The organism is Streptomyces sp. NPDC008163 (assembly GCF_042956885.1).
GTDB classification, from domain to species: Bacteria; Actinomycetota; Actinomycetes; order Streptomycetales; family Streptomycetaceae; genus Streptomyces; species Streptomyces drozdowiczii_A.
In genome coordinates this window covers 1-110,488 of the sequence record NZ_JBIBHG010000009.1, presented here as the reverse complement: position 1 = coordinate 110,488, position 110,488 = coordinate 1, and the positions used below count along the sequence as shown (strand labels likewise).

General features: G+C 69.5%; 105 protein-coding genes and 13 pseudogenes (1 of these 118 cut by a window edge). 49 read left to right on the top strand and 69 right to left on the bottom strand.

What is annotated here, in order from left to right; all coding sequences use genetic code 11:
- The 4 genes in view from ACFZAT_RS20930 to ACFZAT_RS20915 are tightly spaced (at most 46 nt apart) and all read right to left on the bottom strand, a layout consistent with a single transcriptional unit that may run on beyond the window.
- Window positions 1-1,125: the 5' portion of a glycosyl hydrolase gene (locus tag ACFZAT_RS20930; protein WP_391265720.1), read on the bottom strand. It extends 129 nt beyond the left edge of the window; the window shows 1,125 of its 1,254 coding nt (coding positions 1-1,125); it begins with the start codon at window positions 1,123-1,125; its stop codon lies off the left edge, out of view.
- 46 nt (window positions 1,126-1,171) lie between these two features.
- Window positions 1,172-2,032 carry an ABC transporter permease subunit gene (locus ACFZAT_RS20925; RefSeq protein WP_391265719.1) on the bottom strand — a complete coding sequence of 287 codons (861 nt, stop codon included), beginning with the start codon at window positions 2,030-2,032 and terminating at the stop codon, window positions 1,172-1,174.
- Window positions 2,029-2,946 (bottom strand): ABC transporter permease subunit, encoded by a 918-nt coding sequence (locus ACFZAT_RS20920; protein WP_391265718.1) that lies wholly within the window; start codon window positions 2,944-2,946, stop codon window positions 2,029-2,031. Before ACFZAT_RS20920 ends, ACFZAT_RS20925 begins: the two co-directional genes overlap by 4 nt.
- An 8-nt stretch (window positions 2,947-2,954) precedes the next feature.
- Window positions 2,955-4,241 (bottom strand): extracellular solute-binding protein, encoded by a 1,287-nt coding sequence (locus tag ACFZAT_RS20915; RefSeq protein WP_391265717.1) that lies wholly within the window; start codon window positions 4,239-4,241, stop codon window positions 2,955-2,957.
- Between the two features lie 363 nt (window positions 4,242-4,604).
- On the opposite strand from ACFZAT_RS20915, the gene ACFZAT_RS20910 reads away from it, so the two are divergent.
- A complete protein-coding gene (locus tag ACFZAT_RS20910; RefSeq protein ID WP_391266040.1) occupies window positions 4,605-5,642 on the top strand; it encodes a substrate-binding domain-containing protein in 1,038 nt (345 codons plus the stop codon).
- 25 nt (window positions 5,643-5,667) lie between these two features.
- Here ACFZAT_RS20910 and ACFZAT_RS20905 read toward each other — a convergent pair whose 3' ends face one another.
- A complete protein-coding gene (locus ACFZAT_RS20905; protein ID WP_391265716.1) occupies window positions 5,668-6,342 on the bottom strand; it encodes an NUDIX domain-containing protein in 675 nt (224 codons plus the stop codon).
- Entirely contained in the window at window positions 6,339-6,722 is a 384-nt protein-coding gene (locus tag ACFZAT_RS20900; RefSeq protein ID WP_391265715.1) for a DUF4406 domain-containing protein, read from the bottom strand. The genes ACFZAT_RS20905 and ACFZAT_RS20900 overlap by 4 nt, the downstream gene beginning before the upstream one ends.
- Window positions 6,723-6,770: 48 nt before the next feature.
- On the opposite strand from ACFZAT_RS20900, the gene ACFZAT_RS20895 reads away from it, so the two are divergent.
- Complete coding sequence (locus ACFZAT_RS20895; RefSeq protein WP_391265714.1) at window positions 6,771-7,535, top strand: DeoR family transcriptional regulator; 765 nt, start codon at window positions 6,771-6,773, stop codon at window positions 7,533-7,535.
- An 82-nt stretch (window positions 7,536-7,617) separates the two neighbouring features.
- Here ACFZAT_RS20895 and ACFZAT_RS20890 read toward each other — a convergent pair whose 3' ends face one another.
- Window positions 7,618-8,427 (bottom strand): helix-turn-helix domain-containing protein, encoded by an 810-nt coding sequence (locus ACFZAT_RS20890; protein WP_391265713.1) that lies wholly within the window; start codon window positions 8,425-8,427, stop codon window positions 7,618-7,620.
- A gap of 70 nt (window positions 8,428-8,497) precedes the next feature.
- On the opposite strand from ACFZAT_RS20890, the gene ACFZAT_RS20885 reads away from it, so the two are divergent.
- Together ACFZAT_RS20885 and ACFZAT_RS20880 are read left to right on the top strand one after the other, a co-directional pair.
- Window positions 8,498-9,316: a phytanoyl-CoA dioxygenase family protein gene (locus tag ACFZAT_RS20885; protein WP_391265712.1), complete on the top strand. Its 819-nt coding sequence runs from the start codon at window positions 8,498-8,500 to the stop codon at window positions 9,314-9,316.
- Window positions 9,313-9,621 (top strand): hypothetical protein, encoded by a 309-nt coding sequence (locus ACFZAT_RS20880; RefSeq protein WP_391265711.1) that lies wholly within the window; start codon window positions 9,313-9,315, stop codon window positions 9,619-9,621. The genes ACFZAT_RS20885 and ACFZAT_RS20880 overlap by 4 nt, the downstream gene beginning before the upstream one ends.
- Before the next feature lie 15 nt (window positions 9,622-9,636).
- Here ACFZAT_RS20880 and ACFZAT_RS20875 read toward each other — a convergent pair whose 3' ends face one another.
- Window positions 9,637-10,002 (bottom strand): nuclear transport factor 2 family protein, encoded by a 366-nt coding sequence (locus tag ACFZAT_RS20875; RefSeq protein ID WP_391265710.1) that lies wholly within the window; start codon window positions 10,000-10,002, stop codon window positions 9,637-9,639.
- A 111-nt stretch (window positions 10,003-10,113) separates the two neighbouring features.
- Between ACFZAT_RS20875 and ACFZAT_RS20870 the strand changes: the two genes are divergently transcribed.
- Window positions 10,114-10,992, top strand: a complete 879-nt coding sequence (locus tag ACFZAT_RS20870) for a LysR substrate-binding domain-containing protein (RefSeq protein ID WP_391265709.1) — start codon at window positions 10,114-10,116, stop codon at window positions 10,990-10,992.
- Between the two features lie 19 nt (window positions 10,993-11,011).
- Here ACFZAT_RS20870 and ACFZAT_RS20865 read toward each other — a convergent pair whose 3' ends face one another.
- The 3 genes from ACFZAT_RS20865 to ACFZAT_RS20855 form a co-directional block, all read right to left on the bottom strand.
- Window positions 11,012-11,857, bottom strand: coding sequence for a helix-turn-helix domain-containing protein (locus ACFZAT_RS20865; RefSeq protein WP_391265708.1), 846 nt, complete (start codon window positions 11,855-11,857; stop codon window positions 11,012-11,014).
- An 84-nt stretch (window positions 11,858-11,941) separates the two neighbouring features.
- Complete coding sequence (locus tag ACFZAT_RS20860) at window positions 11,942-12,697, bottom strand: SDR family oxidoreductase (RefSeq protein ID WP_391265707.1); 756 nt, start codon at window positions 12,695-12,697, stop codon at window positions 11,942-11,944.
- Between the two features lie 144 nt (window positions 12,698-12,841).
- On the bottom strand, window positions 12,842-13,447 hold the full coding sequence (locus ACFZAT_RS20855; protein WP_391265706.1) for a TetR family transcriptional regulator: 606 nt from the start codon (window positions 13,445-13,447) through the stop codon (window positions 12,842-12,844).
- A gap of 257 nt (window positions 13,448-13,704) precedes the next feature.
- On the opposite strand from ACFZAT_RS20855, the gene ACFZAT_RS20850 reads away from it, so the two are divergent.
- Window positions 13,705-14,847 carry an FAD-dependent monooxygenase gene (locus tag ACFZAT_RS20850; protein WP_391266036.1) on the top strand — a complete coding sequence of 381 codons (1,143 nt, stop codon included), beginning with the start codon at window positions 13,705-13,707 and terminating at the stop codon, window positions 14,845-14,847.
- Window positions 14,848-14,883: 36 nt separating this feature from the next.
- On the opposite strand, the gene ACFZAT_RS20845 is transcribed toward ACFZAT_RS20850, so the two are convergent.
- Window positions 14,884-15,729 carry a LysR family transcriptional regulator gene (locus ACFZAT_RS20845; protein WP_391265705.1) on the bottom strand — a complete coding sequence of 282 codons (846 nt, stop codon included), beginning with the start codon at window positions 15,727-15,729 and terminating at the stop codon, window positions 14,884-14,886.
- Window positions 15,730-15,832: 103 nt separating this feature from the next.
- On the opposite strand from ACFZAT_RS20845, the gene ACFZAT_RS20840 reads away from it, so the two are divergent.
- Window positions 15,833-16,576 carry an SDR family NAD(P)-dependent oxidoreductase gene (locus ACFZAT_RS20840; protein ID WP_391265704.1) on the top strand — a complete coding sequence of 248 codons (744 nt, stop codon included), beginning with the start codon at window positions 15,833-15,835 and terminating at the stop codon, window positions 16,574-16,576.
- Window positions 16,577-16,600: 24 nt separating this feature from the next.
- Here the strand turns inward: ACFZAT_RS20840 and ACFZAT_RS20835 are convergent, their stop codons facing one another.
- From ACFZAT_RS20835 to ACFZAT_RS20810, 6 genes and pseudogenes are all read right to left on the bottom strand, one after another.
- Window positions 16,601-16,870 carry a hypothetical protein gene (locus ACFZAT_RS20835; protein ID WP_391266032.1) on the bottom strand — a complete coding sequence of 90 codons (270 nt, stop codon included), beginning with the start codon at window positions 16,868-16,870 and terminating at the stop codon, window positions 16,601-16,603.
- Window positions 16,871-17,052: 182 nt separating this feature from the next.
- On the bottom strand, window positions 17,053-17,409 hold the full coding sequence (locus ACFZAT_RS20830; RefSeq protein WP_391265703.1) for a hypothetical protein: 357 nt from the start codon (window positions 17,407-17,409) through the stop codon (window positions 17,053-17,055).
- 404 nt (window positions 17,410-17,813) lie between these two features.
- A complete protein-coding gene (locus tag ACFZAT_RS20825; protein WP_391265702.1) occupies window positions 17,814-18,533 on the bottom strand; it encodes a GDSL-type esterase/lipase family protein in 720 nt (239 codons plus the stop codon).
- Between the two features lie 26 nt (window positions 18,534-18,559).
- A pseudogene (locus ACFZAT_RS20820) lies at window positions 18,560-18,682 on the bottom strand (cupin domain-containing protein); the annotation flags it as partial.
- 64 nt (window positions 18,683-18,746) lie between these two features.
- Entirely contained in the window at window positions 18,747-19,565 is an 819-nt protein-coding gene (locus ACFZAT_RS20815) for a helix-turn-helix domain-containing protein (protein ID WP_391265701.1), read from the bottom strand.
- 49 nt (window positions 19,566-19,614) lie between these two features.
- Entirely contained in the window at window positions 19,615-20,094 is a 480-nt protein-coding gene (locus ACFZAT_RS20810; protein WP_391265700.1) for a CGNR zinc finger domain-containing protein, read from the bottom strand.
- Between the two features lie 108 nt (window positions 20,095-20,202).
- Here ACFZAT_RS20810 and ACFZAT_RS20805 point away from each other — a divergent pair, with 108 nt between their 5' ends.
- Window positions 20,203-21,120, top strand: a complete 918-nt coding sequence (locus ACFZAT_RS20805) for an alpha/beta fold hydrolase (protein WP_391265699.1) — start codon at window positions 20,203-20,205, stop codon at window positions 21,118-21,120.
- On the opposite strand, the gene ACFZAT_RS20800 is transcribed toward ACFZAT_RS20805, so the two are convergent.
- From ACFZAT_RS20800 to ACFZAT_RS20765, 8 genes and pseudogenes are all read right to left on the bottom strand, one after another.
- A complete protein-coding gene (locus tag ACFZAT_RS20800; protein WP_391265698.1) occupies window positions 21,086-22,906 on the bottom strand; it encodes a hypothetical protein in 1,821 nt (606 codons plus the stop codon). The two genes, ACFZAT_RS20805 and ACFZAT_RS20800, sit on opposite strands and share 35 nt — an antisense overlap.
- Window positions 22,903-23,964 carry an AAA family ATPase gene (locus tag ACFZAT_RS20795; protein WP_391265697.1) on the bottom strand — a complete coding sequence of 354 codons (1,062 nt, stop codon included), beginning with the start codon at window positions 23,962-23,964 and terminating at the stop codon, window positions 22,903-22,905. The genes ACFZAT_RS20800 and ACFZAT_RS20795 overlap by 4 nt, the downstream gene beginning before the upstream one ends.
- Window positions 23,965-24,129: 165 nt before the next feature.
- Window positions 24,130-24,454, bottom strand: a pseudogene (locus tag ACFZAT_RS20790) (hypothetical protein); the annotation flags it as partial.
- A gap of 89 nt (window positions 24,455-24,543) precedes the next feature.
- Window positions 24,544-25,452, bottom strand: coding sequence for a Gfo/Idh/MocA family oxidoreductase (locus tag ACFZAT_RS20785; RefSeq protein WP_391265696.1), 909 nt, complete (start codon window positions 25,450-25,452; stop codon window positions 24,544-24,546).
- A gap of 87 nt (window positions 25,453-25,539) precedes the next feature.
- The gene (locus ACFZAT_RS20780; RefSeq protein WP_391265695.1) at window positions 25,540-26,754 is read right to left on the bottom strand and encodes an ROK family protein; all 1,215 of its coding nucleotides are present in this window, start codon (window positions 26,752-26,754) and stop codon (window positions 25,540-25,542) included.
- A gap of 73 nt (window positions 26,755-26,827) precedes the next feature.
- A complete protein-coding gene (locus tag ACFZAT_RS20775; protein ID WP_391266030.1) occupies window positions 26,828-27,655 on the bottom strand; it encodes an ABC transporter permease subunit in 828 nt (275 codons plus the stop codon).
- Between the two features lie 113 nt (window positions 27,656-27,768).
- Window positions 27,769-28,749, bottom strand: a complete 981-nt coding sequence (locus ACFZAT_RS20770; RefSeq protein WP_391265694.1) for an ABC transporter permease subunit — start codon at window positions 28,747-28,749, stop codon at window positions 27,769-27,771.
- Between the two features lie 33 nt (window positions 28,750-28,782).
- Window positions 28,783-30,180, bottom strand: a complete 1,398-nt coding sequence (locus ACFZAT_RS20765; RefSeq protein WP_391266025.1) for an extracellular solute-binding protein — start codon at window positions 30,178-30,180, stop codon at window positions 28,783-28,785.
- Between the two features lie 142 nt (window positions 30,181-30,322).
- Here ACFZAT_RS20765 and ACFZAT_RS20760 point away from each other — a divergent pair, with 142 nt between their 5' ends.
- The 6 genes from ACFZAT_RS20760 to ACFZAT_RS20735 all read left to right on the top strand — a co-directional run bounded on the left by ACFZAT_RS20760 (window position 30,323) and on the right by ACFZAT_RS20735 (window position 36,367).
- Window positions 30,323-31,369, top strand: a complete 1,047-nt coding sequence (locus ACFZAT_RS20760) for a zinc-binding dehydrogenase (RefSeq protein ID WP_391265693.1) — start codon at window positions 30,323-30,325, stop codon at window positions 31,367-31,369.
- 73 nt (window positions 31,370-31,442) lie between these two features.
- Window positions 31,443-32,243: a TIM barrel protein gene (locus tag ACFZAT_RS20755; protein ID WP_391265692.1), complete on the top strand. Its 801-nt coding sequence runs from the start codon at window positions 31,443-31,445 to the stop codon at window positions 32,241-32,243.
- Window positions 32,240-33,616: a trehalase family glycosidase gene (locus tag ACFZAT_RS20750; RefSeq protein ID WP_391265691.1), complete on the top strand. Its 1,377-nt coding sequence runs from the start codon at window positions 32,240-32,242 to the stop codon at window positions 33,614-33,616. Before ACFZAT_RS20755 ends, ACFZAT_RS20750 begins: the two co-directional genes overlap by 4 nt.
- Window positions 33,613-35,568, top strand: coding sequence for a glycogen debranching N-terminal domain-containing protein (locus ACFZAT_RS20745; RefSeq protein ID WP_391265690.1), 1,956 nt, complete (start codon window positions 33,613-33,615; stop codon window positions 35,566-35,568). Before ACFZAT_RS20750 ends, ACFZAT_RS20745 begins: the two co-directional genes overlap by 4 nt.
- Window positions 35,569-35,771: 203 nt before the next feature.
- Window positions 35,772-36,191, top strand: a complete 420-nt coding sequence (locus ACFZAT_RS20740; RefSeq protein WP_391265689.1) for a hypothetical protein — start codon at window positions 35,772-35,774, stop codon at window positions 36,189-36,191.
- A gap of 44 nt (window positions 36,192-36,235) precedes the next feature.
- A complete protein-coding gene (locus ACFZAT_RS20735; RefSeq protein WP_391265688.1) occupies window positions 36,236-36,367 on the top strand; it encodes a hypothetical protein in 132 nt (43 codons plus the stop codon).
- A gap of 59 nt (window positions 36,368-36,426) precedes the next feature.
- Here the strand turns inward: ACFZAT_RS20735 and ACFZAT_RS20730 are convergent, their stop codons facing one another.
- The gene (locus ACFZAT_RS20730; RefSeq protein WP_391265687.1) at window positions 36,427-37,629 is read right to left on the bottom strand and encodes an alpha/beta fold hydrolase; all 1,203 of its coding nucleotides are present in this window, start codon (window positions 37,627-37,629) and stop codon (window positions 36,427-36,429) included.
- Between the two features lie 105 nt (window positions 37,630-37,734).
- Between ACFZAT_RS20730 and ACFZAT_RS20725 the strand changes: the two genes are divergently transcribed.
- Together ACFZAT_RS20725 and ACFZAT_RS20720 are read left to right on the top strand one after the other, a co-directional pair.
- Window positions 37,735-38,310, top strand: coding sequence for an ABATE domain-containing protein (locus ACFZAT_RS20725; RefSeq protein ID WP_391265686.1), 576 nt, complete (start codon window positions 37,735-37,737; stop codon window positions 38,308-38,310).
- A gap of 117 nt (window positions 38,311-38,427) precedes the next feature.
- Window positions 38,428-39,181: pseudogene (locus ACFZAT_RS20720) on the top strand (IS5 family transposase); the annotation flags it as partial.
- 29 nt (window positions 39,182-39,210) lie between these two features.
- Here the strand turns inward: ACFZAT_RS20720 and ACFZAT_RS20715 are convergent.
- Window positions 39,211-39,756 carry a GNAT family N-acetyltransferase gene (locus ACFZAT_RS20715; RefSeq protein WP_391265685.1) on the bottom strand — a complete coding sequence of 182 codons (546 nt, stop codon included), beginning with the start codon at window positions 39,754-39,756 and terminating at the stop codon, window positions 39,211-39,213.
- A gap of 207 nt (window positions 39,757-39,963) precedes the next feature.
- Window positions 39,964-40,581: a TOPRIM nucleotidyl transferase/hydrolase domain-containing protein gene (locus ACFZAT_RS20710; RefSeq protein WP_391265684.1), complete on the bottom strand. Its 618-nt coding sequence runs from the start codon at window positions 40,579-40,581 to the stop codon at window positions 39,964-39,966.
- A 199-nt stretch (window positions 40,582-40,780) separates the two neighbouring features.
- Here ACFZAT_RS20710 and ACFZAT_RS20705 point away from each other — a divergent pair.
- Together ACFZAT_RS20705 and ACFZAT_RS20700 are read left to right on the top strand one after the other, a co-directional pair.
- A pseudogene (locus tag ACFZAT_RS20705) lies at window positions 40,781-40,943 on the top strand (IS5/IS1182 family transposase); the annotation flags it as partial.
- 346 nt (window positions 40,944-41,289) lie between these two features.
- On the top strand, window positions 41,290-41,874 hold the full coding sequence (locus tag ACFZAT_RS20700; protein ID WP_391265683.1) for a hypothetical protein: 585 nt from the start codon (window positions 41,290-41,292) through the stop codon (window positions 41,872-41,874).
- Between the two features lie 321 nt (window positions 41,875-42,195).
- On the opposite strand, the gene ACFZAT_RS20695 is transcribed toward ACFZAT_RS20700, so the two are convergent.
- From ACFZAT_RS20695 to ACFZAT_RS20685, 3 genes are read right to left on the bottom strand one after another with little or no spacing between them, the layout of a single operon-like run.
- Window positions 42,196-42,693 carry a hypothetical protein gene (locus tag ACFZAT_RS20695; RefSeq protein ID WP_391265682.1) on the bottom strand — a complete coding sequence of 166 codons (498 nt, stop codon included), beginning with the start codon at window positions 42,691-42,693 and terminating at the stop codon, window positions 42,196-42,198.
- A gap of 1 nt (window position 42,694) precedes the next feature.
- Window positions 42,695-46,069 (bottom strand): CHAT domain-containing protein, encoded by a 3,375-nt coding sequence (locus ACFZAT_RS20690; protein WP_391265681.1) that lies wholly within the window; start codon window positions 46,067-46,069, stop codon window positions 42,695-42,697.
- Window positions 46,059-47,042, bottom strand: a complete 984-nt coding sequence (locus ACFZAT_RS20685) for a hypothetical protein (protein WP_391265680.1) — start codon at window positions 47,040-47,042, stop codon at window positions 46,059-46,061. The genes ACFZAT_RS20690 and ACFZAT_RS20685 overlap by 11 nt, the downstream gene beginning before the upstream one ends.
- 119 nt (window positions 47,043-47,161) lie before the next feature.
- Between ACFZAT_RS20685 and ACFZAT_RS20680 the strand changes: the two genes are divergently transcribed.
- The 4 genes and pseudogenes from ACFZAT_RS20680 to ACFZAT_RS20665 all read left to right on the top strand — a co-directional run bounded on the left by ACFZAT_RS20680 (window position 47,162) and on the right by ACFZAT_RS20665 (window position 50,971).
- Window positions 47,162-47,431 carry a hypothetical protein gene (locus ACFZAT_RS20680; RefSeq protein WP_391265679.1) on the top strand — a complete coding sequence of 90 codons (270 nt, stop codon included), beginning with the start codon at window positions 47,162-47,164 and terminating at the stop codon, window positions 47,429-47,431.
- A 798-nt stretch (window positions 47,432-48,229) separates the two neighbouring features.
- Window positions 48,230-48,610, top strand: a complete 381-nt coding sequence (locus ACFZAT_RS20675; RefSeq protein ID WP_391265678.1) for a peptidoglycan-binding protein — start codon at window positions 48,230-48,232, stop codon at window positions 48,608-48,610.
- Between the two features lie 86 nt (window positions 48,611-48,696).
- Window positions 48,697-49,116, top strand: a complete 420-nt coding sequence (locus ACFZAT_RS20670; RefSeq protein WP_391265677.1) for a peptidoglycan-binding protein — start codon at window positions 48,697-48,699, stop codon at window positions 49,114-49,116.
- Window positions 49,117-49,514: 398 nt separating this feature from the next.
- Window positions 49,515-50,971: pseudogene (locus ACFZAT_RS20665) on the top strand (NF041680 family putative transposase).
- Window positions 50,972-51,861: 890 nt separating this feature from the next.
- Here the strand turns inward: ACFZAT_RS20665 and ACFZAT_RS20660 are convergent.
- Complete coding sequence (locus ACFZAT_RS20660; protein ID WP_391265676.1) at window positions 51,862-52,206, bottom strand: hypothetical protein; 345 nt, start codon at window positions 52,204-52,206, stop codon at window positions 51,862-51,864.
- A gap of 888 nt (window positions 52,207-53,094) precedes the next feature.
- Here ACFZAT_RS20660 and ACFZAT_RS20655 point away from each other — a divergent pair.
- Window positions 53,095-53,679, top strand: a complete 585-nt coding sequence (locus tag ACFZAT_RS20655) for a peptidoglycan-binding protein (RefSeq protein ID WP_391265675.1) — start codon at window positions 53,095-53,097, stop codon at window positions 53,677-53,679.
- A 90-nt stretch (window positions 53,680-53,769) separates the two neighbouring features.
- Here ACFZAT_RS20655 and ACFZAT_RS20650 read toward each other — a convergent pair.
- Window positions 53,770-54,137: pseudogene (locus ACFZAT_RS20650) on the bottom strand (transposase); the annotation flags it as partial.
- A 602-nt stretch (window positions 54,138-54,739) separates the two neighbouring features.
- Between ACFZAT_RS20650 and ACFZAT_RS20645 the strand changes: the two are divergent.
- Window positions 54,740-54,901, top strand: coding sequence for a DUF4253 domain-containing protein (locus tag ACFZAT_RS20645; RefSeq protein ID WP_391266019.1), 162 nt, complete (start codon window positions 54,740-54,742; stop codon window positions 54,899-54,901).
- 37 nt (window positions 54,902-54,938) lie between these two features.
- Window positions 54,939-55,783 (top strand): IS5 family transposase gene (locus ACFZAT_RS20640; protein WP_391265674.1). Its coding sequence is split into 2 segments (ribosomal slippage): window positions 54,939-55,278 and window positions 55,278-55,783, totalling 846 coding nucleotides; the frame shifts between segments, so codons are not numbered across the junction.
- A gap of 86 nt (window positions 55,784-55,869) precedes the next feature.
- On the opposite strand, the gene ACFZAT_RS20635 is transcribed toward ACFZAT_RS20640, so the two are convergent.
- Window positions 55,870-58,362, bottom strand: a complete 2,493-nt coding sequence (locus ACFZAT_RS20635; protein ID WP_391265673.1) for a hypothetical protein — start codon at window positions 58,360-58,362, stop codon at window positions 55,870-55,872.
- Window positions 58,363-58,471: 109 nt separating this feature from the next.
- Window positions 58,472-59,152, bottom strand: coding sequence for a barstar family protein (locus ACFZAT_RS20630; RefSeq protein ID WP_391265672.1), 681 nt, complete (start codon window positions 59,150-59,152; stop codon window positions 58,472-58,474).
- A 224-nt stretch (window positions 59,153-59,376) separates the two neighbouring features.
- Here ACFZAT_RS20630 and ACFZAT_RS20625 point away from each other — a divergent pair, with 224 nt between their 5' ends.
- Window positions 59,377-59,781 (top strand): hypothetical protein, encoded by a 405-nt coding sequence (locus tag ACFZAT_RS20625; RefSeq protein WP_391265671.1) that lies wholly within the window; start codon window positions 59,377-59,379, stop codon window positions 59,779-59,781.
- Here the strand turns inward: ACFZAT_RS20625 and ACFZAT_RS20620 are convergent.
- A complete protein-coding gene (locus ACFZAT_RS20620; protein WP_391265670.1) occupies window positions 59,746-59,958 on the bottom strand; it encodes a transposase in 213 nt (70 codons plus the stop codon). The two genes, ACFZAT_RS20625 and ACFZAT_RS20620, sit on opposite strands and share 36 nt — an antisense overlap.
- A gap of 306 nt (window positions 59,959-60,264) precedes the next feature.
- Window positions 60,265-60,486 (bottom strand): hypothetical protein, encoded by a 222-nt coding sequence (locus ACFZAT_RS20615; RefSeq protein ID WP_391265669.1) that lies wholly within the window; start codon window positions 60,484-60,486, stop codon window positions 60,265-60,267.
- Between the two features lie 118 nt (window positions 60,487-60,604).
- Between ACFZAT_RS20615 and ACFZAT_RS20610 the strand changes: the two genes are divergently transcribed.
- Window positions 60,605-61,477 (top strand): oxygenase MpaB family protein, encoded by an 873-nt coding sequence (locus ACFZAT_RS20610; RefSeq protein WP_391265668.1) that lies wholly within the window; start codon window positions 60,605-60,607, stop codon window positions 61,475-61,477.
- Between the two features lie 202 nt (window positions 61,478-61,679).
- On the opposite strand, the gene ACFZAT_RS20605 is transcribed toward ACFZAT_RS20610, so the two are convergent.
- The 4 genes from ACFZAT_RS20605 to ACFZAT_RS20590 all read right to left on the bottom strand — a co-directional run bounded on the left by ACFZAT_RS20605 (window position 61,680) and on the right by ACFZAT_RS20590 (window position 65,147).
- On the bottom strand, window positions 61,680-62,021 hold the full coding sequence (locus ACFZAT_RS20605; RefSeq protein ID WP_391265667.1) for a DUF5713 family protein: 342 nt from the start codon (window positions 62,019-62,021) through the stop codon (window positions 61,680-61,682).
- A gap of 91 nt (window positions 62,022-62,112) precedes the next feature.
- Window positions 62,113-62,964 carry an IS5 family transposase gene (locus ACFZAT_RS20600; protein ID WP_391266016.1) on the bottom strand — a complete coding sequence of 284 codons (852 nt, stop codon included), beginning with the start codon at window positions 62,962-62,964 and terminating at the stop codon, window positions 62,113-62,115.
- A gap of 172 nt (window positions 62,965-63,136) precedes the next feature.
- Window positions 63,137-63,898, bottom strand: a complete 762-nt coding sequence (locus tag ACFZAT_RS20595) for a GNAT family N-acetyltransferase (RefSeq protein ID WP_391265666.1) — start codon at window positions 63,896-63,898, stop codon at window positions 63,137-63,139.
- Window positions 63,899-64,715: 817 nt separating this feature from the next.
- A complete protein-coding gene (locus tag ACFZAT_RS20590; protein ID WP_391265665.1) occupies window positions 64,716-65,147 on the bottom strand; it encodes a DDE-type integrase/transposase/recombinase in 432 nt (143 codons plus the stop codon).
- Between the two features lie 19 nt (window positions 65,148-65,166).
- On the opposite strand from ACFZAT_RS20590, the gene ACFZAT_RS20585 reads away from it, so the two are divergent.
- Window positions 65,167-65,337 (top strand): hypothetical protein, encoded by a 171-nt coding sequence (locus ACFZAT_RS20585; protein ID WP_391265664.1) that lies wholly within the window; start codon window positions 65,167-65,169, stop codon window positions 65,335-65,337.
- Between the two features lie 138 nt (window positions 65,338-65,475).
- Here the strand turns inward: ACFZAT_RS20585 and ACFZAT_RS20580 are convergent, their stop codons facing one another.
- On the bottom strand, window positions 65,476-65,925 hold the full coding sequence (locus tag ACFZAT_RS20580) for a hypothetical protein (RefSeq protein ID WP_391265663.1): 450 nt from the start codon (window positions 65,923-65,925) through the stop codon (window positions 65,476-65,478).
- 445 nt (window positions 65,926-66,370) lie between these two features.
- The gene (locus tag ACFZAT_RS20575; protein WP_391265662.1) at window positions 66,371-67,009 is read right to left on the bottom strand and encodes an alpha/beta fold hydrolase; all 639 of its coding nucleotides are present in this window, start codon (window positions 67,007-67,009) and stop codon (window positions 66,371-66,373) included.
- A gap of 208 nt (window positions 67,010-67,217) precedes the next feature.
- Between ACFZAT_RS20575 and ACFZAT_RS20570 the strand changes: the two genes are divergently transcribed.
- Window positions 67,218-68,228, top strand: a complete 1,011-nt coding sequence (locus ACFZAT_RS20570; RefSeq protein ID WP_391265661.1) for an AsnC family transcriptional regulator — start codon at window positions 67,218-67,220, stop codon at window positions 68,226-68,228.
- 273 nt (window positions 68,229-68,501) lie between these two features.
- Here the strand turns inward: ACFZAT_RS20570 and ACFZAT_RS20565 are convergent, their stop codons facing one another.
- Complete coding sequence (locus ACFZAT_RS20565) at window positions 68,502-69,056, bottom strand: MarR family transcriptional regulator (protein ID WP_391265659.1); 555 nt, start codon at window positions 69,054-69,056, stop codon at window positions 68,502-68,504.
- Between the two features lie 69 nt (window positions 69,057-69,125).
- On the opposite strand from ACFZAT_RS20565, the gene ACFZAT_RS20560 reads away from it, so the two are divergent.
- The 5 genes and pseudogenes from ACFZAT_RS20560 to ACFZAT_RS20540 all read left to right on the top strand — a co-directional run.
- Window positions 69,126-70,391, top strand: a complete 1,266-nt coding sequence (locus ACFZAT_RS20560) for an MFS transporter (RefSeq protein ID WP_391265658.1) — start codon at window positions 69,126-69,128, stop codon at window positions 70,389-70,391.
- 26 nt (window positions 70,392-70,417) lie between these two features.
- The gene (locus ACFZAT_RS20555; RefSeq protein ID WP_391265657.1) at window positions 70,418-71,272 is read left to right on the top strand and encodes an oxidoreductase; all 855 of its coding nucleotides are present in this window, start codon (window positions 70,418-70,420) and stop codon (window positions 71,270-71,272) included.
- Between the two features lie 39 nt (window positions 71,273-71,311).
- Window positions 71,312-71,989 (top strand): annotated as a pseudogene (locus ACFZAT_RS20550) (transposase).
- A 78-nt stretch (window positions 71,990-72,067) separates the two neighbouring features.
- Window positions 72,068-72,211, top strand: a complete 144-nt coding sequence (locus tag ACFZAT_RS20545; RefSeq protein WP_391265656.1) for a hypothetical protein — start codon at window positions 72,068-72,070, stop codon at window positions 72,209-72,211.
- Between the two features lie 25 nt (window positions 72,212-72,236).
- Window positions 72,237-72,580: pseudogene (locus ACFZAT_RS20540) on the top strand (transposase); the annotation flags it as partial.
- A gap of 44 nt (window positions 72,581-72,624) precedes the next feature.
- On the opposite strand, the gene ACFZAT_RS20535 reads toward ACFZAT_RS20540, so the two are convergent.
- The 5 genes from ACFZAT_RS20535 to ACFZAT_RS20515 form a co-directional block, all read right to left on the bottom strand.
- Window positions 72,625-74,034, bottom strand: coding sequence for an MFS transporter (locus tag ACFZAT_RS20535; protein ID WP_391265655.1), 1,410 nt, complete (start codon window positions 74,032-74,034; stop codon window positions 72,625-72,627).
- On the bottom strand, window positions 74,034-74,495 hold the full coding sequence (locus ACFZAT_RS20530; RefSeq protein WP_391265654.1) for a nuclear transport factor 2 family protein: 462 nt from the start codon (window positions 74,493-74,495) through the stop codon (window positions 74,034-74,036). Before ACFZAT_RS20530 ends, ACFZAT_RS20535 begins: the two co-directional genes overlap by 1 nt.
- Before the next feature lie 41 nt (window positions 74,496-74,536).
- A complete protein-coding gene (locus tag ACFZAT_RS20525) occupies window positions 74,537-75,427 on the bottom strand; it encodes an alpha/beta fold hydrolase (RefSeq protein ID WP_391265653.1) in 891 nt (296 codons plus the stop codon).
- A gap of 546 nt (window positions 75,428-75,973) precedes the next feature.
- The gene (locus tag ACFZAT_RS20520) at window positions 75,974-76,303 is read right to left on the bottom strand and encodes a DUF2568 domain-containing protein (protein ID WP_391265652.1); all 330 of its coding nucleotides are present in this window, start codon (window positions 76,301-76,303) and stop codon (window positions 75,974-75,976) included.
- The gene (locus ACFZAT_RS20515) at window positions 76,300-76,683 is read right to left on the bottom strand and encodes a hypothetical protein (RefSeq protein WP_391265651.1); all 384 of its coding nucleotides are present in this window, start codon (window positions 76,681-76,683) and stop codon (window positions 76,300-76,302) included. Before ACFZAT_RS20515 ends, ACFZAT_RS20520 begins: the two co-directional genes overlap by 4 nt.
- Window positions 76,684-76,742: 59 nt before the next feature.
- Between ACFZAT_RS20515 and ACFZAT_RS20510 the strand changes: the two genes are divergently transcribed.
- Both ACFZAT_RS20510 and ACFZAT_RS20505 read left to right on the top strand, forming a co-directional pair.
- Complete coding sequence (locus tag ACFZAT_RS20510) at window positions 76,743-77,189, top strand: MarR family transcriptional regulator (protein WP_391265650.1); 447 nt, start codon at window positions 76,743-76,745, stop codon at window positions 77,187-77,189.
- 578 nt (window positions 77,190-77,767) lie between these two features.
- Window positions 77,768-78,667 carry a GNAT family N-acetyltransferase gene (locus ACFZAT_RS20505; RefSeq protein WP_391265649.1) on the top strand — a complete coding sequence of 300 codons (900 nt, stop codon included), beginning with the start codon at window positions 77,768-77,770 and terminating at the stop codon, window positions 78,665-78,667.
- 231 nt (window positions 78,668-78,898) lie between these two features.
- Here ACFZAT_RS20505 and ACFZAT_RS20500 read toward each other — a convergent pair.
- Both ACFZAT_RS20500 and ACFZAT_RS20495 read right to left on the bottom strand, forming a co-directional pair.
- Window positions 78,899-79,663, bottom strand: a pseudogene (locus tag ACFZAT_RS20500) (transposase); the annotation flags it as partial.
- A gap of 504 nt (window positions 79,664-80,167) precedes the next feature.
- On the bottom strand, window positions 80,168-81,484 hold the full coding sequence (locus ACFZAT_RS20495) for a beta-propeller fold lactonase family protein (RefSeq protein WP_391265648.1): 1,317 nt from the start codon (window positions 81,482-81,484) through the stop codon (window positions 80,168-80,170).
- Window positions 81,485-81,823: 339 nt separating this feature from the next.
- Between ACFZAT_RS20495 and ACFZAT_RS20490 the strand changes: the two are divergent.
- The 3 genes and pseudogenes from ACFZAT_RS20490 to ACFZAT_RS20480 all read left to right on the top strand — a co-directional run.
- Window positions 81,824-82,096, top strand: a pseudogene (locus tag ACFZAT_RS20490) (IS5/IS1182 family transposase); the annotation flags it as partial.
- Between the two features lie 31 nt (window positions 82,097-82,127).
- Window positions 82,128-82,401: pseudogene (locus ACFZAT_RS20485) on the top strand (IS5/IS1182 family transposase); the annotation flags it as partial.
- Window positions 82,402-82,469: 68 nt separating this feature from the next.
- Window positions 82,470-82,772, top strand: coding sequence for a hypothetical protein (locus ACFZAT_RS20480; RefSeq protein ID WP_391266069.1), 303 nt, complete (start codon window positions 82,470-82,472; stop codon window positions 82,770-82,772).
- Here the strand turns inward: ACFZAT_RS20480 and ACFZAT_RS20475 are convergent.
- A pseudogene (locus ACFZAT_RS20475) lies at window positions 82,773-82,934 on the bottom strand (hypothetical protein); the annotation flags it as partial. It abuts the gene before it with no gap.
- Window positions 82,935-83,079: 145 nt separating this feature from the next.
- Here ACFZAT_RS20475 and lepB point away from each other — a divergent pair.
- The gene (lepB, locus tag ACFZAT_RS20470) at window positions 83,080-83,754 is read left to right on the top strand and encodes a signal peptidase I (RefSeq protein WP_391265647.1); all 675 of its coding nucleotides are present in this window, start codon (window positions 83,080-83,082) and stop codon (window positions 83,752-83,754) included.
- 134 nt (window positions 83,755-83,888) lie between these two features.
- On the opposite strand, the gene ACFZAT_RS20465 is transcribed toward lepB, so the two are convergent.
- The 3 genes and pseudogenes from ACFZAT_RS20465 to ACFZAT_RS20455 form a co-directional block, all read right to left on the bottom strand.
- Window positions 83,889-84,095: a hypothetical protein gene (locus ACFZAT_RS20465; protein ID WP_391265646.1), complete on the bottom strand. Its 207-nt coding sequence runs from the start codon at window positions 84,093-84,095 to the stop codon at window positions 83,889-83,891.
- A gap of 61 nt (window positions 84,096-84,156) precedes the next feature.
- The gene (locus ACFZAT_RS20460; protein ID WP_391265645.1) at window positions 84,157-85,140 is read right to left on the bottom strand and encodes a GNAT family N-acetyltransferase; all 984 of its coding nucleotides are present in this window, start codon (window positions 85,138-85,140) and stop codon (window positions 84,157-84,159) included.
- Window positions 85,141-85,182: 42 nt separating this feature from the next.
- Window positions 85,183-86,120 (bottom strand): annotated as a pseudogene (locus ACFZAT_RS20455) (IS256 family transposase); the annotation flags it as partial.
- A 34-nt stretch (window positions 86,121-86,154) separates the two neighbouring features.
- Here ACFZAT_RS20455 and ACFZAT_RS20450 point away from each other — a divergent pair.
- Window positions 86,155-86,963, top strand: a protein-coding gene (locus ACFZAT_RS20450; RefSeq protein ID WP_391265644.1) for an IS5 family transposase whose coding sequence is annotated in 2 segments (ribosomal slippage) — window positions 86,155-86,503 and window positions 86,503-86,963 — 810 coding nt in all. Because the reading frame shifts where the segments join, the coding sequence is not laid out codon by codon here.
- Window positions 86,964-87,082: 119 nt separating this feature from the next.
- Here the strand turns inward: ACFZAT_RS20450 and ACFZAT_RS20445 are convergent.
- Entirely contained in the window at window positions 87,083-87,532 is a 450-nt protein-coding gene (locus tag ACFZAT_RS20445) for a hypothetical protein (RefSeq protein ID WP_391265643.1), read from the bottom strand.
- A 235-nt stretch (window positions 87,533-87,767) separates the two neighbouring features.
- Between ACFZAT_RS20445 and ACFZAT_RS20440 the strand changes: the two genes are divergently transcribed.
- Complete coding sequence (locus ACFZAT_RS20440) at window positions 87,768-88,574, top strand: recombinase family protein (RefSeq protein ID WP_391266013.1); 807 nt, start codon at window positions 87,768-87,770, stop codon at window positions 88,572-88,574.
- On the opposite strand, the gene ACFZAT_RS20435 is transcribed toward ACFZAT_RS20440, so the two are convergent.
- Entirely contained in the window at window positions 88,540-88,959 is a 420-nt protein-coding gene (locus tag ACFZAT_RS20435; RefSeq protein ID WP_391265642.1) for a DUF3052 family protein, read from the bottom strand. The genes ACFZAT_RS20440 and ACFZAT_RS20435 overlap by 35 nt on opposite strands.
- Window positions 88,960-89,170: 211 nt before the next feature.
- Between ACFZAT_RS20435 and ACFZAT_RS20430 the strand changes: the two genes are divergently transcribed.
- Window positions 89,171-89,476 (top strand): hypothetical protein, encoded by a 306-nt coding sequence (locus ACFZAT_RS20430; protein ID WP_391265641.1) that lies wholly within the window; start codon window positions 89,171-89,173, stop codon window positions 89,474-89,476.
- Between the two features lie 64 nt (window positions 89,477-89,540).
- Here ACFZAT_RS20430 and ACFZAT_RS20425 read toward each other — a convergent pair whose 3' ends face one another.
- The gene (locus ACFZAT_RS20425) at window positions 89,541-89,684 is read right to left on the bottom strand and encodes a hypothetical protein (protein WP_391265640.1); all 144 of its coding nucleotides are present in this window, start codon (window positions 89,682-89,684) and stop codon (window positions 89,541-89,543) included.
- 178 nt (window positions 89,685-89,862) lie between these two features.
- Between ACFZAT_RS20425 and ACFZAT_RS20420 the strand changes: the two genes are divergently transcribed.
- From ACFZAT_RS20420 to ACFZAT_RS20410, 3 genes are all read left to right on the top strand, one after another.
- Window positions 89,863-90,288, top strand: coding sequence for a BrxA/BrxB family bacilliredoxin (locus tag ACFZAT_RS20420; RefSeq protein WP_391265639.1), 426 nt, complete (start codon window positions 89,863-89,865; stop codon window positions 90,286-90,288).
- Window positions 90,289-91,209: 921 nt separating this feature from the next.
- Entirely contained in the window at window positions 91,210-91,470 is a 261-nt protein-coding gene (gene acpP / locus ACFZAT_RS20415; protein ID WP_391265638.1) for an acyl carrier protein, read from the top strand.
- Between the two features lie 487 nt (window positions 91,471-91,957).
- Window positions 91,958-92,236, top strand: coding sequence for a hypothetical protein (locus ACFZAT_RS20410; protein WP_391265637.1), 279 nt, complete (start codon window positions 91,958-91,960; stop codon window positions 92,234-92,236).
- A gap of 175 nt (window positions 92,237-92,411) precedes the next feature.
- On the opposite strand, the gene ACFZAT_RS20405 is transcribed toward ACFZAT_RS20410, so the two are convergent.
- The 6 genes from ACFZAT_RS20405 to ACFZAT_RS20380 form a co-directional block, all read right to left on the bottom strand.
- Complete coding sequence (locus tag ACFZAT_RS20405; protein ID WP_391265636.1) at window positions 92,412-92,849, bottom strand: hypothetical protein; 438 nt, start codon at window positions 92,847-92,849, stop codon at window positions 92,412-92,414.
- Window positions 92,850-93,165: 316 nt separating this feature from the next.
- On the bottom strand, window positions 93,166-93,933 hold the full coding sequence (locus ACFZAT_RS20400) for a Helicase associated domain protein (protein ID WP_391265635.1): 768 nt from the start codon (window positions 93,931-93,933) through the stop codon (window positions 93,166-93,168).
- Window positions 93,934-94,226: 293 nt separating this feature from the next.
- A complete protein-coding gene (locus ACFZAT_RS20395) occupies window positions 94,227-95,075 on the bottom strand; it encodes a TniQ family protein (protein ID WP_391265634.1) in 849 nt (282 codons plus the stop codon).
- A gap of 104 nt (window positions 95,076-95,179) precedes the next feature.
- Window positions 95,180-96,166, bottom strand: a complete 987-nt coding sequence (locus tag ACFZAT_RS20390; protein WP_391265633.1) for a TniB family NTP-binding protein — start codon at window positions 96,164-96,166, stop codon at window positions 95,180-95,182.
- 116 nt (window positions 96,167-96,282) lie between these two features.
- On the bottom strand, window positions 96,283-98,445 hold the full coding sequence (locus tag ACFZAT_RS20385) for a transposase (protein WP_391265632.1): 2,163 nt from the start codon (window positions 98,443-98,445) through the stop codon (window positions 96,283-96,285).
- A complete protein-coding gene (locus ACFZAT_RS20380; RefSeq protein ID WP_391265631.1) occupies window positions 98,417-99,217 on the bottom strand; it encodes a TnsA-like heteromeric transposase endonuclease subunit in 801 nt (266 codons plus the stop codon). The genes ACFZAT_RS20385 and ACFZAT_RS20380 overlap by 29 nt, the downstream gene beginning before the upstream one ends.
- A 225-nt stretch (window positions 99,218-99,442) precedes the next feature.
- On the opposite strand from ACFZAT_RS20380, the gene ACFZAT_RS20375 reads away from it, so the two are divergent.
- The 3 genes from ACFZAT_RS20375 to ACFZAT_RS20365 are packed head-to-tail and all read left to right on the top strand — an operon-like array spanning window position 99,443 to window position 103,205.
- Complete coding sequence (locus ACFZAT_RS20375; protein ID WP_391265630.1) at window positions 99,443-100,843, top strand: 3'-5' exonuclease; 1,401 nt, start codon at window positions 99,443-99,445, stop codon at window positions 100,841-100,843.
- The gene (locus ACFZAT_RS20370) at window positions 100,840-101,523 is read left to right on the top strand and encodes a DarT ssDNA thymidine ADP-ribosyltransferase family protein (RefSeq protein ID WP_391265629.1); all 684 of its coding nucleotides are present in this window, start codon (window positions 100,840-100,842) and stop codon (window positions 101,521-101,523) included. The genes ACFZAT_RS20375 and ACFZAT_RS20370 overlap by 4 nt, the downstream gene beginning before the upstream one ends.
- A 17-nt stretch (window positions 101,524-101,540) precedes the next feature.
- The gene (locus ACFZAT_RS20365; protein WP_391265628.1) at window positions 101,541-103,205 is read left to right on the top strand and encodes an ADP-ribosylglycohydrolase family protein; all 1,665 of its coding nucleotides are present in this window, start codon (window positions 101,541-101,543) and stop codon (window positions 103,203-103,205) included.
- A 41-nt stretch (window positions 103,206-103,246) separates the two neighbouring features.
- Here the strand turns inward: ACFZAT_RS20365 and ACFZAT_RS20360 are convergent, their stop codons facing one another.
- From ACFZAT_RS20360 to ACFZAT_RS20345, 4 genes are all read right to left on the bottom strand, one after another.
- A complete protein-coding gene (locus tag ACFZAT_RS20360; RefSeq protein WP_391265627.1) occupies window positions 103,247-106,459 on the bottom strand; it encodes a Helicase associated domain protein in 3,213 nt (1,070 codons plus the stop codon).
- Window positions 106,460-106,634: 175 nt separating this feature from the next.
- Window positions 106,635-109,307, bottom strand: coding sequence for a Helicase associated domain protein (locus tag ACFZAT_RS20355; protein ID WP_391265626.1), 2,673 nt, complete (start codon window positions 109,305-109,307; stop codon window positions 106,635-106,637).
- Between the two features lie 49 nt (window positions 109,308-109,356).
- Window positions 109,357-109,668, bottom strand: coding sequence for a hypothetical protein (locus ACFZAT_RS20350; RefSeq protein WP_391265625.1), 312 nt, complete (start codon window positions 109,666-109,668; stop codon window positions 109,357-109,359).
- Window positions 109,665-109,982: a hypothetical protein gene (locus ACFZAT_RS20345; RefSeq protein ID WP_391265624.1), complete on the bottom strand. Its 318-nt coding sequence runs from the start codon at window positions 109,980-109,982 to the stop codon at window positions 109,665-109,667. The genes ACFZAT_RS20350 and ACFZAT_RS20345 overlap by 4 nt, the downstream gene beginning before the upstream one ends.
- Window positions 109,983-110,488: the final 506 nt, after the last annotated feature.

The following is a 110,488-nucleotide window of genomic DNA, read 5'->3' as shown; positions in this document are numbered from 1 at the left end:
GAAGACCGCGCCTCCGGGGGCGCAGACGGAACGCCGGGGCGCGGTCTCGTCGTCCCCGGTGTCGACGACGAGCGCCGTGGTCCGGGGCGCGGGCCGGTGGGTGCGCCCGCGCCACTCCTCGACGATCCGGGCGATGGTCCGGCCGGCCGGCTTGACCTGGCGGTCGTTGGTGAGCAGCCCGAGGCTGTACTCCAGCTCCGGGAAGTCGGCCAGCGAGCGCGACACGTCGTGGGAGCACCACCAGGTGACGCCCCACACGTCCTCGCAGTCCAGGGCGTTGGCCACGGTTGCCTCGGTGAACGCGGCGGCGTGCCCGGCGGGGATCAGCGGGGCGGGCGCGCCGACCTCCTGGAGCCAGACCGGCCGGCGCGGGTCGAGGGCCCACGCCTTGGAGAGTTCGATGAGGTAGGCGGCGTGGTGCTCGGTGGCGGTGCCGGTGCGGCCGTGGCGCTGGGCGGTGCCGTTGAAGACCCAGGAGTGCACGGCGGTGACGGCGCCCCGGCGCGCGGCCTGCGCCGGGGTGAAGGCGTGGTCGTCCTGGTACCAGGCGGCGTCGTACTCCGCGTGCAGGTGGAGCTTGCCGGGCGCCCCCTCCTCGCAGGCATCCAGCATCCGGGCCAGCCAGGCGTCGGCCTGCGCGGGCGTGATGCGGTCGGGGTCGGGGTGCGGGTCGCCGGAGAACTGGTTGATCTCGTTGCCGAGGGTCATCCCGATGAAGTGCGGCCGGTCGGCGAGCGCGGCGGCCAGGGTGCGCAGGTACTCGGCCTGCCCGGAGAGGACGTCCGGGTGAGTGAAGAGGTTGCGCCGGTGCCACGTACCGGTCCAGGCGGGCAGGAAGTCGAAGCTCGACAGGTGGCCCTGGAGCCCGTCGACGCAGGTGTCGAGGCCGCGTTCGGCGGCGGCGTCGGCGAGCTGGACGAGCTGCTCGACGGCGCGCGGGCGGATCAGGGTGCGGTTGGGCTGGAAGAGCGGCCAGAGCGGGAAGACCCGGATGTGGTCGAGCCCGAGCCCGGCGATGGAGTCCAGGTCGGCGCGTACGGCGTCGAGGTCGAAGTCCAGCCAGTGGTGGAACCAGCCCTGGCTGGGCGTGTAGTTGGCGCCGAAACGCAAGGGGGAGGTGCTCATACGGAACAGGAGTCCTGGTTCTAGTGGTGCGAGGGGGCGGCCGGGATCAGCCCTTGACGGCGCCTTCGCCGACGCCCCGGAAGAAGAAGCGCTGCAGCCCGGCGAAGAGGATGATCAGCGGGAGCACGGCGATGATCGTGCCCGCCGCGACGAGGCGCTCGTCGTTGGCGAAGGTGCCGTGCAGGTAGTTGAGGCCGATGGTCAGGGTGAAGTTGTCCGGGTCGCTGAGGACGATCAGCGGCCACAGGAAGTCGTCCCACGAGCCCATGAAGGCGAAGATTGCGACGACGGCGAGGGTGCCCTTGACGGAGGGCAGCGCGATCCGCAGGAAGCGCTGCCAGACGTTGGCCCCGTCCACGAACGCCGCTTCCTCGATCTCCACGGGGAGGTTCAGGAACGCGTTGCGCATCAGCAGCACGTTCATCGCGCCGACCGAACCCGGCAGCAGCACCCCGAGCAGGGTGTTGTTCAGCCCCAGGTCTCGCATGGTGGTGAACTGGGCGATGATGATGCCCTCGACGGGGACGAGCATGGCGAGGATGAACGCCAGCGTCGCGGCCCTGCGCCCCCGGTAGCGGAGCCTCGCCAGGGCGTACCCGGCGAGCGCCGAGCCGACGCAGTTGGTGACCACGTTGGCGGAGGCGACCTTGAGCGAGTTCAGCGCGTAGTCCCAGACCGGGATCGTGTCGGCGACCCGGCTGTAGTTGTCCAGCGTCGGATCGCTGGGGAAGAACTTCGGCGGGGAGCTGAAGATGTCCTCGTTCGGGCCCTTCAGCGAGGTCGACAGCTGCCAGAGGAACGGCCCGACGGTCAGCGCCAGGACGGCGAGCAGCAGCACGTAGCGCAGCACGAGCTGCCAGACGGGGACGCGCCGGCCCTCGGCGTCGGTGGTCTTCAGGAAGCTCACGCGTCCTCCTTGCGGTCGGCGCGCAGCACCAGGAGCATCAGGCCGACGGTGACGACGAAGATGACGACCGAGATGGCGGAGGCGTAACCGACCCGCCCGCTCAGCCCGGTGCCGACCCGCTGGACGAGCATGACCAGAGTGGTGTCCTCACCGGCCGGTCCACCGGAGGGGCCGGCCATCAGATAGACCTCGGAGAACACCTTGAAGGCGGAGACCGAGGAGAGGGCGGCGACCAGCACCATCGTGGAGCGGATGGCCGGCACGGTGACCGTGAAGAAGCGGCGTACCACTCCGGCGCCGTCCACGGACGCGGCCTCGTGCAGTTCTCTCGGCACGTTCGCGAGGGCGGCCAGGTAGATGATCATGTAGTAGCCGAGGCCCTTCCAGACCGTGACCGTCATCGCGCTGACCAGCAGCAGCCACTGGTCGCTCAGGAAGCCGACCTTGCCGATGCCGACGGCCTCCAGGACCGCGTTGATCAGCCCGCGGTCGTCCAGCATCCACACCCAGATCAGACCGACGACCACGATGGACGCGACGACCGGGGTGTAGAAGGCCGACCGGAAGAAGGTGATGCCGGGGATGTGCCGCTGGACGAGCATCGCCAGCAGCAGCGGCAGGACGACCAGCGCGGGGACGACGCCGACGACGTACAGCACGCTGTTGCGCAGGCCGGTCCAGAACATCTCGTCGTGCAGCAGTTCCCGGAAGTTCGCCAGTCCGACGAACGAGCCGGGGACCAGCGTCCGCCGGTCGGTGAAGGAGTTCACCAGCGTGCTGAAGAACGGGAAGAGGCTGAAGGCGCCGACGACGATCAGACCGGGTGCGGCGAACAGCCAGGGGCTCAGGGGCAGATGGCGGCGGATCCGGCCGGAGGGCCGGCCCGCCGCGGCAGTGGGGGAGGGGGAGTTCACGAGAGGGCTCAGCTCTGCTGCAACAGCCGGTCACACGCCTTGACAGCGTTGTCAAGAGCTTCCTCGGGGCTCTGCTTCCCTTGGAGCGCCTTGGCGATCTGGTTGCGCAGTTCGGTCTTCATCTGCTCGCTGAACAGCACCGGGGTGTAGTTGACGGCCGTCTTCAGGGACTTCGCGGCGGCGACACGGACCCGGGTCTCGTCCGTCCCGTCCTCCTTGGTGAAGTACGGGTCGTCGAGCGAGCCGGCGGTGCTCGGAAAGATGGCGACCTGCTTGGCGAACTCTATCTGGCGGGTCGCGTCGGTCACGTAGTGGGCGAAGGCGACGGCGGCGGGCTTGCGCTTGGACTGCGCGTTCACCATGACGCCCATGACGTACATGTTGGCCTTGCCGGTGCTGCTGACCTGGTCGGTGATCCCGATGTTCTTGTAGAGGCTCGGGGCCTGCTTCTTGAAGTTGGCCAGGTCCAGCGCGCTGCCCGGGTTCATCGCCACGGACTCGGTGAGGAACTTGTGGCCCGAGGACTCGGGGGTCGCCGTCAGCGCCTGGGGGTCGAGCGCCTTGGCGTCGTACAGTTCCTTGTAGTGCGTGAGGAGTTCGACGCCCTTCGCGTCGTTGAACGCGAAGCCCGTGCCCTCCTTGTTCATCAGCTGTCCGCCGTACCGGCCGAAGTCCTCGATGGTGGGGACGTTGGCGAGCGTGGCGACCTTGCCGTGGCTCTTCTCCGCCAGCTTCAGGCCGTCCGCGAAGACCTCGTCGTAGGTGGTCGGCGGCTTCTGCGGGTCGAGTCCCGCGTCCTTGAACAGCCGCTTGTTGTAGAACATCGGGCCGGTGTTGAGGTACCAGGGGAAGGCGTACGTGCCCTCCGTGCCGGGTATCTGGTGGCTCTTCCAGGCGCCGTCCAGGTACTCCTTGCGGTACTTCGGCGCGGCCTTGTCGAGGTCGAGGGCGAGACCGGCCTTGGCCAGCGGAGCCACCAGGTCGGGGGAGACGTTGACGACGTCGGGCAGGGTGCCGCCGGCCGCGTCCGCGCTGATCTTGTCCGCGTAGCCCTCGCCGGGGCGGTCGACCCACTTGACCTCGGTGCCGGGGTACTTCTTCTCGAAGTCCGCGATCACGCCGTTGAAGTAGTCCTTGAAGTTGGCCTGGAGGTTCCAGGTCTGGAAGGTGATCTTCCCTTCGACCTTGCCCGAGGCGTCGGACGAGTCCGAGCCGGATCCCCCGCCGCACGCGCTCAGCGGCAGGACGGTGGCGAGGAAGGCGGCAGCGGCGACTGCTCTGCGGGAGATGTGCACGGTGAACGGCTCCTTTGCTCGGACCAGGCGCGCGGACGGTGGCCCCGGGGTCCCTGACCCGGCGGGCCGCGTTCGCCCGACAGACCCTGCAATGTGTCGGTGCTCAAAGTCAATACATTCACCGGAACGTATTCTGAGAATGCAGTATCGGTGCAGGTCAGAGCCATGTGCTCTGCTATTGACGCACGCTTACTAATGCGCTTTAGATGGCTCTGGCTCAAGCGCTTTAGTCACCGGGATCCCGGCGCTCGACCAATGGGCGGGGAAGCTCTACGATGCCTTCGGGCGAGCGAACCCGACGGCCCGTCAGTACCCCCATGCGAGGCAGGAAGTGAGGCACGGGTGGCTCCGAAGCGGCCGACCATGAAGGACATCGCCCAGCGGGCGGGCGTGTCGGAGAGCGCCGTCTCCTTCGCGCTCAACGACCGGCCGGGTGTCTCCGAGGTCACCCGCGCCCGGGTGCGGCGCGTCGCCGAACAGCTGGGCTGGCGCCCGAGCGCCGCCGCCCGCGCCCTGTCCGGCGAGGGCTCGGCCACCGTCGGCCTCGTCGTGGCGCGTCCGGCGGCCAACCTCGGTGTGGACTCCTTCTTCCTCCAGCTGATCTCCGGCATCCAGGAAGTGCTGTCCGAACGTCATCTCGGCCTGCTCTTCCAGGTGGTGGACGACGTGGCCGACGAGTGCGGCGTCTACCGCCGCTGGTGGGCCGAACACCGCGTCGACGGCGTGCTCGTCGTGGACCCGCGCACGGATGATCCCCGCGTCGCCCTCCTCGACGAGCTGGGCCTGCCCGGCGTCGTCATCGGCGCCCTTCCCGGCACCGACACCGGCCCCCACCCCGGCCTCTCCCAGGTCCGCGCCGACGACGCGGGCGCGATGGCCGCACTCGTGGGCCGGCTGCACGAACTGGGCCACCGCCGCATCGTGCACATCGCGGGCCTGCCCTCACTCGCGCACACGGACCGCCGCATCCGCTCCCTGCGCCTGGAGGCCGACCGGCGCGGCCTGACCGGGGCGCACTCGGTGACCACGGACTACTCCGACACCGAGGGCGCCGCCGCGACCCGCCGCGTCCTGGAGCGGGACGACCCGCCGACGGCGCTGATCTACGACAACGACGTGATGGCGGCGGCCGGGGTGGCCGTGGCGGCCGGGCTGGGGGTCCGGGTCCCTGAAGATGTGTCGGTGGTGTCCTGGGAGGACTCCGCGCTGTGCCGGCTGACCGCCCCGTGGCTCACCGCGCTCTCCAGGGACCCGGTCGCCTTCGGCCGCCTCGCGGCACGCGAACTCACCACCCTGCTCGACGGCGGAGCGCCCCGCACCGTGCGGGTGCCCCTGCCCGACCTCATCGAACGGGGCAGCACGGCGCCCGCCCGCCAAGGCGCTCTGCCGGGGACCGGATAGGCACGGGACCGGGGCGACCGCTCTGTCAGGCGTCGCGCCCTCGCGCGAACGGACCGGAAAGCGCCGCCCACTGCAGGAGCATGATGGTCTTGCCGTCCGCGATCCGGCCGTCGCGCGTCATCGCCAGGGCCTCGGTGAAGGGGAGTTCGAGGACCTCGATGTCCTCCCCCTCCTCCTCCAGTCCTCCGCCGGATCCGGTCCGGTCGGCCGGGGAGTAGGCCGCGGCGAAGAAGTGGAGGCGCTCGGTGACGGACCCGGGGCTCATGAACGCGTCGAGCACATGGGTCAGCGGCCCGAGAACGACGCCCAGCTCCTCGGCGCTCTCGCGACGGATCGCGGTGTCCGGGTCCTGCTCGTCGAGCAGTCCGGCCGCGGCCTCGATCAGCATTCCGTCGGGGTGGCCGTTCACGTAAGCCGGGTAGCGGAACTGGCGGGTGAGCAGGACCCGGCCGCGCTCGGCGTCGTACGGCAGGACGACGGCACCGTTGCCGCGGTCGTAGGTCTCGCGCTGCTGGGTCTCCCACCGGCCGTCGCGGCGGCGGTAGCCGAAGGTGGTGCGGCGCAGGACGTGCCAGCCCTGGGAGGTGAGTTCGACGTCGCGTACCCGGACGTCCGGGTTGCGGTCGAGGTCGCGTCCGGCGAGGTGGAGACCGGTGCGGCCCCGGTGATCGGGGGCGTCGACGCCCGGGCGGCCGGTCACCGGGCCTCCCGCGGGGTGCGGCGCGGGATCTCGGTGATGTCGTGGTACACCGGCAGGCCCCGGCGGCGGGCGACGGCGACGTCCTCATCGGCGCCGGCGGATTCCCCCGGCAGCCGCAGTACGGCGTCGCAACGGGCGAGCAGCCGGTCGGCGGTCGGGTAGAGCACCTGATCGGCGAGGGCGTCGGTGGGCCCCGCGCCGGCGGAGCGCAGGACGGGCAGGGCAATCCATTCGCCGATCACGGGGAGATGGCCGGCCGCGAAGACGGGCCAGGCCGCGGCTTCCATGCGGGCGAGGTTGGCGGCCATGGCCTCCGGGTCGCCGTCGGTGCCGGAACGGTAGGGGCCGGCGATCAGGATGAGCTTGGGCTTGTCGTTCATGACGGCTAAGATACATGCAGAAACGTGCAACATCAGGAAGGAATGTGCATGCTGGCTGCTGAACGGCGTGAGCACCTGCTCGATCTGCTCGCCCGCACGGGAAAGATCGTGGCCAAGGACGTCGCCGCCGAACTGGGCATCTCCGAGGACAGCGTGCGGCGTGACCTGCGCGACCTCGCCGCCGATGGCCTGTGCCAGAGGGTGTACGGCGGTGCGCTGCCCGCATCTCCCGCGGTCGTGGACTACGACGCCCGGCAGTCGGTGGCCCCCGACGGCAAGCGGAAGGTCGCCTCGGCGGCGGCCGCACTGGTACGACCGGGGGGCTCGCTGATCCTGGACGGCGGCACCACCGCCCTCGCCGCGGCCCGGGCGCTCCCGAAGGACCTCACCTGCACGGTGATCACGCACAGCCCCACGATCGCCACGGCGCTGATCGACCATCCGGGGGCGGAACTCTTCCTCCTCGGGGGACGCGTCTTCAAGCACTCGGCGGTCACCTGTGGCGCCGCCGCGGTGGAGGCCGCGCAGAACGTCTCCGCCGACCTGTGCCTGCTCGGCGTCACCGGAGTCCACCCGGAGGCCGGGCTGACCACGGGGGACGCCGAGGAAGCGGCGATGAAGCGCGCCCTGTCCGCACGGGCCGCGGACACGTACATCCTCGCCTCCCGCGAGAAGATCGGTACGGCCTCCCCGTACCGCGTCCTGCCGTGGGAGAAGATCACCGGGCTGATCACCGACGCCGACCCTCGCGACGCGGTCATCGAGCAGCTCGGAACGCTCGGCGTGGAGGTGCTCGTGGCCGGGGACGCCTGACAGCTGCCGGAGCCCACGCACCGGTGTCGGGCCGAACCGTTCACGCACCGACGAGGGCAGAACGGCGGACCCGGCCAGCCGGTCATGGGGCGTAACCCGCGCCCCGGTCCTGCGCCGACTGTCTCACCGCCCGTGGCGAAGCGCCCAGTTCCTTCCGGCAGGTCTTGTTGAACGCCTGGAGATCCGGGATGCCGACGGTCGCGGCGATCGCCGGGATGGCGAGTGTCGAGGCGGTCAGAAGGTGCCGGGCACGCGCCATCCGGCGGTGCCGGATGTAGCCGACGACCGTGAGCTCCGTGTCCTGCCGGAACAACCGGGTCAGATGGGTGTGGGAGATCCCGGCGACACGCGCGATGTCCGGAACGCCCAGGGGCTCCGCGAGGTGCTCCTCGATGTGGGCCATGGCCGTCCGCAGGACGGAACGCTTCGGCCCCTCCCGGTTCGCGGACGCGTCGACCAGGCCGGCGGTGTGCCACAGCAGCGTCCAGAGGCCCGCCGCCGCCCGCGCCGACGAGGACTGCGCGCAGGCCGCGACGGTCTGCCGCAGCAGGTCACCGAGAAACGCGGCGTCCGCGCCCGTGTCCCGCATCGCCGGAACACGCCGCCGCTCGCCATGGCCCGGCAGCACGAAGTGGGCGTACAGGTGTTGGCAGGGCGTGGTGTCGTAATGGAAGTGCGCCTCGGTGTCGGGCGGCACGAGACTCACGTATCCCGGGCGGATCGGATGCCGGAAGCCGCCGTACTCCAGAACGCCCGAGTAGGCGTACAGGTGCACCTGCCACAGCTGCGGCAGCCGGAACACCTCGTGCGGGCCGCCGTACCCGTGCACACCCACACCCGCACTGCGCACCTGCGGAGGAAGATCGAGGGCCAGCTCGACGAGATGCTCCATGGTGAAAAATTACCAGTACCTGATGAATACAGCCCACGACTGCGGCGCCATTACTTCGTACGGTCGTCGCATGGCAACCACACGAAACCTGCTGAGCACGGTCCAGGTGGCGCGGTTCGTCGCCCAGGGCTTCCTGCGCCTCGACGGCATCGTGCCCCGGGAACTCAACGAGGAGGCACCCGACGTCTTCGCGGCGGGGCTTCCCTCGGTTCCGTACGGGACCCCTGTACAACAGGCTTTCCCTGAGGGGTCCTTCGCGAGGCGACTCGTCGAACTGCCCGCAGTGGCGGGTGCGGTGCGGAGTCTCGTGGGGGCGAACCCGACCGTCGACCATCACCACGTGCACACGCGCGAACCGCACGGGGGGAGCGCCCAGCCACTGCACGCCGACGCCCTCATCGACCTGCGGACCGATGCCTTCGACGTACAGCTCATGTACTACCCGCAGACGGTGACGGCGGACATGGGCGGCACACTCATCGTCCCGGGCAGTCATCTGCGCCGGACGAACGAGTCCGACACCGGCCGCTACCAGAACCTGCGCGGCCAGACCCGGCTGACCTGCCCGGCCGGCACGGTCGTCCTGCTGCATCACGGCATCTGGCACGGAGGACGGCGCAACGACAGCGACCGCGTGCGCCACATGTACAAGATCCGTTTCAACCCGACCGAGCCGCAGGTACGCCTCTGGGACACCAAGGATCTCCACGACCCCGCGGTGGCCGAGGAGTTGAGGCGGACCTTCCCCTGGTACGAACCGGCCGCCGGCAGGCTGGAGGTCCACAACCGGATCAAGCTGTGGCGCCGCCTCTCCGGCGAGCCGGACTTCGACATCGACTACTGGACCACCCGCATCACCAACCGACCCGTGCAGAGGAGAAGCGCGTGAGCAGTTCCACCACCGTGCGACAGCAGGTCCTGTTCCTGTATCTGAAAACGTCGGCCCTCGACTCCGAGGTCGTGGGCTGGGCCCGGTACGACGGCACCGGTGCGAGCCGGCCCACGACCGGGGACAGCGACGAACCGCCCTACGCGACGGGCGTCGCCGCGTTGCGGGACGGCTGGCGCCTCATCCAGGCCGCTCAGCTCATCCCGCCCTACCCGGGCGCCGAGCACGAGACGTCGTTCCTGAAGCACGAATTCCTCTTCGAGAAGCTCGTGCGGGGCGATCCGGACACGACGGCGTCCCTCTGATGCTCGGATCGCGGTTCAGCGGGTCGGCGGGGCGAACTCGGGCTGGTCGAGCAGCCGCAGCCAGCTCCCGTCGGACTGGCGCCTGACGACCTGCGCCCGCGCCCCGGCCCCGTCCTTCGGCGGGGTCGAGGTGAGGGCGATGTCGCCGCTGATCAGCGTCGGCAGGGGCTGCTCGGGCTCGAAGTGGGGGCGGTTGGCCAGCACCTTCTCCCAGAGTGCCTGGATCGCGTCGCGCCCGACCGTCTGCGTACCGGGCGGGTACGCCATCACCGCGCCCTCTTCGTACAGCGCGGCGACCCCGGCAGCGTCACCGGCGTTGGACCGCTCGACGAACAGGCGGGTGATGTCCTCGGGCCGCATGGCCTTCTCGTACTCCGGCATGGTTCCTCCTCGCATGGGGTTCCGGCACGGGGGTTCCGGCACTTCCCAGCGTGATCGACCGCCGATCAGAAGTCCAACGCATGGTTCTTCTGCAAACTAGAATGTGCAGGTATGGAACTGAGGCAGTTGGAGTACTTCGTCGCGGTCGCCGAAGAGCAGAACTTCACCCGCGCCGCCGAGCGGGTGCACATCAGTCAGTCCGGCGTCAGTGCCCAGGTCCGCCAACTCGAACGGGAACTCGGGGCCGAGCTGTTCGACCGGACGGCCCGCACCGTCACCCTCACCGTCGCGGGGAAGGCCGCGCTCGAACACGCCCGCGCCGCCCTCGCCTCAGCGGGGGCGGTCGGCCGGTCGGTGGACGAGGTGACCGACCTGGTACGGGGCAGGCTCACCGTCGGCATGGTCATCGGCTGCACCCTCACCCCGCTCTTCGAAGCGCTCGCCGCCTTCCACGACGCCCACCCCGGGGTGGAGCTCGCGCTGCTGGAGGACAGCTCCGACCGGCTCACCGAAGGGGTACGAAGCGGTGCACTCGACCTGGCGCTCGTCGGGACGGCGACAGCCGCCCCCGACGGGCTGCACGCGCTGACGATCATCAGCGAACGGCTCGTCGCGGCGGTCCCGGCCGGGCACCCCCTGGCGAAACAGCCGCGGGTCGTCCTGAGCGACCTGGCCGCCCACCCGCTCGTGTGCATGCCGCCCGGCACCGGCCTGCGCGCCGTGCTCGACCAGGCATGCGCCGCACAGCACCTGCACCCTTCGATCGCGATGCAAGCCGGCGCCGCGGACGCCATCGCGGACCTCGCCGCCCGCGGCCTCGGCGTTGCCGTCCTCAGTGAATCGATGGCCGCGACCCACCGCGACCGCCTCACCGCCCGCACGATCGACGACATCGAGACTCCGGCACTCCTCGCCCTGCTCTGGAAGAGCACACACAACCCCGCGGTACGCGAACTGCTCGCGCACAGCCGACGAGCCTTCACCCGCTGACCGGTCTCGCGGAGTGCCGTCAGGTGCCCGCCATGCGCGCTCCCAGCACCGGCAGCAGCCGCAGCTTCTCGTCGTCCGCCGACCCCGGCGTGGCGGTGTACACCAGCAGCGCCTGGTTCTGTTCCGGGTCCAGCAGAACCTGGCACTGGAGGGTGAGGACGCCCAGTTCGGGGTGGCGCACCAGCTTGGGATCCACGCGCGGGACGTCGATCTCATGCGCGCTCCACAGCGCGGCGAACTCCGCACTGCGGTCCAGCAGGAGGTCGCGCAACTGCTCGGCGCGGCCGCCCGAGCCCTGCCGTGAGTAGGCGGCGCGCAGGCCGGAGGTGAAGTAGCGGCTGTGCAGCGGGTGGTCCTGCTCCGGGTACAGCAGCCGGGCGGCGGGATCGGTGAACCAGCGGTAGGTCAGGCTGCGTTCAGGACCGGTGAATCGCGTCTGGTCGCCGAGGAGCGCGGTGGCCGCCGGTGTCTGGGCCAGGGTCTCCGCCACATCGCTGACGACCTGTGCCGGGGTGTCGTCCAGCCGCCCCAGGATGCGCATCAGGCCGGGCGTGATGTGGTCGGAGCGCAGGCTGCCGGGGCGGGAGGGGGTGTTGTGCCCGGCGATACGGAACAGGTGATCACGTTCGGCGAGGGAGAGGCGCAGACCGCGGGCGATGGCGGCGAGCATCGGCTCCGAGGGCTGCGGCCCGCGCTGCTGCTCCAGCCGGCCGTAGTAGTCGGTCGACATACCGCTCAGCGCCGCGGCTTCTTCCCGGCGCAGACCGCGGGTGCGGCGGCGCGGCCCGCGGGGCAGGCCCACGTCCTCCGGCTGCAGGGCTTCGCGCCGGGTGCGCAGGAAGTCCGCGAGTTGGGCTCGGTCCACGGTTCCAGTCTCCCTCGGGGCCCCGGTGGCTGACATCCGGGGCATGGTGGTGCGGGTGTACGGTCCCCGGGCGGGCCGGGTCCTTCAGAGCAGCATGCCGCCCGACGCCTCGACGCGCTGCCCGGTGATCCAGGTGGTGCCCTCGCCGAGCAGTGCGGCAGCGGCGGCGCCGATGTCGTCGGGCTCGCCGGGGCGGCCCATCGCGGTGACGCCGCTCAGCATGGAGCGCATGTCCTCGTTGTCGCGGACCCCGCCGCCGCCGAAGTCGGTGCCGGTGGCACCCGGTGCGAGGGCGTTGACCGCGATGCCGCGCGGCCCCAGCTCCTTGGCGAGGTAGCGGGTGAGGACCTCCACGGCTCCCTTGGCCGCGGCGTAAGCGGCGGTCGGTGCGGCGATGAAGCGGGTCAGGCCGGTGGAGACGTTGAGGATGCGGCCACCGTCCTTGATCAGGGGCAGCAGGGCCTGGGTGAGGAAGAAGACGCCCTTGACGTGGACGTCCATCAGCCCGTCGAACTGCTCCTCGGTGGTCTCCTCGAACGGCGCGTGCACTCCGTGGCCCGCGTTGTTGACGAGGATGTCGAGGTCGTCTCGGTCCCACTCGCGGGCCAGGGCCTGACGGACCTGTTCGGTGAAGGCGGGGATCTCGGCGGTGTTCCCGGTGTCCAGGCGCAGAGCGACCGCCGTACGGCCCAGCTTCCTGGCAGCCTCCACGACGGCCTCGGCCTCGTCGGCGTGCGAGCGGTAGGTGAGGATCAGATCCGTGCCGGCCTCGGCGAGGTGCAGGGCGGTGCTGCGGCCGAGGCCCCGGTTGGCGCCGGTGATCAGGGCGATGCGGGTCATGGGTGGCTCCGTTCGGGTCGAGGTGCGGGCGAACCGACCGGTCCGCCGCCTGCTCCTCAAACGATCGCGCGCCCCGGGATCCGGATGAAGGCCGCGGTTATCCGGGGACCGCCGATCCCTGCTTCGGCACCCGTCGCGCGCGGGTCACCCGGACGCGGGGAGGGAGGACCAGCCGTATTCGAGCAGATCGAAGGCGCGCGTGACGACTTGGCGGGGATCGTCGTGCCCGCGGGCCGCGCGGAGTGATTCGAGGGCGAAGTGGGCCAGGGCCGCACACGCGGGGTCGTCGGACGGCAGACCGCTCTCCTCGGCGATGACCGCCGCGAGGGCATCGGCATGGCGCAGCCACGTGCCCTGCTGGTAGTCGCGGAGCGCCGGAGTGCTGTTGACCAGGTGGAAGAAGTCGGCGAAGCGGGGGTCGCCGGTGGCTGTGGCCATGCGGTACCGCAGCGCGTGCTCGCGCAACGCCGCGGGAATCGACTGGCCCTCGGCCCGCTCGCGCACGGCCGCCAGCAGCCGCGCCTTGTGATCGGCGTCCTCGTCGAAGACAAGCGCCTCCTTGACCGGAAAGTGCTTGAACAACGTGGTGGTGGACACGTCGGCGGCGTCCGCGATCTCACGGATGCCGACGTCGTCGTAGCCGCGTTCCAAGAACAGGCGCAGGGCGGCGTCCGCGATGGCCTGGCGTGTGGCGGCCTTCTTGCGTTCGCGACGGCCCATCGGTGCGTGGCCGGTCTCGGTATGGGTCATGGCGCAAGACTACCCCTCGGTTGCCCAGCTCCAAAAGTTGAACCGTTGCACATATTGAGCTGTTGTGCTTTTCTGGAGCGGCGGTGGACGAGTCCTGCACCCCCCGCTTCAGCCCATTGACCGTTCAACCCCCGGAGGGGTGATTCGGCATGTCCCCAGACCCCTCCGCGGAGCCGACGACCGTCCCCGGGAACGTCCGCCGGGTGCTGCTCGGCGTCACCCGCCGCACTCCCGCACACCACGAACGGAGCCCCACCATGATCACCACTCCCACCCCGCGCATCGCGATCATCGGCGCCGGACCCGGCGGCCTGACCTGCGCCCGCATCCTGCAACGACACGGCATCGCCGCCACGATCTACGACCACGAGTCCGGCCCCGCCGCACGCGACCAGGGCGGCACACTCGACCTGCACGAGGACAACGGGCAGATCGCCCTGCGCGAAGCCGGACTGCTGGACGACTTCTTCCGCCTGTCCCGGCCCGAGGGCCAGGAGATGCGCCAGATGGACGCCGCCACCGGCACCCTCCTCTTCCACCACACTCCCGACGAGGGCGAACGTTTCAAGCCCGAGATCGACCGTGGCACGCTGCGTGAGCTGCTCCTCGACTCCCTGAAGCCCGGGACGGTGCGCTGGGGCCACACCCTGCGTTCCGTCGAAGGCCCCGCAACCAGTCCACGCCTGCTGCGCTTCGCCGACGGCACCGTCATCGAGGCCGACTTGGTGATCGGCGCAGACGGCGCCTGGTCCAAGGTCCGCCGCGCCCTGTCCGCCGCCACCCCCGAGTACACCGGGATCAGCTTCCTCGAAGCCTGGTTCCACGACGTGGAGAACAAGCACCCCGAGATCGCCGGAATCGTCGGCCAGGGCGGTGCCGCGGCCGCCGACGGTGAGCGCGGCCTGTTCGCCCAGCGCAACAGCGGCGACCACATCCGCGTCTACATCATCCAGCGCGTCCCCGTGGACTGGATCACCGCGGCCGGCCTGACCATCGAAGACACCACCGCCGTACGGTCCCTGCTGCTGGAGCGCTACCGTGACTGGGCACCGAGCCTGCGCCGGCTGCTCACCGACAACGACGGCCGGTACGTCGACCGCCCCATCCACGCCCTGCCCGTCCCGCACACCTGGGACCACCAGCCCACGGTCACGCTCCTGGGCGATGCCGCACACCTCATGCCCCCGCTCGGCGTCGGCGTCAACCTCGCCATGCTGGACGCCTGCGAACTCGCACTCGCCCTCGTACAGCACGAAACCGTCGACGACGCCCTTCGTGCCTACGAGAAGTCGATGCTGCCCCGGTCCACCGAGATGCAGCACCTCCTCGACCACGGCGCCGATGAACTGCTCTCCGCCGAGCTGCCGGACTTCGCGCAGCACGACGTGGCCACGAGCTGACGCCCGAACCGCAGTCCGTGAGTTCGTCGCTGTCGGCTACAGGGCGGTGGCCGCGCGCACCAGCCCCGCGACCGCCGTCGAGCGGCTGTGCGGAGGCCATGCGATGACCGTGGTGACGTGCGGCGCGTCGGGGACCGGCACGGCTGCGAGGCCGTTGCCCAGGCCGCTGCGGCCCGACTCCGGTACGACCGCGCAGGCCCGGCCGAGGGCGATGAGCTGGGTGAGTTGCGTGTGGTCGCGCACCTGCGGCCCGGGGCCGTCGGGGAACGTGCCGTCGGGTCGGGGCCAGCGGGGCAGCGGGAGGTCGGAAAGGCCGCTGACCTCGGCGAGCCGTAGGCGGGGGCGGGTGCTGAGGGGGTGACCGGCCGGGAGGATCACGACCTGGCTCTCGGTGTACAGGTCCTCGGTATCGAAGCCGGTCGTGTCGTCGAACGGCCGGTGCAGCAGGGCCACGTCGGCCTGGCCCGTAGGAAGCACCGCCGCCTGCTCGCCCGGCCTGCACAGCACCACGTCCACGGCGATGGCGCCGGGCTGGGCGGCGTAGGCGTCAAGGAGTTTCGCCAGCAGTTCGCTGGAGGCGCCCGCTTTCGCGGCCAGGACCACGGCGGGCCGGCCGTCCGCGAGGGCGGCGCGGCGGGTGCGTCGCTCCGCGGCTTCCACGGCGTCCAGCGCGACGCGTGCCTCCTGGAGCAGCACCGCCCCCGCACCGGTCAGGGCGACGCCCCGACTGCCGCGCTCCAGCAGCACGGCGCCCAGGCGTCGTTCCAGCCCGCTGATCGCCCGGGACAGCGGGGGCTGGGCGATCCCGAGCCGGCGTGCGGCTCGGCCGAAGTGCAGCTCTTCTGCCACGGCGACGAAATACCGCAACTCACGTGTCTCCACCCCGCCAGCCTAGCCGGGCCGGCCAGCGGCGATACCCGTGCGGTATCGCCGCCCACCCGGTCGGTCTTGGACACACTGTCACCGGGGGAGAAGGATCGATGTCATGACTGAAACGAACACCGAGAACCACCCCAAGGTCGCCCTGGTCACCGGAGCGAACAAGGGCATCGGCTACGAGATCGCCGCCGGACTAGGTGCCCTCGGCTGGGCCGTCGGGGTCGGAGCGAGGGACGAGGAGCGGCGCGAGGCCGCCGTGGACAAACTGCGCGCGGCGGGCGCCGACGCGTTCGGCGTACCGCTGGACGTGACCGACGACGCGAGCGTGACCGCGGCGGCCCGGCTGATCGAGGAGCGCACCGGGCGCCTCGACGCGCTCGTCAACAACGCCGGCATCACCGGCGGCGGCCCGCAGGAGCCCACCACCGTCGACGTGGACCGGGTACGGGCAGCCGTGGAGACCAACGTGATCGGTGTCATCCGCGTCACCAACGCCCTGCTGCCGCTGCTGCGCCGCTCGCCGTCCCCGAGGATCGTGAACGTGTCCAGCAGCGTCGGCTCCCTCACGCTACAGACGACCCCGGGCGCCGAGACCGGCCCGATCTCCGTCGCGTACGCGCCGTCCAAGACCTTCCTGAACGCCGTCACCGTGCAGTACGCGAAGGAGCTGGCCGGGACCCGCGTCCTGATCAACGCGGTCTGCCCCGGCTTCACCGCGACCGACCTCAACGCGTTCCGGGGGGTGCGTACCCCTCAGCAGGGTGCGGCCGCCGCGATCCAGCTGGCCACTGTGCCGGACGACGGGCCGACGGGCCGCTTCTTCGACGACGAAGGAGAAGTCCCCTGGTAACGGGCTAACGGTTCGCGCTACGCGCTACCGTTCCACGGGTGGCCGGCCCGAGACACCGACGTACCAGTCGTCGGCCTCCGTCATCCCGTCCATGCTCGGCTGGTAGGGCTTGACGATGTTGTCGGCGTCCTTGAAGTACACCGTGACGCAGAGCGGGTACTGCGCTCCCGTCGGCGCCGTGACGGTTTCCCGGGGGGCCACCCAGACGAACTTCCCCGGCTGGGTCCACTTCTCGCGGGCGAAGGTCAAGGTGGGGTCCGCCGTGCCCAGCTGCAGCAGCTCCGACCAGCTCATGTGCGTCACGGGGCGAGCCTAGGACGCCGACTCGCCCACGGTAAAGAGGAGTTGACAGTGCGGGACATCGAGGGATAAAAGACGCTGCCCGCTCGCCGGCCGCCCGGGTCCGCCCGCAGGACGTGGTCCCCACGGACGGCGGACCTGGGCGGCGCGGCTGCCGCTCATCACCGGCTGACGCGTCAGTGGCGCCCGGTCAGGTACACCGAGCGCAACTTGAGCCGTTCCGTCGTGGGTCTTCCGTGCGGCCCCAAGGTCCAGGAGTCACCGGTGCAGTCGGGCCCGGTGAACACCATGACCCACTCGTCGGTCTCGTTCTGCGGGGCGAAAGCGGGCTCGGAGGCGCGGGTGTCGGCGACCTCGGGAAGCGTGACGCAGCCGGGGCTCGGGGGTTCGTGCAGGGTGACCGTGCGCGGCATGCCATCGAGCCCGGCGTACGTGTAGGAGAAGTCCCCCTCGGCGGCGCTCGCGGACCCCGACTGCGCGCCGAGGAGAGCGAGCGCGCCGAACGCGGCGGCCGCACCCTGACGAAGCCTCATGAAACCCATGTCGAATACACCCGTGCCGATCCGGGGCACGCGCGGCCGCCCCGACGCCGGGCCGCGGCGAGCTGCCGAACCCGCAGGTCCATCCCCTGAGCCGGGCCCCCGGATGCGCGGAATCACCCGCGCGGAGTCTGGCGTAACGATTCTTCGTACTCCATCCAGAGACCGTGCGGTGCCCCCGTCCGTGCACTCCCGGATGTCGAACCCCTCGATCACGTTGCTGGACTCCGCGAACGGGCCCGGTCACTCACACCGGCCGCGCCGGGGTCACGCACCTGGCGGTGCCGGAACGGCATTCCGCGCCGGCGTCACGGAAGGCCGACGCGGAGCACAGACGGCGTGGCACTCTCCCAGAGTTCCACGCCGTCACAGCGATGCCCGGAGGGAGGCGGAGCCGGCTACGTGCTCCGGGTCAGCACACCGGCCTCGATGACCTCGGCGACGAGCGCGGCGCCGCGGCTGTTCTGATGGACGTGGTCGGTCGTGAGCACGAGCCCCCGCCGCCGCGAGATCGCGTCGAGGCTGCGGCGCAACACCGCGTGCTCGGCGAGCACGCCGATGGCCGCCGCGGGTGTCACCTCCCGGTAGGGGAGCGGCGCCGGCTTCGCTTCGCGCAGCTCCTCGGTCTGGCGTTCGTGGAGCGGAAGGCAGGGCACCCCGCTGGTGGCGGCGACCTCCGCGATCATCCGGCTGTACGCCAACGAGGCATGTGCCGCCGCCCCGTCGAGCCGCTGGCCGAGTACCGGCAGCGACAACAGAGCGATCGCCGCGTCGGTCTCCGCCCGCAACCTCGCCACGACGTCCCCCAGGCACTGCTGGAACCAGTCGGCCGACGGGCGCCGGGGGAGCTTCTTGCGCTTCATGGCCCGCTCGACGGGATAGCCGGCCAGGCTCGCACGGGCGTCGTTGGTCCCGATCAACACGGTGATCGCATCGGGCGGGTCCGCGACGACGGCGTCGAGCCGCTGCAGGAGGTTGTACGCGAAGTCCCCGTTGACACCGAAACGGGCGAGCCGCACATCACCCACAGGCCGTCGTCGTCCGAGCAGACCCAGGTAGTCCACGCTGAACTGCGCCCGGGTCAGGCTGTCGCCGAGGCACGCGAGGCGAGTCGTCACGACGCCTCCTCCGTGCGGCGCCCGTGAAGCACCTCCGGATCCCAGGCGAAGCCCTCGACGGGTTTCGCGCTCGATCCCAGCCCGAGGTGCACGGGGGTGGTCCGCAGATCTGTGGCAGGGGCGTGGCGTTCGTGGTCGACGAGTCTCATGCCGACGATCGTCCACGACGGCGATCGGACGGTCTTGAAGAAATGGGAAGGGCCGCCGGCGGGGCTACCCGGCCCCGAGAAGGACCTCGCCGCGACGCCAGGCCGTCGGCGACCGGCCCGTGAACTCGCGCCATTCCCGTACGAGATGGGCCTGGTCGGCATAGCCGGAGTGGGCTGCCACCTCGCCCCACGGGAGCGGGTCCCGCGCCGCCGCCAGTTCGTGCGCGTGCTCGAAGCGCAGGACCCGGGCGACGGTCTTCGGCGAGAGGCCCACCTCGCCGCGGAACCGCTCGGTGAGATACCGGCGGCTCCAGCCGAGGTCCGCGGCGACCGCACCCACCCGGACGCACCCCCGCGCGGCGACCAGGCGCCGCCATGCTTCGGCCACCTCGGGCCGCACCCCGCGCACGGGCCCGACGACCCGCAGCAGCGATTCGTCCAGCACGGCGAACCGCGCCGCCCAGGTCCGCGCCGCTCGGAGCCGCTCGACCAACTCGACGGCGACCACTCCCAGTAGCTCGTCGAGCGGGACCAGCCGGTGCGCGAGCTCGGCGGCGGGCACTCCGTAGACGGCCCGGGCCCCGAGCGGCGTCAGCGCAATCTGAACACCCCGCTGCCGCCCGTCGTGGTGGATCGCGACGGACCGGCAGAGCAGACCACCGGCCACACTGCCGAACCGGCCCACCGGCGACCCCTCGTCCACACCCGCCGCCACCTCCAGCGCATCCGACAGGCTGATCACCGCGGTGAGCGCACGGCCCGGAGGTCCGCAGTGCACACCCGCGGGAAGGCCGCGGAGGTCGAAGCCGACGTACGAGTCGACGTACTCGCGCAGCGCGGGCGCCGGACGCGCGCTGATCCCGGTGGCCGTCTGGTCCTCCATGCTCCCGAGCCTACGATCCGCCCCGCCGCGTACGCCGCGCGGAGGCGGGTCAGCGGGTGCGTTCGTAGTGGCGGCGGGCCTTCTCGCGGTTGCCGCAGACGGCCATCGAGCACCAGCGGGCACGGTTGGCGCGGCTGCGGTCGAGCAGGAACAGCCGGCACGCGTCGTTGGCACAGGGGCGCAGCCGGCCGGGCAGTCGCTCCTCGGCGTCCGCCCAGGCGAGAACGGCCTCGACGGCCAGTCGGGCGTGCGGGGGAGTCCTGACCGTCCACCGCAGGCCGTCGGAGGTGATCTCCGGAACCTGGTGGACGCCTTCGAGCAGCGGGCTCAACGCGGCGGGGGCGCTGTCCCCGCGTACGACGTCCCGCAGGACGTCCCGCGTTTCGCGCAGCAGCGCCAGTTCCGCGAGGCTGCCGTCGCCGCCGTGTTCCCGCGCCCAGCGGCGGCCCTCCGCCGGGTCGCGGAGGGCGTCCTGTTCCTCGCCGTTGACCAGGGGCCTGCTGTTGAGCAGGTCCAGCAGGATGTCCATCGGTCACCGTTCTCTCTAACCGGATCGATTCGTTTGACAGGTTAGCTCGCCCGCCGCATGCTTGCATCACGACGCACTAACCACATCAATGATGCAAAGGGGTTAGGTATGGGCTCCGTGCACCACCGGACCGCCACCATCGACGGCCACGAGATCTTCTACCGCGAAGCGGGCCCCGCCGACGCCCCCGCGATCGTGCTCCTGCACGGCTTCCCGACCAGCTCGTTCATGTTCCGCGAACTCATCCCGCTCCTCGCCGACCGCTACCACGTCATCGCGCCGGACCACCTCGGCTTCGGCCACTCCGACGCCCCCCTCGCGACGGAGTTCACCTACACCTTCGACGCCCTCGCCGAACTCACCTCCCACCTCCTCGACCACCTCGGCCTGGACCGCTACGCCCTCTACGTCCAGGACTACGGCGCCCCCATCGGATGGCGCCTCGCGCTCAAGCACCCCGAACGGATCTCCGCCCTCGTCACCCAGAACGGCAACGGCTACGAGGACGGCTTCGTCGAAGCGTTCTGGACCGACGTCTGGGCTTACGGCGCACACCCCGGCCCCGACACCGAGCCCGCGGCCCGCGTCGCGCTGAGCCACGACGCCATCCGCTGGCAGTACGTGCACGGCGTACCCGACCCCAGCCTGGTCAGCCCGGACACCTGGGAGCACGACTTCGCCCTGGTCTCCCGCCCGGGCAACGACGAGGTTCAGCTGGCCCTGTTCCGCGACTACCGGAACAACCGCCCCCTCTACCCGCCGCTGCACGAATTCCTCCGCACCAGCCGGGTCCCGGTACTGGCCGTATGGGGCCGCAACGACGAGATCTTCGGCCCGGCCGGCGCCCAGGCCTTCGCCCGCGACGCCGAGGACGCGGAAGTGCACCTGATCGACGGCGGTCACTTCCTCCTGGAAAGCCACCTGCACGTCGTCGCGGGATACCTGCGCGGCTTCCTTGGACGGGTCCTGGGCCAGCCCGGCAAGACGCCCCCTAGGTCAGCCGGAAGACCGGACCGCGCGGGGTGAACGGCAGCGACGCGCCCTGCGGGATCAGGTAGGCGTGCTCGCGCCGGATCCGCAGGACATCGCACCAGCCGTCGGTGATGACGAGCACCGGCGCGCCCGGCGGGAAGTCGTCCGCCCGCTGCAACAGGTCGACTCCGGGCTGGAGTTCGGTGCCGCCGCGGCCGCGTACCCGCACCCGGCCGGCGATCTCGGTGGGCGGCAGGTAGCCGGCGTCGTAGGCGGCGGCGTCGCAGAAGACGACGCGCGCCGCAGGCACGTCGCGGGCGTCGGCGTACGAGGCGATGGCACCGAGCGCCTTGCCGAGCAAGGTGCTGTTCATCGAGCCGGAGGTGTCCAGGACGACGCCGAAGGTGCAGCGGGCCGTCTCCTCGGGCGGGACATACCGTCCGGCGCGCGGGATGTCGGGGGTCGACGCCTGTCGCCGTGCCGGACGCGCGTACGAACGTACGGGCACCGGCCGGGGAACGTACTCGTCGAACCAGCGGGCCAGCCGCGCGTCCCACGGCACGGGCGGGTGCGCCAGGGCGCGGATCTCCTGGATCAGCCCGGCGGGCAGGAGGCCGCGCTCCCCGTACTGGTGCAGATCGAGGCCCTGTACCAGCCCGCGCCGGTAGAACTCGTCCAGATCGGTGTACGGCCGGGCACCGGCGTGCGGCAGCGGCTCGCCGAGGATGTCCCCCACGCCCTTGCCCCGCAGCGTCGCGAGCCTGCGGCGGCGGCGCAGGTCGTGCGCGATGCGGTCGTACACCTCCTCGGCGGACAGGCCCCGCAGCTCCGGGTCGTACAGCAGCCCTTCGGGCATGTCGCCGACACGCATCTGCACGAGCCAGTCGTTGACGACGTAGTCGGCGGCGACGTTGAAGAGGAACGGGTCCCGGCCCCCTCTGCGTTCGCCGTGCCGCAACGCGGCGTGCAGCATCTCGTGCGCGAGGACGAAGCGCCATTCCTCGTCGGTGAACGCACACAACGGGTTGACGTAGATCTCGCCCGCGACCGGACTGACCGCCGCGATGGAGATGCCCTGCGTCCGGGCCAGCTCGGCGTCGGCCACGATCCGCAGACCCGAGGCGAGCCCGCCCAGCAGGGGGTAGGAGGAGACGAACCAGTTCAGGGCACGGTCCCAGGGCCGCTGGGGCGTGCGCTCACCGGTGACCCGGTCGCGGCGGCCGCCGGCCACATCCATCGCGGCGGACACACTGCGGGTCAGCGCGTGCGCGAAGGCGGTCTCCCAGTCCGGGACCGCGGAGTTGTTCCAGGCGTTCCAGGTGGTGAGCACCTGGTCGGGGTGCTCGCCCGCGGTGCCGCAGTGCTCGTGGGCGGCGGGGATGCCGTCACGGCGCCACCGCGCGGCGAGCATCTCCTCGTCGCCGCCCGGGAACGACTCCGGCAGGGCGAAGGGCGCCCGGCCCATCGGGTGGCTCACCAGGAAACGGTTGACGACCGCGCAGCGTGCCGCGACGTCGAAGCGGTCGGGCTGTTCGCGCGACTCGTCCGCCGAGGCGGGCACATGGCCGAAGCCGAGGTGCAGCAGACAGTGGGCGAGCACCCACGCCCACTCCGCCGGATCGGCCCGTTTGGTGGGATGTACGTGGATGGTGCCGTTCGAGGTGACGGCGGCCAGACCTCCGGCCGGCGTCCCCGCGCACTTCTCCTGGCGGCACACGGATGCCTCGACCGCCGCGAACGCCGGGCTGCGCTTGACGAGCGCCAGCCCGGCGGCGAAGGCCTCGGTGGCCGGATCGGCGGTCTTCTTCCCGCCGCCCCCGCGCTTGCCGGACCCGCTCACCGCCGGGCCTCGACCAGCCGGGGCATGTCCCGCGCGGCGTCCACGAGGAACCACGCCGGCAGCACGGGCAGCCCGTCGGCGTCGTCCGCGATGACGGTCTGCGCGACCTCCACCGAGATCTCGGCGAGCTGGACCAGCAGCGACTTGGCCCGGTACGCGGTCTGCCGCAACGACGGCGAGACATGCTCCTTCCGGCGCGGCAGCTCCTTGACCAGGCGCCGCCGGAACGCGTCGGCGAGGTAGTACAGCAGGTCGCGGTCCTCGGGCCGCCCCGGCCACGAGGCGTCGCCCTTGAGGATCGCCTCGATGCCGAAGGAGTGACGGACGATCTTCGCGTAACCGCAGAAGGAGACGGCATGAGCGGGTGTCAGCGTGCCGTGCACCACGACCTTCAGGGTCTCCTCGTCGATCTCCGGCCCGAAGGAGTGCAGGGCGTCCGAGAGCATGTGCCAGGAGCGGGGCGTGGAGAACGGCTCCTCGGTCTTGGGCGGCTGCGACCACAGGTGGTCCGGGCGGTCGACGAGGTAGTCCGTCACCCACGGATGGACCCCGTTCTCGCCCGCCCACACCAGCCAGTCCGCCGCCGAGGCCCGCAGGTGGACATGGGTGAGCCGGTTGACCAGGGCGGAGGCGATGGGCCGCGCCAGCGCGTTGTCCGTGGCACGGTTGCCGGCCCCGATGACGATCGAACCGGCGGGCAGCTCGTACGACCCGACGCGCCGGTCGAGGATCAGCGAGTAGAAGGCCTTCTGCACATCGGGCGTCGCCGCGTTGAGCTCGTCGAGGAACAGGCAGTACGGCTCGTCCCGGGCGATGGACTCCGGCGGGCAGAACACGGACCGCCCGTCACGGATCTGCGGCACCCCGATGAGATCCTCCGGCGCGAGCTGCGTCCCGAGCAGGCTGACGCACTCCAGCCCCAGGGACTCGGCGAACTTCCGTACGAGCGACGACTTGCCGATCCCGGGCGCACCCCACAGGAACACGGGCCGCACGGTGGCGAGCCCCAGCAGCAGTTCGGGAATCTGGGCGGGGGTGACGGTGACGGCAGCCTGCACGCGGGAAAGGCCCTTCGAATCCTGGAAGTCGGAGACCGCCAGTATGCGAATCCGCAAAGGCGCGCGCAGCCCCATTTTGCCCGTTCGGCGCCTGTGACCACCGAGGAGAGACCAGGCGCCCGCCACCTTCGCACGGCATTCCGGGCGCGCCCCGCGATCCAGCGCTCAGCGCAGCGCGGTGGGGCAGGGCGTGCCGCGCGGCAGCTCGTAGGGGGAGGCGAGGCGGTAGGTCGCCGAGCGGGGGGCGACGAGTTCCGTCCCGGCCCGGACGACGCTCGCGTGCGGCGCCGCCACGGGGGTGGGGTCGCGGACCGGGAACAGCCGCCGGTCGCCGTTGCCCCATACCTGGTGCAGCTACGTCGTAGAAGCGCGGATTGCGGCCCTTGTCCGCCTGCTGGTTCCATCCCCGAGCGAGATTCACGTACGGGGCGAGGGCCGAGGCCTCCCGGTGCGAACGGACGGGCACGACCTCGACTGTCGCAGCGTGAGCCGCAGGGCGGGCTGACCGGCGGGCGGCCCCGATCCCGGCGGGCGTCCGCGGTGAGGACGCCCATGGCCTTTCGGTTCGCCCGCGGCGTTTCAGCCGGTCGTGCGGGCTGCCATGTCCAGGAGCTCTTGCAGGTGCAGGCCGTGCGCCGCGTCGATGCCGGTGCTGGTGCCGGTACGGACCGCGGTGGCGAACTCGTGTCGCAGGACGGGCCAGCATTCCTCGTGGTCGATGCCCGCGGTGTCGTACACCAATTCCTCCGCCGGACCGAAGAGTTCGACCCGCGTCCTCGCCCTGGGCAGCTGCACGCATCCGGAGAGGGAGGCTTGGCTGACGGCGCCGTTCTCGTGCTCGCAGGTCAGCTCGACCCAGCGGCGCGGGTCGCCGGTGGCCCGTACGGAGACGATGGGCGCGACAGCGGTGTCCAGGATGTCGAGGAGGTGCGGGCCGAGGTCCAGCAGAGCGCCGTGCTCCAACCGCCAGGAGGTGGCGAACTCCCCGCCGAGGAAGGCCCCGTGCAGATAGCAGGACCTGGCCCCCGTCACCTGGTGGCCGGCCGCCTCCGTGAGGAAGGCACGGGTGACCGGGTGGTATCGCTTGGTGAGGACGAGCTGGGAGATCACGCCGTGCTCGGCGACGGCGTCCGCGACGGCGCGTGCCGCGGCGAGGTCGGCACCCAGCGGTTTCTCCAGAAGCAGCGCGCGGCCGGCGGCGGCGGCGCGTGGTGCCAGGGTGGCCTGGACGGCGGGCGGTACGGCGAAGGCGACCGCCTCGCACGTGTCGAGGAGTTCCTCGAAGGAATCCGTCACCGGAGCTCCGTAGGGTGCGGCCACCTCTGCCGCCGCTTCCGGGCGGCGGGCCCAGACGCCTGCGAGCACCGTCTCGGGCCCGGCGGCCAGCATCCGCGCGTGCATGGCGCGGGCCCACGGGCCTGCGCCCACGAGACCGACGCGGACCGGCTCGTGGGACCAGGTGGACGGCAGGAGGGGGGTGCTGGACATGCTGCTCTCCGTTGATGGTGCGGGTGTGATGCGCTCGGCCCCGGGGCACATCGGGACGTCGCCGCAGCCCGGTGTGCCCGGCCGGTGTCAGGCGCCGGCCGCGGTCCTGGCGAGCGCCGCCAGGCGGGTGTCGGCGCGGTCAGGGGCGTACAGGTGATCGATCACCATGCGGGCGGCTCCTGCCAGGGCGGCCCGGTCGCCCAGCTCGGAGGTGACGACCTTGAGGTGGGCGGTGGTACGGGGCATGGCGCGCTGGTAGATGAGCTCGCGTACGCCGGTGAGGAAGGGGGCACCGGCGAGGTCACCGCTCAGCATCAGGACGCCGGGGTTGAGCAGGGTGACGACCGTGACCAGGACCTCGCCGACCCGCTGCCCCGCCTCCCGGGCGAGCCTCACCGCGTCGGGCTGGCCGGCGGCGAGGTGTTCGCGTACGTCGGACCCCGAAGCGGTGGGTACACCGGCGGCGGTGAGCTGGCCCGCGATGGACCGGCCGCTGGCGACGGCGGCGAGGCATCCGTAGGAGCCGCACATGCACAGGGCGTCGAGACGGTCGTGCAGGCGGATGTGGCCGATGTCGCCCGCCCCGCCGTCGATGCCGCGGTAGACCTCGCCCTTGATGACGACACCGGCGCCGATCCCGGTGGACGCCTTGACCAGGACGAACGCGCCGCAGTCCGGGTGGCCGGCCCGCTGTTCGGCCAGGGCCATCAAGTTGGCGTCGTTGTCGACGAACACGGGCAGCGGCCCCGAGGCCGGCATCGGACCGATGTGCTCGGTCCACGCCTCGCGCAGCCGTTCCCGCACGGGGAAGCCGTCCCACCCGGGCATGATCGGGGGCTGGACGATGCGGGCGGTCTCCCAGTCGACCGGCCCCGGCACGGAAAGCCCGATGCCGCAGACCCGTTCGGCGCCCACGCCCGCCTCGGCGAGCAGCGGGCCGAACCAACGCGCCAGCTGGTCCAGGGCGATGTCGGGGCCGTCGGCGATGACGAGGGCTCCGGTGTGTTCGGCGAGGACGGTGCCGGCCAGGTCGAGCACCGCGACGCGGGCGTGCCGGGTTTCCAGGTCCGCCACGAGGACCACCGCGTGCGACGGGTCGAACTCCAGCCGGGCGGAGGGCCGTCCGCCGGTGGAGGTGCCCGCGGCGCCGCGTAGCCAGCCCGCCCCGAAAAGCTGGTCGAGCCGGTGCCCCACCGTGGAGCGGGACAGGCCGGTCGCCTGCTGGAGTTCGCCGCGTGTGGTGGCCTCGCCGCTGCGGATGAGCTGCAACAGATGCCCCGCGCTGGCCTGGTTCCGTGCCATCCCCGTGGTCCTCGCTCCGTCTGTCTCGTCCGTGCTTGCCCCGAGGGGCTGTTGCTGTCGTGCCCGCCGGCGGTCAGCCCTTGTCCGCACCGCTGGTCAGGCCCTCGGTGAGGAGCCGTTCGGCGGAGAAGAACAGGAGTACCACAGGGATGGTCAGCACGACCGACCCGGCCATGAGCACCGTCTTGGACACCTCGATGCCGTTGGCCAGTTGCTGGAGGCCGAGCGAGACCGTCCACCGGTCGGGGTCGGCTGCCAGGAAGAGGAGGGCGAACAGGAATTCGTTCCAGGCGATCATGAAGACGTACAGGCCGGTGGCCATCAGGGTGGGGAGGGCGAGCGGCAGGATGATCCTTCGTACGGTCTGCAGCCGGGACGCCCCGTCGATCGCGGCCGCTTCCTCGATGCTGAAGGGGATGGTGACGAAGTAGTTCTTGAGCATGTAGATCGAGACGGGCACCGTCTGCGCGATGTAGACGATGGCGAGTCCGACGAGACTTCCCGACAGGCCCATCTTCGCGAACATGACGAAGAGCGGCACGGCCAGCAGGGTGGCCGGGAAGAGGTAGACGGCCAGGAAGAGCGCGCTGACCTGGCGGCTGCCGAAGAACTTCAGCCGGCTGACCGCGTAGGCGCCCGGAACGGCGGCGGCCAGCGTGAGCAGGACCGTGGCGACGGCGACGAGCGCGGAGTTGAGCAGCATGCCGAGGAATCCCTGGCCGCCGTCCTCCGTGGACTTGAGGACGCTCTCGTACGTGTCGAGCGTGAAGTCCTTGGCCGAGATCCAGAGGTTGCCGGGATCGAGGAGGAGCGCGTCGATGGGCTTCAGCGACAGCATCAGCATGTAGTAGAAGGGCACGATCGTGATCGCGGCGAGGAAGGCGATCACCACCCAGCGCATGACGCCGAAGAACCGTTCCTCGAACTGGGCGCGGCTGAGCCGGCTGCGCCGCGGGGCGGGCACCGGGCGGGTGGTGTGCTCCGCCTCGTCGTGGGTGAGTACGGGGGTGGCGGTCATGCCGACTCCTCCTGCGTCTTCTTGCCGAAGAACTTGAAGTAGATGCCCAGGAGGGCCATGAGTACGACGGCGAGGACGAGCGCCTGCGCGGAGGCGGCTCCCACGTCGAAGCGCGAGGTGAGGAAGTCGTAGACGCGGACGGCCACCACGTCGGTGCCGGAACCGCCGCCGGTGAGCAGGTAGATGTCGTCGAACTTGTTGAACGTCATGATGAAGCGCAGGACGGACAGCAGGGCGATGACGGGCATCAGCTGGGGCAGCAGGATGTGCCGGAATCGCTGGGAGAGTGTGGCGCCGTCGACCTCGGCGGCCTCCTCCAGGCCGGCCGGGACCGCCTGGAGCCGGGCGAGCATGAAGAGGAAGGCGAAGGGGAAATAGCGCCAGGTCTCGAAGGCGATGACGGTGAGCAGTGCCAGCGGGATGTCGAAGTGGATGCCCAGGAGGCCGACTTCGTAGGACCTGGTGGAGAGGAAGGCGATGGGGTCGTCCCACCCGAAGAGCTTGCGGCCCCACTCGTTCACGATGCCGTACTGGGGGCTGAGCGCGACTTCCCAGACGAAGGAGACCGCGACGACGGGCGCGACGTACGGGAGAAGCATCGCGGCACGCAGGACGCCCCGTCCGCGGAAGGGCCTGCGCAGGGCGAGGGCGGCGATCAGGCCGAGGACCACGGAGCCGGCAGTGGCGCCGACGGTGTAGAGGAGCGTGGTGCCGAGGCTGCTCCAGAAGCCGGGTGAGCCGAAGACCTGGGCGAAGTTGTCCAGGGTCCAGCGGCCGAAGAGGCCGTTCTGCTGGATGTCGACCAGTTTGGCGTTCTGGAAGGCGAGCAGGACGGTCCACAGGATCGGCAGGATCACCACGACCAGGACCACGAGGAAGGTGGGGGTCACGAAGGCGAGCCCTGCGCGGTTCTCCCGCCTGCTCGAAGTCTGCGGTGGGATGCGGCGCTTCTTCGCGCCGCTCGTGATTGTGCTCATGGGACGGTTACCTCGTGGGGGAGCGGCGTCGGGCTACTGGAGGGACTTCTGGAGGGCGGTCACTTCGTCGTCGGCCTCCTCGGCGGCGTCATCGGGAGAGAGCTGGCCGCTCGTCATCGCGCCGATGGCCTTCGCGACGGGGAGCTCGCCGTTGGTCGCACCGACGAGCGTGCCCTGCCCTTGGGTGAGACCCCACCGCTGCATGTCGCCGACGCCGGTGACCAGCTGGTCCAGGAGCGACGAGGGGTATGCCTTCCGCATGGATTCACGCCGGTCGACGCCCATGACACTGGAGCGCCAGGCCTGTTCGAAGGAGCCGGGCTTCTGTGCCGTGCCGGTGCGGACGGGGATCTTGCCCTCCGGGGCCATGCCGAACCAGTCGGCGTAGCCCTTGCCCATCATGTACTCGATGAACTTCTCGGAGGCGCCGGTCTCGGCGGTCCTGGTGACGGCCCATGACGTGATCTCGCCGAACTGGGCCGGTTCCTTGCCGTCGGGGCCCTTCAGCGAGGTCACGACACCGGTGTTGCGGGCGAGGAACTTCGGGTCCTTCTTGCACTCCGGGCAGCTGGGCAGGGCGTCGGAGCGCAGGCCCGCCAGCTCGTCGAGCAGGAAGGACGACCAGACCATCATCGAGGACTTGCCGGCGAAGTAGGTGGCGCGGGTCGTGTCCACGCTCTGGGTGCCGGGGGCGCCGTGCTCGCGGGCGAGGGTGTCGTACGCCTTGAAGGCGGTGCGGCACGCGGGGGAGCCGAGAGCGGGCTTGCCCGCCTCGTCGACCAGCTGGCAGCCGTTGGCCAGGGCGAGGTCCTCGAAGCTCTGCTGGGTGAAGACGTCCGAGGGATCGGTGGCCAGCGAGATGCCGTCCCGTCCGTCCTTGTCGAGCGTGGCCGCGGCCTTCAGGGCGCTTCGGTAGTCGTCCGGCACGTCGAGCCCGGCCTTGGCGAACAGATCCTTGCGGTAGACGAGGATCTGGAGCCAGGCGTCGGAGGGGACGCCGAGCCTGGTGCCTTTGTCGGAGGTGAGCGCGAGCGCGTTGCTGTTGAACGTGCTCGGCTCCAGGTCCTTCACGATGCGGTTCGCGACCTTGGTGTTGAGCAGGCCGTTTCCGTACATCTGCCAGACCTGGCCCATCGGGACCGCCCCGATGACGTCCGGCAGCTTGCCGGCCGCCGCCGCGGACATGATCAGCTGCGGCAGCTGTGCCTCGTCCACACCGACGAGGTCGACCTTGACACCGCTCTCCTTCTCGAAGCGGCTGATGACCTTTCTGGTCGCGGCCATCCGCGGCGGCAGATTCTCCTGCGACCACACCGTGATCCTGTTGTCCGGCTTGTCCGCGCCCGAGCTGCCGGAGCAGCCGGCCAGAAGGCCCCCGGTCAGGGCCGCGGCGAGCCCGAACAGGGCCGCCCTCGACCGTCGGATCCTCATCACCATGCTCTGTCCTCACGCCACTTACGCACTTACCTCACGCATCTCAGCATCACTTTTGCTTGTTGACAAGACATAACTCTGAGATATCTTCGACGGAAGTCAGCGAGCAGTACCCCTCCCAGCACTACCGGAGCCCCACGTGGAACGCGTCGTCCAGTTCACCGGCCCCCGTCAGGTCGAAGTCGCCGAGCACGAGAGCGCTCCGCTGCCCGCCGGGCATCTGCGGGTCCGCACCCGCTACTCCGGCATTTCCGCAGGAACGGAACTCACCGCCTACCGGGGTACGAACCCGTACCTGACGCGCACCTGGGACGCCGAGGCCCGCATCTTCCGCGACGGAGCGGCCGGGATCGAATACCCGGTGGCCGGCTGGGGCTACTCCGAGGTCGGAGAGGTCACCGAGGTCTCCCCGGAACTCATCGGCACGCCCGGAATGCCGGTCGCGGGCGACCTCGTCTGGGGCATCTGGGGCCACCGCAGCGAGGGCGTCGTCCCGGCCGAGCGCATGGTCGGCCACACCCTGCCCGCCGGTCTCGAACCGCTGGCCGGGGCCTTCGCCCGGGTCGGCGCCATCGCCTACAACGCGATCCTGGCCGCCGACATCCACCTGGGCGAGGACGTCGCCGTCTTCGGCCAAGGCGTCATCGGGCTGCTCACCACCCGGCTCGCCCAGCTCAACGGCGCGCGCGTCACCGCGGTCGACGCGCTCGACGGGCGCCTCGCGACGGCCCGTGACTACGGCGCCAGGCACACCCTCAACGCCCGCACCGACAGCGTCGCCGAACGCATCCGGGAAGCCACCTCAGGAGCGGGCGCCGACGTCGCCATCGAGATCAGCGGGGTCTACCCGGCCCTCCACGAAGCCGTCCGCTCCGTCACCGTCGGCGGCCGCGTCGTGGCATCCGGTTTCTACCAGGGCGACGGCGCGGGGCTGCGTCTCGGCGACGAGTTCCACCACAACCGCGTGCAGCTGATCTGCTCCCAGATCGGTGGGGTCCCTCCGCAGCTGGCGGGCCGCTGGACCGTCGAGCGGCTCCAGCAGACCTTCCTGTCCCTGGTCGCCGAGGGCCAGGTCGATGTGAAGAACCTGGTCAGTCACGTGATCCCGGCGGCAGAAGCAGCTGACGCGTATGTGCTGCTCGACGAGACGCCCGCCGACGCCCTCCAGGTCGTCCTGGAGTTCTGAGTCCGGCCCGCCCGGATCCGACTCACCCACCACCATCCCCCGAGCGCCCGCCGTCGGCGCCGAAAGGCATCCCATGCTGAAAACCGCCTGCCAGGAACAGCTTCTCCCCGGCGACACGCTCCAGGAGAAGTGGGCCTTCGCCCAGGACGCCGGCTACGACGCCGTGGAACTGCGCTCCCGGGGCGATTTCCACTTCCGCGACCGCCTGCCGGAGCTCAAGCAGGCCCTCGCCGACGGCGTGGTCATGCCGACCGTCTGCGTCGAGATGCTGCACTTCTTCGCCGCGTTCGACCACGACCTGCGCCGCGACGCGCTGGAGCAGATGAAGTCGCAGCTCTCCGTCGCCGCCGAGATCGGCGCCCTCGGCGTGCAGACCCCCGCGTCGTACGGGATGTTCTCGCGCAGGCTGCCGCCCTTCGAGCCGCCGCGCACCGAGGAGGAGGACCGCGAGGTGCTGCTGGCCGGCCTGACCGAGCTGGGCGAGCACGCCCGCAGCGAGGGCGTCACCCTCTATCTGGAGCCGCTCAACCGCTACGAGGACCACATGGTCAACCGGCTGGACCAGGCCGTCGACCTGATCCGCACGGTGGGCCTGGACTCCGTCCGCATCGGCATCGACAGCTACCACATGAACATCGAGGAAGCCGACCCGTCCGCCTCGATCCTGGCCGCCGCTCCCTACATCGGCCACGCCCAGGTGAGCGACTCGAACCGCTTCCAGCCCGGCGCCGGCCACCTCGACTGGCCGGCCTGGATCGGTGCCCTGCACAGCATCGGCTACGACGGCTACCTCGCCGCCGAGTGCCGGCTGACCGGCGACCCCCTCGCGGCCGTGCGGTCCATCCCGGCGTTCCTCCGGAGGTCCGGCGCGTGACCTCGCTGCTCCAGACCCCCGTGCCCGCCGCCGCCGATGACCTGACCCTTCGGCGCGGCGCGGCACGGGTACTCCTCACCAACTGGACGGGTTCCTCCACCGTCCCGTCGCACGGCCTGTATCCGCACCAGTGGAGCTGGGACTCGGCCTTCATCGCGATCGGACTGCGCCATCTGTCGGTGCGCCGCGCCCAGCGTGAGCTGGAGAGCCTGCTGGGTGCGCAGTGGGCCGACGGACGCGTCCCCCACATCGTGTTCAGCCCCGACGTGCCCCTCGACGCGTACTTCCCCAGCCCCGACTTCTGGCGCTCCTCCACCAGCGGTGCACCCTCCGGCGCCCCGGCCGGCACCGAGACCTCCGGCATCGTGCAGCCCCCGGTCCACGCGCTCGCCGCCTGGCTCGTCCACCAGGCCGACCCGGAAACCTCCCGCAGCCGCGGCTTCCTGCCCCGGGTGTACGCCCGACTGGTGGCCTGGCACGACTACCTCACGGACCGGCGCGACCTCGGGGGCGGCGGCCTGGCGGCCATGGTGCACCCGTGGGAGCCCGGCATGGACAACAGCCCCTGCTGGGACGGCCCGCTGCGGCGCGTCGAACCGGCCGCACCCGGTTCGTACCGGCGCGCCGACCTCGATCACGGGCAAGCCGCCGAACGCCCCACCGACCTGGACTACGGCCGGTACGTCAGGCTCGCCGCCGACTACCGGGACAGCGGCTACGCGGACGCGCCGGGCACGCACGGCTTCGCCGTCGAGGACCCGTGCGTCAACGCGCTGCTGATCGTCTCGGAGCACGCCCTGGCCCGGATCGCCGCCGAGACCGGTGCGGACCCGGCTCCCCACGAGGCCCGGGCGGCCCGCCTGACCGACGCCCTGGTGGAGCGGCTCTGGTCGCCCGCCCACGGCATGTTCCTCTCCCGCGACCTGGTCGGCGACGAGCTGATCACCGAGCGCAGCGTCGCAGGACTCGTCCCGCTCATCGTCCCCGGCCTTCCCCAGGAGATCACCGACGCGCTGCTGGCCACGGCCCGGAGCAGTGCGTTCCTTCTCGGCGAGATCCCGATGGCACCCTCGTACGATGTCACCGGACACGCCTTCGACCCCTCGCGGTACTGGCGCGGGCCCGCCTGGTTCAACACCAACTGGCTTCTGGAACGGGGGCTGCGCCAATACGGGCAGGTGCGCGCGGCGACCGCACTGCGGGCGGCCATGCTCGACGCGGCGGGCGACAGCGCCTTCGCCGAGTACGTGGACCCCTTCACCGCTGAGGCCCGCGGCACCCGCGCCTTCGGCTGGACCGCGGCCCTCACCCTCGATCTGCTGGCGGAGGAGCCCGCTGCCCCGGACGCCTCCTCGATCGGAGTACACACATGAACGACGTGGCCGCCGGCGCGGACACCACCCTGGTCCACGGAGGCACCCTCGCCGTCCTCGCGGCCGACGGCGGTGTGACCGGCCGTGGCGGAACCGCGCCCGACGGACTGTTCCACCGCGACGCACGCCACCTGAGCCGGTGGACCCTGACGGTCGACGGCGCCGCGCCCGACGTGCTGGTGCCGTCGGGCGGCGACGCGTCCGCCCTGTGCGTACTCACACCTCCAGGCACCCGGGACGAGCCGGCCGCGTACACCGTCTTCCGTGAACAGGCCGTCGCCGCAGGGGTGCTGACAGAGAGTCTGCGCCTGGTCAGCAACCGTACGGAGCCGGTCGACGCGGTCCTCTCCGTCATCGCCGACGCCGACTTCGCCGACCAGTTCGAGCTGCGTTCCGACAAGCGCCGATACGAGAAGGACGGCGCGCTGCACACGGCACACGCCCACGCCACGGGCGCCACCTTCAGGTACGAGCGCGGTACGTGGCTCTCGCGCACGGTCGTCCGCTCTTCCCCCGCCCCGACCTCGGTTCGGAGGACGGGCGCGACGGACACCGCCCACCAACTGGACTGGCACCTGAAGCTGCCCGCCCACGGGACCGCCCGACTCCTGCTCACCGTGACAGCGTTCGCCCACGGCGCGGCCGATCCCGCCGAGGTGGACTCTCCGGCCGACGCCGTGGCGGAGCATGCGGCGGACACGGCGGCCTTCACGGCCGCTCCGTTGCCCCTCCCCGTCGACGCACCCCACGGCCTGGCCGACGCGTGTGCCCGCGGGCTCAGCGACCTGGCCGCGCTCCGGGTCCCCGCCGTCGGCCCGGACGGCGAACGCGTCCTGGTGCCGGCAGCGGGCATCCCCTGGTTCCTGACCCTTTTCGGACGGGACTCCCTGCTCACCTCACTCTTCGCGCTTCCCTACCGGCCCGAACTCGCGGAAGGCACCCTGCGTGCCCTCGCGGCGACCCAGGGCACGGAATACGACACCACGCGCGGGGAACAGCCGGGGCGCGTCGTCCATGAGATCCGGCACGGAGAACTGGCCCACTTCCGGCAGGTCCCCTACGGCCGCTACTACGGATCGGTCGACGCCACCCCCCTCTTCCTGGTGCTCCTGGACGGCTACACGGAGGCCACTGACGACCCCCTCCTCGCCATCCGGCTCGAAAGCCACGCACGGGCCGCCGTGTCCTGGATGTTCCGCGACGGCGGCCTCGACGAGAACGGCTACCTCGTCTACTCACCCGACCCGAACGGCCTGGTGAACCAGAACTGGAAGGACTCCGAAGGCGCCATCTGCTTCCTCGACGGTTCCCAGGCCGAGGGCCCGATCGCCGTCGCGGAGGCACAGGGGTACGCCTACGACGCGCTGGTGCGTACCGCGCGGCTGGCCCGCTCGGTGTGGGACGACGCCGCGTACGCCGACCGCCTCGACAGCGCGGCCGCCGGCCTGCGGGACAGGTTCCTGCGGGACTTCTGGATGGCCGGCCCCGACTTCCCGGCCCTGGCCCTGGACGGCCAGGGCCGGCAGGTCGACTCGCTGGCCTCGGACGCCGGACACCTGCTGTGGTCCGGCATCCTGGACACGGCGCACGCACAGCGCGTGGGCCGGCGACTGCTGGAACCGGACTTCTTCTCGGGCTGGGCCATCCGTACGCTGGCGTCCGGACAGCCCGGATACCACCCGCTGTCCTACCACCGGGGCACCTCGTGGCCGCACGACAACGCGATCATTCTGCTGGGCCTGGCACGTTGTGGTCTGACGGAGGAGACACGCGAGGTCGCGCTCGGCCTGCTCGAAGCGTCCGCCCACCACGGTCACCGGCTGCCCGAGGTCATGGCCGGCTACGCGCGGTCCGAACATCCACGGCCGGTGCCGTACCCCCACTCCTGCTCACCGCAGGCATGGGCGGCCGCGACCCCCTTGGCCGTGCTCACCGCGCTGCGCGGCCACTGACTTCCGCCGACCGCTTGTTCCGGCGCGGTGCGCCCGTCCACCTCGTGGCGGGCATGCCCGGTGCGCCCGCATCACAGGGCGACCGTCGGAGACACACGATCGCGACGCTTGATCGTTGTCCGCTGCCCGCTGCCCGCTGAAGCAGACTGGAGCCGGACCGGCGGGCGGACAAGGGCCCGCTGCTTGAAGGAAGGCAGACGGCGATGGCCGACAACGTGCAGGGAGAGGCCCAGGGACCGCAACGGCATGAGCGGCTGCCGGGGATGGACGACGCTACGGTGGAGGCACTGGGGCTGCTCTCCCAGGCCCTGGAAACCACCCAGCGGGCCCGCGGGCGCCTGTACGACTTCCACCAGCTGACCGGCGGAGCGGACCGGACGGTTGGCGAGGCGGTGCGCCGGCTACGGGAGGCCGGACACGACGAACAGGCCGACCTGGTCGAGCACGAGGTGAAGGGCACGGACGTCCTGCCGGGCATGTGGACGTTCGAGATCGTCGAAGCGTACGACGAGGGTTATCACCGGCGCTTCACCGAAGTGGAACGCCGGGTACGCGACGCCCTGAGCGGCGGCCGCGATCACATCGCCGAAGCCGAGATGAAGCAGCGTCGCGAGACCAGCTGAGGTCGCGGGCGGCGCGAGCCGATCCGGTCACCCTCAACACCGGCATGATGCTGCACGTCCTGGACCATCCCCTGTTCACCATGATGGCGGTCATGGCCGGCCTGCTCCTTCCCACCGCGCAGCCGCAGCGTCTCGAAACCCGCGGCCCGCTCTCCCGGCCCGGCCTCTTCCCCTAAGGAGCGGCGCACGACGCGGCACCACCGCGCCGCAGCCATGCCCGTTTCGCATTGTCCAATCAGAGGTGCCTTCCATATCCCTTGGTCCAGCCCTCACCGAGTACTGCCGTCATGCCTGCTTGCAGGTCCTTGACGAAGTATTCGGGCACTTCCAGCGACGGGAAATGCCCGCCGGCTTCGGGCGTCGTCCATCGGACGATCTGCCGGTACCGCTGCTGTGCCCAGGGACGTGGGCACTTCTCGATGTCGCTGGGGTAGATGGTGATGGCTGACGGGACGTCGACGCGGAGGTCGGGGTCGAGGGCGTTGACGCCGCCGTGGCTCTCGTAGTAGATGCGGGCCGCTGACGCGCCGGTCCGTGTCAGCCAGTACAGGGTGACGTCGTCAAGGATTCGGTCGATGGAGATCCTTTCGAACGGGCTGTCATCGCTGTCCGTCCACTCGGCGAACTTGTCGAGGATCCAGGCGAGGAGACCGACCGGTGAGTCGACGAGTGAGTAGCCGATGGTCTGCGGTCGGGTCGTCTGCTGTTTCGCGTACGCCGAGCGGTGCTGCCAGAAGTCGCGGGTCTCCTCGGCCCACCGGCGTTCGGTCGGCGACAGCCCTTCGGTGGTCAGCCCGGGTGGTGCCTGCGCGAGCGTGGTGTGGATGCCGAGGACCTGGGCGGGGAACCTGCCGCCGAGGACAGTGGTGATCACGCCTCCCCAGTCGCCGCCGTGAGCGGCGAACCTCTCGTAGCCCAGCCTCCGCATGAGTTCCACCCATGCGGCCGCGATCTTGCCAACCCCCCACCCGGTGACCACCGGCCTGTCGCTGTAACCGAAACCCGGCAACGACGGGGCCACGATGTGGAACACCGGTCCAGTGGTGTCCTTCGGGTCAGCCAGTTCATCGACAACGTCGATGAACTCGGCGATGCTGCCCGGCCAGCCGTGGGTGAGGAGCAGCGGTGTGGCATCCGTACGGGGTGATCGGCGGTGAAGGAAGTGGATCCCCAGGCCGTCGATGGTCGTGCGGAATTGGCCGATCGCGTTCAAGCGCTCCTCGAACCACCGCCAGTCGTACCCCGTGCGCCAGTGGTGGACGACGTCGACGAGGTCGGAGAGTGGTACGCCCTGGTCCCACCGGCGCGGGCCCGGTGCGGCACGGTGCGTCTCGGTCTCCGGCAGCCGCGCTGCGGACAGGCGCGCACGCAGGTCGTCGAGTTCGGCGTCGGTGGTGCGGGATGTGAATGCGTACACGTCATCGGTGGGGCGAGACATGGGACCTCCTGGTCAGCGTGATACCGGCGCCGCATCCCCATGCGAACCGGCAATGACGGTTCTAGCGTGCCTTCGCACCTACGCGCAACCGGCTATGGTGGTTCCATGCGTGCTGAGTTCCCCGACTTCCGCCTCGGAGCCGTACTGGCGACCAGCTTCACGGGGACCTTGTCCGAGCGTCACGGCGAGGCCGTGGAGCGCATTCCCACGCCGCGACGGCTCGCCGACTGGCTGGCGATCTACGGCCTCGACGTGCGCTCCTGCACTCCCGACCAGCTCGACCTCGCCCGGGAATTGAGGGAGTCGATCCACGCGGCCGCGACCGCAGCCGCACTCCAGGAACCGCTGCCCGCGTGCGCTGTCCGAATACTCAACGACCGCAGCGGACACGGCCGGGCCACCGCGATGCTCACACCTGAGGGCAAGCGCCGCTGGCAGCTGGGACCAGCTTCCGCCCTGGAGGATGCCCTGGGCGTGATCGCCGCCGACGCGATCGCCGTCATCGCCGGTGAACGGGACGGGCGGCTGGCCCTGTGCGCCTCACCGACCTGCCGGGCGGCCTTCTTCGACACCAGCAGAAGCCGCACTCGCCGATGGTGCGACATGAACACCTGCGGCAACCGTCAGAAGAAGGCGCGCTTCCATGCAAACCAGAGCAGAAGCACCACTTCGGCGGAATAAGCACTGCCGTCGGCACAGCCAACTGCCGCGCCGAACACGCATCTCGGTGCTGCTGGTGCAATAGATTGGCAGGGCACCTCGGACCCGCTGCCCCCGGGGGTCAGCTCTGCTCGCCGAGTGGAGGCCGTCGCGTGGAAGTACCGCACCGCCCTCCCCGGGCGAGATCTGCCGGACCAGTTCGGCTCGTTCCGGGCCGCTCGCAAACGGCTGATCAGGTGGGCCATAGGCGGCACCTGGGAACGCGTCTTTGCGGCATTCTGACAGCGGCCGGCCACACTGGCGACATCGGTTGGACCGTGTCGGTGGATGCCACCGTCTGCAGGGCACACCAGCAAGCCGCCGGAGCCGGAAGGAAAGGGGTGCCACTTCGAGTTGAGCCCGATGACCATGCCCGCGGGCGCTCCTGCGGCGGGCTGAGTACAGAAGTCCTCCTCGCCGACGACAGCCATGCATGGCCCTTGGCCCTTCGCGTCACCGCAGGCCGGACGGGCGACGCCGCAGCCTCCGAGGCCCTCATGACCAGCATCCTTGTTTCACGAAGCGGACCCGGACGGCCGAGGACTCGGCCAGAGGCCGTTCTGGCGGACCGGGCGTACTCATCGCGTGCGATCCGGGATCACGTCCGACGGCGTGGGCTCCACGCTGTGATCCCCCAGCCCCCCGACCAGGTTGGCCAGCGGCTGCGGCGAGGCCGAGACGGAGGCCGCCCACCGGCCTTCGACGCTGAGGCGTACAAGTAGCGCAGCGCGGTCGAACGATGCATCAACCGGCTCAAGCGGTGGCGTGGAGCGACCATACGAACAGACAAGTTCGCCATCGCCGCCGGGCAGCACTCCTACTTGCCGCCATCCTCATACGGGCTCACGAGTGATCGAAAGGACCCTGCTCAGAGGAGGTCGGTCACAGGGGATCAAGGAGCATCAGGATCTCGTCCCGGGTGTCGTCGGGCGCGAAGCGCAGGGCACTGGGCCAGCGGCCTGCCTCCCGCCACCCGAGGCGGCCATAAAAATCCTCCAGCCCTTCCTTCCCCCTGGCCGCGAGACGCAGTTGTTCAAGTGCGAGCTCGTCGCGGGCAACTGTCCGCAGATCCCGCATGAGAGCGGAGCCGACACCACGGCCGCGGAAGTCCGGATGGGTTTGGAGGTGGTGGACGGACCCCCAGTGTGCGACGAGCCTGAAGGGGTCACGCCTGAGGACAACCCATCCGGCGAGATCCTCCCCGAACCTCGCGACGAGGAGACGGCTGCGTGAGGGGTGGAGATGACCGAGAAGATCGTCCGCGGCCGGCTCGACGACGTCGTCGTGGACGGGCGGAAAGGGGAATCCCGCAGCTCCGCCGACGTTCGTGACCGCGATCCAGCAGTCGATGAGCTGACGTCTCAGGTCGGAAGAGACTTCGTGTGTCCCTGTGAACTGTGTGATTACGGGCATGACCTTCTGTCTCATACGCAGGAGCATCCCAGGCGATGCTGACAGCACAGAGAAGAGCCCTCGGAACCACTGGTACTCACGCTTCAAGGAGACAGGTCCTTGACCCTGGTGGTTTCGGTGTGTGAGCTGGGGCTGTGTGTGGAGTGAGACCTGTTCGTCGTGGGTTGACGTTGCCGGTACGGACGTACAGAGCGGTCACCCGGCGGTGGTCCGTTCATGGCTCTACAGGTTCGCGAAGAGCCCGGCGAGCGGGGGCGGTGTCCGGTCCGGTGCGAGGGCCTCGACAAGGAGACGACCGTAGCGGATCTTGCGGCCCTTCTTCGTGCCGAGGAAGCGCCGTACCTGCTGCTGCCGGGGCCGGCCCTGCTGTGCAGGCTGACGCTGGAAGGACTGCCAGGCACGAAGCTCACCCTCAGCGCGGAAGACGTCCACGACTTGTGCCGCGCCGAGCGCCCGGACAAGTTCGTCCTCGAGATCCGCGCTGCATACGTAGAGGTCCGTGGGCGCAGCCTGCGACGGCGTCAGGGCACGCTCGTAGAAGCCCTTCTCCCGCTCATCGCAGAGTCCCATCAGACGCAAGCCGAGACCGGGAGGCCCGAGAATCCGGGCATAGCGGCTGACGTTCATCGCCCCGCCCATGGACACGACGCACACCCCCTCGGCGGCCAGGTCCCGGCCGTGCCGAGCTGCCAGAGTCTCGACGGCCGCGACATCACTGGGCCCTTCCAGAAGCACCGCGGTGTTCACCCTCGCCTCGTCGGCCAGGTGGTGCGCCGGCTCCGCGGGGCCGCCCCTCGCCCAGTCAGTGACCGCGTCCTGCAACATCCTCGTGTCTGCCACGAGGTGAGTCTGGAACATCCACCAGTGAGATTGCACGGGATATATCCATGGCTGTGAGGGGCCGGAGGGGCACGAGAAGCACAGGTGGCACCAGGTGTGTCTCCTGCACCCGGATGCGGCCATTGTGCTCCTGCCGCCCGCATACGCGCCCCGCACAGCCACGGTCCGCCTCTTCGAGAGGCCTCACCATGAGCGCGGGAACCGGGATGGTCTGCCCGTCTCCGTCGGAATTTCCGGGGCCCAACCTGCATGACAGCCAGGCCCTGATCCCGCCCGTGAAGGGCACCCCGCCGATCCGCTCGCGCCGCGGCCGCCGACTGCGCAAGCCCGGCACACTCCACGCCCACAAGGACTACGCCTTCGCCACCAAGCCGACGCTCGCCTTCGCGCAGGCGACACGGGCTCCGGTCGCCAGGACCAGGCCGCAGCGGGTGCGCGGACGGCACGGACGCAGCCGGGAGTCGCGCGAGTTCTAACATCGAGAGCATGCTGCCGTATTCGAACAGACCGTCTGCCGAAGCAATAGTCCAGTCCGTGCCCGATCTCGCGCCCTACGGGCGGCCTGCGGTGGTGCTCCACCCGACACCGGGGGTTCCCGGCCTGTACGACAGTTCGGTTGCCGGGCCGTTGCTCTGGCCGCCGGACGAACCTTGGCCGCACTGTTCCCTACCGGACGAACATGCCTCATCCGGACAGCCTCCCGTCGCGATGCTGCCCGTGGTACAGGTGTTCCGGCGCGACGCACCGGGGGAGTGGTGGCCCGAGGGCGCCGACGTATTCCAGTTGCTGTGGTGCCCGAACACGCACTGGGATCCACCGTCGCCTCAGGCCGATGGGAGCCCGGTCGTCGAGATCCGCTGGCGGCAAGCTGCGACCCTGCCGCCCGAGCCCTCCCAGCCTCCGCCACCCGTGCGCCACGAGGACGACGACTACGGATTCACCCCGCGCCCGTGCCTGTTGGCACCCGTAGCACTGACGGACTTCCCCTATCCGAGGGAACTCCCGCCCAGCCTCCAGGACGAGGTGCACCAGCTCGTCAAGGAGACCGGGAGCGACGATGAGGGAGGCGACATCATCACGCGTGTCGCGGGGAGCAAGTTCGGCGGGTGGCCGACCTGGCACCTGACCGAGCCATGCACCATGCTCTGCCGGGAGTGCGGTGCGGTCATGGAGCTGTTGTTCACGGTGGCCAGCGACGCCACCACAGGCATTACGGTCGGCAGATGGGGGGACCTGCGGGTCTTCAGCTGCCCCGCCGACATCCAGCACGGCTACGAGTTCGACGTGCATTGAGCGCTCCGTGGCCCGTTGCTCGGCCACGGTGGGGGTGAACGGCTGCGCCCTCAGCGGCCTGCCCTCGACGGACCAAGACCTCGAACAACTCCTCACATGCCATGAGCGAGCCGAGTCGGCGCAGTTCCGTGGCGGCGGCGTCGAGGTCTCCGGCCGTGCTGAAGCGTCGGCCCGATGATTGCGGGGTCGGGCCACGGTTTCGGGTCCGTTTCGGCCACGGCCAAAGCTTCTTCGATACGGCCCAAGCCGCCAGAGCGTGGGCCCGCCACCAGCGCTGGCACTCCTCGTGGCCCTCGTGCCGGAACGCGTGACTTCGGGGCTTTACGGCTCGCGGTTCATCAGGCTGAGCACGGAACGGACGAGGGTGGCGAGCATGCCGTCGCTGACGGGCTTCTTTTCGAAGCGGAACTCGACGGTGCTGCGGCCGTCGTCCCGCTTGAACCGGAAGGCGACGTGCAGGCGGAGGAAGGCAAGGACCCCGGCGAGAACGGTCAGATCGGCGACGAGGTCGTCGCCGCCCATCTGGTCGTCCTCCGGCGGGTCGGCGAGGACTTCCTCGACCAGCTTCCGCGCGCCCTCCTCGCGGACGAGCGCGGCCAGTACACGGCGCGCGGCGGCCGGGGGATCGTCCGCCCGGAGCGGGGGCTCGCCGGCGCCTGCCTGGGCGAACAGTTCTCTCAGGACATCGTGCGCTTGCAGCACGTTCGTCAGACCGGTGGGGTAGGTGCGGCCCAACTCGTGTGTCGCCTCCTCCAGCGCGAGCAGGGCGGCCCGGTCCGGCAGGGCATCCGCCCGTTCGGCGTGGATCTCACTGGTCATGTCAGCTCCAGTCTCCGAGCGGAACGAACGCCGCCCAGTGGTAAGGATGAGACAGGTAGGGGTGATCCGCGTCGGCAAGCATGCGCCGTTGCGCGTCCCACAGTGCGCGCCACAGCGGGCGACCGTCCATCACTCCGCCGATCACCTCGTCGAGCAGGACAGCGGAACTCGTGCGGTCGACCTGCCAGATCGGAGCGAGGACCGTGCGGGTCCCTCCGCGCAGCAGGGCGCGGGGAAGGCCGGTGAAGTCCTCGCCGGGGTGGTCCGGCTCGTGCCAGCCCACCGAGCAGGCGCGCAGCACGACGCGCGACGGGGTGCGCGAGCCTGTCAGGTCGCGTGCCCGCAGGAAGCTCCGACGCGCCCGCTGCGACGAAGGATCGGTGTGCCGACCGGGGCGGGCGGCTCCGTCGGAGAGCCGCAGGGCGGAGTTCTCCGGGTCGGTGTGGTCCTGGTACCCGTGGCAGGCGATGTAGGCCAGATCGGCCCGTTCGATACCCGTGAGAACTTCCTCAGGAGTGGCCGCGGTGCCGGCGAGAGAGGACAGCCGCCAGCCGGGGGCGGGACGGACTGTGTCGGCCTCGAATCCGCCGCCGCGGCCCTGCAGGTCCTCCTCCGCCGCGACCCGTACGCACAGCAGAGCGTCCGAGCCGGGGGGTTCTGCGGCACGCAGAACGGCCAGGGCCGAGATGCTCGGGGTGTACACGAGGGCCGTCTGCTCGATGCAGTACCGGCCGTCCGGCAGGCGCAGCGCGCCGAGCGGCAGCACGGACAGCGGCCCGTGCGGTGCAACGCACAGGAGCTCGCGGCCGGCCAGCAGCTCATGGAACGGCAGCAGCTGTTCGGCCGGGCCGTCCAGCTGCAGCGGGGCCGGCCGCCGCGGTTTGATCGGGGGGACGGGAGGGAACGCGGCGCGGTCCCCGTCGACGACGAGGCGGATCCCCTCGGCCGCCTCATGAAGTTCTGCGCGCCCCGTCGGGATGCGGTACCACCACAGCGCGTCCTCGCCGGAAGCCAACACGAAGCAAAAGGTCTCCGACTCGCCGGTGAAGTAGGAGGCCAGCACCATGCCTCCCTCCGGAGCGGCGTCGCCCAGCAGCCGCAGCGCCTCCGTGGAGTCGGCCGGTTGCGCGCTGCGCAGCCGTACGTACTCCGGCGCGACGTCCCGCAGCTCGTCGTACACGTGCGCAAGTGCCCATGCGCACCTTCGCCAGGTCCACGCCTTGTCCGGACGCCGACCACCTGCCATCAGCCGCTGCATGGACAGCAGTCGCTGCTCGTCCTCCCACACGTGTCGCGGTACGCCCGGGGGTTCGGCCAGTGGCATGCGTGCCAGGTCCTCGGCGACCCCCCGGGCCTTGGCCTCCTCGTGCAGGTCGAAGGCCAGCAGCGCCGGCGGGCGTTCGTCGGGCAACGGCAGGTCCTCGCGGTACTCGTACAACAAGGACAACAACGCCTCGTACAGAGGGAGGACGAATCCGGCCGCCTGGTCCGCGTCCTGCATCACCGGATGCATATCCCGCAGGCTCAGCCGCAGGTCACGGTGGTGCCACAGCACCTCGAAGGCCCGTCGGTGGCCGCCCGGCATCCACAACAGCATCCGGGCCAGCCCCAGCGGCAGATCCGGGTCCGGGACCCGGCCGTAGGCGTCGTAAGAGGCCATGACCTCCTCCATCAGCCGCGTCGCCACCAGCGGTCCGTGCACCTCGGCGATCGTCTCGCACACCGGAACCGTCAGGGTCTGCAAGGTGCCTTGCGGCTCCTTCTCCAGCGCACGGCGCACCCCCTCCACGAGCTGGTCCGCCAAGTGCCTGCGCCGCTCCGGGTCGCGTTCGACGCGGCACAGCCGTTGCAGCGCCAGCAGACGCGTGTCCGGCAGGATCGCCGTACCTGAGGGGAGGGAACGGAGCATACGCTCGCGCAGCTTGCCCAGAACGAAGAAGACAGGATCCTCAAGGCCGCCCTCCAGCGGAATCAGCCGCGAGAACAGCATGCGCTCGCGCATCCGCTCGGGAAGCTGCTCCGGCTGCCGCGCATACTCGAGGTCCCCGGATACGTAGAGGGCATAGCGGTAGCATTCCGCCGCGCCTTCGTCGTACCCCTCCGAAAGCTCCAGGTCACCCATGGTGACGAACAGCTCGCCGGCGCAAGGGTACGTCGAACTCGCCGTTTCGAAGATGCCGCGTACCAGATGCGACTCCAGCGACAGCAGATCGCGGGGCAGACGTGGATCGGTGCCGGAGAACAGCAGCCCGGCCAGCATGCAGCGCAGCGGCAGCGCTTGCCTCTGCCCCGTCCCCTGCTGCTCGGCGCGTTCCAGTTCGTTGTCGAGCAGTTCGAACGCCTCCCACTGGCGGCCGGTCCGCGTCAGGCAGGAGACCAGGCCGTACGTCACCGACGTACGCGGCGAGGTACGCAGCGACACCTCGGGCAGCTCCAGCAGTTCGCGGTAGGCATCTGCTGCTGCTCCCAACGCACCTACGGCCTCCGCCACGTGGGCCCGAAGGCTGAGAAGGTCCCGGCGGGAGGGCATGAACGCACCCTCCGAGTCGTTGTCCGGACGCGCGGCGAAGGCCTCCGCGCGCTCCAGCGCGGGAACGGCCTCCCAGTAGCGGTGGAGGGAGACGAGGGTGTCCGCGAGCTGGAAGCTCACCGCCGCGTCTTCCATGGAGGTGACGCCGGGCTCCGAGGCCATCGCCGCCAACGCCTGCTCCAGTACCTCGGCCCGGCGCGGCAGGTTGTCCATCGCGAGGTACACCGAAGCCAGTTGCAGGTAGGTGTTCACCAGCGAACCCACGTCGCCCACCGCATGCTGCAACGAGAGGGCACGTGCCGCGTGGTACAGCGCCCTTTGGTTCCGGCCCTGCTTCAGCAGGTGGTTTGCCCAGTCGGCACGAGCCGTCACCCGGCTCGGACCGTCCTCGGCAAGCAGCCCCAGTGCGGCGATGGCATGGGCGTTGCCGGTGCGGTCGGCGCCCCAGTCCGTCAGCAGCCGCACCGCGGACCGCACCGGCTCCTCCGGAATCAGCGAGCGATGGCCCTCCAGCAACCGGTAGGCGCCCAGTACCCCCTCGGCCGCGCAGGCACGGCGCAGAAGCTCGGGGAACCCGTCTCCGCCAAGGTCCTCCGTCTGTGCGGTGGTGGCCGTGTCGGACGCCAGGGCCTCGCAGCGATCGGCGAGGAACTCCGCCAACTCGGCCTGTGAGACGCGGCCACAGTCACGGACCATCTCGGCATGTTCCCGGAGGTAGTCCACCGCCATCCCATGGCCGCCCGCCGGGATCTGCCCGAACAGGTCGAGCACTTCCCCGTACGTGGGGGCGGACAGGCTGCGAAGTGCGAGTTGCAGCGGCAGTACCTGTCGGTACTCATCCTTCATCCTGCCCCTCCCCGTTCCGGAACCCGCCGAGCCGTGTCAGGGCCTCGCGGTACGGTTCAGGATGTTCGGAGGCGCGGGCACGCAGCCGCAGCTGTTCCCACGGCTCGCGGAGGCCCTGCTGCCCGCGCTCGGCCTCCGCCGCCAACAGCAGCGCCTCGAGAGAGGCCTCCTGCTCGCTCATGCGCCGTTCCAGAAGGGTCGGCCTGTGCAGACGCGTCAGCACCTCCGAGTGCGGTGCGGTTCGTTGCAGCAGCGCCAGGACTTCGTCACGTTCCTGCGCAGGACCTGCCGCGATACGGATCCGCGCCATTTGTTCCAACGTCGCGCCCGCCAGCAGGGGGTCCTGCTCCAGCAGCGCCGCCGCCCGGTCGAACGGTTCGAGCGCGTCCCGCGCCTCTCCGAGGGAAATCAGCGCCGCGGTGTGCAACAAAAGCCGCTCCGTTCCCAGCGGCTCGTCGCCGAGCCGTTCACGGATCTCCGCGTCCACGGCGGTGCGCAGGTCGAGAAAGTGCAGTTCGTCGGCGTGTTGGAGGTGCCGCCGCTGGATCGCGACCAGACGGTTGTGGGCGTCTGTGGCCCTCGACGAGTCGTTAGGATAAGGGGAGACGTGCGGACCGATGTGCTCGAATCCCTGTACCACGTGAGCCAGCAGCCACGTCGCCATCTCGAGCCGCTCAGTCGCCGCGTAGGCGGTGGCCGCATCCGCCCAGGCCCCACGGCGTCGGGGGTCCGCGACGAGAGCCGAATGCAGGGAGGCGGCCGCCCCGAACGCCTGGCCGGCGCGCAGCAGCGCGACCCCGAGGAGATGCTCGTACGCGGGACCGCGCCTCGCGGCCTCGACGAAGGGGGCCAGCGCGCGCATACGATCCTGTAAGGATGCTTGCGGCACCGGAAGTCGCTCGACCCACTCCTGCGGGAATTCCTCCGCGTCGAATGGGGTTTCCCACCTCGGCGCCGTCGACAGTTCACGCATGCCCGCCACCCCCGTCCGGCACACCCTGGTCCTCATCATCGGCTGCCTTCACGCGCAGTGGCAAGGCCGCCCCGGCCGGAGCGGTACGGCTCCGTCCTGCCGGAGGTAAAGGTCGCGCCGTGGAAGCAGCACATGACGGACGTCGAGCACAGAAGCGTCCCGTCCCCGAGGACGTCGCTGATCTCCCCGCCCGGCTGTGGGAGCGCCTGGACGTCCTGGCCGCCCTCCGCATCGTCGGGGCACTGGAATCCACGACCGCCGAGGCCGGCGCGGTCGCCGCTCACATGTCCCGGGCCGACGACCAGCCCCGGGACACGATCGCCACATGCCTCGGCCTTGCCGAGCCCGAGGCCCGTGCGCGTCTTCACCGCTCCATGCGCCGCTACTGAGTGGGTCCGGCACGACGGGCTTTCGGAGCTGCCCGTCGTGGCGGCGCGGGGGAGTGGGAGTGCGGGAGCGGCCTGCCGTTGCTCGGTTACGGGGCTGTCTTGTACTGGACGACGGAGTCGGCGCGGCGCTCGGCGCTCCTGAGGAGGGCCTCTTGCCACGCTTCGTCGGCGGTCAGACCCCCGCGCAGCTTCGTGGCGGTCCGGTCGACGAGATAGGCAGCGAGCGCTCGGCCGCCAAACGACTCGCCCGGCCAACCACATAGGACACGGTCTAAAACCGACCGCCGGAACACGTCGTGGACACGGTCTCAGGATCCGTGACGCTCCGGCACGTCACGCCAGGGAGCAACCGTCCGGGCCGCCGAGATGACTTCAGCCACAGACCCTCGTTGCTGCTGATCAGCTGTCTGCTGCCAGAACCCAGGTGGGAAGAGTTGCAGAGCAGAGCGTCTTGTCTCGCGGCTGACGGCTCACGGGATGTGGGCGCGGAACGAGTCAGCGACTCGATGACCTGAGCGTGTGGAGTGCCGGAGCGGGCGGCCGGGATGAGACGGTCCGGGCACGTGGCCCGACCAGTGGCCCAGGCAGGACTGAGGCCAAAGCAGTTGGCCACATCCCCTCGAACTGACCGCGCCCCGCACGGGAGCGCGGGCGCGGTCGTGCGTGCATGGAAGGTGGAGAAACTGCGCACGGAGTGCACAGCCTCGGTGAAGAGCCCCGCCTAACCTCGAAGGCATAGGGCCAACAGGAGGAAACGCAGTGAGCCTTCGTACGAGAATCGGGCAAGTTGCCGCCGCCGTGACCGCGGGAGCCGTCGTGCTCGGGCTGGCCGGCAGCGCCAGTGCCGCGCCGGGTGTCGCCAGCATCGGCTACGGGCGGTCCACCGCCGGGGACCAGGTGTGGTGCGTACAGCACTCCATCAACTACTACGTCACCCACCACCGGGACATGATCTCAACCCTGCCGCCGTACACGCCGGAGCAGTTCCACGAGGACTCGCAGTGGGGGCCGATCACCGAGGCCATGGTCAAGTGGTACCAGGGCGACCTGGGGCTGCCCGTGGACGGCATCGTCAGCTCGTGGACCGGTTACAACCTGATCATCGACGGCGACTGGTACTACAACAACAACACTCCGGGTCAGGAGGGCTACTGCTACTGGCGTCTCCCTTCGTTCTGACCCCGCCCCGTCCCGCCGTTGTGCTTCGCGGGCCCTCGTCCAGCGGGGCGCGGTGCCGCCAAGCCTGCTTTGAAGGAAGAGCTTCCGTGAACATTCGTACGACTCTGACCCGTGCCACCCTCACTGCGGGCCTCGCCGCCGCCGCCGCACTCGGCATGGTCGCCACCGCCACCGCCTCGACGAGCGCAGCGAACATCGGCTACGGCCGCTCCACCGCCGGCGATCAGGTGTGGTGCGTGCAGCACTCGCTCAACTATTTCGTGACCCACTCCTGGGTCAACCGCTACCCCAGGCCGCCGTACGAGCCTTCGCAGTTCAGCGAAGACTCGCAGTGGGGTCCGAAGACCGAGGCCATGGTCAAGTGGTTCCAGGACCTGTGGGAGACGACGAACGTCGACGGCATCGTTGGCCCGATGACCGGGGACGTCCTGGTGAGCGTCGGCGACCAGTACTACAACGCCCACCAGCAGGGCTACTGCTACTGGCGCATCCCCACGACCTCCTGACCACACCCCGCCGCTGTGCACCGCCGGACCCGGCGGAGCACAGCCATGCCACCAGGCCCACCCAGGCTCCCGCCGAGGGTTAGGCGTGGCTAGGGGGTGTCTTGCCGATCGTGGCCGGGTCCGCGACGCCTGGCACGGCACCTCGCGGCGTTGCCGAAACGCCCCAATAGCTCCGCTATCAAGACGCTCCGGCGCCTTGCGATGCACCGCACCAGACGCCGCGGCCTGATCCGACCCTGATCGACAAGACACCCCCTAGCTTGATCTCTAACGTGCGGCGTCGAACGGTGCGTCGTACTTGTTCACTCAGTTTGGTATCTGCCGTACACGGAAGCGGCCTTCGTCTGAACATGTGCTCCGACCAAGGAACACACACGTCCAGCACGAAGGCCGTGAGGATGAGTCTGCTGCATCACGATGCCCGGCGAGAGCCGTTGGCCGAACTGTCACGCTTCCGGGGCGAGTTCTACTCCTGTCTCACTGCTCGTTCGGATGCCCTGTTCGAGCTGACAGACGCGGTTCTGTGTGGGGACGGGCCGGTGAGGTCGCTGGCCGAGCTGTCGTTGGTGGGTGAACACCGCCGCGGGCACGGGGGCCTCTACGCCGCGCTCGCCCAGGGCCGAATCGATGCCGAACGGATGCAGCGGACCTTGGCCTCGGTACCGCTGCCACGAGCTGCTGACGGCCGGCTGGTCCTGGCCGTCGACGTCACCTGCTGGCTGCGGCCAGACGCTCACACCTCACCTCAGCGGATCCTGTGCCACACCTACGGCCGGGGCAAGGACCAGCACATTCCCGTTCCCGGGTGGCCCTACTCGATCGTCTGCGCGCTCGAGCCCGGCCGCAGCTCGTGGACCGCGCCGCTGGACGCGCTGCGTCTCGCCCCTGGGGACGACACCGCAACCGCCACCGCCCGACAGTTGCGCGACCTGGTCGAGCGGCTGATCACCGCAGGTCAGTGGCAGAGCGGGGACCCGGACATCCTCATCATCGCGGATGCCGGATACGACGCGCCCCGCCTCGCCTTCCTGCTGAAGGATCTGCCGGTGCAGGTGCTGGCCCGAATGCGCTCGGACCGTGTCCTGCGCCGGCCGGCCCCGCCACGCGAACCTCACACCAGAGGCCGTCCGCCCCGGCATGGCGGCGAGTTCGTCTTCGGGCAGCCCGACACCTGGGGAGCCCCGGACACCCAAACCGTCACCGACACCCGTTTCTACGGCGCCGCCCTGGCGCGGTCCTGGAACCGGCTCCACCCCAAACTGACCCACCGCTCGTCCTGGGCCGCGCCGACGGCACCCTCCCGATCATCGAAGGAACGGTGATCCGCCTGGACATCGACCACCTGCCCAGCGGAGCCACCCCGAAGCCGGTCTGGCTGTGGTGGTCGGGCACCGACGCAACCGAAGCGGACACCGACCGGCTCTGGCAGGCATACCTGCGGCGCTTCGACATCGAGCACACCTTCCGCCTGTTCAAGCAGACCCTCGGCTGGACCTGCCCGAAAATCCGCACACCCGAAGCGGCCGACCGCTGGACCTGGCTGATCCTCGCTGCCTATACCCAGCTGCGACTGGCCCGGCCACTGGCAGCCGACCGACGCCGCCCATGGGACAGGCCCGTTCCCGTCGAGAGACTGACGCCTGGACGCGTCCGCCGCGACTTTCGGCACATCCGCCCGACAGCCGCCTGTCCCGCCAGAGCACCGAAACCCCCCAGCCCTGGACCCGGACGACCACCGGGCCGAAAAAACACCCGGCCCACCCCACGCCACGACGTCCATACACCCCGCAAAGCGGGCACCACCACGTCCCGAAAGAAGAAGCCCACCAACCCACGCCCACGCCGCACAGGTTAAAGATCAAGCTAGGCCCTGTGGCGAAAGTGGATCTTGTTCGTTCATGATCACGCCTCGTAGGGCGTAATGATGTGACGAATGGCCAGTGGTTCCGGCTTGAGCCGTGGCTGCCGCAGGGCATCAAGCCGGGCCGTCCGTCCTCCGCGTTCTGACGCTACTTCTCCGCGCAGGGCATCCAGGACGCCGCCGTAAGCCTGCGTGTCGGGGCGGTGGCGATCTTCCGTTCGCGGTGTTCGGTGCCGTCGTGGCAGGGCTGTCCGCAATGCCGGCACAGGTTCGGCTCGCGTCGGGTCAGGGGCTGGCCGCAGCAGATGCAGTCCTTGGTGGGCGCGTCCAGGAGTGACCGACAGCGCGGCGTCGTCCTTCTGCCAGGCCTCGGACGCACGGGAGTGCTCGCAATTACAGGCGGCACGGACTCGGTCCGGGCCGCTGATGCCGCCCTTCGCTGACACCTTCTTATCGACTTCAGTTCTGACGTGGCCCCCTTGAAGTGGGATTCGGCCTCAGAACCAGCCACGGCCGGCTGACCCCTGCGGTGTGCGTCCCGACGGCTCGACGTCCTCACGGGCGGCGGGCCGTCCCGCGGTCTCTTCACGGTCCCCAGCCGTGTCAGACCAGCTGTCTCAGCCACGAGTCGAGAGCCGCGAAGTCGCCGGTACCCAAGCCACGGCGGGGATCGACACGATGGAGCAGGGCTTTCCCCTGGTGATGGGCAGCGACCCTAGGGAAGCATTACCCAGCGGCTACGGCTTGGGAAGGTGCAGCCATCGCTGGGGGAGAGCATCGCTGCAACTTGCCAGTGTGTCCGAGCGAGCCGACTCCACACCGCGGTGGTGCCGCCTCGCGGCGTTCGAGGCGGCACCAGGTGGTCGTTCAGCGCGGGCGTTCGGTCAGCACGAGGCGATCAGCTTGTAGCCGACGTATACATCGCCGCGCGAGTTGATGTTGACGGTCGAGCCCGCCGCCCCCACGGTGTTCGACGCCCACACCGCGTAACCGCCCGGGGTGTAGAGCACGAAGTTGCCGTCCCCCTGATACGTCGCATGGTTGGCGCCGGACCCGTATGTGTTCGATGCCCAGCAGAACGTACGGCTTTGGCGGCCCTCGGTCGGGTCGCCGTCCCAGCGGTACTCGACCAGGTTGCCGTCCGCCTGCATGATCAGCTCGAACGTGGTGCTGCTGTTGGTGACACCGGTGACCGAGTCCCCGACGTTGAGGGTATGGCCTCTGGTCAATGCGAGCATGTTGTTCGCAGAGGCGGTTCCGGTTACACCGACAACAGATACCACCGCTGCGGCGCCTGCTATGAGCATGTGGATGGTTTTGCGCATGGGTGTCCCCCCAGAGATGCATTGGGTTGATTGGATGGCGCACTTGACCCCGTTGTGGCGCAGACGGGCTCAGAGGTGAGGCTCCACAGTGCCGGGGGCACTCGGTAGTGGCAACCTTGATCCAGCGTCTCGGCGTCTCGTCTCCCTCTTACTTCTCTGACCTGCGGATTGGGACGTCCCGCCACTGAGGGACTTGCGCGATACCTCATGCGAGGGATGTGTCCACAGGCCGGCGTTGAGAAGGGCGGACGTCGTTCTGTGGCGGTCTCGGCGGTCTCGGCGGTCTCGGCGGTCTCGGCGGTGCTCTCCGGGCTCTACGCGTGACGTGGTGACGCAGAAACCCGGTTTCCCGCGTACCGGCCTCAGCGTCCTTTGCCGGTCGGGGACTTCTTTGGCGACAGGCCGGGGTGCCGGTGCATCGGGGTGCGGCGTCGGCCCCGGTGGTGAGCGGGACGAGGCGTCCGCCGATTGGGACGATCCCGGCGTCGAGACACGAGGCAAGCCTCCGGATCTTCGAGCCTGCGTGAATAGCCGAGGATCGCAAGACAGCGTCGTCAAGAGCCGGGACCGCCCCGGCATGTCTCCCCCTCCTCCAAGCGCCGCTGCATAAGGGCAGGTCGCCGCCTTGCTGCGGAAGGAACGTCCCGGTCCGGGTTTGGGATGTCCCGGTCCGGGTCTGGGACATCCCAAACCCGGACCGGGACGCCGATCCGGGTTGTGCCGGCGGTGACCCGACCGGCAGAGTTGTTCGCACCGCCCCCCACCGCACATCAAAACTCCTCGAGTCGGGGCATGGACCGGCTGCGCCGTCGCCGCGTCAGCGTCGCAGCCTTCCTTGGCCGGCATGCACACCCACAAAGGTCCCGGCTGCAGGAGTGGTGCGTCCGAACTCACCCAATCGGCGGCGAAGTTGTGGCGATGGCCGTCACGCTTTTCGACGCGTTCTCACCCAACGGCACTGTGCCGACTCAAACCACATCTCCTAAGGACTCCACTATGTTCAAGACGTACGCCTTCCGCGCAGCAGCAGTGGCTGGTGCCGCGCTCCTGACCGTGGGAGCACTCTCGGGCAGTGCCAGTGCCTCCACCAGCTCGTCCTACGTCGGCTATGGTCACGTAACCAGTGGCACCCCGGTCTGGTGTGTGCAGCACCTCGTGAACGACTACCGGCGCGCGGCCGGAGAGCGTCAGATCTCCGAGGACAATGTCTGGGGTCAGGAGACCTACACCGCAGTCAAGGAGTTCCAGAGCATCTCCAGTCTGCAGGTCGACGGCGTCGTGGGCCCGCAGACCGGGAACAAGCTGCTGAACTTCGACTGGACCGACAAGTACGCCCACACAGGCTATTGCTACGGATACGTACCCACGACCTGGTGATGGATAGCCTCTTCAGCGGCGCCTGAGGACGCTTCTTCCTCCGTGTGTAGGCAGCCAGCCAGCGTTCGTAGGGATTCCTGCTGCGGTCTGTCAAGCCGCAAGTGCGGCGGATGGCCCGAGTTCGTGGGTCCGTCCGCCGCGGAGGAGGGCCCGGCGGACGTTGACGCGGCGGCGGGCGAGGGCGAGAACAGCCTGGATGTGGCGTTTGCCCTCGGCCCGCTTGCGTTCGTAAACCCGGCGCGACTCCTCGCAGTGGCGGATGCTGAACAACGCGGAGACGTAGAAGACACGTTGGAGTCTGCGTTTGTAGCGTCGCGGCCGGAGAAGGTCGCGCCTGATCTTCCCGAAGTCACGAGGCACGGGTGCGACGCCACCGAAACCTGCGGGCGGTCTGCGGTGCCGAAGACGCTCATGTCACCGCCGGTCGCAGCCAGGAACTCGGCGCCGAGGATCACACCTGGGGCGCTTCGTTTGGATCACTGATGGCGGAGGCGTCCTCGAGTCCTGCGAGTAACCGCGCTGTCAGCACCACGGTCTACGGTGCGACCATGTCGTTTGCCCTGCCCGATGGTCTGCCTGCCGGCCGCTTTCTGTCTTCCGGTTCTGTCTTCCGGCCTTGCACTCGTGTGGGTCTCTGACGATTTTCCTCACGACGTCGATCAGCTGTGGCCTCACCTGCTGAGCCAGCAGAAAGCCTGCGGCCTGGTGCCACTCCTGTGCCGGCCCGGTGCCATGGGAAGGCCGCTCGGCCTGGGCCACGTCGCTGCCGTCCGTCTGGAGGAGGCGCTGGCCACGGACTTCATCGAGTACCGGCGCAGGAGGCTGCCCTTCTGGATGGACCCGACACCGGCCCCGGCGCCGGAAGAAGTCGAGCCATGGCCACACGACCCCGGGCCGCCCTTTGAGCAGTGGCCGGGCCTGGCACCTCAGATGCCAGCTGCGTCCGCAGGCCCGACGCCAGAGGAGGCGGCGGCAAGCTTGCTGACCTGGTTCATCGAGACGGAGCCATTTGGGCTGGCCGGGTGTCGCCTCGTGCTCGTCCCTGCCCGTCGCGGTAGCGATGCGCTGGCGTCCGCCCGCTGAAGCAGAGCACGCGAACTTGCTCGCCTTGGAGCACGTGCTCTCGACCGCGAACAACATCGTCGATGATCCGCCCACCCCGTTCCCTGAGTACGCGATGGACCTCGTGGGACGGAATCGTTGGTCGTTCTGGTGGGACTAGTCATGACGGCCGGGCTACCACCCTCGTTGGTCCGGGCGTGCCGTTGACTGATGCGCAGTGGACGCGGATCGAGCCGTTGCTCCCGGACCGGACACCGAAGCGTGGGGGCCGGTGGAGAGACCACCGTGAAGTGATCGACGCGATCGCCTGGAAGTTCCAGACCAGCTCGCAGTGGGTGCATCTGCCGGCGAAGTACGGCAACTGGCGAGACGTCTATAACCGGCTGCGGATGTGGGCCGTCGACGGCACGTGGGAGCGCGTCTTCACCGCGCTCGTCGCGCAGGCCGATGCCGAAGAAGATGTCGACTGGGCCGTCTCGGTTGACTCCACCATCGTGCGCGCTCATCAGCATGCGGCTGTGGCCCGTAAAAAGGGGCTCCGGCCGGCGAGCCGGACGACCACGCCGTCGGCCGGTCCCGCGGCGGACTGACCACGAAGATCCATCTGGCATCCCATGCCCCCTGCCGGCCTCTGGCCTTCTACCTCACGGCCGGACAGGCCGGTGACGCGCCCGCCTTCTCGCAGGTGATGGCCCGCCTGCGCGTTCCGCGTCGACGAGGACGGCCTCGCACGAGGCCAGACCTGGTCCTGGCCGACAAGGCGTACTCCTCGCGGGCGATCCGCGACCACCTCCGTAAGCGCGGGATCCGCGCAGTGATCCCAGTTCCAGCTGATGGACGTGGTCACCGGCTTCATCGTGGGAGCCGTGGCGGCAGGCCACCGGTATTCGACCGCGAGGCATACAAACAGCGGCACACGGTGGAACGCTGCATCAACCGCTCGACACAGTGGCGAGGGCTCGCGACCCGCTGCGAGAAGACCGCGACGGTCTACCTGGCCGGGCTCCACATCGCGGGAATCTTCCTCTGGTCTGCCCGGTGATCAAAAGGTAAGGCCCTGGCTCGGACCACTACCTCCCGCGTCCAGGTCCGTCCACCAGGCCCGCTTGCCGGGTCCGCACACCGTGTTCAGGAGCCGACGGGTGGAGCCGCTGCTCCTGTCGGTGCTGCGAGTTCCCGTTCAATCTGGGGGAGTCGTCCGATGTTGCGTCGCTGGGTGAGGAGTGCGGGTATCAGCAGCGCGGAGGCCGCCAACAGCACGATCCCGAGCACGAATTCCCCGAGCACCAAGGACACGACGCCGCCGGCGGCGAAGGCGGCCATCATGGCTGGCAGCACCCAGCGCCTGCCCTTCGTCAGTGCACGCTGCTGTTTCCGCACGAGCGCGGCCATGGCCTTTCGGGCCTGCGGATCGCGGGGAATGCGCCCCTGGCGCAGCCACCGACCGACGATCGGCACCTGCCACGGGCTCAGTCCGGTCTCCTCGGCAATCTGTCGACGTACACGCCTGCCATTCCACCACGAGGCGATCACCGCACCGAGGCCACCACCGATTCCCCCGTTGTTCGGATGCCCGAGTGTGACGCTCAATGCGACGTTCAGGGCGATGGCCACCCCGGAAGCGACGAGCACGATGAGCCCCACCTGCACCCAGGGCCGGTCGTTCCAGCGGCGCTCGGCCTCCCAGTCGAACGGCTCATCCGGCTTACTGTCCACCGCACTTCTCAGGTCTTCGGTCATCATCACCCCTGGGCGCACTGCACGACGGACCGGTACTGGCCGATCCCTATTGCAGACGCCTGCCCGACGGGTGCCTTCACATGTATGAACGCTTTCTTCCGCATGTGAATGTGAATATCCTCGGCGGCAGTGAGGGCCTCTCGTTCGAATCATGCGGGGCTCGCTCCACGCCAATCTAGTGGCGTTGTCGTCGGTCGCCTTGAAAGGCACAGCACCGGAGCCCGCTCCCCGATCCGGTCTGATCCAGACGAAAGGCCCTAGTTGACGCAGTGCGGCCGACACCGCGGGCGGCATCGGGTGGGCGGGGTCCCACAGCCCTGGGCCCGCGTCAGCGGCTCGCAGCAGCACCCACAGCGTGCCGCAACCGCCGTCGGCGAAGGTGTGGTTGGCATATCCTCCCGAGTCGTCGGGGACGGTGATCCGGCCGTATCGGACGTTGGCCCGTGCCGCGACGGCGGTGATCAGGCGCTCCGCGCCGCGGCTGCCGACGTCCAGCAGGACTCCGTCCACCCGCTCAGGCCCCCGGGCGAATCCGGTGGGCGCCGTGCTGTGCCGGGCCGCGATGGCGTCCTCGATCCGTCGCAGCGCCTTCCCCGTGGTGATGCCGTGGCGGGCCGCGGCGGCCAGCAGGCGCCCCTCGCCAGCCAGGCCGTCGTGATGCGCGAGGCGGGAGCCGGGTGCCTCAGCCACGCTCATCACCTGTACGGCAGACCGGTTCGCCGCCTCACGGGCGACCTGGACGGCGGGGGCGTGGCCCAGGGCATGGCCGAGGGCCAGCAGGAACCAGGCGACTCCGGTGGGACCGGCCAGGAGACCGCCCGCCGGGTCGCCGTCCGTCCACGGGCGTTCCACCTGTGGTGGCCCGCCAACCGCGTTCGCCGCGAGCAGGGCGTCGGCGCAGGCCAGGGCCGAGGTACGGAGTTCGGTGCCGCCGGTGGCGAGATACAGCCGCAGCAGCAGGGGGCCCAGGCCTGCGATGCCGTGACCCAAACTCAGCCGCGTCCCCGTTCCGCCGGATCCGGCGAGCGGGACGACCGCCCCGGCCGGCTCGGCCGCCCGGGTCAACAACCTGTCGCGCAGCAGCTGATCCCGCAGCACCTCGGCGGCGTCCCACAGGGCCCACAGACGGCCGGCCTCTCCGGTGGCCAGGCCCAGGCGAGGACCCGAGGTCAGGGACTGCGGCCAGGGCTGCCGCCGGACGTGGTCGGCGGTCCGCCGGACCGCGTCGTGCAGCCGGGTGGGGTCGGCCCCGGTGAGCGAGGACGGCGCCGCCATGGCGCGAGTCAGTAGCAGCAGCGGCCCGCAGACTCCGAAGTCCGCGCCGAGCGAGTCCCGCCGACCGCGCCAGGGCGCGTCGAGACGGAGCGCTCCGGGCCCGTGGACCCGGACGCGGTCGACCAATTCGCCGATGCCGTCGGCGAGCACCGCCCGGGGATCGGGGCAGGTGCCGCGGACGGGCGTGGCGGAGGCGCGGGCCCCGCCCGCGGCCGCCCACGGTCCCGGCCGGCTCAGCCGGTTCGCGGCCTTCGCCCCAGTGAGCCGGTGCTGGGGATCCTCCCGCATCAAGGCCTCCACCAGGGGCGCCACGGCCTCGGCGAAGCCCTGCCGGTCCCGCAGGGCCGCCAGTTGACCGGCCAGCAGTTCGCCCGCGCTCCACATGCCGTTCAGGTGGAGCGGGTCGCGTCCGGCGGCCAGCAGGAACAACAGACCGCACAGTGCGTGGCAGTCGGCTGGCGACCCCGGCGCCCGGTCGACGAGGGCGGCATAGTGCTGTTCCGGGGCGGCGTAGCCGAGTGTGTTGTCGCGCAGGACCAGATCGCCGGGCCGGGCCGCGAGCTCCAGGTCGATGAGGGTGCAGCGGCCACCCGGGCCGACCATCACATTGCCCGGTGACAGGTCGCACAGGGTGCGTCAGCATCCCCCCCGTCCGCCGCCGTCCGCAGGAGTCCGAATGACGTTCCCCAGGCCGCTGCCTGGAAGTAACGACCTGTCACCGAAGGATGACGCTCACACCCCGTTCCGCGAAGATCTCCAGGAGCAGGTCGAACAGTGCAGGCCCGCGACCACCGGCGGGCGCGCATTCCGCCAACCGCGCCCGAGCCTCGGCCGAGAAATCCCAGTGCAAGGTGAACGGAGTGGTCACGCCCCAGCCGCCTCTCAAGCAATCGTCCAGAGCGTCCACGTTCCAGCCGAAGTATCCACCGGGTCCGTTGATGGCCTCACCGATCGCGCAGTAGAAGCTGTCTTCGTCGACGATGTGTCGGCCGTCCAGGGTGAACACCTGCCCGGCAGCCGCATCGGGCTTCCCCTGGCGTTGGTACTTCCGGGACCACAGGGCCACCGACAGCCACGCATGTCGGTCCTCGGGAGCGAGTTCGCGCCACATCCCGGTGTGGTTCAGGTGACCGGTGCGAACCAGCTCCCACGGTCGTTCCGCTCCGGGCAGGGCGTTCTCGCACCAGAGCGTCACCGTGAGGTCGACGAGTCCGGCACCACTGGCGGACGGCTTGACGTCGATGACGGTGACCTCGTTGACGAAATAGGACCCCATGGTGGCGCCTTCACCGTCGAGGAGTTCGAACCAGGCGTTCCCCGCCGCGGCACGACGACTGCCGACGTGGTCAACGCACCTCAGTAGGCCACCCTGCGGGAGGAGACCCGCGATGTGCACTCGGCGGGCTCCTTCCTCATCCGGCAGGCGCGTGAACAACCCCTCCGCTTCGTGAGCGAAGCCCCAGAAGTCGCTGTCGTCCTCGTCCGAGGTGAGCGCGTACCTCTGCCCCTCGCCGCCTCGCCCTGATGTTCGCATTGACCCCCCCCCATGAAGAACTCCTAACAGAATGACTCATTGGGGTCGGCTGCCCGATGTGAGGTGCTGTCGGGCAGCATGGGGCGATGGACCTTGAGCGGCCGCTGCCACGCGAGGTGAAGATCATCGATTCGGCCTCGTTGTTCCGGCTGGAAGAGCGGGCGGGTGACCTCGGCCTGAGCCAGCGGTTGGACCCGACGTGGGTGCGGGCGAATGCGGCGCCCGGCGGCACCCACTATCTGTGGCCGGCCTTGTGGCACGCCCTGACCCACCGCCCTGACGTACCCGATCACGTGCGGTGGGAACTGCTGATCACTCTGCGTACGGGAGACCACGTGGTGAGCTGGCTGGACGTGATCCCTGACGACTTCGCCCCGCTGCCGAAGATGATCTCACGCGAAGAGAGAATGCAGGTCAGACAGCTCCTTGACCAAGCTCCTTCGGTCCGGGAATGGCTACTGCGAGAGGGCGAGGGATCGAGTTGCTTGTGACAGGCGTCCCCGGCAGATGAGTGCGCACCCCAGGATGAGGAAGGCCTTTTGGATGTCGTCGCGGATCTCCCAGCGGACGCGCAGGCGGCGGAACCAGGGCAAGTGGGCGAAGGCGCGCTCGACAACCCAGCGTTGAGTGCCGTGGGCGGTCCCACGTCGCGCGATCAGTGGCTTCACGCCCAGCGCGCGGACGAGGCGGCGTTACCTGGCGTGGTCATAGCCCGCTTCCGCCCGGGATGACGCGTGCGACGTTCGATCTTCGGCAGTAGCGGCTCGATCACGCCCACAGCTCGTCATCGACGTCCCACAGCTACCGCCGAGCGACACCGCACCCCCAGATCAACGGGCCCCGGAGTGATCCGACCACCTCGAAGATCATTTCGTTAGGAGCTCTGAGTGGGGACCCCGGGCCGCGCGACACCCGTAGCCGGTGGACCGGCCCGCCGGGCCGGTCCACCGGCTCTGTTCCCTTGCCGCGCCGGCTCAGGAGGTACAGCGAGGGGCGTGGTGGAGGAACCGGCGGGCGGCGCCGACGGAGATCTCGCGGACACCTGTGCAGGAGCAGGACAGCGGGTCGCTGGTCGCGGCGATGACCTGACATGCGTAGCCGTCGGAGGCGACATCGATGAGCGTCTCGATGAGCCGGTCTCCGGTGGCCTTGCCAAGATCGCCGTGCGATCGTCGAGGGTGTTCACTGAGGCCCATCCGGATCAGTCCGCAGACCGCTTCTCCGATCCCGGCACGCTCGGAGCGTGACCGTGCGATGTCATGGGCGAGGTGCTGAAGCTCGCGGCTCTCCGCCCTGCAGGCGCATACTGAGGTCATGACCTCGTTCGCACGAGCGCTCCCGCATCTGCGCGAACGTGTCGGCAGTGCCGTATTCGAACGGGTCGCCGGCCCGATGGGGCCGGAGAACCGAGTTCGCATCCATCAGACACCTGGCCCGCGATGGTACGGCGCCGACCGCCCCGTTCGCAGGGTCCATGCCGACGCGTCGATGTTCATCGGCGGGCTGCGGGCTTTGCTGTTGCAGTCGCTGCACCCATTGGCGATGGCCGCTGTGGACGCGCACTCCGGGTTTCGCGGTGATCCGTGGGGACGCCTGCAACGAACGAGCACATTTCTCGCTGTGACCACCTTTGGAACCTCCGAGCATGCCCAGGAAGCAGTCGAACGAGTTCGCGAGGTGCACAGTCATGTGCGCGGCACCACTACGTACGGCGACCCGTACGAGGCATCGGATCCTCATCTTCTCGGTTGGGTCCACGCAGCCGAAGCTGACAGCTTCCTCGTTGCCCACCAGCGTTTTGGTGCCGAGCCCCTTGACGCCGAGGGATGTGACGCTTACGTGGCCGACATGGCTCTGGTGGGAAGGGCGCTCGGCGTAAGCAACGCCCCGACAACCCGACTGGAACTCGATGAGCGGCTTGCCGCCTATCGCAGCGAACTGCGCGAGACGAAAGAGGCGCGCGACGCCGCCCGCTTCATCCTGCTGCACCCGCCGCTCCCGTGGGTCGCGCGAGCGCCGTATGCCGTTCTCGCGGCGAACGCGGTCGTCTCCCTTCCTTACTGGGCACAGACGTCATTGGGGCTGCGTCGCCTCCCAGGGCCGGTACAGGCGTGTGTGCCCCCGGCAGGTCACGCCCTGACCAAGACGATCCGGTGGGTCATGACCTCACCCGACTCGACTTCGTGATGTGCGCATGCAGGGCGGCCTGTCCTCATTGGCCAGCAGTCGCACCTGGTGCCATGCATTCACTGGGAGGCCCGCAGCGGCGTCGGGGGAGAAGCCTTCAGGGCTGACGGCACAGAAGGCCCGGCGGCCAGTGGACAGCTTCTCGGAATGGGCGCACTCGGCCATCGCTTCGAGGTAGCCGACGGGCATCTCCGGTCTTTGCTCACCAGTTCCTGTTGGCGATCAGCTCTTCCGCATCCGCGTCTGCGAACCCGTATGCCGACGCGACAAGCCAGAACTCCTCAGCGATCCATTCACGCGCAACGGTCTCGATCTCACTCCCGGCTGCCTCTAACTTCGCTTCCAGCAGATTGAACTCCTCCGTCGCGGCCTGGGTGAGCGCGTGCAAGGCTTGCAGATTCGGCGGCTGCTCAGCCTCAATCCGCTCGCACAGCCGCAGCAGGATCGCCCTGCCTTGGTCGACGACGTGATCGGGGAAGTACGAGTCCTCGTACATGGGCTGCAGAAACGCGTGCCCCGCTACCTGCTGGTTTGTGATTGGCATGGCGTCTTCCCGGCTACAGAAATCTGACGCCCCGATCATGCACGACACCACTGACAGCGACACCTTCTCTGTAAGAGCGTCCGCCAGTAGGTCATCGGATGCGTGGGTTTCGGGGTCGGGTGTTCCAGCGGTAGAGGGGCCGGGAGCGTTGGATCAGGCAGCGGACGGTGATGATGGCGGCGGCCAGGGCGAGGAAGAACTCGATGGCCGCTCTCCGACGTTCGGTGCAGCGCCGGAGTTTGCCGAAGTTGTTCATCCAGGAATTCGTGCGCTCTACCACCCAACGGCCGCCGGTCTGGATCGGGGTCTTCGCGCCGCGCGCGGCGATGCGCGCATCGATCCCGCGGGCAGCCAGGTCATCGTGGACCATGTGGTAGTCGTATCCGGCATCCAGGGCAAGGCGCGGGTGCTTGGGCAGCGGCCCGAGGGTCGGCTCCAGGGCGGGGAAGCGGTCGAGGGTAGCGGGCAGCAGGGTGTGGTCGCGGGCGTTGGCCGGTGCGGGCTCGGTGACCAGCGGTATACCGGTACCGTCGGTCAACTGCGAGCGTTTCATGCCGAGTTTGGCTCGGTCGACCGGGCTCCTGCCGGCGCACTCGCCACCAGAGGGCGCCTTGGTGATGCAGCCATCGGCGCTCAGGCGGTCGAGTTCGAGGCCGATCATGCGGTCGTAGGCGGAGAGCGCGATCAGCCGCAAGGTCTCCATCACGCCAGCGGCGATCCACTCGTCGCGGCGCCGGCGCAAGGTGGTGGCCGAGCAGTGCTCGTCGGCGGCACGTTCGTATCCGCAGCCGAAGACCAGGACCTGTACCAGGCGGTCGAAGACGAGCGCATCGCTGATCCTCGGGTTGTGGCAGCCCAGCGGGTGCCGGTCCTCGCGCACGGGCAGCAGCGCGAGGAACTGGTCGCGGATCGGGGCGAGAATGCATGATGGGACAGCAGGCACGGATCCCCCGGTGATCATGAAGCATAGAGAGCTCCATGATCGGGCGAACCGTTTCCGCCCTGCTATCGCCTACTCGTATACCCCTTGGGGAAGTTGGCGCACTGTCGCTGGTTTGCAGCCGAACCCGGGCTCAGGGTGCTCGGCAACAGTGGGCCCCGGTTTATCCCTGCCGTCAGCGGTTGAGGAAGGAGTAGCTGCGGCCGAGCTCGGTGAAGCCGCGGCAGGAGTACCACTCGCGCGGCCAGTCGGTCGCGTCCGCGACGAGGAAGAGCTGCGGGATCTCGGCAGAGGCGGCCAACGCCAGCCCTGTGGCGAGCAGAGTGTCTCCGTAGCCCTGCTTACGGTGCAGCACAGCGGTGACGAGGTCCTCCAGCTGAGCCAGCCCGGCGGTTCGGTCGAGGTAGAGGTCGGCCCAGGCCGCGATCTCCCCCTCCGGGGTCCGGGCGGCCAGGAAGGACACCTTCTCGGCGCCGCGCAGGCGGGCGGTACGGCGCTCGGTGAGCTGTCGAGCGAGTTCCTCGTCCAGGCCCCAGTCCAGTTGCTGGCGGAACACCGCCGCTCGCAGCTCGGCCAGCTCGACCGGGTGCGCGGCAGGTTCGGGCAGCGCGCAGCCAGCTGTCTCCCGGGCCAGTATCAGCTCGGTGTCCCGGTCGTAGCCGGCCGCCGCCAGCACCGGGGTGGCCCGCTCCCCGAGCGCCTCGTCCAGCAGCGTGATCCGGTACTGCTGGCGCGGTCCGAGGCCCTGCGCAGCCAGTTCGGGCAGTGCGGCCGGGTCGGCGTCTGAGGCGTGGACGATCAGTTGGTTGTGCTCCTGGGATTGGGGGAAGTCCGAGTCGCGGACGGCGAAGGCCCCGGGCAGCTCGACGGTCTCAGAGGCCTGGCGGCGGGCGAAGGCGGCGCGGAAGGCGGTCACGCGCTCAAGCAGATCCGACATCTTCGTCATGATCGTCCCGCCCACTGCCGGGGGCAACAACTTTTCCCTACCGGCGGACGCTCTAAGCCAGATCAGTCGTGACCAGCGCCTTTGCGGCAGGCCGTAATGAGGGCAGCGAGAGGTGCTGTTGATCGGCGGGCGGAGTGCGGCTCGTCCGGCAACTCGCGGCCCTGGACCTGGAGGACGTCGAAGGCGATGCAGTGCCGGCAGGGAGGCGGCGAGGGCGGGGCGCCGCGTATGGCGCTGATCGGCGTTGCAGCGCGGGGAAGCTCAGGTGTCCGTTCCCGTCGAGCACGACGAGTTCGCGGTTTATGTGAGCTACCGCATGTGTCTCATCAACAGCTTCTCAGCCGTCGGCAGATCACCAGCGTGAGTGGTTCCTGAGCGGAGGTGAGGCGCCTGTGCTTCGGCTTCGGGATGGTGGACGGGTTCGATGTCGATGAGCGGGATGGGGGCGGTGCCGTGGTCGCGGATCTGTGCACGACGAGCCGGGCTCGTCGGGAGAGCTGCCTGGGTCCTGGCACGGGGCCGCTTCCCCTCCGTGTCTGCGGAGGGGAGGATCCGCACAGGCCGGTATGCGCTGGTGCTGGACGGCAGTGCCCGGAGCCGGCCGTACGGGCAGATCGGTCCGGCGGAGCGGCGACGTCTGGTGAGGCGCATTGGGACACCACTGGGGTTGTGGCTGGCCGATGACGGGAGGCCGCTGGCGCCCGCCGCGTGCCAGGCGGTGTTCCGGCGGGCAAACGCGCGGTGCGCTTCGTTTGGGATCGATGCCGAGGGCACCCGCACACCCTGCGTCACATCTATGCCGTGTACGTCAGGTGGACGCGGTCGAAGGTCCAGCTGCCGACGGGGGCGTTCCAGCCTTGTTCCTCCGTTCCCACGAGGCCATCTCCATTGCCTCCGGAGGGAGGTCGGTTCGCATGTGGTTCGCGACCTGCCACCCGACGACCATCCGCGAGTGCACGTCCCGGACGAGCGCCACATACGCCCACCCCGACCAGGTGCGGACATATGTCATGTCCGCCGTCCACAGCTGATCAGGTCGCGAGGCGATGAGGTCGCGGTCGACCAGGTCCGGCGGACACCGTGCCGACGGCTCTGGAACCGTGGTCCGGCACCGTCGGCCACGGATGACGCCCTCCATGCCCAGCTCGGCCATCAGCCGCTCGACGGTGCAGTGGGTCACCTCGACGTCCTTGCGCCCCAGGACCCGCGTGATCCGGCGGGCACCATAGGTGCCGCCCAACTCAGCATGGAACCACGGCATGCGCGGCTGGGCGCCATACGAGGACGAAGCTGCCGCCTATGCCTCCGGTCATCGTGCCGGGCAGAACCCTGCGCAGCCGACCAAGGTGGAAGTCGGCAGCACCGACAACATGCAGCTCTACTTCTGCCCGACCTCGCCCGAGCATTCGCACACAGACCTGATCCAATGAGCTGGCACCGGCCCTCGCGCAGTTTGCGGCGAAAGTGCTGCCGGGTGCGGTGTGAGACAAGCCGGTTGCCTCGCTTGTGCCGACCAGACAGCTTCGACCGATCCCACTCACCACGTCATCCGGCTACGCCGGTGACCACTACTGAGCTTCGGCACACGCACGGCTCGGGGGCTCCTGCGGTTCGCCCCAGCTCGCGGCAAGCCGGAGCGGATGACGGGCTACTGCGGGTCGGCCTCGCCCTGCGCGGCCCGCCGTACGACGGGAGCGCCGACGGACGACGTCGGGCAACTGGCGGGACGCGGCGGCTGGGATGAAGAACAGCCCGGTCATGCCAGGCGCCGTCACGGTGGAGCTCAGCAGGCCTACCGAGACCGACAGGTCTTCGACCGAGGCCACCCCGCGCCACACCGGGTTGACGGCAGCTTGCTGTCCCAAGGGCAGCGAGTAGTTTTCCGGCCGGGTGGCATGCTGGCCGAACCACACCAGATCGGCGTTCGCGGTGAGCCATCCGGGGCAGCGGCGGCGAGCGGCCCGCAACGTCTCGATGACAAACTCCAGCCGGTGCAGCGATCGGATCGCGGCCAGCACGTGCGTCGAGTAGCTCCAGGTTCGACACTCGACCCTCAGATCGGCGTGGCCAGCTCCTCGGGCGCACGCCGGCGTCCCGGGCAGTCTCCACGACCTGGTCGAAGTTCTGCTGCCCGGGCGTCCGCCTCGACCAGCCGGGCACGGAAAGGGCAGAGCACCGAGTGGTCATAGCCCGGATCGCAGCACAAGCGGAGAAGATCGCTGTCAGGGGCGGTGCGGTCGTGTGGATGCACTGGCAGTCCGGCACCGCCCAGGTACTGCCCCGCTTCATCCGGGGTCGCGAGGAAGTAGATGGTTCTCCAGGAACGAGATCTCCGCCGCGACGGCCTGCTCGTGCGACTCGAGGAACGGGGCGTAATGGCGACCAGTCAGGTGCACTACCGTGGAAGCCGGTGCGTTCCGGGCGGCCCGGACGGCCGGGCCGGGGAGCGTGCTCAGGTCCTGGTCACAGACGACGACCAGCAGCGGGCACCGTATCCCGGGAGGCGTGGCGGCCGGGCCGGTACCTGCCGATCTGCAGGGCGATCCGTGCGGCGACTGTCTGTTCCCAGTTGGCATGGCGGCGGTCGGGATCCAGGGCCTGGTCGCCGTCCATGGCGTCGGGCGTGGTGAGCGAGGCGACCGCGCCGCGTGCTCCGGCGGTCGGGACCAGCAGTGGCGGCCGTCCGGCGAGGCCTCCGAGCGCGTCCGCGACCCCCCGTCCGAACAGACGTAGCGCCGCGAGGGGCGTCATCGCACGCAACGCGTGGGGAGCGACCGCGCGGCCGTCGACCAGAGGGGTCTGGGCGATCGCGCAGGCCAGCCGAGGCTGGTCGGCCGCGACATGGAAGATGTGGCCGCCCGCGAGCGAGAAGCCCCAGACCGAGATCCTGTCCGGGTCGACATCGGGAAGAGTGGCCGCGTACTCGATCGCGGCGTGCCAGTCGGCGACCTGCTCGTTGACGCGCACGACTTGGCGCGGCGCGCCCCCGCTCTCCCCGAACCGTCGGTGGTCGAAGGCCAGGACCGCGAAACCGGCGTCGTTGAACCGCGCGGCGAACAGGTCCGAGGCCGGCTCCTTCGTCACCGAGGTCCCGCCGGCCATGATGACGCAGCCGCCATTGGACCCCGGATAGTGCCAGGCGGCACACGAAGTGTCCCCACTGACGAAACGTACTTTCTCCCGTTGCTTGAACGCTGGCACATGGACCTCCGTGGTATATCCGTCGTTCGCAGGGGGATGCCATCCATGCTCGGGGCAAGGCCGTCGAGAGGGGCTCCGCACGGCGACGGAATGGGCGAAACTTGGCTCCATGGCACGCGCATCGGCGGATTCCGTACTGAGCCCCACAGATCAGCGGCTGGTGGCCGCACTGCAGTGGAACGGCCGTGTCACCGCGGAGCGGGCAGCCCACGTGCTGGGACTCAGCCCCGCCACCGTGCGCCGCCGCCTGTACGCGCTCGGTGCCGACAGCAGCGTGCGCGTGGTGATCTCCCCGGCCGCGCGACCGCGCAACGGCGGCTCGGCCGGGGCGCTGTTTCTCCGCATCCGGGTCCTGCGGGGAAAACTCGACGCAATCGTGGCCGCGCTGGCGGCGCGCGCGGACATCCCGTTCATCGACGTCACCACCTCGGGCGACGAGATCTTCGCGGTCGCCCGCACCGAGCCGGGTTCACGCGACCCGCTGGTCTTCCGCCAACTGCCTTCCACCCAGGCGGTGACATCCCTGGAGAGTGCCACGATTCTGCACGTCTTCCGGCTCCCCTCCGAATGGCGTCACCACGTGCTGACCGCGTCCGAACGCGCGGCGCTGCGCCCGGCCGAGCCGGGCCCCGTGGCGACCGCCTCCTCCGGCCCGTACGGCGTCGACACCGATGCCCTCGAACAGTCCCTCATCGACGCCCTCACCCCCGATGCGCGCCTATCCTCGGCAGCCCTGGCCGCGCGCACCGGCCACCCAGAGAGCACGGTGCGCCGCCGCCTCGCCCGACTGGCCGCCCAGGGCCGTCTGATCACCCAGGTTCTGGTCGATCCGCGCCGCCTCGGGCTGCCCATCGAGGCCAAGCTTCTGCTGCACGTGGCCCCCGACCATCTGGCCGCTGCCGGACAGGCGCTGGCCGACCACCCCTCTGTGCACGGCGCGTTCGCGACGTCGGGCGCCTCGAACCTGCATGCGGCCGCATACTTCCCGGACCTGACGACCCTCTACAACTTCCTCTCCCAGGACCTGGTCGGCCTGGGCATCACCCACGTCGAGACGGCCATCGTCAGCCGTGCCGCCAAACGCACTCCCGCGCCGGTCCAGCCGCTCCCGGCGAGGTGAGACGCACTCGTGGGCGGGCAGATCCTCGATGATGACCGGCACTGCGAGCCGCCGCCTGCTCCATCACCCCGGACTGCCGCAAGATCACGCCAACCGAAATGGCGTCTAAGGCGTACGGCATACCCGTGATCAGCGCATGGGTGCCGCGTGCGGTGCCCTCGCGCTGCATCGTGACGGCGTGCCCCCGCAGAGACAGGCGGTGCATGTCTGCAGTCGTCGTGTCTCCGATCGCGGATGGTCGTGAAGCCCGGTCCGGTCCGGGGAGCGCGTAGCTCAGACGTCCTTGGGTACGTCGTGGCGTCCCGCCTGGCCGAACTCGCCTTCCAGGCGGGCCAGCAGGCCGCCGAGCAGCACGTTGAGCTCCGTCAGCCCCTCGCGGGACAGCGCCTCGGCGAAGAGCACGTGCTCGCGGGCGGTGCGCTCCCGCGTCGCGGCACGCCAGCGACTCTGGCCATGGGCAGTGAGCTGGACGGGCTTGCTGCGCCCGTCGGCCGCGGCCGCGGCCTCGACCAGCCCGGCCTGTACCAGGCGGGACAGCCGCACGCTCATCGTGCCCGAAGTGATCCCCAACTGCTGCGCCAGGGCGGTGGGGGAGGCCTGGTAGGGCGGGCCGGAGCGGTGCAACGCCGAGAGGGCTGCCCAGTCCCCGGCGGTGAGCTCGTTGTCGGCCGCCACTTGTGACAGCAGCCGGTCGAACAGCCGCGTCAGGCGGCCGATGCGCTGACGAGCAGCCTCCGTGAGCGGGTCCACCTCGGGCATGTCGGCCACCCAACGCTCAAGCTCGGCCTGGACCGAGTCCTGCGGGAACGGCTGCTCGTCTCCGGACACCCTTTGACACTCCCTTGAGTCTCAAGATAATTTACCTTGGCACTCAAGATAACCACATCGGGAGGGCTCGTGACAGACACATCCACCCCCAAGGAGGCAGGCCGCCTGCCCTGGGCCGGCCTCCTCGCCCTCGCGGTTGCCGGTTTCGTCACGGTGCTCACCGAAACCGTCCCGGCCGGCCTCCTGCCACAGATCAGCGACGGCCTCGACGTTTCCCAGGCCGCCGCCGGACAGCTCGTGACCGTCTACGCGGCCGGATCGATGCTCGCCGCGATCCCCCTGACCGCACTCACCCGGCGCTGGCCCCGACGCCCTGTGCTCCTCGCCACCATCCTGTCCGTCGTTGTCGCCAACGCCGTCACCGCGATCTCTCCCTGGTACGCCCTGACCTTCACCGGCCGTCTCATCGCCGGTCTCGGCGCCGGACTGCAGTGGGCGATGATCGCCGGATACGCGATGCGCATGGTGCCCGACGCCGGCAAGGGCCGGGCGCTCGCCGTCTCCATGGGCGGCGTTCCGGTCGCCCTGGCCATCGGCGTTCCCCTGGGAACCGCACTAGGTACCGGCATCGGCTGGCGCTCGACGTTCACTGTGATGGCCGCTCTCGGTCTCGTGGTGACCGTCTGGGCCCGCGCCGCCCTGCCTTCCGTGGCCGCTGAAGCAGCACACGAGCGCGTACCGGTCAGGAGCACCCTGGCCCTGCCCGGCATCGCCGCACTGATGCTGGTCGCCTTCGGCTTCGAGGTCGGCCACATGAACATGTACACCTACATCGCTTCGTTCCTGTCCTCCTCTGGCCTCCAGCATCACGTCGACGTCGTGCTGTTCGTCTTCGGCATTAGCGCAATTACCGGCCTGTGGCTGACCGGGACCCTGATCGACCGACACCTGCGGGCTGTCGTGATGACCGTCCTCGCAGCCTTCACGGGCGCCATGATCCTGCTCGCCACCGTCGGCTCCAACACGATCGCCACCATCGCCGCGGTTGCCATCTGGGGTATGGCCCTGGGCGCCGCGCCGACCATGCTGCAGGCCGCATCCGCCCGCGCAGCAGGGCCTGCCATGGAGATCGCCCAGTCGCTTCTGGTCACCATGCTCAATGCAGGCATGGCTGGCGGTCCCCTGCTGGGCGGAGCCCTCTGCTCCGCCCACGGCATCGGCCCCCTGCCCTGGACCAGCCTCGCCTTGTTCGCAACCGTACTGGTCCTCGCCGCGGCCACCCGCCGAACAGCCTTTCCCCGCACCACCACAACCGTCCCGCAGATTGGATCAGGCCACGCAGCCAAGGGTCACGACAGCGCTGAAGAAGATCTCGCCGTCCGCACTTCCGGCTGACTGCCGGCCACGTGAAAGGAAGACTGATGCCCTCACCCTCCACTCCCTCAACCGACGGCACGGTGTGGTTCGTTACTGGCACCAGCACGGGCCTCGGCCGGGCTCTGGCCGAGGAAGTCATTGCCGACGGCGACCGCCTGGTCGCCACGGCCCGCGAACCGCGCACCCTCGACAACCTCGTCGCTCTCGCTCCCGACCGGGTCCTCGCACTCCCGCTCGACGTCACGGACCCCGCCGCGGTCCGGCTCGCCGTCGACAGCGCGCTCAAGGAGTTCGGCCGCATCGACGTCCTGGTCAACAACGCCGGCTACGCGCTGCGCGGCGCGCTGGAAGAACTCCCTGAGGGCGAGCTGCGGCGCCAGTTCGACACGAATGTCTTCGGCGCCGTGGACGTGACACGCGCGGTCCTGCCCACGCTCCGCGCCCAACGCTCGGGCTGCATCGTGCAGATGTCCTCGGTCGGCGGCGTCATGGCCGCCCTCGGCGGCACCGCCTACGCCGGAACCAAATTCGCCCTCGAAGGGCTCTCCGAGGGCCTCGCCGCCGAAGTCGCCCATCTCGGAATCCACGTCGTCATCGTCGAACCCGGCCCGTTCCGGACCGACTTCACCGGACGCTCCGTGCGCTATGCCGACCCGATCGACGACTACCGAGAGGTCCTGGACCCGGCCAAAGAGCAGTTCCTCTCCATGCACGGCAACCAGCCCGGCGACCCCGCCCGGGCCGCCCGCGCGATCATCACCGCCACGCGCATGGACCACCCGCCCCTGCGCCTGCCGCTCGGCGCCAACTCCATCGACCGCATCCGCGAACGTCTGAACCAGCGCCTGCTGGACGTTGACGCCGTGGAAGGCCTGGGCCGCCCCACCGACTTCGACTAAAGGGTGTTGCAGCAGGCTCAGTATTGGGCATTTCCCTGTATGGGTGGGGTGTTGAGAGCTGAGTCGTTGTGGGTGGAGACGTTCACGGGCTTGCGCATGGACCGGTTCGCGAAGCTGGTGAAGGCGGTACGCGAACGGGCCGGGAGGCGGCCGGCCGTGGTGTCTGCCGCTGCCGGACCGGGTGCTGCTGGTGGCCGTGTACTACCGCACGAACCTCACGAGGCGGCAGCTCGCGCCGCTGTTCGGAATCACGCCGGCGACGGTGTGCCGGGTCATCCACTCATTCCGGTTCGTGACCGCAGGGTCGGTGCCTCGTCCCGCAACTACCGGTTCTCGGCGAACGTGCAGGTCATCATCGACGCGGACACCCGCCTGGTCATAGCGGCGGCACGGCCGGTGCCAGGGAACAAGGCCGACGCGCACGTCTGGCGGGAGTCGGACCTGCCCGCTCTGGCGGCGGGCACGACAGTCATCGCGGACGGCGCCTACCTCGGCACCGGCCTGATCGTCCCGCACCGCAAGAGAGCCGGCCGCCCCCTCCTGCGCGGGCAGGAGGAGGACAACGCCGAGCACCGAAGGGTGCGAGCCCGTGTCGAGCACACCTTCGCCCGGATGAAGAACGGGAAGATCCTGCGCGACTGCCGCCGGAAAGGAGACGGCCTCCACCACGCGGTCCAGGCCTTCGCCACCATGCACAACCTCGCCGTCGCGCGGTGAAACAGCAGGTCAGACACAACTTCAGCCTGCCGAAGCCGGACCTTCTGCAACACCCTTTAGCTGGCCGGGGAGGCGCCAATGTCGAAGGAAGAGAAGAAGGCGGCCAAGAAAATGGCCAAGCAGCTGGAGTGTCAGGGCACCAGGCCGTGGATGGATGCCTGGCAAACCATGGGCTTCCTCAACTCTGGCGCAAGCACCCGCAAGAAACGTGCCAGCTGCTGAGCCCCACTCTGGCTCTGCCCAACGAGCCACCATGGTGCGGGCCCATCAGCACGCCGCCGGCGCCCGAAAAGGGGGCTCTGGGAAGGTGAAGCCCTCGGCCGGTCACGCGGCGGGCTGACCAACAAGATCCACCTCGCCTGCGACGGCCGGGGCCGCCCTCTCACCTTCACTCCGACCGGCGGGAACGTCAACGACTGCACCCGGTTCGAACCCGTCATGAACCGGATCCGCATCGCCCGGCCGGGTCCGGGGCGGCCCCGGACCCGGCCCTATCGCGTCGTGGCCGACAAGGGCTACTCGGCCCGCAGAATCCGGGCCTACCTGCGACGACGCGGCACCGCCTGCACCATCCCGGAACGAATCGACCAGAAACCGGTGCGGAGGTCGAGGTCGCCGCGGTGCCTGGTGGGTCTTCATGCGGCTGTCGGGACATCAGCGCGCCGGGACCTCCGGAGTGTCAGTGTTGCGCCTGCGGTGGCGAGTAGCCCGGCGGCCGCGAGCAGCATGCTCCAGTGCATCCCCCTGAGGAAGGAGTCCGCTCCGGCCAGTAGGGCACCGAAGACTGCCACGGCGATGGCACCGCCCACTTGGCGGGCTGTGTTGAGTACGGCGCCGGCGGTTCCCGCGCGGTCGGCGGGTACGGCGTCGAGCAGCATGGCGGTGAGCGCGGGTACCGCGAGTGCGCCGCCGAGTCCGACGGGCACCATCAAAACGGCGACGACCCATACAGGGGTGTGCGTGCCCACGGTCAGCAGGGAGAGAAGCCCTGCCGTGCCGACGAGCTGCCCGGCTGCCATAGGGACGCGTGGTCCGTAACGGGCGGCAAGCCGGGCGGAGGCCAGGTTCACGACCGCGACCAGGGCCGTCATCGGGATGAACATCAGGCCTGCGTGCAGGGCAGTCTGGCCGCGTTCTTGCTGGAGGTAGAGGCTGAAGTCGAACACCCCGCCGTAGTATGCGGCGTTGAGCATGAAGCCGACCACCAGGGACACTGCCACTACACGGGTCCGGAACAGTGGCAGCGGCAGCATCGGATGGCTGCCTCGCGCCTGGGCCACGAGGAAGCCCACGGCCGCGGCCACAGCCACGGCCAGGGAGACGACAACCCCGGTGCGGCCGAAGCCCTGGGCGCCTCCTTCGATCACGCCGTACGTCAGCCCGCCCATGGCCAGGACTGCTGTCACCTGTCCGAGCCAGTCCAGTCGCGACGGCAGTCGCCGGGACTCGGGGACCCGGGTGAGGAGGGCCAGGGCCAACACGGCGGCCGGCAGGTTGACGTAGAAGATCCACCGCCAGCCGGCGGTCGCGGTCAACGCCCCGCCAACGATCGGCCCTGCTGCCACGGCGACCGCGCCACCGACCGTCCAGACGGCGATCGCACGTGCCCGTTCGGCCTGATCCGGGTAACCCTGGCGGACCAGTGAGAGCGAGGCAGGCATCATCACCGCGGCTGCGGCGCCCTGCACCAGCCGGGCCGTGACGAGCACCGCGAGCCCGGGCGCCAGCCCACATGCCATGGAGGCCATAGTGAAAAGGACCAGGCCTGCGCCGAATGCTTGCTTTGCCCCGACGCGGTCGGACAGTGCGCCCGCAGACAGCATCAGGGCGGCGAACATCAGTGTGTAGCCGTCCACCACCCACTGCAGGCCCGACATCCCGACATCGAGGTTGTGCCCGATGTCGGGCAGGGCCACCGTGACGATCAACGCGTCCAGGGAGATCAGGAAGAAGCCCAGCAGGGCGGCACCCAGTACGGCAGTGGAACCACTGCGGACTGCCGTCGGTGGTGACGGCGTTCCGGTGGTCGGAGGGCCGGTCACCATCAGCCCGCCGCCTGTGCGGTCAGCGCGTAGTTGCCGTCGCCCCAGGTGGCGGTCATGACTACGGTGTCGATCAGCCAGCTGTCGCCGCTGCGGACGAGTTCCCAACGGTAGTCGCCGCCGAGGGTCCACAAGGAGGCGCCGTGGGCCGCTGCCAGACGGTGAGTGGCCTGGAAGGAAGCAGTGCATACAGCGCGGTCACCGGCGAGATCGACGAGCTGGTTGGCGAGCAGATGCTGGGTGGAGTCGTAGCCCGAGAGCGTGGCGGTCCACGCGTCGGTGATCTCCTTTGGCCTGAGGTGGACCGGTTCGCCCCCGTTGAGGCTGGTGTAGTCGAGCAGGACCTTGTCGGCGAAGAGAGTGCCCAGTTGGTCCCACTCGCGGCGGTCGGCCTGCACGGCCATCCGGGTGCAGGTCTCGGTTGCGGCGTGCTTGGCAGCGAGGGACTCGGTGGTTTCGGGCATGGTGGTCATCCTGTCTTTCCGGGGCGAGCGGGTGGGGTTGTTCACAGCGTGCGGGCGAAGTGTTCGGCGGCGGCATCGGCGGCCAGGCGGACCTGCGGTGACTGGTCGTAGAAGTCGAACTGGATGCCGTCCGTCCACAGGAATTCCGCCGGCCCGGTGAGTGCGGCGTGGAAGCGGCGGGCGCCGTCCGGGATCGCGGCGTCCTCGCTGTGTACGAGCAGGGTCGGTATGGTCACGCGGGGAGCGAGGGCGATGGCGTCGTAGTCGAGCCACTCGGTCCAGGCCATGACGGCGTACCGGTTGGGCCACTGCGGTATCCCGCCCCGCTCCGGGTTGAGGTAGAAGTCGATGTCGAAGGGCATGGCCGCGTCCGGGGTACTGCCGCTGACGACCGGCACGTAGGTGACCTCACCGGTTTCTACGTACAGGCGCCGTGCCTCGGCTGCCGCTGCCTTCTTGGCCGCGATGCCGGCCGGCCCGCCGTAGTTCTCCTCGCAGATGCGGCGGTCGTGCAGCCACGGAGCGATGAGCGCCAGCGACCGCACCCGGGCGTCCTGCGCGGCGAAGGCGCTCGCGTACATCGCACCGGCGCAGACACCGAGCGCTCCAAAGGCGCTGTCGGCGACGGCCGGGTGGTCGGCGAGGAAGTCGGCCGCGGCGCACAGATCACCGGCCTTCAACGCCGGCGACTCGTAATCACGTGGCGAGCCCTCGGACTCGCCGTAGCCGGTGAAATCGAACGACAGAGCCGCATAGCCACGAGCGGCCAGCTCCCGTGCGTAGCGGTCGGCCATCTGCTCCTTGACCGAGGTCCAGGTACCGGCGACCAGCACGCCTGCCGCCGTAGCGGCCGCATCGGCGTCGGGCAGAAAGAGATTGCCTGCGAGCTTGCCCTGGGCGCCGACGAAGTTCACCTGTTCACGTACGGGCACGTGTCACTCCTGTGAGAGGGGGAGATGGAATGCCTCCACGCTCGCACCGGGAGCTCTTGGGAACAACGCCGATAATGTAAAGGGGGGTTGAGTTGGGCTAAATCTTCGGCCGAACGGCCTGCTGCCCGAAAGCGAGGTGAACCACGCCGCGCCCTGGTCCGCCCAGAACCGCGGCCTTCGGAGCTGTAAGAGCGACAGCAGGAAGGCGCCCCGTAGTCGGGGCGCCGGGTTACGTGCCTAGCTCGTGGGGAAAGCGGGTGGGTGCCGGCCCGGCGGGCCTGATCGGGCCCGCCGGACTGTTATTGCGTGGGCGATGCTTCAGCTGCCGCAGGACAGGTCGCAGTTGCTGGTGCGACCTCGGCCGTCGCGGGCTGACTGGCACAGCAGGCGCCGCCGCATGAGATCTCCCCCTCAGGGGCGTACGAGGCTCTCGGCCACCGAACCCTCGGTCCGTCTTACTCCTGATACAACGCCACGTCGCGGCGGCAGTTGATGCCATGGACGCTGCGGCCCTCACCGACGTCCTGCGCGACTGCGCCAGGTGCCCTACTGGTGCCAGGTCACCGCGAGGCATTTGCTGAGTGTCATGACGACGGCCAGGACGAGGGCCGGCGCGGCGTATCCGGCCAGTGCTAGGGCCACGGCACCCGCGCCGAACCAGCCGGTCTCGAACACCGCCCGTGTCGCGCCGTGCACCTTGTGGGCAGCGTCGGGAGCACCGAACAGCGACCACAGCGCGATCATGAGAGCCGGGCCGCCGATGCCGGCGAGCAGCCGCAGCGCCCATCCCGTGCCAAGAGTGAAACCCCAGATGGCGACCGATCCGATGACGGCCAGTTCCGACAGGAAGATGATCAGCAGGTTGAGCGTCTTCACCCCGCGCTCCCGAGGGAGGGTGCGACGGTGCGGCGGGTCAGCCACCAGGCAGTGCCGAGGTGGGTGACCGCTGCGAGTGTCGCGCCGACGGCCATTCCCGTGACTCCTCGGTCGACGCCGATGTAGAGATCCCCGAGTTGGGCCACTCCAGCCACCGCCAGCACCGGGACGAGGGCTCGATGTTCCCGTCGGAGCAGGTGCACGAGCCCTACGGCCAGCGGAACGGCACGGGCCGCGTACGCCTGGGCGTACATCTGGAGCCCGGCGCTCGGCTCGGTTTCCGTCGCCAGTACGAACGTGGGGTGCAGCGCCCCGATCACCGCCGAGACGGCCGAACCCACAGCCACGGCCGTGTTGAGAACGAGCAGCGTACGTTTCATTGCGTCACCTTGTTAATCGTTAAGCTAGTGAATGATTCGTCGATGATACGGTGTGGAGCGTGAAGGATGTCAAGCAGGAGAAGCTCACCGACACCGTGGCCTTTCGACTCGGCACGCTCGGCGCCATCACCGCCGACCGGTTCGCCGAAGGGATCGCCGTCCACGGGCTCCGGGCCAAGCACGCCGGGCTGCTCGCCCTGCTGGCCAGTGGCGCCGCTGCCTCTCAGCAGGAGATCGCGCGCACGATGAAGGTGACGCCCAGCCTGGTGGTAGGACTGGCTGATGACCTGGAGGCGTTGGGGGCGGTGAGCCGCGAGCGGGACCCTGATGACCGCCGCCGTCAGGTGCTGACCATCACCGGCCGAGGTCATGAACTACTGGCCGCCTGCACGGCGGTCGCGCACGCCCTGGACGAGGAGTTGGCCGCCGCCCTCGGCGACGCACCGGCTGCCGCTCTGCGTGATGCACTCGCCCTGTTGGCGGCCAGGACCGGCCTGCCCGGGTAGCACCCGGCTTCGTGCAGAAAAGGTCGAGGGTAAGGAACGGCCCGAGCCGGCCGAGTCTGGCGGGGCGGGGGAGTCCGGCAAGGTCATGGACCCGATGGCCGCCCTGAACGCCTCGGCCACTGCGGCGAAGGAGAAGCGGGGCGTGAGCGGCGAGGATGCCACCGTTCACGAGATCACGGCGCGCAAGAAGAGTCCCGCGAAGAAGCCGGCCGCCAAGAAGACGACGGCGAAGAAGACCACACACCCACGATCATCGAGGGCGGCCGCACATGTTCCTGTACCGGCCCCACCAGCCAGATCACGATCCACACAGCTGGAGCGCTACGGCCCGCTGAGGACCCCGAGGGCTTCGAGGGCACTCTGCATCGTCCCGCGAACACCTCCTTCACGCGGCGCGGAAATCCGTGGACGGGTCCGCGGAAGATCACGTACGGTGGGGCTTCACGCCCTGAGACGGACGGAAGGATGCGAGTGCCGTGCAGTTCACACTTTTCCAGCGCTCCCTATTCCGCTGTCCCGGCGTGGCTCGTCAGTTCTGACCGGGAGCGCTCCAAGCAGCCTGTATCCCGGAGGAATCCATGACCGATCCGGTCATCCGCGCGCTCTCCGCGAGCAACGCCCATCTCTTCGACGCACTCCCCGACCCCCTGGGTGCCCGTGAAGGCCACCGGCACACCCGGTTCTGCCCCGACTGGAAGCGCGTCGCCCTGCGTGACGGCCAGGTCGTCGCACGCGGCGCGTGGTGGGGCGGTCCCGACCACTCGGAGCCCGTGAACATCAACTGGTTCGACGTGGCCGAAGGCGAGGAGGAGGCCGGAGCCGAACTCCTGCGCTCCGCTCCCTGGCACGTCGAACTCGAGATCAACCTGCCCGGCGGCCGGCGGGAGCAGACCGAGCTGCGCGCCGCCGCCGAGGCGCGCTTCGCCGCCGCACGGGCCGCGGGGTACGAACTCCTGGTGGAACGCTTCCTGTACCGCTGGACCACGGAGCGGGGTCTGCCCGAGCGGCCCGGACGCCTGCGCTTCATCGCCGAACCCGACGACACCGTGTTCTTCGACGCGTTGCGCCGCATCCACTCCGCCACCCTGGACGCCCACGCGCTCAGGGCCATAGAGGAGAGCGGCCTCGACCGGGCCGCCCAGGAGGAACTCGACTTCTTCCACTGGTGCCCCTCCCCGCGGGAATGGTGGCAGACCGCGCACACGCCGGAGGGCGACCTGGCCGGCGTCCACATCCCGGCCCACAACCCCTCCGGTCCGACCATCGGCTTCATCGGAGTCGTCCCGGAACAGCGTGGTCGTGGCTACGCCGACGACCTCCTCGCGGAGTGCACCCACTTCCTCGTCGAGCAGGGTGCGGAGTTCATCGGCGGAGCGACGGACCAGGGTAACTTCCCCATGGCCGCGAACTTCGCCAAGGCCGGTTTCCCCGTCATCCGTGAACGCCTCAACTTCCACCCGGCGGGCCGAGCGGCCTAGCGAGGGAGCAGTACGGGGTGAGTGGTCCGGTCCGAAGGCAGGGCCGGACCACTCGCCGGTGCCCGGCGGCATGCCGGCCGACCGTGTGCACGTGCGTGCCCTGCGCTGTGGAGGGGCCGTCGTCTCGTCGTCAGTCCGCACACCGACGGTGATCAACGGTGGCCTCGCTTTTCCTGTAACGATCTTGGAGTCTGGGAGGCATGGTCGTCTGCGGTGTCGGCTGTTGGCCTGTCCCGCGAGGGTGAGGTTGTGCAGGCGGGCGATGCCGAGCACGGCATGATGGATGCCGTTGCCTTTGAGTCGGCAGGCGCGCAGGATCTTCCAGCCCTTCATGCGGGCAAAGGTGTGCTCAACCCGTGCCCGAACCTGCTTGTGTGAGCGGTTGTGTTCTTCCTTCCAGGCCGGGAGGTTCTCGCCCCTGGCCCGGCGGTGTGGGATGACCAGGCCGGTGCCTTGATAACCGCCGTCCGCGCTGATCATCGTCTTGCCGACGGCGGCCTTGGCGCCGGACTCTTCCCAGCCGCGAGAGTCGTGCCGGTTGCCGGGCACGGGTCGACCGACCACAACGACCAGGCGAGCACCGGCGTTGATGACCACCTGATGTGCCGCGGAGTAGCGCTAGTTCTTCGACAGCTCGGCCACCGTGTGGTCGCGGGTGGGCACCAGGGTGCCGTCCACGATGAGCACGGTGTCTATACGGAACCGCTTTCGGAGCTGGAGGGCCGGCAACGGCCCGAGGTGATCGATGATCCGGCCCGCCATTGAATTCGAGATGCCGAAAAGCAGAGCAATCTGTCGCATCGTCAAGTTCGTTCGACAGTAAACCGCGACAAGAAGAATGCGATTCTCCAGCGGCAGCCTCCAGGATCGCCCGCGCTGGAGCTCAGCAGAGGTCCCGCGCCGTACGGCGGTCACCAACTTGCCGAATGAGCGCGGGCTCAGCCCGGTGAAGGGGCCTATCCAGGACGGCACCGACGCCGTGATCACTGCAGTCACGTCAAGATCGTTCCGCCTGGAGCCGACCGGGATTGGCGCGGGTCAAGTACGGAGCGCGAGATGCCGGTCCAGCCGAATGCGTAGACGCGCAGAAGCACCGCGGAGAGCCCCGATTTGTCGCACTTCTGCCGCCGCCAGTTTCGTCCGTCCTGTCAGCGCGAGCACAGCACCATAGGGCCGTGCACCTTCGGCGAGCGCGCATGCCATAACGGGCCCACATCATCGACGGGTTCAGCAATCACAGGGGCCGAGAGACCCGCGATCTCCCGGTCGCCGATGATCGCGAGTCGCGTTCCCCACCACGCAACCATGATCGCCGAACCAGAGCCGACGCCCCGCCGCCAACCATGCACGAGCTCGTTGGGGCATGTTCCGAAAGTGGCCCAGGGTGTGGGTGGTACCCACGGTACGCTCTCTTTGAGTTGGTGCGGCGTGGGCGTAGGTCGGTGACACGGCGCACCTCTCGCACCCGACCTCGTGCGGATATATCGATCCGTAGGGACGTCAGCAGGTGGCGAGCAGGATGGAGATCACCGTGCAGGACGCTGACGACGTGTCGTTGGAGGGGTCGGGATCGGTCGGGGACGAGGTCGTGCGCGCCGCCTGGACCGTGATCTGTCCGACGTTGAGCAGCGACAGCGGAAGCTTGAAGCCGGCCGTGACGGAAGTACTTGCGGGAATGTTCGCGAACGCGCAGACGACCGTGTTGCCCGTGGCGGTGCAGCCGGGTGAGAGTCCGGTCGCGGAGGCTCCCGCGGGTAGTGTCGCGGCGACCTTCGCCGATGTCGCCTGGTTCGGGCCGGCGTTGTGCACCGTCAGTGTGTAGCCGATGGCGCCCGGGAGGAGAGCGTTGGCCTTGGCCTTCAGCGCCACGTCGAGGTCCGCCCTCGCCGGGCGTACCACGCCTGACGTGATGCCGAGAGGCGTGCTGCCGACGCCGCCGAAACCGGAGGTCACCGTATTGGTGGCGAGCGCGACCACCGACACGTCGCTGCTGCCGCTGTTGGAGACGTAGAGGTGGTCGCCGCCCTGCTGGAGCGCCACCTCCCATGGATACAGGCCGACGGCGATCGTGGCGGTCACCGTGTTGGTCGCCGTGTCGATCACGGAGACGTTGTTGCTGAAGTAGTTGGCGACGTACACGCGCGAGCCGTCAGGCGTCACCAGCACCCCGTGCGGGCTGAGGCCGACACCGACGGAGGCGGTCACCGATTCGGTGGCCGTGTCGATCACGTAGAGCCTGTTGTCGCCGGCGCTGGAGACGTAGGCCTGCGTGCCGTCCGGCGCGAAGGCGACCGCGAGTCCGCTGCTGTTGCCCAGCCCGATGGTCGCCGAGACCGTGTCTGTCGCGGTATCGATCACCGACACCGTGCTGCCGGAGTTGGTGACGTACACGCGCGAGCCGTCGGGCGACACCGCCAGTCCGCGAGGACTCCCACTGACCGGAACGGTGGACGACACCGTGTCGGTGGCCGTGTCGATCACCGACACGTTCGCGCTGCCGGCGTTGGCGACGTAGACCCGGGAGCCGTCCGGGGTCACGCCCAGCTGTTCCTGGTTCTTGCCGGTGGCGACGGTGGCGGTCACGGTGTCGGTAGTGGTGTCGATCACCGACACCTTGCTGCTGTTCCTGCTGTAGTCGGAGACATATGCGCGGGTGCCGTCCGGCGCGAGCGCCACGGAGCGGGGAGCGCCGCCGACGGCGATGGTCGCGGCCACCGTGTCGGTCGCCGGGTCGACCACCGACACGGTGCCGCTGCCGTAACCGGCGACGTAGAGGTACGGTCCGGACGGGACGGCCGCAGCCTGGCCCGCCGGCACAGCTACCACCGCGACGGCCGCCAGTGCCAGTGACGACAGCGCGCCGGTCGCACGACGCTTCCGGCGCCCTAGGGACGGGACCGCTCCGATGCGTCTGACGTCGGCTGCCCGGACATGCTCGCATCGCTGACCCCTGGACATCGCTTCCCCCTGACGCACCGGAGGCCCGCCGCGTCGCGAACGGGTCCCGTTGAGTGGTGAGTTGACTTGCCCTGACAGGAACGGGGGACACACTACGTACCGTGGTGGCGCGCGTACAGACGGGAGCGAGGGGTGCGGGGTGCACGCGGGGAGTGCGTGCGGGGCGTGCGCCGGGGCGTATCAAGCCGTGGACGCCCCGGCACCCGCAGAGCCCGTCCGTGGATCCCGGAAAAGGGGCCGACGCCCTGGCACCACTGCCCCGGCGAGGGACTCGGGCCGTCCCGGGGCGGCCTGGCCTGCAAGATCTACCTCGTCGGCGAAGGTGGCTGCCGCCCCATGGCCCTCCTGCTCACGCCGGGTCAGTGGGGCGACGCCCCGCAGATGGCCGAGGTCCTGGACCGGATACGGGTTTCCCGGCCGCTGAGTGGACGGCCCCGCAACTGGCCGGACCGCGTGAGCGGCGAAAAGGCTTAGAGTTCCCGCCTTGCCGGGAATCGGATGGCCATCAGGGGGACGACGGTCCGGCCGTCCCCGCCGCAAGCCGGACTCGCTGTTCGCCGACTGCGGCTACGACCATGACATCTACCGCGACCAGGTCCGCGCCCGTGGCATCGTGCCCGCGATATGCCCACCACGGCACCGGGCTGGGCACCTACCGCTGGGTCGTGGAGAGCGGCTTCCGACGGCTGCGGATCCGGTGGGAGCGGCGGCCCGACATCCACGAAGTGTTCCTGAAGCTCGCCTGGTGCCTCATCTCCCACCGGCAACTCAAGGCGCTGAGGTCGAGATGCAAGGCCGTTGGTCACCTCATGGGTGTAGGTGCCGTATGCCATGATCCGGCCTCATGAGTGACAGTTCGCTTTCACTCGCCTGGCTGGCCTCGTGGACAAGCAGAGTCTCCAGGGTCCTCGCGGTGATGACGGGCGAGTTCGAGCGTCGGCACGGTTATCCTCCCGGTTCCAACGAGGTCCGGCCGGCGAGCCGCGACGATCAAACCGCGGCTCGCGCGCTTGCGCAAGCAGGTCTCATCTCGGCTGACCTGGTCACTTTTTACGACAGCATCGGCCCACCCGTTCCGTTGCCGGTGCAGTCCGTCGGCGGCCGTGACGACCCGAACGACCTCGCCCTCGGCCACGCCGCCCTGTAGGAACGGAGCGTTCGCCACTTGGGCCGTATCTTCACTCAGCCGGGTGGCCCAGAGCCCCTCGGTGTCGTAGGGGGGCCAGCCCTCGTGCTGCACGAACGGGTACCACAGCCTGATCGGGACGCCCGTGGTGGCGTTCGCCTCGGACGGGGTCGGAGAAGTCATGCCCTGACGATCCCGTACGACGCCCCCATCTCCGGCTGCCCCGGTCGACCGGATCGACCCCCTCGGTGCGGCGGGCGGTGACGGTTCGTGCGCTGGGGACGCTGTGTGGAGTGTGCGGAGGATCAAGACAACGGGTGGAGTTTCCATGGGGCGGCGGAGTGCGGGTCGGGGATGGCGGGCTGCGGCTTGGGTGCTGACGCCGGTGGGGTTCGTGCTGCTGGCCGGCTCGGTCGCTTACGGCTTCGGGCGGTACGACAGGGTGACGGTCGGGGGCGACTCCATGCGACCGGGATTCCCGCCCGGGGCTCACGTGCTGGTCAGACGGGTCGGCTCGGACGGTGTGCACAGGGGTGACGTTGTCCTCATGGATCCGCCCGAGCGGTACATGACCGAGCCGGTGCTGCGGCGCGTCATCGGCATCGGCGGCGACCACGTCACCGGCGACGGTAGCCGGGTCACGGTGAACGGGAAGAAGCTCGACGAGCCGTACCTGGCGGACACGCTGGGTGATCCGCAGGCCGGGGCGTACGACGTGCGGGTCCCGGCGGGCCGACTCTTCGTGCTGGGCGACTATCGCGCGAACTCCAACGACTCCCGCTACCACCTCGATGCGTACCAAGGCGGCTTCGCGGTCTCGGGCGTACGAGGACGAGTGGTGCCGGGCGCGACCGTGCCCACCGGCCCGACGGTGTTCGCGGCCCTGGGCTTGGTGCTGGCCGCGGCCGGCCTCGGCGGATACGCGGCCGGCCGCCGCGCGGCCAGGAACGAGCAGATCGCGCCGCCTGTCACGCCTCGGCGGCCCGGAACTCAGAACGCGTAGCGGATCGGTAGCCAAGGAGTGTGCGTGTGCGCCGGCCGGCGGATGGTCTCCACGGCGGAGGCCTTGGTTTCTCTACCCCTACGAGCTCGTGCACGGTAAGCGGTGAGACGTCGAGGGCTTCGGTGGGCCGGTGCTCACCTCTGTCGTCGAGGGCCCAGGTCCGCGGTCTGCTGGTGGGAGAGCAGGCCGGCGTCGGCTTGGACAGTGTCGCTCATGTGCTCGCGGCGGCCGAGGTGACGGGCCAGCGCCCGCCAGTTCTTGAGGTGGGCGATGCCGTGCTCGACGCGGATCCGCCGTGAGGAATGCCCCTTGCGCTGTCGCTCGTGCATTTCCTCGTACAAGTCCGGATCGTGAGGTATGTCAAATCCTGTGGACTGATCGGACCGCCCAATGACCGGTCGGTCAAGCAAGCGGCTTGCGGTAACGGACGTACTCGTTCTGCCGCCGGAACCCCACACTCTCGTAAAGATCGTAGGACCGGTGCGGGTTTGCCGTGCCCGTGAACAGCCGGGCGGTCGTAGCACCCTGTCCGCGAAGGCTCCGCAGCCCGTCCAGCAGCAGGGCCCGGCCGATTCCGAGGCGTTGCTGGTCCGTCCGGACACTCAGCTCTTCGACCTCGCCTACGGTGCGGTCGTGACGGCGGATGCTGCAGAGGGCGACGCCGACCATATCCTGCCCGTTCCAGGCAGCCCTCCAGCATGCCGGGTCGGCGGTGTCGACGAAATCCTGGAATGGCCATTTCTGCGTGAAGCCGGTGTTCGCGTACGAATCGACGACCGTCCTCCAGGCTGCGCGGTAGTGGCTTGACTCGATCGGGCCCGTCCGTATCCCGGCCGGCAGTTCGCTGCCCCGCTCGGGCAAGTGCTGCAGATCGCCCAGCTCCAGCTCGACCAGGCTGAAGACACGTCGGTAGCCGGTTGCGAGCAGAAGCGCCGTGGCGTCCTGCTCGGAGGCCATGGCGTTCGCGCCGATCACTGCCGTCCGCGCCGTTCCATGCTGTTTGACGAGCCGGCGGATCCGTTCTTCGGCCCAGCTCAGCATGGCTGAGCCGATGCCCTGGCGGCGATGCTCGGGCAAGAGGTAGCCGCGGTGCAGGTACAGCCACGTGTCGTCCCGCTCTTGCCACCATCGGATCGTCGCGTAGCCGACGACGCTCCCGTCATGCACCACCAGGATCTGGTTCTTGGACGGCTCCTCCAGCCTGGCAGAGGCTTCGGCGATCTCGGTCGCTGTCGGGAGTCCTTCCACAACCGAATGGGCGTCGGCCTGGTCCCGTTCAGCACAACCCAGCCGCACCGCGGCCATGGGGCCGTGGTCCTCGTCGCCGCGATACGGCTGGAACCCGAAGCCGACCGGAAGGTCCTGTCCTGGCGCGCTATTCGACATGGTCGGATGATCTCGAACTTCGAGGCAGGCCTGCCACCCTATTCATGCCGCGGTCGTCTGCGGCCGTTCGACGAGTTGGCCGCGTTCGAAGCGGGCCCCGGCACGGACGAGGGCGACGAGGTGGGGTGCGTTCACGGCCCGCCAACACTGCTGTGCGGACTCGACGAGCTTGAACACCATGGCCAAGGCGGCGGCCGCGCTGCCGGCGCCCTTGGTGGCCTTCGTGCGCAGCCGAACGGTGGGAAACGTGGAACGATGGGGTTCGACGTGCGCAGATGGATCCAGTGCGCAGCAGGGAAGTCGTAGTACACCAGCAGTTCGTCCACGTCATCGGTGGTCTTCCTGACGACCTTGGGCCACTTCGCGCCGTAGGTCTTCCCAAACGCCGCGACCGCCACGAGCGCATGGTCGCGGCCCTCGCCGTTGTATATCTCCTGCAGGGCCTTCTTCGCTCCCGGCTGGGCGGACTTCGGGAGACTGCCGAGCACATTTGCGATCTTGTGAACCCAACACCGCTGGTGGCGGGTCTCGGCGAACACCTCGGCCAGAGCCTTCCAGAGACCGAGCGCGCCGTCGCCGACCGCCAGGACGGGAGCGCCCAATCCTCGCCGTCGGCAGTCGCGCAGCAGGTCGGCCCAGGAGTCGGCTGAATCGCGATAGCCGTCGCTCATGGCGATCAGCTCCTTGGCGCGGTCCAAGCGCACACCCATCAGCACGGGCACGCACGACTTCGCCTCCTGCAGGCGTTTGCACAGGTGGATGCCGTCGGCCCATGCGTAGACATAGTCGCTGTCGGACAGATCTCGCTCGCCGAACGCTTGGTCGGCCTGCCACTGCTGGGTCAGCCGGGTGACCGTCGCCGGTGACAGACCCGCCGAGCTGCCGAGGAACTGCTCCAAGGCGGGCACGAAGTCGCCGGAGGACGGGCCGTGCAGGTAGAGCAGCGGCAGCACCTCGCTGATCTTCGGGGACTTAGACGCCATCTCATTTGGATGCTTCGCTATTCTGTGCGTCATGGTGGGGATCGTTGAGCGTCTGGTGCCGGACGAGTTGTGGGAGTTGTTCCAGCGGGTGGTGCCGGAGGCGCCGTCGCGACCTCAGGGCGGTGGTCGGCGTCGGCACGGGGACCGGGAGGTGCTGGCCGCGATCGTCTTCGTGGCTACGTCGGGTTGTACCTGGCAGCAGCTGCCTTTGGCGTCGTTCGGCCCGTCCGGAGCGACCGCCCACCGGCGGTTCTCGGAGTGGTCGAAGGCCCGGGTATGGGCCAAGCTCCACCGCCTGGTTCTCGACGAACTCGGTGCCCGCGGCGAGCTGGACTGGTCGCGGTGCGCGATCGACTCGGTGAACATGCGGGCCCTGGAAAGGGGGACCTGACAGGCCCGAATCCTGTCGACAGAGGCAAGTACGGCTCGAAGATCCACCTGATCACCGAACGAACCGGTCTGCCCATATCCGTCGCGATCTCCGGGGCCAACCTGCACGACAGCCAAGCCCTCATCCCGCTCGTCAAGGGCATCCCTCCGATCCGCTCCCGCCGGGGACCTCGGCGACGCAAGCCCGGCAAGCTCCACGCCGACAAGGGCTACGACTACGCCCACCTGCGGCGATGGTTAAGCGAGCGCGGCATCACCCACCGCATCGCTCGCAAGGGAGTCGAGTCCTCGCAGCGGCTGGGCCGCCACCGCTGGACCGTCGAACGCACCATGGCCTGGCTCGCCGGCTGCCGAAGACTCCACCGACGCTACGAACGCAAGGCTGACCACTTCCTCGCCTTCACCAGCATCGCCTGCACCCTCATCTGCTACCGCAGACTCGCCAAATGAGATGGATTCTTAGAACGTGGGTTTCGCGGGGCGGGCCTCGGACTGCTCCCGTGTGTCGACGAACCGGACTAGAACTTGTCCGGTCACCCGTGATCGGTCGGCATACAGGTTCAGCACATCTACGGGGCGTCCGGGTCCTGGATCGTGAATGTGATGGGAGTGCGGTCGTTGCCGCGATCGGTGTCGTCTTCGCCGGCGACGATGATCTGTCCGTCGCGTGTGCCGGGGGGAACTTCGGTGCCGACCTTGACCGGGATGATGGCAGTCGCTGTTTCCAGGACATCCAGCCCGGCGGGGAAGACGCAGGTGATGACGCGGCCCCCTGGCGGGGTGCAGTCCTCCAGGAGGCTCGGCCGGAGAATCGTGAGTCCGCTGGGCACGCGAAGGGTGATACGGAAGGGGGAGGCGGTCCGTTCCGGACCGCGGTTGACGACGAATGCGTCTACTTCGGTGGTGCCGCCGACGGGTGCCGGGGCTGGGTCGAGACGGACCGCCTCCAGGTCGGACCGGGACGGGGCAGCTTTCCCTGAGGCTTGTGCCGTGGACGGCAGCAGGGACAGCGCCAGCATCACGACCGTGGCGGGAAGCACCCATCGTGAGCCCCGCGCCCCCCATGATCCGCGCCGCATCGCTTCGAAGTCCGTATTGGGTTCCATACCCGTACAACTGTCGAGACCGATGGACGGTGACGGTCATCCCGGAGATCCCCAGCCCACACAGACAGGACCGTGATCGTTCTTAGCGCCAACTGCTGCACCGATGCTCCCGAGGCCAGGACCATGATCACCGTCTTAGCGTTAACCGCTGCACCGACGTTCCCCGAGGCCGGTCTACAAGCAGGTTTCGACCGACCAGCGGTCCACCGCCCGCCAGGACCTCGTCCTGGCCGAGGCCGGGATCGAGGACCCGGTCTTCTTCGAGGAGGACCCGGGCACGTCCAGCCGCCTCCACCCGCTCCAGCGCCCGAGGCTCGGCGAACTGCTCACTTACGCGCGGCCGGGCGACACCGTGCACATCTCCGAGATGTTCCGCCTCGTGCACGGCAACCAGCACATCCTCGACGTGCTCGACGTCCTCCACTGTGACCGACTCGCCCTGCGCATCCACGACGGCGCGTTCTCCGCGATGGATCTCACCGCCCGCCACCCGCGCACCGGCGAGCTGCCGGCCACCGTGAAGTTCGTGGTGCAGGCCCTCGTCGCCGGCGGCGAACTCCAGCGCGAGCTCGCCTATGACGGCCTGCGCGCCGTCGAGGCCAAGGACAGCAAAGGCGGGCGCCACCCCGCTGTGGCGGCCGCGAAGACCGCCGACGTACGCACCGCGTGCGTGGAAGGGTGCTCCATCGCCGCCCTCGCCCGCGACCACCGGGTCGGCCGCGGCGCCATCCGCACGGCCGTCGCCGACCTCCTGCCCGACCACACCGCCGCCGAGGAGGACACTCCGGCCCCCGAGCTGCCAGTGGGCGTCGACACGCCCGGCAAGGTCGCCGACTACACGACGACGGCGGCCTGCCGCCCGGTACCGAGACGCGCCCAGGCCCCGGTGAAGCGAGGTAAGCAACGGTCCGGGGCGGGAGCTATCGCTGCCTGGCTGTCTTCACCGGGGTGCTGAGGCGGCTGCCGTTCCAGTCCTTGCCCGCGTTGACGGACCTGGTCTGGGAGAGCCCGGCAGTGTTGAGCGCTTCGCCGATTTCACTGGGTTCGACGTAACCATCACGCCCGCTCTTCAGGGTGAGCAGCAGGATTGAGCCGCCTTCCTCCAGGTGGGCGAGGGCATCGACCAAAGAATCGGTGAGATCACCGTCGTGGTCGCGGAACCACAAGATCACGGCATCGGCGACGTCGTCGTATTCCTCGTCGACCAGCTCCGTGCCAGTCGCCTGCTCGATCGCCTCGCGCAGTTCCTGGTCGACATCTTCGTCGTAGCCGATCTCCTGGACGGTCATGTCGGTCTGGAACCCGAGCCTGACAGCCAGGTTGGTCTCCACTGTCGTCATGTGACAGATCTCCTCTACTTCGCCGTACCGATCACAATGCGTGTTCAAGAGAAAGCGTAAAGTAGCCAGTGGGTGTCGGTGTGCGAGTCGGCTAGTTCGCGAACAGATAGCTTCAGGAGGTCCCCGTGACCGCCCGTCCCGAGATCGCCGCGCTGATCGCGGCGGGACCGCCGTGGGCCTGCCCCCGGCCTCAGCCGTTCACTTCGTCGCGATGGCGGAGACCGAGTGGGAGAACATCCGCGAGTCCACCCTCGAAGTGCTCGACACCGCGGCGCCAAAGGGCGAGCACGGCGGCCGGCTCCCGGTCATCACCGACGACATGCTCCGCCGCCGTCCGGGCGGCGAGTCGGTCGAGCAGATCCAGCCCGACCTGATCATCCTCACCGGTAAGCGCAGGGGACAGACCCCCTCGGTGGCCAGCATCTACCGGGCGCTCTACCGCACCCCGCAGGGACCGGCCGGGCGCCCGGTCCCGACCAGATCCGCCAAGCCCTCCACGAAGCCGCCGGCACCGTGACCTGACCGCATACGCATGGCTTCGCCGTAGCACCGTGAGCGAAGACCGAAGCGCCCCTCACCTTCTACTTCACCAGGCCCTGGTCGGTGACGGCAGTCAGGGACTTCTTCGTCTGCACCACCGGTGCCCCGCGCAACGGCGGACCCGACGGCGCCGAGTCCGCCAGGCCCGAGTACCGCGCGGAGACATGCTCGACCGCGGCCCGCATCTCCGCTGCCGGTGTTCCCCCACGCCTGGGCGTGCAGCTCCGGGATCTCACGCTTGTCGTAGATACCGATGAGCTTCGTCGCATTCTGGCCAGCCGAACCCTGGCCGCTCAGTTATCACCACGCCAGCCTGATGGATACTATGGGTCACTAATTGATTGCTCTACGTGAGGAAATGGGATGCCGTACTCACCTCTGCTGGTCAAGCCGATGAAGGAAGAGCTGATCGCGATCGGTTTCAAGGAACTGCTGACCGCCGAGGAGGTGGACACCGCGATGAAGGACGCCGACAAGGGCTTGACGCTGGTGGCCGTCAACGCCGTGACCGGTGCTGCGGCCGACATTGCCCGCCCGGCGGTCCGTATGGCCTTGACGAACAGCTCAAAGCGTCCTGACCGGTTGGTGACCGTCTTCGCCGGGCAGGACCTGGAGGCCACCACGCGGATGCGCGGATACTTCGAGGACATCCCGCCGTCCGAGCCGTCGTTCGCGTTGTTCAAGGACGGTGAACTCGTTTACTTCCTCCCGAAGTACCGTATCGAGGGACGCGGCGTCGATGCGGTGGCCGCCAACCTTCAGGCAGCATTCGACGAGCACGGCCAGTAGCTTCTCATTGTCAGCCAGCGGTGGGTGCTGCTTTCATCGGCCAGCCTGAAGTGGCACCTTTCCGCGCGAGGCGCCTGGTCATGAGGGTGATGAAGGGTGGGCGCATCGACTTCGGGGCCGCCCAGGCCTGAGCGGCGTCCGGCATCATCCGCGCCCGAGCCCTGGCAGCCCAGCACCCGCCTTGTACCAGACCCAGGGCAACGAGGGGATCGTCGCGAAGGGGCAGCGCCCCGTACCAGGCCGGGCGCGGCTGGATCAAGATCCGCCACGCCGACACCGAAGACGCCCTGGTCGTCGGATACCTCGGGCCCCGGCGCCGGCCCCACCGGCTCGCGCTCGCCGTCGGCGACGAAGGCGCCCCGATCCGTCTGTCGGCCCGCCTGGACCCGGTGCTTGCCGGGCACATCGCCGACGCCCTCACCACTGCCACGATCACGGGGGAGCGCCAGGCAGAGGGGAGTCGTACACCCGCGACGTCACCGTCGAGGTCCTGGCGGGCTCCGGCCGGCACGGCACCCTCACCCGCATGCGAGAGACGAGGTTCGGCCCTTGCCCGAAGTTGTTGCAGACCGGACGCTGTGGCGTGCGGGGTTGTGACTGGTTCAGTCGCAGGTGTCGAGCATTTGCGCGAGGGAGGTGACCTCCACCTCGTTGGCGGTGAGGTTGTAGAGGGACTTCACGCTGATTCAGGCCCGGCTGGACGTGCACAGTACGACTCCAGGGAGGGTTTCCACCGCGCGGGGTCCTTGTCGCCCTTCTGTCGGTTACTTCCGGCCCAAATCCGGAAATTCGGACGGCGAGGCCCTATCCTCCTTGTGGATCATGCTGCTGGCGTACAAGTCATGCGCTGGGCGACTGACCGAGCTTCAGCAGCTGCCGCTCGGCCAGTCGCCACCCCAACCACCTGGGAGGTACCGAACCATGACTGACACCGCGGACACCCGGACTGTTGAAGAACGCGTCAGGAAGATCGTCATCGATCAGCTAGGCGTCGAAGCGGGACAAGTCACCAACGTAACAAGATTCGTCGACGACCTGGGCGCGGACGATCTGGACATGGCGGAACTGCTCATGTCTCTTGAGGAGGCGTTCGACATCGAGGTCCCGGACGGAGAGAAGCGGCGGATCATCACCGTCCAGCAGGCAATCGACTACGCAATGGGCGAATCGCAGTCGGAGTAGCTTTCCCCGGCTGCTTGTCGTCACGCGACGGATGTGGAGTGACGTCGAGGCGTCACCCGGGCTGGCCCTCTCTGAGCGGTGTGGTGACGCGTGTACGTCACACCTCGGTCTCCGCGTGTGAGGCGCGCATCCTGGCAAAGTCGTCGAAGGTCCTCGCTCAGGAGCTGTACCTGGTCGCCGCGTACGACACGGACCTGGACGTCGCGCGCTGTGGGCGGCCGTGGAAGGGGCCGTGCCGCGCACGGCGGTGGTCGGCGCCGGCGCGCCCTGGGTGGGACGAGTTTCGATCGCCTGGGTGATCAGCATGCGTTGTTCCGCGGACACCGTGGCACGCCACATCCTTCCTGAGCCCGGTGCCTGTTTCTCCTTGCCGAGCACCCGCAACTGCCCGGCCGTGCTCACCGGTTGATGCTCCCGGCGCACCCACCACGGATCATCCGCAAACCCGGGCGCGGGCGGCTTGCCGTTGGTGCGGCGCCGGCGGACGATGCCGCCCATCCAGGCGATCAGCGGACCGCCGTGGTCCGTCGCGGCCAGCGGCTCGAGCCACGCCCGTCCGACCCGCTCCCCGAGCCGGCGGCAGAACACCCCGTCGGCGGGCAGCAGTCGGGGCCGCTCCGCACCGCTGTCCATCCACACCAGCTCGGCCATGGCCGGGTCCAGCAGCGCCTCGGCGACGGCCACCACCTCCGGGAAGACGACCGCGTCCCGCCCCACGATCCGCCACCATTCGAATTCCGGCCCGGCGTCCCCGCCCGCGACCTGATGCAGCCGCCGCGGCCAGACCGTCTCCCGCTCCCACCCCAGAGCCTGGTCCCACCACCGGCTCACCACCGCACCTGCCAGCGCGAACACCTGCTCCGGCCCGGTCCCCGCCCGCACCGCCCGCCGCGCCACTGCCGCCCACCGCCGCTGCGCCCCGGCTATCTCCGGCAGGTGCGTTACGTCCAGATACTCGTGGGGCTGGTCGGCGTCCGCGTCCAGGAGCCACCTGCCGTGCCGGATGCACACCCGGGACCAGAGGGGCATGTACCGACCCTTACGTCCGCACCCGTGCGTCGCGCCGTGCACAGACGGCAGCCGTACGCCACCGGCCCGGCGACCGCCCCACCGATCCGCCATACCGCTGCCGGAGCCTCGTCCTGTTCGGCGGGCAGTCTGGCATCCTCCAGCTCCCAGGACGGCAGCGCCCGCGCCAGCACGTGTTCGTCGACGCCGCACAGCTGGGCCAGCAGCTGCCTGCCCCCGGCGTTGAGCAGTACTTCGGCATCGGCCCGAGGAGCCCCGCTCTCGTGTCTGGGCTGCTGGCTGCGCCACTTCCAGCCGGGCCGCAGCGACGATGTCTCCAGCCCGTAGGAGGCGGCGACACGGCCGATCAAGGATGCCGTGGTCTCCTGCGGCAGGGGAGCGATGCGATGAATTCCGGCAGGGGAGGGATGACCTTCTGGGATGCCGGGAACATGGATCATGTCGAGCCTCGGGCTTTTCTGTTGGCAGATGCGTTGGGTGCGGGCTGCTGCAGCGGGCAGCGCCCGCCCTCCCCGTGGCCGGTCGAGAACGCGGGATCGGCTGGTGAGCCCCGCAGCCACCAAGATCGTTTTCGCGCAATTGTGCAAATGGGCCGCGTCCCGGTGCCCTGGCACTGGAGGACCTTCCGCGTGGAAGTGCGCTGGTGCCACAGAGCATGTCGGTCTTCTACCGTGCCCAGGCCATGCCGAGGTTGGCGAGTGCGGCGAGCTGGTCGACGGTGAGCTTGTCGCGTCGTGCGCGGGTGTTGGAGAGCCATACGCCCAGTCGCACCGGCACCGTTTCGCCGTCGACCACGACGTCCACGACCGCTCCGCGTGGGACGGGCCGGTCGGTGCCTTCGCGCTCCACCCACTGGGTGAGGGCTGCCAGGCCGCGCTGGAACGCGGCCTTGGCCTTGCTCCCGGGTTTCTTCGGGCCGTTGAGCGCGGCGGCTAGCCCGGGACGGAGTTCCGCCGGGGTCGCGGCCGCTACGGGGAGGGCCGTGCCCCGCACGCCCAGCGCCTCCAGTCGTTCGCGTTGTTCGGGCGTTAGCTGCGCCCAGGTGCCGGGTTCCTGCTGTCGGCACCGCCAGGTGCCGATGTCGTCGCCCTCGAACGTGACGCCGGGCGCGATGTAGGGCAGGACACCGTCGGCGTCGACGAGGTCGGCGAGGACGCGGTAGTGGCGTTGCCAGTTCAGCGGCCAGGGGCAGTTCCAGTCCGGGTCGACGGCCGCCAGCTGCTCCGCGCGTTCCGCCGCGCGCTTTGGGTTTTTCCCGAGGCCGTCCTTGCGGCGGAGGTTGGCCATGTACTGCCCGATGGGCACGGGGCCAGTGCCGGTCGGGTCGTCCCAGAGGGCGTCCTGCCGCGGTGCGAGATGCCCGGTGGCCCTCCGGTAGGACCGCAGGGCGGCGAGCTTGCTCTCCCAGGCTTCCTCGCCCGGCTCCCAGACCATCCCTGCCTCCGGCGCGTCCAGGAGCTCCTCGCGGTTGTGACGGAGCAGTGATCTTTAGGGTGGTGGACTGCTTTGGTCTGGTGTTTCGTCTTTGGGGGTGGGACTCGGGACGGCTGAAGCGGTTGCGTTCGGGCGCGGTGGGTGTGGCTGGGGGCGTGTTCGGTTTGGTTGTTCGGGGGCTTGGCCTGCGGTCCGGTAGTTGTGTGGGATTGATCTTGGCTTTCTCGTAGGTGTGGTGGCACGTCTATAGGAGGCTGCGTTCTCTGGGGGTTTGGGGTTCCGGATGGTGCTGGTCAGTGGCGTGTGTGGGTGAGGAAGACGCGGAGTGGGTCGTTCGCGTTGCTTGCCAGGCGGGGCAGTCCGAGGCGGTGGGCGATGAGGGTAAGGGCCTTGACGGTGTCGCGGTGTGGCTGATTCGGGAGGGCGGCGAGTGTGCGGGCGAGGGCAACGGTTTCCGGATAGGTCACCAGGTCGCGGGTCACCAGGGCGGGGGAGGCGCTGTGCGTGGTGGTGAGGTGGGGGTTGGCGGCGCAGAGCCGGGTCAGGCGGGTGTGCCAGCGGTGGGTGAGGTGGTGCTGGTGGTCGTACCAGCGGGTGGTGATGGCGCGCGCTGTGGTCCAGGCGGTGGCGGCGCGGGGGTGTCGTAGGAGGCGCTGGTGGGCGTGGTGCGCGGCGGCGGTCTCGGGCGTCGCCCGAGTGTGGAGGGGGAAGGCGAGCCGGGGGTCGGGGGTGGCTTGGTGGTGGCGTGGGCACACCAGCCGTTGTGGCGCAGTGTGGGCCCAGGCGGTGTCGGTTGTGTCGTGGCTGCGGTGGCGGGTGCACAGGGTGCAGGCGAGGACGGGCTGCTGTTCGGCCTCGAGCCGCTTCCAGTGCGCGGCGGCCTCGGTGCCGTGGGCGTCGCTCGGCAGGGCAAGGTGGGGCAGGGCGTGCTTCAGGTGGGGGAGTGGGAATCGGGCGAGGGCGGCCAGGCGCCGGGCCGCGTTGTGATTGAGGTGGAGTTCGGCTGCTGGCAGGGTGCCGTGGCCGGTCAGGGTGATACCGACGCCGTCGAGGAGCTGGGACAGCGTCAGCCGGTAGGTGCCGGCGAGACGTTGGACGTATGAGGCGGTCGCCTCAAAGGGCAGTGGCCGTACGCCGATCACGCCCGGCGCGGTTGACGGGATCCGATGCCATGCCCCTGCGGTGACGAGGCTGCGCTGTGCGGCGCCGGTCCCTGCCGCGACAGGGGCCGCGACGTCTGTCGGGCTCACGGGGTGCTGGTGCCGCGGCTTCGGGTCCGGGCGCGCGGTTGGTAGTGCTGTTCGGCGAGGTGGTCGAGGCGGATGGCGTCGAGGGTGGTCTTGGTGATGCGTTCGGTGCCGTCGATGAGGGCGGTGATGGCGGCCTGGCGGATGAGGCGGGCGAGGCTGCCGATGCGGCCGGCGGTGCGCTCATGAAGGTAGGGAGCCAGCTGGGGGAGGGTTCCAGTGCGGTGGCGGCGCAGGTCGAGCGCGCCTTCCATCGCGGTGATGAGGTCGCGAAAGGGCTCTTCGTCGCCGAGACGGGCGGGGAAGGCGGCGCAGTCGATGAGGGAGGCGCGTCCGGCGAGCTGCGCGCCGCGTACCCCGGTGAACAGGGGTGTGGTGGTGACGTCGATGCCGGCGTAGACGAAGGTCGCGCCGATGCGTTCGGTGAGGTCTTTGATCAGGTCGGCGCTCTGGGCGCCGGTGGTGGTGCGGGGGTTGAGCCGGTGGATCTCGTCGATCATTACCAGCTGTACCCGGGCGGCGGTGTAGGTGTGGCAGACGGAGTTGGTGATCTGGGCCTGGGACATGCCGGGGGTGACGGGGATGCCGAGGTAGCGGGCGAACTCGATAGCGAGGGTCTTGGCGCTGGCGGCGGGCGGGACCAGGACGTAGGCGACCGGGGACTGTCCGGCTGTTGCTGTGGGGCCGTGGCGGCGGGTGTGGGCGAGGTGGCAGGCGCGTCCGACCTGGAGCAGGGCGGTGGTTTTCCCGGCGCCGGCGGGACCGGTGACGATCAGGGACGGCCGTGCGGTGACCGTCTGGTGGCGTCCGAGGATCATCAGGGTGCGTACGTTCTTGGCGAGGGCGTCGATGGCCGGGGTGCGCACGGTGACGAACCGCGAGTGGTAGGCCAGGCGTTCGGCGAGGCTGCGAGGCGGCGCGCCGGGTGTGGGAGGAGCGGCCACGGGTGTGGTGGCGAAGGCCTGGAAGCCGTCCCAGGTGGTCACCGCCTGCGGCTGCGGATCAGGGGCGTCGCCGTCGGCGCTTGCCGTGAAACCGGGAGACCGGTCCGCCGTCGATGGGGATCTGCGGGCCGATGCATCGCTCGTGCCCGGTGAGGCGTTCACCACTGCTCCGCTTCCGCTTCGGCGTCCCACAGCCCGTACCCGCCTGCCTCGGCCGGCAGCACGCCCATGCTCTTCGGCTCGCTCGTGCCGGTCTCGGCCGCCGTGTCGACGCTGATGAGGTCGTCCAGGCTGTCGCTCCAGTCCGGTGCCGGGGCCGGTGCGGTCTCTGTGTCGAGGGGGCGCCGCTGGCCTGGAAGATCGGGCAACGGTGCTGCCGTACCGGAGCGGGAGGCTCTTCTACGGCGGGTTTTCTGCTCGGTCTCGGCGGGGTGGCGGGTGCGGCGCAGGAGCTGGTCGAGGGCGCCGGCGAGCTCGGCCTCGTGCTGCTCGCGGTCTCCGCGTTGTTCGACCTCGGTCTGGATGTGGCGCCAGATGGCGTCGTTGAAGGGCTGGTGGACGTGGTCGCGGTGGATCCAGGGGATTTCGTGGAGTTGGCCGTCGGTGAGGCGGACGAAGATCTGGCGGCCGTCGTGGGGGTTGTGGTGCACCTCCCACTTGCCGTCCTTGCCGGCGAGGGGGGAGCGCTGGCCGCGGTGGGGGTCGAGGATGTCGTGGTTGTAGGTGCGGTAGTCGAGGCGGATGCCGCGTTCGGTGATGGGCTGCCACCGCACCGGCAGCAGTTCGAGGTAGTCGGCTCCGCTCAGCGGCACGGGCACATACCCGCTGATGGTGATGAGCGCGGCCCACATCTGGTTCGGGGTGAGGGCGGTTTTGGGCAGGACGGGGTGGCGCAGTCCGTCGTGGGGCCGGTTCTGCCAGCCGCAGGTGATCCATTCGTCGAGGAAGTCCTGCAACTGCGGGATCGTCCACCGAGTCTCGGCTGCCGTCGCTGAGCCGCGACGCTGGGGGTTGGAGCCGGTGTGGCCGGCGACGTGCTGGCAGAACAGGTCGTTGATCGCACCAAAGGTGCGCTCCACCACGGCCTTGGCCTGCGGCCGCCCCGGTGGAGCGGGCTGGACGCTGACCCCGAGTGTCTCGCAGGCGGCGATGAAGCCCTGCGAGAGGTAGATCTTGCCGCGGTCGACGACGATCGTCTCGGGCACGACCACCGGTCGCGCGGCCGCGCCTTCCAGGCGCTCGTCCAGCGACAGCATCCGCTCATAGGGCACTTCGGCCCGAGACAGATGCAGCGCTGAAGGCCAGGTGGGGCGGGCAGGATGCGGAACAGCCATCTCGGCCAGGAGCAGGGCGGCGTCGACGGCTTTGGTGCTGTGCGGGCGCAGGACGGCGGCCAGGATGGAGCGGGTGGCGACGTCGACGGCGATCGTCAGCTCCGGCCGGCCCAGGCTGCCATCCTCGAGGACGGCCATGATGTCCAGGCGGGTGGTGTCGATCTGCACCTGCTCCCCGGGCCGCAGCATCACCGGCGCCGACGAGGCGCGGGCGGGTGCGGTGGTGGTACGCGCCGGGCGTCCGGGACGATCGGCCGGGTCGGCCAGCACGCTGACCAGCCGGTAGAACGTCGACCGCGAGGGCATCTCCACCACCCCGCGCCCGTGCGTGTCCTCCAGGATCTGCCCGACCAACACCTGCAGTCCTTTTACCGTCCCCTTCGACCGGCCCCGCTGGCGCCGCAGTGCTTCCAGCACCGCGGCCACGACCCGTTCGTCGGCATATCCCGTCGGATGACGCCCCCGGGCTGGCACCGCGCGCTTGTCGACAAGCCCCCACAGGCCCTGCTTGCGGTAGACGTGCCGCATCCTCTGCACTGTCGTGCGGGTCACCCGGGCGAAGCCGAGCGCCGCCAGTTCCTTCGCCTTGGCCGCCTCCCGCTGCGCCAGCGTCCACCGCTCCGGGTCGTACTCCGGCCGCATTGCCTGCCCCTCGCGGCTGCCCTCAGGGTGCGGCCATCCGGTCTCGACCTCCCGGATGTGGGGCAGCCACGCCAGCGCCCGCTGCTGGGCCGCCACCGGAACGGTCTCGAACAGTCCCCATTGCGGCACTGCGTCCGGCTTACATGCGCCCACTACTTCGAATCCCGGGTCGGCGAACAACCGCCCCAGCAGCAGTGTCGTTTCGGTGCCGTCCTCCTGCAGCAGGTAGATCCGCTGGCCCTGCAAGGCGGCGACCTGCCAGGTCTGTCCCCGGTAGGCGACGTGCGCGCCGACCTCCACCACCGGCCGCTGGCTTTTACCCTTTGTGTCGCCCACTGCGCTCATCCCTTCCGCGGCCGCCCCCCCCGGCGTCCAGTCGTACTTCGATGCCCCCACCACCACGTTCTGCGCCAGCGCAGACCAGCGTCTCCTCGTGCAGCGGCTCATCAAGAGGCGTCGTCAGATGCCCGCACCACAGCGCGTGATAGACAGCCGGCAGTACGCGCAGAGGATCACCCACCGCGGCTGCGCCGTCGGCCAGCGGCCGGGGCCCGGCGAACGCCTCAGCCAGCGCGGCCTGTAGCCCGGGCGGGCCCTGATTGCGGGGGTGGCGGTAGCCGGCCAGCCATCGCAGGTTCGCCTCCACCACCGGGGGAGGCGGCTCGAGGCGCCGGTATGACCAGCCCACGCGGGCACACGCCGCCTCCAGGACCATCCGCGCCCGCTGCGCCCCGTCTCCGCCGACGGTCGGGCTGGAGGGGCAGTCGGCGAGGAGGCCGGTGCCGTCGGCGTACCGGGCGAACAGCTGCGGCACCCACGAGCGCACCCGCCCGTTGGGGCCCCGCCACAGCAGCCGTACCGGACGGGCGGCCAGGCCGGTCACGTCCGGATTCCGGTCCAGCACCATCAGCTGGGTGCGCATGGCCGCCGAACCATGTACGACGTGCCGTCCGGTGGTCGCCGACCACCACCAGCCCGGCCCCCACCTGCGGCCCGGCACTACGGGAAACGTGGATACCGGCGCCAGGTCCTCGAAGCGCGCCGACGTCGTCGCCTGATCCCACGACAGCTGCGTCACCTGTCCGGCGGCTGTGGCGAACACCGCCTCGACGCTCACCCCGCCTCGCTCGTTGACAGCTCGCTGCTCCACGTCGGACAGCCAAGTACCTGCCGCCTCCGGGGGAGGGACAGCTCCGCAGCCATCACTCGAATGGGTGACCGATGTGTCACTTCCTGCAAGTCTGCGACAGACTGCTTGTCCGATCTTCAACCCGCCTGGTGTCAGCTACTTCTAACATGGCATCAGGTTCGGGGGAGCGAGTCTTGGGGAGGGACCGCGCGGATGAAGGTTCTCAGGCCGACGCAGCCGACGAGCGAGCAGCTCACGGTGATCACCAATCACAAGCCGGGGGTGTTCGTCGTACGGGGCGCTGCTGGCAGCGGCAAGACCACCACTGCCCTCTACCGGCTGAAGTTCACCGTCCGGTACTGGCAGCGGCGCCGCCGTGACGGCTTCATCGACGGCCCTGTCCGCGTCCTGGTCCTCACCTACAACAAGACTTTGCGCGGCTACATCGAGGAACTGACCAAGGAACAGATCAAGGGCAACGACGTCGAGCTGACGATCTCCACCTTCGCCAAGTGGGCCACCGACCGCGTGCCCTACGAGCGGATCCTCCGCGAGCACGAGCACAACGGAAAGCTGGACGCCCTGGCCGCGGCCCTGCCCCTGTCCGAGGACTTTGTACGCTCTGAAGTGGACTACGTCCTGGGCCGATTCATGCCGGACCGCCTTGTCGAGTACATCGAGTGCGAGCGGCAGGGCCGTGGCCGCTCCCCGCGCATGCCGGCTTCACTGCGCCGTCGGCTGCTGGACGAGGTGATCGTTCCTTTCCAGGAGTGGAAGAAGGAGCAGCAGGCCTGGGATTGGTCCGACCTGGCCAACGCCATGGCGGCCAAGCGCGCCGACGATCCGTACCACGTCGTCGTTGTGGACGAGGCCCAGGACTTCTCCGCCAACCAGGTCAGGGCGGTCCTCAACCACGTCACCGACGAGCACACCCTCACCTTCGTCCTCGACGCGGCCCAGCGCATCTACCCCCAGCGCTTCACCTGGGCTGAAGTCGGCTTGAGCGTGGGGCCGCACAACAGCAAGCTGCTGTCGAAAAACTTCCGCAACACCCGGCAGATCGCTGCCTTCGCCGCCCCCCTGCTGCGCGACGTAGAGACCACGGACGACGCCGCGATCCCGGACCTCTCCTCGTGTGGGGGGGACGGCGACAAGCCCTTGCTGGTCCAGGGGACCTTCACCCAGCAGATGGACCATGTCGTGCAGTTCCTCAATGACCTTGGCCCGGAAAACGACGAGTCCGTCGCCATCCTCCATGCCAAGGGCGGTGGCTGGTTCAGCGAGGTCAAGGCACGCCTGAATGCTGCCGGGCTGGCCTGGGTCCCGCTCACGCGTACCGGGGAATGGCCCACCGGCCCGGTGAACGTGGCGCTGTCGACCATGCACTCCGCAAAGGGCCTGGAGTTCGACCACGTGATCATCGTCGGTCTCAACACCGAGGTCATGCCGCACGCCACCGAGCCCGGCGACAGCGAACGAGACGCCCACCTGCGCCTGCTGGCCATGTCCGCTGGACGGGCCCGCAAGACGTTGACCATCACTTACAAGCCCTCCGAGGCCAGCGACCTCATCGCCTGCATGGACCCGGACACCTATGACGTGAAGGCCGTATGACCACCACAGAGCCGAGCCCGCCCACATCAGACGGCGACATACACGCCGAGGGAATCAGCACGCTTATCCAGGAACGGAAGATCACCGAAGTGGTGCACTTCACCACCAACCGTGGTCTGCTCGGCATCCTCGTGCAGCAGCTGTGCAAGGCTCGGGCGCTTCTTGCCAAAGATGAGTACCTCGAGAGCATCTACCACGAGAACACCAAGTGGCGACGTGAGGACCCCAAGTACTGGTCGTACGTGAACCTCAGCATCAGTGAGCCCAACCACCGCTTCCTTCGCATCAGCAGCGAAGATTGGTGGGCGGACGAAGACCTGTTCTGGGCTGTCCTCAGCTTCGATCCAGTGATCATGACGCACTCCGGCGTCCTGTTCGCCCCAGGCAACATGGGATACGACGGAATCACCCCCGTCGAAGGGCTGCCTGGGGCCGAAGCCCTCTTCGCCGACCGCGTCCCCAAAGGCTTCAACAAGACGTTGCCGCGGTGGAACCGAGCGCCCCACCTCCCGACCAATCCCCAGGCCGAGGTGCTCTACCCGCAGGCCGTCTCCACACGACACCTGCAGCACATCTACGTCCTCACTCACGAGGACGCAGCGAAGGCTGAGGCCATTGTCAGTGTCAGCGGACATGATGAGGTCGACATCATCGTCGACCCGGTCATGTTCGGCAGGTAAGGACTACGGTGAGCGCCATGCAATGGGAGGCAGTACGCGCCTCGGCCCAGTGGGCTGCGTACGGAGACGCACTCGGCTTCATCACCGAACTGACCGACACCGCCGGCGTACGTCGCCGCATCGGACGGGACGAAGTCACCACCACCGTGCCCTGGAAGAGGCGCATCGGAGGCCGCTACGGACGCGACATGCCTCTGCCTGCAGGCGCATACTCCGATGACACCCAGCTGCGCCTGGCAACTTCACGTGCCATTCGCGGAGACGGGGAATTCGACGCCGAGGCCTTCGCGAAGATCGAAGTCGTCGCATGGCAGGCCTACGCCCTCGGAGCTGGCCGCGGGACCAAAGCGGCAGCCACCGGCTTGATGCGGGTCGAGGCCAAGTGGTCACAGAACATCTTCGCCACCAAAGCTGCCCGTTACGTCGACATCGGCGGCAACGGGGCCGCTATGCGCATCCAGCCCCACGTCTGGTCCGCGCGGGACCTCACCAGCTGGGACCACATCACCCGAGACGTCGTCCGCAACGCCGTCAGCACCCACGGTCACCCCCGGGGCATCCTCGGCGCCGTTCTGCACGCCGTCCTGCTGGCCCAGGCCCTCGACACCAACGAACTCCCCGGCCCCAAGCAGTGGCGCCCCGCAATTGACTGGCTCGAGCAAGTGCCAGACCTCATCGCGAAGGACGACGAACTCGCGTACCTCTGGCTGCCCACATGGACTGAGGCCGCAGGCATCGACTTCCGCTCAGCCGCGATCACCGTCGCCAACGAATGCCGCACAGCACTCGAAACCTTCGAACCCACATCCCCCCTGACCGCCGAAACCTATGCTGCGCTGGTGGAGCAGTGGGGGGGATTCGACGACGCGACTCGCGGATCAGGCACAGTCACAACCCTGCTTGCCGCGGTTCTCGCACACGCCTACACCGACTCACCAGAAGCCGGCCTGCTCCTCGCCGCTAACACTCTCGGCTCGGACACCGACACCATCGCCACCATGGCTGGCGCGCTCCTAGGCGCCGTCACGGCAGGCCCTCCACCTGGCACCGTGCAAGATGCCAAGGTCATCGACTCCGAGGCACGCCGCATGTGGGACATTTCCCAAGGGCGTGAAGCCGCCACCTTCGCCTACCCAGATCTGCTCCGCTGGAGCCCTCCCAAGGCCACCCTCGACCTGGTAGGCCACACGCCAATGGGGCCGGCACTGGCCGGACTAGGGCCCCTGATGCCTATGGACACGCCGACAGCGAGTAACCAGGCCACATACGTGTGGGGCACCTTGTCGTTCGGCCAGAGCATCCTGGTCCGCGCCAGGCCTGATCTCAGGCCGCTGGATGAGAACCTGCTCCCGGGAGATGTGAGACAACCGCGGAGCCGGCCTGCTGGGGATGCTCCGAGAGAACAGCAACTCCTCTTCGAAGCCCCATTGCAGGCTGCTGCTCCAGCCGAGCAAAGGCCTGTCCCTGCCGGAACAGCGCCCGGGGCCGTGAACGAGCGTGCCCATCGGCACGCACCGCCACCTGTTGAGGAGGTCGTCCAAGAGCTGGCAAGAAACGGGTTCACTCCCGAACAGGTAGGCCGTGCATTGCTGCAGCAGATCCGAGGCGGCCGCTACAGCGTAGAGCGGGCTGCTGCGTTCGCCGGGCTCCTTGCCCGCGCCTACCACCAGGGCGATCAGTAGCGTCCGGACCAGCGAGCCGCCCAGCACACCTGTCGAAACGTCTATACCGCTCCGAGTGGAATAGGGGCGGGGTGCAGGCCGATGCCTGTCAGGAGTCCTTGTTGGTGGGGGTGGAGCTGTTCCCAGAGCGTGGCCTGTCTGCGGGCCCAGTGGTGAAGTTCAGGTGGGATGGGTCGCTCGGCGGCACGGGTGGTGCGGTACTGGTGGTACTTGCGCTGCCAGGTGAAGGACCAGGGTGGGTTCCACCACGGGTCCAGGACGGTGAGTTCTTGCAGAGTGGATGCGGACAGCTGGCCTGAGCGGGCTTTGCGGCGCTGCTGCACGAGCCAGCGTCCCAGGGGAAAACCGTCCTGATGGGTATGGACGGATACCGCCAGGTGCCCGTGCAGGGTGGCGTAGGCGCGGGCGTGGGGCAGGCCCTCGCCTGGCGGATAGTGGCGTGCCGCTGTGCGGGCCGGTGGGGGCACGGCGGTGGGCCCGGTCGTGCCGAGGTGGGCAAGGAGCTGCTGCTGGGCGGGGTTAAGGCTGTCCCATAGCTGTGCCTGTGTCCTGATCCAGCGGCGCTCGCTGCTGGTCAGGGTGCCGCCATCGGTGGCGGCGCGGGCCCGATGGTAGGCGCGTTGCCAGGCAAGGGGCCAGGACGGGTTCCAGTGAGGGTCGAGGGCGTTGAGCGCGGCGAGGCGGGCGGGCTCGATGCGCCCGTCGGCGGCGCGTTGGCGTTGGCGTAAGAGCCAACTTCCCAGGGGGTGGCCGTTGTGGCGGGTGCGGTCGGTCACGGCCAGGTTCCCGTGCTCGGCGGCGTAGCTGCGGGCATGGGCCAGCCCGATCTCCCCCGGGGTGGCAGTGGTGAGGGACGCGGTGACGGTGCGGGCGGTGGCGGCGGTGATCCCGATGTCGGCGAGGAGGTTCTGCTGTTCTGGGTGCAGGACGTCGTGCCGGGCGCACTGCCGGCGCAGCCACACCGTCAGCGGATCTTCATCCTCGTCCCGGTCGCCGGGCGGGGCGTGCTGGCCGGGCAGGAGCAGCCTGTCCTCCTGCCATAGCGTGCGGGCCTGCTGGTAGTTGCGCTGCCACGGGAAGTGCCAGGGCGGGTTCCACCAGGGGTCCAGTTCCGTCAGGTGCCGCCCGGGCGGCCAGGCGGTGCGCGTCGCCCGCAGGTGGCGGCGTTCCTTGCTGCGCTGTGCTACCAGCCAGCGGCCCAGCGGATACTCCTCATGCACATAGTCGAAGGGAAGTGCCAGGTGCCCACGTGCCGCGGCGAAGGACCGGGCGCTGCCCAAGCCGGCTGAGCCACCCAGCCGTGCTGCGGCCTGGCTGGCGGCCTTGGCCTCCTCTGCCGTCATGGGGACTTTGCCAGCTTCCTCAGCTGTGATGCCGATACCGGCCAGCAGGCACTGCTGATCACGCTGCAGACTCCCGTACACGGCGCACTGGTGCGACAGCCACAGTGCGAGCTCCGCTTCCAGACCCGGAAAGCCACGCTGCGCATCCAGTGCGTGTCCGTCCTGCACCAGCCGACGGACCTGCGCGAAGGATCTCTGCCATGACAGCGGCCAGGGCGGGTTCCACCACGGGTCAACGGCAGCAAGCGCGCGGGAGCGCTCGGTGGGCTTTGCGGCCCTGTGCGCCTTACTGCGCTGGGCCACCAGCCAGACCCCTAGCGGATACCCCTCGTGCACCGCCCCCTTGCCGGAGACCGCCAGGTGGCCGTGCTCGGCGACATAGGCCCGGGCGTGCGCCAGCCCTGTATCGAAACGTGCCCGCATGCTGGCCCGCCGCGGCCGGGCGGTACGGGCTGCTTCGGCCGTGACGCCGATGTCCGCCAGCAGCCGTTGCTGCTCAGAGTGAAGGGCGTCGTAGTGGGTGCACTGCAGGTACAGCCACTCACCGTTCAGCACGGCGGTCCCGGCAAACCCTGCGGCCGCATCCGGCGGACCGTCCACGGCGGCGTGATCGCGCGCCCGATAGTACGAGCGCTGCCACTGCACCGACCAAGGGACGTTCCACCACGGGTCCAAGGCCATCAGCGCCTGGACCCGATCCGGCGAAAGCGCCCAGGCCCTGGTCTGCACATTGTGCAGCCATTCCCCAAGCCGGAAGGACCCCGCCATGGTGTCCTTCTGGACAGCAAGGTTCCCGTGTTCGCGCACGTACTGGCCCGCATGCGCCAGGCCGGTCGTGAAGGACTCATCCGACTGGCGGTTAAGTCCCCGCCGTCTTTTGCCCTCCGTCTTCTGCCCGTCGGCCCTGACGGACATCCGCGCGGCCAGCTCGTCAACCAGCGGGCGCAAACGGTGCGCCGGGGCGACCGCCCACATCGCTCGCTCTCCCTGCCCGGTGCGACGCGGCGGCCGCACGCACTGATACACCCATGCGAACAAAGGTCCCGACGTCTCATCCGCCAGCTGTTCCCTGTACCAGGGGCGCCCCACGCAGCGCGCAACCGCCGAAAGTAGCACCGGCAGGTCGGCCAGCCGGTACGGAGCATGCCCCCGGGCGTCGGCGATCAGGCGCTGCCGGAACCCGTCATCGGCCAGCAGCGTGGCGAGCGCAACCGTCTCCGGGTACGTCACCAACTCCCGCGCCAGGACTCGCCACACCCCCGGATCCATCCGTCCACTGCTCAGGCTCCGCAGCCGAGAAGGCCACACGTGTTCCCGCGGCCGCGTCTGCCACCACCACGAGGCAGTCACTGCTGCAGCCACCTCGAACGCCTCCGCAGCCACCGAGGAACGCCGCAGAAACCTCGCATGACGACGCTGAGCCTGCACCCACTGCTTGCCCCCCGCCGGCAACCTCACCACCCGGCCGGCCGTGTCCGGCACCTGCATCAGCCACCGACGGTGCAGCGCGCACACCCGCTGCTGCGGCTTTATGTACAAGCGCGCGCCCTCGCCGCGCCCGGCTGATCGCGCCGCGCACTCAGGACATGCCGGCCCCCAGGGCACAACCTTCTCCGCGGTGTGATGAAACTGCGCTGCTGGGCCGGCAGTGAACCGCTTTCGAGGCTCCTCCTGCGCCCAGGCAGGAAGTGCCTGTCGCAAATGAACCTCCGGGACTCGGCACAGCTGGGACACCCGATCCCGAGCCTGCCGGTTCAGATACACCTCGCTGTCCACCCGCGTCTGACCCGTGACATTCGACAGCCCGCCCACCTCAGCGATTGCCGCCAGCAGATCCCTGAGCCCTACGCCATAGCGCGCAGCCACCCGGCTCAAGAACGACTGCGTCATCTCACCTTGCAGCGGTGCCACGCGCCACACCCCACCTGCCAGGGGCATCGATCCTGCCCCTAACGGCGCCAGCTTCCGATTCCTGCCGTCCATGCCTTGCCTGGGTCCGTTGATCTTCAACTCCCATAACCGCCAGTCGGCCTCACTCGTTATGGGTCACCAGCCACGGCTTGGCAGAGGGGTAACCTCGGGGCTCCTACGCCCATTCCACGCCCAGTTCCCGCAGCGCGTCCAGCTGCTCCTGAGTAAGCCTGTCCCGCCTGGATTTGGCGTTCGATACCCAGACACCGAGCCGGACGGATACGGGTTCCGTCTCGCCGTTGATCGTGACCTGTTCGCTGTGTCCCCTCGGTACGGGCCGGTGGGCGCCTTCCCGCTCGACCCACTGGGCGAGGGCTGTGAGTCCGCGCTGGAATGCCTGCTGTGCCTTGTTCGGGCCCTTCGCCCCGCGACTGGCCGCCGGAGCCGGAGGTGGTACCTCGAGCGGCTGCACGCCCAACTTGGACAGCCGCTCCTGCTGCTCGGTCGACAGCTGCGCCCAGGTGCTCGCTTGCCGCTGCCGCGCGAGCCACTTGCCTAGATCATCGTCCTCGAAGAGCACGCCTGGCTCAATATCGGGGAGCCGGCCGTGGGGTTCGTCGGCGGCGAGGTCGGCGAGCACCTTGTAGTGGCGCTGCCAGTTGAGTGGCCAGGGGCAGTTCCAGTCCTCGTCGACTGCGGTCAGCTGCTTCGCGCGTGCGGCGGCCCGTTCCGCGTCCTTTCCGAGTCCGCCCTTGCGGCGCAGGTTGGCCATGTACTGGCCGACGGGCACCATCGCCTCGCCTTCGCCCCAGACCGCGTCCTGGCGGGGTGCGAGGTGCCCGGTGGCCCGCCGGTAGGAGCGGAGCGCGGCGAGCTTGCTCTCCCACGCCTCTTCGCCCGGCTCCCAGACCATCCCGGCCTCGGGTGCGTCCAGGAGAGTCTTGCGCCGTTCTTCCAGCTCTCCGGCCCGTAGGGATTTTCGCTGTTGATGGACCCATCGGCCAAGCGGGAACGATTTCGTGACCCCTACCTCGGTCTCGACGTCGTAGGGAACGGCGTGGGGGCCGGTGATCTCGTTCTCCGCCCGCCACCGGATGAGGGCTTGGTAGCCCTCCAGCCAGACCAGGGACTCCGGCCGGTAGACCCGGGTGCGCAGGAAGGCGGCGATGGTCGCGGCGTCGCGCGGGCTGGAGAAGTGGAGCAGCGCGGACTCGGCAGCGGTGTCGGTGTCGTCCTGTTCCTGGTACTCGCCGTTGCTCCCGCCGTCGGCCCCGACGATTCGCCCGTCCTCGTCGCGCTGGACGCGGACCTTGCGCTTGCCGCTGGTGAGGGCACGGGAGGCGAGCTGCTCGACCAGACGTTCGTCATGCGAACGCAGGCCCTGGAGCACGGCCACGAGCGGCTTGAAGCTGGCGGAGGCGACCATGTCGGTGGGGTCCTCGTTCGGCTCGAGGAAGACCGGCACGATGATCCTGGCGACCTTGGTGCTGCCGTCGCGGTTGAGTCGGAGGGCCCGGCCGATGTTCTGCACGATTTCGACTTGTGAGCCGCGGGTGTCGGCGAAGCAGATCGAGTCGACTCCCCGCTCGCCGGTGATGTCGACGCCCTCTCCGAGAACGCGAACGCTGGCGAGGAACGCCCGGTGCACCCGGCGTCCGGCGGCGTCGATGCCGTTGGCGAACTGGCGCAGGACCTCGCGCCGTTCGGTGACGAGGTGGTCGCCGCACAGCCATGCCGACCAGACCCGGTCCGGGGGTACGTGGCGGTCGGCCTCCAGCTCGTAGAACTCCGCGTCGATCGAGGACGCGGGGAGCTTGTCGGCGGCGGCCAGGCCCTCATCGGAGGCGTCGTTGGCGTACAGCTCGGCTGCGGTCTCCGGCAGCTTGTCCGCGAACGCCTTCGCTTCCTCGACCTTCTGGTGGAAGGTCATGACGGTGCGGAGGTTGTGTGCGGCGGCGTGCTCCAGGAGCGCGGCCTGTAGGAGCGCGAGGCGCCGGCCGCGCCGGGCCTCCTCCGTCTCTCCGAGGACGGGGGAGGGGTCGCGGATCTCCAGGACGTCGATCTCGAACCCTGCGAGGATCTCCCGCTCGATCGCCTCCGACAGCCCGAGCTCCGCGAGCCACGCGCCGTACGTCCCGTCCGGGTCGTCGGCCATGGTCGCGATCTCCGCCTCCTGGCCGTCCGCGCCCCGCTGGGGCCGGGGTGCGGCGAGGATGCGCGGGGTGGCGGTGAGGTAGAGCCGGAAGTCCGCCGGGATCCGCTGGTTGTCGTGGACCGCCGCCCACGGACGGCCCAGATCCCCCGCGGTTGAGTGGGCCTCGTCCACGATCGCGAGCGAAAAACCGTCCATGCGCTGCCCGTAGAGACGCTCCCCGCCTGCCAGGGCAGCCTCCAGCGGGCCACGGACCTTCCGCTGGCCCTCGGGTGCGTCGATGTCCTCGCGGTCGACGAGGGAGGCGTACGTGGCGAACACGACGATGGGTCCGTGCCCGGCCCACAGGGCGAGCTGGACCGGGTTCGTGGTCGTCCGCACCTCGAGCGCGCCCAGGACCGGGTCGTTCTCCAGCGAGCACACCGCGATCATCGGCGCCCGGTGGCCGACCGCCCGCCACGCCTGGGCGGTCTGCGCGAGCAGGTCCAGGGTCGGCACCATGACCAGGATCCGGCCGTCCGCGAACGACTCCAGCGCGCACGCGGCGGCCGTGATCGTCTTGCCCGAGCCGGTCGCGGACACGATCGTGCCCCGGGCCCCCTGCGGGGGAACAGATGATCTTGCAGGAAATCCGACCCACTTACGAAAGGCCGCACGCTGGTCTACCTGGTGTTCCCTGAGCTGAATCGCTGACATCTCACGCCTTCCCCGAGCGCTGAATCTGTGCTGAATCCGTGTGGTCTTTTCAGAGGGCCGTGTGCGGAATGGCTGCCGCGCCCGAGTCGTTCCAGATCGATCCGTCCGCCTTGTGCCAGCCGCCGGGCTCACCGCCCTTGGCCGACGGCTGGTTAGCCGGGTCGTAGTGCCCGGCATCGAGCGCGCACACGACGACGTCCCCGTCCGCGTTCCGCGTCCGGGCTGTGCACAGACCGCCGGCCTCGCCCAGCGCCTCCAGGACCTGGCGCCGCGCCGTGGTATGCGGGGAAGTGGCCGGCAGCACTGCTTCCCGAACGTACCTCTCCAGCCGCACCAGCTCGGCCCGCTCACGCTGCCTCACGTCCGCGATGTGTACGGCCAGTTCAGCGGCCCCGCCGACCGGCCACCACGCCGGGACCACTCCCGGTCCGCAATGCCCACCAGGGCCTCGCTCACGGCCGCCACGCCCGCGCTCCAGCCGTCCGAGTACAGCGAGCCCTGAGAGGCCGGCGCCAAGCCGTCCAGCTCCACCACCTGGCACTGCGCTCCGGCGACCGCACCGGCCTCCAGCGCGGCCACCAGGTCGTCCGCCTCGCCCGCGGGCATGCCCTGCGCCTCCAGGAGCGCGAACACGCGCAGCCGGGCGTTCACGGCCGCCGTCTGGTACTGGCTCACCCTGCGGATGGAATCGCGGCTCAGCGCGGGATCGGACGCGGTAGATTCGTGGTGAACGGTCATCCGTGGTCGTGCCTCTCGGAATCCTGGGAAGATTATCGGGCGGCTCAGGGTGTCCCATACTTCCGCCAACAGTACATGCTGCATCAACTTGATGCACGGGGCACACCGGAACCCGACCCGAACGAGCGACCGCCACCCCTCCCCGTAGCCAGCCGCCCGCGTAGCGGGCTTCTTGGTCCGGGAGCGAAGCGGACGGGTCGGGGTGGAGCGAAGCGGAACCCCTGACACACCGCCACGAAATGGCAGCCCCTCAGGGCATCGCGAAGCGAGGCCCGTTCACTGCGTTCACGCAGCGAAGCGGAGGGAATGCCCGCGCTTCGCGCGGGCCGGGGAGCGAAGCGAGCCGGCACCACAGCCCTTGGAGCGAAGCGGAAAGGGCGCGCCAAGCGAAGCGCGGCGCTTCGCTTGCTCATCGCGCAGCGATGAGGTACCCGCTCCGCGGG

What these genes read in the sequence shown, in the direction of transcription:
- ACFZAT_RS20690 (WP_391265681.1), bottom strand. Translation starts at nt 46,069, where the DNA reads ATGAAGGATGAGTACCGACAGGTACTGCCGCTGCAACTCGCACTTCGC.
- ACFZAT_RS20535 (WP_391265655.1), bottom strand. Translation starts at nt 74,034, where the DNA reads ATGGTGACCGGCCCTCCGACCACCGGAACGCCGTCACCACCGACGGCA.
- ACFZAT_RS20810 (WP_391265700.1), bottom strand. Translation starts at nt 20,094, where the DNA reads ATGGACATCCTGCTGGACCTGCTCAACAGCAGGCCCCTGGTCAACGGC.
- ACFZAT_RS20435 (WP_391265642.1), bottom strand. Translation starts at nt 88,959, where the DNA reads ATGACGACAGTGGAGACCAACCTGGCTGTCAGGCTCGGGTTCCAGACC.
- ACFZAT_RS20855 (WP_391265706.1), bottom strand. Translation starts at nt 13,447, where the DNA reads ATGACCCATACCGAGACCGGCCACGCACCGATGGGCCGTCGCGAACGC.
- ACFZAT_RS20595 (WP_391265666.1), bottom strand. Translation starts at nt 63,898, where the DNA reads ATGTCGGATCTGCTTGAGCGCGTGACCGCCTTCCGCGCCGCCTTCGCC.
- ACFZAT_RS20765 (WP_391266025.1), bottom strand. Translation starts at nt 30,180, where the DNA reads ATGAGGATCCGACGGTCGAGGGCGGCCCTGTTCGGGCTCGCCGCGGCC.
- ACFZAT_RS20815 (WP_391265701.1), bottom strand. Translation starts at nt 19,565, where the DNA reads ATGGAGGACCAGACGGCCACCGGGATCAGCGCGCGTCCGGCGCCCGCG.
- ACFZAT_RS20460 (WP_391265645.1), bottom strand. Translation starts at nt 85,140, where the DNA reads ATGTCGAATAGCGCGCCAGGACAGGACCTTCCGGTCGGCTTCGGGTTC.
- ACFZAT_RS20745 (WP_391265690.1), top strand. Translation starts at nt 33,613, where the DNA reads ATGAACGACGTGGCCGCCGGCGCGGACACCACCCTGGTCCACGGAGGC.
- ACFZAT_RS20860 (WP_391265707.1), bottom strand. Translation starts at nt 12,697, where the DNA reads ATGACCCGCATCGCCCTGATCACCGGCGCCAACCGGGGCCTCGGCCGC.
- ACFZAT_RS20355 (WP_391265626.1), bottom strand. Translation starts at nt 109,307, where the DNA reads ATGTCAGCGATTCAGCTCAGGGAACACCAGGTAGACCAGCGTGCGGCC.
- ACFZAT_RS20695 (WP_391265682.1), bottom strand. Translation starts at nt 42,693, where the DNA reads ATGACCAGTGAGATCCACGCCGAACGGGCGGATGCCCTGCCGGACCGG.
- ACFZAT_RS20890 (WP_391265713.1), bottom strand. Translation starts at nt 8,427, where the DNA reads ATGGAGCATCTCGTCGAGCTGGCCCTCGATCTTCCTCCGCAGGTGCGC.
- ACFZAT_RS20375 (WP_391265630.1), top strand. Translation starts at nt 99,443, where the DNA reads ATGAAGGTTCTCAGGCCGACGCAGCCGACGAGCGAGCAGCTCACGGTG.
- ACFZAT_RS20385 (WP_391265632.1), bottom strand. Translation starts at nt 98,445, where the DNA reads ATGAGCGCAGTGGGCGACACAAAGGGTAAAAGCCAGCGGCCGGTGGTG.
- ACFZAT_RS20615 (WP_391265669.1), bottom strand. Translation starts at nt 60,486, where the DNA reads ATGGGCCTCAGTGAACACCCTCGACGATCGCACGGCGATCTTGGCAAG.
- ACFZAT_RS20645 (WP_391266019.1), top strand. Translation starts at nt 54,740, where the DNA reads ATGCGCTGGCGTCCGCCCGCTGAAGCAGAGCACGCGAACTTGCTCGCC.
- ACFZAT_RS20780 (WP_391265695.1), bottom strand. Translation starts at nt 26,754, where the DNA reads ATGGCACGGAACCAGGCCAGCGCGGGGCATCTGTTGCAGCTCATCCGC.
- ACFZAT_RS20610 (WP_391265668.1), top strand. Translation starts at nt 60,605, where the DNA reads ATGACCTCGTTCGCACGAGCGCTCCCGCATCTGCGCGAACGTGTCGGC.
- ACFZAT_RS20725 (WP_391265686.1), top strand. Translation starts at nt 37,735, where the DNA reads ATGCGTGCTGAGTTCCCCGACTTCCGCCTCGGAGCCGTACTGGCGACC.
- ACFZAT_RS20505 (WP_391265649.1), top strand. Translation starts at nt 77,768, where the DNA reads ATGACCGATCCGGTCATCCGCGCGCTCTCCGCGAGCAACGCCCATCTC.
- ACFZAT_RS20585 (WP_391265664.1), top strand. Translation starts at nt 65,167, where the DNA reads ATGCGCGGCTGGGCGCCATACGAGGACGAAGCTGCCGCCTATGCCTCC.
- ACFZAT_RS20575 (WP_391265662.1), bottom strand. Translation starts at nt 67,009, where the DNA reads ATGGCCGGCGGGACCTCGGTGACGAAGGAGCCGGCCTCGGACCTGTTC.
- ACFZAT_RS20555 (WP_391265657.1), top strand. Translation starts at nt 70,418, where the DNA reads ATGCCCTCACCCTCCACTCCCTCAACCGACGGCACGGTGTGGTTCGTT.
- ACFZAT_RS20400 (WP_391265635.1), bottom strand. Translation starts at nt 93,933, where the DNA reads ATGGTCTGGGAGCCGGGCGAGGAAGCCTGGGAGAGCAAGCTCGCCGCC.
- ACFZAT_RS20870 (WP_391265709.1), top strand. Translation starts at nt 10,114, where the DNA reads ATGGAACTGAGGCAGTTGGAGTACTTCGTCGCGGTCGCCGAAGAGCAG.
- ACFZAT_RS20430 (WP_391265641.1), top strand. Translation starts at nt 89,171, where the DNA reads ATGGCGGAGACCGAGTGGGAGAACATCCGCGAGTCCACCCTCGAAGTG.
- ACFZAT_RS20515 (WP_391265651.1), bottom strand. Translation starts at nt 76,683, where the DNA reads ATGAAACGTACGCTGCTCGTTCTCAACACGGCCGTGGCTGTGGGTTCG.
- ACFZAT_RS20850 (WP_391266036.1), top strand. Translation starts at nt 13,705, where the DNA reads ATGATCACCACTCCCACCCCGCGCATCGCGATCATCGGCGCCGGACCC.
- lepB (WP_391265647.1), top strand. Translation starts at nt 83,080, where the DNA reads ATGGGGCGGCGGAGTGCGGGTCGGGGATGGCGGGCTGCGGCTTGGGTG.
- ACFZAT_RS20730 (WP_391265687.1), bottom strand. Translation starts at nt 37,629, where the DNA reads ATGTCTCGCCCCACCGATGACGTGTACGCATTCACATCCCGCACCACC.
- ACFZAT_RS20370 (WP_391265629.1), top strand. Translation starts at nt 100,840, where the DNA reads ATGACCACCACAGAGCCGAGCCCGCCCACATCAGACGGCGACATACAC.
- acpP (WP_391265638.1), top strand. Translation starts at nt 91,210, where the DNA reads ATGACTGACACCGCGGACACCCGGACTGTTGAAGAACGCGTCAGGAAG.
- ACFZAT_RS20840 (WP_391265704.1), top strand. Translation starts at nt 15,833, where the DNA reads ATGACTGAAACGAACACCGAGAACCACCCCAAGGTCGCCCTGGTCACC.
- ACFZAT_RS20805 (WP_391265699.1), top strand. Translation starts at nt 20,203, where the DNA reads ATGGGCTCCGTGCACCACCGGACCGCCACCATCGACGGCCACGAGATC.
- ACFZAT_RS20885 (WP_391265712.1), top strand. Translation starts at nt 8,498, where the DNA reads ATGGCAACCACACGAAACCTGCTGAGCACGGTCCAGGTGGCGCGGTTC.
- ACFZAT_RS20785 (WP_391265696.1), bottom strand. Translation starts at nt 25,452, where the DNA reads ATGTCCAGCACCCCCCTCCTGCCGTCCACCTGGTCCCACGAGCCGGTC.
- ACFZAT_RS20425 (WP_391265640.1), bottom strand. Translation starts at nt 89,684, where the DNA reads ATGCGGGCCGCGGTCGAGCATGTCTCCGCGCGGTACTCGGGCCTGGCG.
- ACFZAT_RS20410 (WP_391265637.1), top strand. Translation starts at nt 91,958, where the DNA reads ATGCCGCCCATCCAGGCGATCAGCGGACCGCCGTGGTCCGTCGCGGCC.
- ACFZAT_RS20830 (WP_391265703.1), bottom strand. Translation starts at nt 17,409, where the DNA reads ATGAGGCTTCGTCAGGGTGCGGCCGCCGCGTTCGGCGCGCTCGCTCTC.
- ACFZAT_RS20910 (WP_391266040.1), top strand. Translation starts at nt 4,605, where the DNA reads ATGAAGGACATCGCCCAGCGGGCGGGCGTGTCGGAGAGCGCCGTCTCC.
- ACFZAT_RS20755 (WP_391265692.1), top strand. Translation starts at nt 31,443, where the DNA reads ATGCTGAAAACCGCCTGCCAGGAACAGCTTCTCCCCGGCGACACGCTC.
- ACFZAT_RS20365 (WP_391265628.1), top strand. Translation starts at nt 101,541, where the DNA reads ATGCAATGGGAGGCAGTACGCGCCTCGGCCCAGTGGGCTGCGTACGGA.
- ACFZAT_RS20740 (WP_391265689.1), top strand. Translation starts at nt 35,772, where the DNA reads ATGGCCGACAACGTGCAGGGAGAGGCCCAGGGACCGCAACGGCATGAG.
- ACFZAT_RS20875 (WP_391265710.1), bottom strand. Translation starts at nt 10,002, where the DNA reads ATGCCGGAGTACGAGAAGGCCATGCGGCCCGAGGACATCACCCGCCTG.
- ACFZAT_RS20895 (WP_391265714.1), top strand. Translation starts at nt 6,771, where the DNA reads ATGCTGGCTGCTGAACGGCGTGAGCACCTGCTCGATCTGCTCGCCCGC.
- ACFZAT_RS20715 (WP_391265685.1), bottom strand. Translation starts at nt 39,756, where the DNA reads ATGAGACAGAAGGTCATGCCCGTAATCACACAGTTCACAGGGACACAC.
- ACFZAT_RS20700 (WP_391265683.1), top strand. Translation starts at nt 41,290, where the DNA reads ATGCTGCCCGTGGTACAGGTGTTCCGGCGCGACGCACCGGGGGAGTGG.
- ACFZAT_RS20480 (WP_391266069.1), top strand. Translation starts at nt 82,470, where the DNA reads ATGAGTGACAGTTCGCTTTCACTCGCCTGGCTGGCCTCGTGGACAAGC.
- ACFZAT_RS20835 (WP_391266032.1), bottom strand. Translation starts at nt 16,870, where the DNA reads ATGAGCTGGTCGGAGCTGCTGCAGCTGGGCACGGCGGACCCCACCTTG.
- ACFZAT_RS20420 (WP_391265639.1), top strand. Translation starts at nt 89,863, where the DNA reads ATGCCGTACTCACCTCTGCTGGTCAAGCCGATGAAGGAAGAGCTGATC.
- ACFZAT_RS20530 (WP_391265654.1), bottom strand. Translation starts at nt 74,495, where the DNA reads ATGCCCGAAACCACCGAGTCCCTCGCTGCCAAGCACGCCGCAACCGAG.
- ACFZAT_RS20605 (WP_391265667.1), bottom strand. Translation starts at nt 62,021, where the DNA reads ATGCCAATCACAAACCAGCAGGTAGCGGGGCACGCGTTTCTGCAGCCC.
- ACFZAT_RS20545 (WP_391265656.1), top strand. Translation starts at nt 72,068, where the DNA reads ATGTCGAAGGAAGAGAAGAAGGCGGCCAAGAAAATGGCCAAGCAGCTG.
- ACFZAT_RS20770 (WP_391265694.1), bottom strand. Translation starts at nt 28,749, where the DNA reads ATGAGCACAATCACGAGCGGCGCGAAGAAGCGCCGCATCCCACCGCAG.
- ACFZAT_RS20625 (WP_391265671.1), top strand. Translation starts at nt 59,377, where the DNA reads ATGGACCTTGAGCGGCCGCTGCCACGCGAGGTGAAGATCATCGATTCG.
- ACFZAT_RS20570 (WP_391265661.1), top strand. Translation starts at nt 67,218, where the DNA reads ATGGCACGCGCATCGGCGGATTCCGTACTGAGCCCCACAGATCAGCGG.
- ACFZAT_RS20735 (WP_391265688.1), top strand. Translation starts at nt 36,236, where the DNA reads ATGATGCTGCACGTCCTGGACCATCCCCTGTTCACCATGATGGCGGTC.
- ACFZAT_RS20775 (WP_391266030.1), bottom strand. Translation starts at nt 27,655, where the DNA reads ATGCGCTGGGTGGTGATCGCCTTCCTCGCCGCGATCACGATCGTGCCC.
- ACFZAT_RS20685 (WP_391265680.1), bottom strand. Translation starts at nt 47,042, where the DNA reads ATGCGTGAACTGTCGACGGCGCCGAGGTGGGAAACCCCATTCGACGCG.
- ACFZAT_RS20445 (WP_391265643.1), bottom strand. Translation starts at nt 87,532, where the DNA reads ATGCTGGCGCTGTCCCTGCTGCCGTCCACGGCACAAGCCTCAGGGAAA.
- ACFZAT_RS20655 (WP_391265675.1), top strand. Translation starts at nt 53,095, where the DNA reads ATGGACCGGCTGCGCCGTCGCCGCGTCAGCGTCGCAGCCTTCCTTGGC.
- ACFZAT_RS20900 (WP_391265715.1), bottom strand. Translation starts at nt 6,722, where the DNA reads ATGAACGACAAGCCCAAGCTCATCCTGATCGCCGGCCCCTACCGTTCC.